Origin of the sequence: Sphingobacterium puteale, assembly GCF_003627955.1 — a bacterium.
GTDB lineage: Bacteria > Bacteroidota > Bacteroidia > Sphingobacteriales > Sphingobacteriaceae > Sphingobacterium > Sphingobacterium puteale.
This window is the reverse complement of record NZ_RBWS01000001.1, coordinates 1-115,343: the sequence shown is the minus strand read 5'-3', so window position 1 is coordinate 115,343 and position 115,343 is coordinate 1. Positions and strand designations below refer to the sequence as shown.

101 protein-coding genes (1 of these 101 running past the window's edge) are annotated in these 115,343 nt (G+C 40.1%); 52 read left to right on the top strand and 49 right to left on the bottom strand.

All coding sequences use genetic code 11. The annotated features are described in order from the left end of the window. The 3 genes in view from D7322_RS00520 to miaA are tightly spaced (at most 46 nt apart) and all read left to right on the top strand, a layout consistent with a single transcriptional unit that may run on beyond the window. On the top strand, positions 1 to 80 hold the 3' end of the coding sequence (locus D7322_RS00520) for a CCA tRNA nucleotidyltransferase (RefSeq protein ID WP_121120537.1). Its footprint begins 1,354 nt before the window's first position; 80 of the gene's 1,434 nt are visible here — the last part of the coding sequence; its start codon lies off the left edge, out of view; its stop codon occupies positions 78 to 80. A 46-nt stretch (positions 81 to 126) separates the two neighbouring features. Next, positions 127 to 717, top strand: a complete 591-nt coding sequence (locus D7322_RS00515) for an IS1096 element passenger TnpR family protein (RefSeq protein ID WP_121120536.1) — start codon at positions 127 to 129, stop codon at positions 715 to 717. A gap of 45 nt (positions 718 to 762) precedes the next feature. Beyond that, positions 763 to 1,689 carry a tRNA (adenosine(37)-N6)-dimethylallyltransferase MiaA gene (gene miaA / locus D7322_RS00510; protein WP_121120535.1) on the top strand — a complete coding sequence of 309 codons (927 nt, stop codon included), beginning with the start codon at positions 763 to 765 and terminating at the stop codon, positions 1,687 to 1,689. Between the two features lie 68 nt (positions 1,690 to 1,757). On the opposite strand, the gene D7322_RS00505 is transcribed toward miaA, so the two are convergent. From D7322_RS00505 to recJ, 4 genes are all read right to left on the bottom strand, one after another. Next, positions 1,758 to 2,828, bottom strand: a complete 1,071-nt coding sequence (locus D7322_RS00505) for a branched-chain amino acid aminotransferase (protein ID WP_121120534.1) — start codon at positions 2,826 to 2,828, stop codon at positions 1,758 to 1,760. A gap of 545 nt (positions 2,829 to 3,373) precedes the next feature. Beyond that, a complete protein-coding gene (locus D7322_RS00500) occupies positions 3,374 to 4,888 on the bottom strand; it encodes a GH3 auxin-responsive promoter family protein (protein WP_121120533.1) in 1,515 nt (504 codons plus the stop codon). 19 nt (positions 4,889 to 4,907) lie between these two features. Continuing rightward, a complete protein-coding gene (lptB, locus tag D7322_RS00495) occupies positions 4,908 to 5,642 on the bottom strand; it encodes an LPS export ABC transporter ATP-binding protein (protein WP_121120532.1) in 735 nt (244 codons plus the stop codon). Between the two features lie 223 nt (positions 5,643 to 5,865). Further along, complete coding sequence (recJ, locus tag D7322_RS00490; RefSeq protein ID WP_121120531.1) at positions 5,866 to 7,566, bottom strand: single-stranded-DNA-specific exonuclease RecJ; 1,701 nt, start codon at positions 7,564 to 7,566, stop codon at positions 5,866 to 5,868. Positions 7,567 to 7,656: 90 nt separating this feature from the next. Between recJ and D7322_RS00485 the strand changes: the two genes are divergently transcribed. The 3 genes from D7322_RS00485 (at position 7,657) to D7322_RS00475 (ending at position 10,443) form a co-directional block, all read left to right on the top strand. Further along, the gene (locus tag D7322_RS00485; RefSeq protein WP_317125711.1) at positions 7,657 to 8,460 is read left to right on the top strand and encodes an MBL fold metallo-hydrolase; all 804 of its coding nucleotides are present in this window, start codon (positions 7,657 to 7,659) and stop codon (positions 8,458 to 8,460) included. A 258-nt stretch (positions 8,461 to 8,718) separates the two neighbouring features. Then, positions 8,719 to 9,198, top strand: coding sequence for a cation:proton antiporter regulatory subunit (locus D7322_RS00480; protein ID WP_077438826.1), 480 nt, complete (start codon positions 8,719 to 8,721; stop codon positions 9,196 to 9,198). Between the two features lie 3 nt (positions 9,199 to 9,201). After that, complete coding sequence (locus D7322_RS00475) at positions 9,202 to 10,443, top strand: cation:proton antiporter (RefSeq protein ID WP_121120529.1); 1,242 nt, start codon at positions 9,202 to 9,204, stop codon at positions 10,441 to 10,443. 20 nt (positions 10,444 to 10,463) lie between these two features. On the opposite strand, the gene D7322_RS00470 is transcribed toward D7322_RS00475, so the two are convergent. Together D7322_RS00470 and D7322_RS00465 are read right to left on the bottom strand one after the other, a co-directional pair. Continuing rightward, positions 10,464 to 10,793 (bottom strand): iron-sulfur cluster assembly protein, encoded by a 330-nt coding sequence (locus D7322_RS00470; protein ID WP_121120528.1) that lies wholly within the window; start codon positions 10,791 to 10,793, stop codon positions 10,464 to 10,466. After that, a complete protein-coding gene (locus D7322_RS00465) occupies positions 10,790 to 11,959 on the bottom strand; it encodes a glycosyltransferase family 4 protein (RefSeq protein WP_121120527.1) in 1,170 nt (389 codons plus the stop codon). The genes D7322_RS00470 and D7322_RS00465 overlap by 4 nt, the downstream gene beginning before the upstream one ends. A gap of 110 nt (positions 11,960 to 12,069) precedes the next feature. On the opposite strand from D7322_RS00465, the gene D7322_RS00460 reads away from it, so the two are divergent. The 3 genes from D7322_RS00460 (at position 12,070) to D7322_RS00450 (ending at position 14,625) form a co-directional block, all read left to right on the top strand. Then, positions 12,070 to 13,038 (top strand): polyprenyl synthetase family protein, encoded by a 969-nt coding sequence (locus D7322_RS00460; RefSeq protein WP_121120526.1) that lies wholly within the window; start codon positions 12,070 to 12,072, stop codon positions 13,036 to 13,038. A gap of 83 nt (positions 13,039 to 13,121) precedes the next feature. Next, a complete protein-coding gene (locus D7322_RS00455) occupies positions 13,122 to 13,898 on the top strand; it encodes an amidohydrolase (RefSeq protein ID WP_121120525.1) in 777 nt (258 codons plus the stop codon). 283 nt (positions 13,899 to 14,181) lie between these two features. After that, a complete protein-coding gene (locus D7322_RS00450; protein WP_108635019.1) occupies positions 14,182 to 14,625 on the top strand; it encodes a MarR family winged helix-turn-helix transcriptional regulator in 444 nt (147 codons plus the stop codon). 136 nt (positions 14,626 to 14,761) lie between these two features. Here D7322_RS00450 and D7322_RS00445 read toward each other — a convergent pair whose 3' ends face one another. The 4 genes from D7322_RS00445 to D7322_RS00430 all read right to left on the bottom strand — a co-directional run bounded on the left by D7322_RS00445 (position 14,762) and on the right by D7322_RS00430 (position 20,153). Then, positions 14,762 to 16,318 (bottom strand): FMN-binding glutamate synthase family protein, encoded by a 1,557-nt coding sequence (locus D7322_RS00445; RefSeq protein WP_121120524.1) that lies wholly within the window; start codon positions 16,316 to 16,318, stop codon positions 14,762 to 14,764. Positions 16,319 to 16,504: 186 nt separating this feature from the next. Continuing rightward, on the bottom strand, positions 16,505 to 17,266 hold the full coding sequence (locus D7322_RS00440) for a Rossmann-like and DUF2520 domain-containing protein (RefSeq protein ID WP_121120523.1): 762 nt from the start codon (positions 17,264 to 17,266) through the stop codon (positions 16,505 to 16,507). Then, entirely contained in the window at positions 17,266 to 19,725 is a 2,460-nt protein-coding gene (locus tag D7322_RS00435) for a heme lyase CcmF/NrfE family subunit (RefSeq protein ID WP_121120522.1), read from the bottom strand. The genes D7322_RS00440 and D7322_RS00435 overlap by 1 nt, the downstream gene beginning before the upstream one ends. A gap of 20 nt (positions 19,726 to 19,745) precedes the next feature. Next, positions 19,746 to 20,153 carry a cytochrome c maturation protein CcmE domain-containing protein gene (locus D7322_RS00430; protein WP_104383916.1) on the bottom strand — a complete coding sequence of 136 codons (408 nt, stop codon included), beginning with the start codon at positions 20,151 to 20,153 and terminating at the stop codon, positions 19,746 to 19,748. Positions 20,154 to 20,610: 457 nt separating this feature from the next. Here D7322_RS00430 and D7322_RS00425 point away from each other — a divergent pair, with 457 nt between their 5' ends. Continuing rightward, positions 20,611 to 21,570, top strand: coding sequence for a lipid A deacylase LpxR family protein (locus tag D7322_RS00425; protein ID WP_121120521.1), 960 nt, complete (start codon positions 20,611 to 20,613; stop codon positions 21,568 to 21,570). On the opposite strand, the gene D7322_RS00420 is transcribed toward D7322_RS00425, so the two are convergent. Next, positions 21,567 to 22,826 carry a dicarboxylate/amino acid:cation symporter gene (locus D7322_RS00420; RefSeq protein ID WP_121120520.1) on the bottom strand — a complete coding sequence of 420 codons (1,260 nt, stop codon included), beginning with the start codon at positions 22,824 to 22,826 and terminating at the stop codon, positions 21,567 to 21,569. The genes D7322_RS00425 and D7322_RS00420 overlap by 4 nt on opposite strands. Before the next feature lie 422 nt (positions 22,827 to 23,248). On the opposite strand from D7322_RS00420, the gene mnmD reads away from it, so the two are divergent. Continuing rightward, complete coding sequence (gene mnmD, locus D7322_RS00415) at positions 23,249 to 23,917, top strand: tRNA (5-methylaminomethyl-2-thiouridine)(34)-methyltransferase MnmD (RefSeq protein ID WP_121120519.1); 669 nt, start codon at positions 23,249 to 23,251, stop codon at positions 23,915 to 23,917. A 38-nt stretch (positions 23,918 to 23,955) separates the two neighbouring features. Beyond that, positions 23,956 to 25,620 (top strand): hypothetical protein, encoded by a 1,665-nt coding sequence (locus D7322_RS00410; protein WP_121120518.1) that lies wholly within the window; start codon positions 23,956 to 23,958, stop codon positions 25,618 to 25,620. Here D7322_RS00410 and D7322_RS00405 read toward each other — a convergent pair. Then, positions 25,593 to 25,742 (bottom strand): DeoR family transcriptional regulator, encoded by a 150-nt coding sequence (locus D7322_RS00405; RefSeq protein WP_245971211.1) that lies wholly within the window; start codon positions 25,740 to 25,742, stop codon positions 25,593 to 25,595. The two genes, D7322_RS00410 and D7322_RS00405, sit on opposite strands and share 28 nt — an antisense overlap. 136 nt (positions 25,743 to 25,878) lie before the next feature. On the opposite strand from D7322_RS00405, the gene D7322_RS00400 reads away from it, so the two are divergent. Beyond that, positions 25,879 to 26,124 (top strand): RpnC/YadD family protein, encoded by a 246-nt coding sequence (locus D7322_RS00400; RefSeq protein ID WP_147430273.1) that lies wholly within the window; start codon positions 25,879 to 25,881, stop codon positions 26,122 to 26,124. A gap of 180 nt (positions 26,125 to 26,304) precedes the next feature. Here D7322_RS00400 and D7322_RS00395 read toward each other — a convergent pair whose 3' ends face one another. The 5 genes from D7322_RS00395 to D7322_RS00375 form a co-directional block, all read right to left on the bottom strand. Then, the gene (locus D7322_RS00395; RefSeq protein WP_121120516.1) at positions 26,305 to 27,039 is read right to left on the bottom strand and encodes a hypothetical protein; all 735 of its coding nucleotides are present in this window, start codon (positions 27,037 to 27,039) and stop codon (positions 26,305 to 26,307) included. Positions 27,040 to 27,616: 577 nt separating this feature from the next. Continuing rightward, the gene (locus D7322_RS00390) at positions 27,617 to 28,306 is read right to left on the bottom strand and encodes an SMUG2 DNA glycosylase family protein (protein ID WP_121120515.1); all 690 of its coding nucleotides are present in this window, start codon (positions 28,304 to 28,306) and stop codon (positions 27,617 to 27,619) included. A gap of 94 nt (positions 28,307 to 28,400) precedes the next feature. Continuing rightward, positions 28,401 to 28,898, bottom strand: coding sequence for an FKBP-type peptidyl-prolyl cis-trans isomerase (locus tag D7322_RS00385; protein ID WP_121120514.1), 498 nt, complete (start codon positions 28,896 to 28,898; stop codon positions 28,401 to 28,403). A gap of 37 nt (positions 28,899 to 28,935) precedes the next feature. Then, positions 28,936 to 30,936: a thioredoxin domain-containing protein gene (locus D7322_RS00380; protein WP_121120513.1), complete on the bottom strand. Its 2,001-nt coding sequence runs from the start codon at positions 30,934 to 30,936 to the stop codon at positions 28,936 to 28,938. A gap of 50 nt (positions 30,937 to 30,986) precedes the next feature. After that, a complete protein-coding gene (locus tag D7322_RS00375) occupies positions 30,987 to 31,829 on the bottom strand; it encodes a hypothetical protein (RefSeq protein ID WP_121120512.1) in 843 nt (280 codons plus the stop codon). 184 nt (positions 31,830 to 32,013) lie between these two features. On the opposite strand from D7322_RS00375, the gene D7322_RS00370 reads away from it, so the two are divergent. From D7322_RS00370 to D7322_RS00355, 4 genes are read left to right on the top strand one after another with little or no spacing between them, the layout of a single operon-like run. Beyond that, positions 32,014 to 32,628 carry an RNA polymerase sigma-70 factor gene (locus tag D7322_RS00370; RefSeq protein ID WP_121120511.1) on the top strand — a complete coding sequence of 205 codons (615 nt, stop codon included), beginning with the start codon at positions 32,014 to 32,016 and terminating at the stop codon, positions 32,626 to 32,628. Positions 32,629 to 32,630: 2 nt separating this feature from the next. Further along, positions 32,631 to 33,644, top strand: a complete 1,014-nt coding sequence (locus tag D7322_RS00365; RefSeq protein WP_121120510.1) for a FecR domain-containing protein — start codon at positions 32,631 to 32,633, stop codon at positions 33,642 to 33,644. An 18-nt stretch (positions 33,645 to 33,662) separates the two neighbouring features. Then, positions 33,663 to 36,233 carry a TonB-dependent receptor gene (locus D7322_RS00360; protein ID WP_121120509.1) on the top strand — a complete coding sequence of 857 codons (2,571 nt, stop codon included), beginning with the start codon at positions 33,663 to 33,665 and terminating at the stop codon, positions 36,231 to 36,233. A gap of 5 nt (positions 36,234 to 36,238) precedes the next feature. After that, positions 36,239 to 37,057, top strand: a complete 819-nt coding sequence (locus tag D7322_RS00355; protein WP_121120508.1) for a DUF4249 family protein — start codon at positions 36,239 to 36,241, stop codon at positions 37,055 to 37,057. A 215-nt stretch (positions 37,058 to 37,272) separates the two neighbouring features. Here D7322_RS00355 and D7322_RS00350 read toward each other — a convergent pair whose 3' ends face one another. Next, a complete protein-coding gene (locus tag D7322_RS00350; RefSeq protein WP_121120507.1) occupies positions 37,273 to 37,764 on the bottom strand; it encodes a SixA phosphatase family protein in 492 nt (163 codons plus the stop codon). Positions 37,765 to 37,895: 131 nt separating this feature from the next. On the opposite strand from D7322_RS00350, the gene D7322_RS00345 reads away from it, so the two are divergent. The 4 genes from D7322_RS00345 (at position 37,896) to D7322_RS00330 (ending at position 41,701) form a co-directional block, all read left to right on the top strand. After that, positions 37,896 to 38,885, top strand: a complete 990-nt coding sequence (locus D7322_RS00345) for a glycosyl transferase (RefSeq protein ID WP_121120506.1) — start codon at positions 37,896 to 37,898, stop codon at positions 38,883 to 38,885. After that, positions 38,885 to 39,286: a sugar 3,4-ketoisomerase gene (locus tag D7322_RS00340; RefSeq protein WP_121120505.1), complete on the top strand. Its 402-nt coding sequence runs from the start codon at positions 38,885 to 38,887 to the stop codon at positions 39,284 to 39,286. The genes D7322_RS00345 and D7322_RS00340 overlap by 1 nt, the downstream gene beginning before the upstream one ends. Beyond that, the gene (locus D7322_RS00335) at positions 39,252 to 40,337 is read left to right on the top strand and encodes a DegT/DnrJ/EryC1/StrS family aminotransferase (RefSeq protein WP_121120504.1); all 1,086 of its coding nucleotides are present in this window, start codon (positions 39,252 to 39,254) and stop codon (positions 40,335 to 40,337) included. The genes D7322_RS00340 and D7322_RS00335 overlap by 35 nt, the downstream gene beginning before the upstream one ends. A gap of 506 nt (positions 40,338 to 40,843) precedes the next feature. Continuing rightward, positions 40,844 to 41,701: a glycosyltransferase family 2 protein gene (locus tag D7322_RS00330; protein ID WP_183078570.1), complete on the top strand. Its 858-nt coding sequence runs from the start codon at positions 40,844 to 40,846 to the stop codon at positions 41,699 to 41,701. On the opposite strand, the gene D7322_RS00325 is transcribed toward D7322_RS00330, so the two are convergent. Next, positions 41,702 to 42,706 carry a glycosyltransferase family 2 protein gene (locus D7322_RS00325; RefSeq protein WP_121120502.1) on the bottom strand — a complete coding sequence of 335 codons (1,005 nt, stop codon included), beginning with the start codon at positions 42,704 to 42,706 and terminating at the stop codon, positions 41,702 to 41,704. Positions 42,707 to 42,717: 11 nt separating this feature from the next. Then, a complete protein-coding gene (locus tag D7322_RS00320) occupies positions 42,718 to 43,896 on the bottom strand; it encodes a glycosyltransferase family 4 protein (protein WP_183078569.1) in 1,179 nt (392 codons plus the stop codon). A 145-nt stretch (positions 43,897 to 44,041) separates the two neighbouring features. Between D7322_RS00320 and D7322_RS00315 the strand changes: the two genes are divergently transcribed. After that, positions 44,042 to 44,863, top strand: coding sequence for a glycosyltransferase family 2 protein (locus D7322_RS00315; RefSeq protein WP_121120500.1), 822 nt, complete (start codon positions 44,042 to 44,044; stop codon positions 44,861 to 44,863). A 53-nt stretch (positions 44,864 to 44,916) separates the two neighbouring features. On the opposite strand, the gene D7322_RS00310 is transcribed toward D7322_RS00315, so the two are convergent. Continuing rightward, positions 44,917 to 45,945, bottom strand: a complete 1,029-nt coding sequence (locus D7322_RS00310; protein ID WP_121120499.1) for a hypothetical protein — start codon at positions 45,943 to 45,945, stop codon at positions 44,917 to 44,919. A 142-nt stretch (positions 45,946 to 46,087) separates the two neighbouring features. Here D7322_RS00310 and D7322_RS00305 point away from each other — a divergent pair, with 142 nt between their 5' ends. Next, positions 46,088 to 47,086 (top strand): hypothetical protein, encoded by a 999-nt coding sequence (locus D7322_RS00305; RefSeq protein ID WP_121120498.1) that lies wholly within the window; start codon positions 46,088 to 46,090, stop codon positions 47,084 to 47,086. Positions 47,087 to 47,095: 9 nt separating this feature from the next. Here the strand turns inward: D7322_RS00305 and D7322_RS00300 are convergent, their stop codons facing one another. Next, the gene (locus D7322_RS00300; protein ID WP_121120497.1) at positions 47,096 to 48,124 is read right to left on the bottom strand and encodes a CgeB family protein; all 1,029 of its coding nucleotides are present in this window, start codon (positions 48,122 to 48,124) and stop codon (positions 47,096 to 47,098) included. Further along, on the bottom strand, positions 48,121 to 48,876 hold the full coding sequence (locus D7322_RS00295) for a glycosyltransferase family 2 protein (RefSeq protein ID WP_220700000.1): 756 nt from the start codon (positions 48,874 to 48,876) through the stop codon (positions 48,121 to 48,123). The genes D7322_RS00300 and D7322_RS00295 overlap by 4 nt, the downstream gene beginning before the upstream one ends. A 350-nt stretch (positions 48,877 to 49,226) precedes the next feature. On the opposite strand from D7322_RS00295, the gene D7322_RS00290 reads away from it, so the two are divergent. After that, on the top strand, positions 49,227 to 49,892 hold the full coding sequence (locus D7322_RS00290) for a glycosyltransferase family 32 protein (protein ID WP_121120495.1): 666 nt from the start codon (positions 49,227 to 49,229) through the stop codon (positions 49,890 to 49,892). A gap of 34 nt (positions 49,893 to 49,926) precedes the next feature. Further along, entirely contained in the window at positions 49,927 to 50,889 is a 963-nt protein-coding gene (locus tag D7322_RS00285) for a glycosyl transferase family 90 (RefSeq protein ID WP_121120494.1), read from the top strand. Here D7322_RS00285 and D7322_RS00280 read toward each other — a convergent pair. The 14 genes from D7322_RS00280 to D7322_RS00215 form a co-directional block, all read right to left on the bottom strand. Further along, the gene (locus tag D7322_RS00280) at positions 50,884 to 51,993 is read right to left on the bottom strand and encodes a glycosyltransferase family 4 protein (protein ID WP_121120493.1); all 1,110 of its coding nucleotides are present in this window, start codon (positions 51,991 to 51,993) and stop codon (positions 50,884 to 50,886) included. The two genes, D7322_RS00285 and D7322_RS00280, sit on opposite strands and share 6 nt — an antisense overlap. Beyond that, positions 51,990 to 53,015 carry a glycosyltransferase family 9 protein gene (locus D7322_RS00275; protein ID WP_121120492.1) on the bottom strand — a complete coding sequence of 342 codons (1,026 nt, stop codon included), beginning with the start codon at positions 53,013 to 53,015 and terminating at the stop codon, positions 51,990 to 51,992. Before D7322_RS00275 ends, D7322_RS00280 begins: the two co-directional genes overlap by 4 nt. A 4-nt stretch (positions 53,016 to 53,019) precedes the next feature. Then, positions 53,020 to 53,625, bottom strand: a complete 606-nt coding sequence (locus D7322_RS00270; protein ID WP_121120491.1) for a DUF4254 domain-containing protein — start codon at positions 53,623 to 53,625, stop codon at positions 53,020 to 53,022. A gap of 104 nt (positions 53,626 to 53,729) precedes the next feature. Beyond that, positions 53,730 to 55,211, bottom strand: coding sequence for an NADH-quinone oxidoreductase subunit N (locus tag D7322_RS00265; protein ID WP_121120490.1), 1,482 nt, complete (start codon positions 55,209 to 55,211; stop codon positions 53,730 to 53,732). Between the two features lie 6 nt (positions 55,212 to 55,217). Next, entirely contained in the window at positions 55,218 to 56,819 is a 1,602-nt protein-coding gene (locus D7322_RS00260; protein WP_121120489.1) for a complex I subunit 4 family protein, read from the bottom strand. Between the two features lie 3 nt (positions 56,820 to 56,822). After that, the gene (locus D7322_RS00255; RefSeq protein WP_121120488.1) at positions 56,823 to 58,877 is read right to left on the bottom strand and encodes an NADH-quinone oxidoreductase subunit 5 family protein; all 2,055 of its coding nucleotides are present in this window, start codon (positions 58,875 to 58,877) and stop codon (positions 56,823 to 56,825) included. 3 nt (positions 58,878 to 58,880) lie between these two features. Continuing rightward, positions 58,881 to 59,189, bottom strand: coding sequence for an NADH-quinone oxidoreductase subunit NuoK (gene nuoK / locus D7322_RS00250; RefSeq protein ID WP_108635057.1), 309 nt, complete (start codon positions 59,187 to 59,189; stop codon positions 58,881 to 58,883). Beyond that, positions 59,186 to 59,728, bottom strand: coding sequence for an NADH-quinone oxidoreductase subunit J family protein (locus D7322_RS00245; RefSeq protein ID WP_121120487.1), 543 nt, complete (start codon positions 59,726 to 59,728; stop codon positions 59,186 to 59,188). The genes nuoK and D7322_RS00245 overlap by 4 nt, the downstream gene beginning before the upstream one ends. Positions 59,729 to 59,732: 4 nt before the next feature. Beyond that, on the bottom strand, positions 59,733 to 60,296 hold the full coding sequence (locus tag D7322_RS00240) for a NuoI/complex I 23 kDa subunit family protein (protein WP_120260076.1): 564 nt from the start codon (positions 60,294 to 60,296) through the stop codon (positions 59,733 to 59,735). Positions 60,297 to 60,299: 3 nt separating this feature from the next. Next, the gene (nuoH, locus tag D7322_RS00235) at positions 60,300 to 61,373 is read right to left on the bottom strand and encodes an NADH-quinone oxidoreductase subunit NuoH (protein ID WP_121120486.1); all 1,074 of its coding nucleotides are present in this window, start codon (positions 61,371 to 61,373) and stop codon (positions 60,300 to 60,302) included. Positions 61,374 to 61,688: 315 nt separating this feature from the next. Continuing rightward, a complete protein-coding gene (locus D7322_RS00230; RefSeq protein WP_121120485.1) occupies positions 61,689 to 62,975 on the bottom strand; it encodes a citrate synthase in 1,287 nt (428 codons plus the stop codon). A gap of 190 nt (positions 62,976 to 63,165) precedes the next feature. After that, entirely contained in the window at positions 63,166 to 63,411 is a 246-nt protein-coding gene (locus D7322_RS00225) for a hypothetical protein (protein WP_104383962.1), read from the bottom strand. A gap of 6 nt (positions 63,412 to 63,417) precedes the next feature. After that, positions 63,418 to 64,425, bottom strand: coding sequence for an SPFH domain-containing protein (locus D7322_RS00220; protein ID WP_121120484.1), 1,008 nt, complete (start codon positions 64,423 to 64,425; stop codon positions 63,418 to 63,420). A 5-nt stretch (positions 64,426 to 64,430) separates the two neighbouring features. Further along, positions 64,431 to 65,801: a hypothetical protein gene (locus D7322_RS00215; RefSeq protein WP_121120483.1), complete on the bottom strand. Its 1,371-nt coding sequence runs from the start codon at positions 65,799 to 65,801 to the stop codon at positions 64,431 to 64,433. Between the two features lie 346 nt (positions 65,802 to 66,147). On the opposite strand from D7322_RS00215, the gene D7322_RS00210 reads away from it, so the two are divergent. Beyond that, a complete protein-coding gene (locus D7322_RS00210) occupies positions 66,148 to 66,510 on the top strand; it encodes a BlaI/MecI/CopY family transcriptional regulator (protein WP_104383965.1) in 363 nt (120 codons plus the stop codon). Positions 66,511 to 66,514: 4 nt separating this feature from the next. Next, on the top strand, positions 66,515 to 68,626 hold the full coding sequence (locus D7322_RS28855; RefSeq protein WP_121120482.1) for a M56 family metallopeptidase: 2,112 nt from the start codon (positions 66,515 to 66,517) through the stop codon (positions 68,624 to 68,626). Positions 68,627 to 68,674: 48 nt separating this feature from the next. On the opposite strand, the gene pth is transcribed toward D7322_RS28855, so the two are convergent. From pth to D7322_RS00190, 3 genes are all read right to left on the bottom strand, one after another. Further along, positions 68,675 to 69,238 carry an aminoacyl-tRNA hydrolase gene (gene pth, locus D7322_RS00200; RefSeq protein WP_121120481.1) on the bottom strand — a complete coding sequence of 188 codons (564 nt, stop codon included), beginning with the start codon at positions 69,236 to 69,238 and terminating at the stop codon, positions 68,675 to 68,677. An 80-nt stretch (positions 69,239 to 69,318) separates the two neighbouring features. After that, positions 69,319 to 69,915 (bottom strand): 50S ribosomal protein L25, encoded by a 597-nt coding sequence (locus D7322_RS00195; RefSeq protein WP_121120480.1) that lies wholly within the window; start codon positions 69,913 to 69,915, stop codon positions 69,319 to 69,321. A gap of 339 nt (positions 69,916 to 70,254) precedes the next feature. Continuing rightward, a complete protein-coding gene (locus D7322_RS00190) occupies positions 70,255 to 71,211 on the bottom strand; it encodes a ribose-phosphate pyrophosphokinase (RefSeq protein ID WP_121120479.1) in 957 nt (318 codons plus the stop codon). A gap of 798 nt (positions 71,212 to 72,009) precedes the next feature. Between D7322_RS00190 and D7322_RS00170 the strand changes: the two genes are divergently transcribed. From D7322_RS00170 to D7322_RS00120, 11 genes are all read left to right on the top strand, one after another. Then, complete coding sequence (locus D7322_RS00170; protein ID WP_121120478.1) at positions 72,010 to 75,021, top strand: glycosyltransferase family 117 protein; 3,012 nt, start codon at positions 72,010 to 72,012, stop codon at positions 75,019 to 75,021. Between the two features lie 141 nt (positions 75,022 to 75,162). Further along, positions 75,163 to 76,554 carry an APC family permease gene (locus D7322_RS00165; protein ID WP_245971210.1) on the top strand — a complete coding sequence of 464 codons (1,392 nt, stop codon included), beginning with the start codon at positions 75,163 to 75,165 and terminating at the stop codon, positions 76,552 to 76,554. A 256-nt stretch (positions 76,555 to 76,810) separates the two neighbouring features. Then, a complete protein-coding gene (gene pyrR / locus D7322_RS00160; RefSeq protein ID WP_121120477.1) occupies positions 76,811 to 77,374 on the top strand; it encodes a bifunctional pyr operon transcriptional regulator/uracil phosphoribosyltransferase PyrR in 564 nt (187 codons plus the stop codon). A 101-nt stretch (positions 77,375 to 77,475) separates the two neighbouring features. Next, positions 77,476 to 78,414: an aspartate carbamoyltransferase catalytic subunit gene (locus D7322_RS00155; protein WP_121120476.1), complete on the top strand. Its 939-nt coding sequence runs from the start codon at positions 77,476 to 77,478 to the stop codon at positions 78,412 to 78,414. A gap of 380 nt (positions 78,415 to 78,794) precedes the next feature. Beyond that, positions 78,795 to 81,833 carry a tetratricopeptide repeat protein gene (locus D7322_RS00150; protein ID WP_121120475.1) on the top strand — a complete coding sequence of 1,013 codons (3,039 nt, stop codon included), beginning with the start codon at positions 78,795 to 78,797 and terminating at the stop codon, positions 81,831 to 81,833. Between the two features lie 6 nt (positions 81,834 to 81,839). Then, a complete protein-coding gene (locus D7322_RS00145) occupies positions 81,840 to 83,591 on the top strand; it encodes a porin family protein (protein WP_121120474.1) in 1,752 nt (583 codons plus the stop codon). A 40-nt stretch (positions 83,592 to 83,631) separates the two neighbouring features. Then, positions 83,632 to 85,041, top strand: a complete 1,410-nt coding sequence (locus D7322_RS00140; RefSeq protein ID WP_121120473.1) for an HU domain-containing protein — start codon at positions 83,632 to 83,634, stop codon at positions 85,039 to 85,041. A 25-nt stretch (positions 85,042 to 85,066) separates the two neighbouring features. Further along, a complete protein-coding gene (locus tag D7322_RS00135) occupies positions 85,067 to 85,774 on the top strand; it encodes a MotA/TolQ/ExbB proton channel family protein (protein WP_104383976.1) in 708 nt (235 codons plus the stop codon). Beyond that, the gene (locus D7322_RS00130) at positions 85,774 to 86,184 is read left to right on the top strand and encodes an ExbD/TolR family protein (protein WP_108635073.1); all 411 of its coding nucleotides are present in this window, start codon (positions 85,774 to 85,776) and stop codon (positions 86,182 to 86,184) included. Before D7322_RS00135 ends, D7322_RS00130 begins: the two co-directional genes overlap by 1 nt. 58 nt (positions 86,185 to 86,242) lie before the next feature. Beyond that, entirely contained in the window at positions 86,243 to 87,070 is an 828-nt protein-coding gene (locus tag D7322_RS00125; protein WP_108635074.1) for an energy transducer TonB, read from the top strand. 11 nt (positions 87,071 to 87,081) lie between these two features. Further along, on the top strand, positions 87,082 to 88,389 hold the full coding sequence (locus D7322_RS00120; protein ID WP_121120472.1) for a bifunctional folylpolyglutamate synthase/dihydrofolate synthase: 1,308 nt from the start codon (positions 87,082 to 87,084) through the stop codon (positions 88,387 to 88,389). A gap of 121 nt (positions 88,390 to 88,510) precedes the next feature. Here the strand turns inward: D7322_RS00120 and D7322_RS00115 are convergent, their stop codons facing one another. After that, on the bottom strand, positions 88,511 to 89,530 hold the full coding sequence (locus D7322_RS00115; protein ID WP_121120471.1) for an asparaginase: 1,020 nt from the start codon (positions 89,528 to 89,530) through the stop codon (positions 88,511 to 88,513). Positions 89,531 to 89,543: 13 nt separating this feature from the next. Then, on the bottom strand, positions 89,544 to 90,311 hold the full coding sequence (locus D7322_RS00110; RefSeq protein ID WP_121120470.1) for a TatD family hydrolase: 768 nt from the start codon (positions 90,309 to 90,311) through the stop codon (positions 89,544 to 89,546). A gap of 321 nt (positions 90,312 to 90,632) precedes the next feature. Here D7322_RS00110 and D7322_RS00105 point away from each other — a divergent pair, with 321 nt between their 5' ends. From D7322_RS00105 to D7322_RS00095, 3 genes are read left to right on the top strand one after another with little or no spacing between them, the layout of a single operon-like run. Further along, positions 90,633 to 92,027, top strand: a complete 1,395-nt coding sequence (locus D7322_RS00105; protein ID WP_245971209.1) for a TolC family protein — start codon at positions 90,633 to 90,635, stop codon at positions 92,025 to 92,027. 1 nt (position 92,028) lies between these two features. Further along, positions 92,029 to 92,985, top strand: a complete 957-nt coding sequence (locus tag D7322_RS00100; protein ID WP_121120469.1) for an HlyD family secretion protein — start codon at positions 92,029 to 92,031, stop codon at positions 92,983 to 92,985. An 11-nt stretch (positions 92,986 to 92,996) separates the two neighbouring features. Then, positions 92,997 to 94,175 carry an ABC transporter permease gene (locus D7322_RS00095; protein ID WP_121121200.1) on the top strand — a complete coding sequence of 393 codons (1,179 nt, stop codon included), beginning with the start codon at positions 92,997 to 92,999 and terminating at the stop codon, positions 94,173 to 94,175. 78 nt (positions 94,176 to 94,253) lie between these two features. Here the strand turns inward: D7322_RS00095 and D7322_RS00090 are convergent, their stop codons facing one another. The 3 genes from D7322_RS00090 to D7322_RS00080 form a co-directional block, all read right to left on the bottom strand. Then, positions 94,254 to 95,258 (bottom strand): FKBP-type peptidyl-prolyl cis-trans isomerase, encoded by a 1,005-nt coding sequence (locus D7322_RS00090; RefSeq protein ID WP_121120468.1) that lies wholly within the window; start codon positions 95,256 to 95,258, stop codon positions 94,254 to 94,256. Positions 95,259 to 95,281: 23 nt separating this feature from the next. After that, on the bottom strand, positions 95,282 to 96,292 hold the full coding sequence (locus tag D7322_RS00085; protein WP_121120467.1) for a DHH family phosphoesterase: 1,011 nt from the start codon (positions 96,290 to 96,292) through the stop codon (positions 95,282 to 95,284). Positions 96,293 to 96,409: 117 nt separating this feature from the next. Further along, entirely contained in the window at positions 96,410 to 99,049 is a 2,640-nt protein-coding gene (locus tag D7322_RS00080; protein ID WP_121120466.1) for an SMP-30/gluconolactonase/LRE family protein, read from the bottom strand. Between the two features lie 274 nt (positions 99,050 to 99,323). Here D7322_RS00080 and D7322_RS00075 point away from each other — a divergent pair, with 274 nt between their 5' ends. From D7322_RS00075 to D7322_RS00055, 5 genes are all read left to right on the top strand, one after another. Next, the gene (locus D7322_RS00075; RefSeq protein WP_104383986.1) at positions 99,324 to 99,713 is read left to right on the top strand and encodes a DUF423 domain-containing protein; all 390 of its coding nucleotides are present in this window, start codon (positions 99,324 to 99,326) and stop codon (positions 99,711 to 99,713) included. A 146-nt stretch (positions 99,714 to 99,859) separates the two neighbouring features. Beyond that, entirely contained in the window at positions 99,860 to 102,343 is a 2,484-nt protein-coding gene (gene priA, locus D7322_RS00070) for a replication restart helicase PriA (protein WP_121120465.1), read from the top strand. A 223-nt stretch (positions 102,344 to 102,566) separates the two neighbouring features. Then, entirely contained in the window at positions 102,567 to 103,223 is a 657-nt protein-coding gene (locus D7322_RS00065; protein ID WP_121120464.1) for a protein-L-isoaspartate(D-aspartate) O-methyltransferase, read from the top strand. Positions 103,224 to 103,257: 34 nt separating this feature from the next. Then, positions 103,258 to 105,081: a MutS-related protein gene (locus tag D7322_RS00060; protein WP_183078568.1), complete on the top strand. Its 1,824-nt coding sequence runs from the start codon at positions 103,258 to 103,260 to the stop codon at positions 105,079 to 105,081. A 69-nt stretch (positions 105,082 to 105,150) separates the two neighbouring features. Continuing rightward, the gene (locus tag D7322_RS00055; RefSeq protein ID WP_121120462.1) at positions 105,151 to 105,552 is read left to right on the top strand and encodes an acyl-CoA thioesterase; all 402 of its coding nucleotides are present in this window, start codon (positions 105,151 to 105,153) and stop codon (positions 105,550 to 105,552) included. Positions 105,553 to 105,633: 81 nt separating this feature from the next. Here the strand turns inward: D7322_RS00055 and D7322_RS00050 are convergent, their stop codons facing one another. Together D7322_RS00050 and D7322_RS00045 are read right to left on the bottom strand one after the other, a co-directional pair. Next, positions 105,634 to 106,008, bottom strand: coding sequence for a DUF779 domain-containing protein (locus D7322_RS00050; RefSeq protein ID WP_121120461.1), 375 nt, complete (start codon positions 106,006 to 106,008; stop codon positions 105,634 to 105,636). 2 nt (positions 106,009 to 106,010) lie between these two features. After that, positions 106,011 to 107,513, bottom strand: a complete 1,503-nt coding sequence (locus D7322_RS00045) for an aldehyde dehydrogenase family protein (RefSeq protein ID WP_121120460.1) — start codon at positions 107,511 to 107,513, stop codon at positions 106,011 to 106,013. A 198-nt stretch (positions 107,514 to 107,711) separates the two neighbouring features. Between D7322_RS00045 and D7322_RS00040 the strand changes: the two genes are divergently transcribed. After that, on the top strand, positions 107,712 to 108,614 hold the full coding sequence (locus D7322_RS00040) for an AraC family transcriptional regulator (RefSeq protein ID WP_121120459.1): 903 nt from the start codon (positions 107,712 to 107,714) through the stop codon (positions 108,612 to 108,614). Between the two features lie 5 nt (positions 108,615 to 108,619). On the opposite strand, the gene smpB is transcribed toward D7322_RS00040, so the two are convergent. Continuing rightward, entirely contained in the window at positions 108,620 to 109,075 is a 456-nt protein-coding gene (gene smpB / locus D7322_RS00035) for an SsrA-binding protein SmpB (RefSeq protein ID WP_108635088.1), read from the bottom strand. Positions 109,076 to 109,486: 411 nt separating this feature from the next. On the opposite strand from smpB, the gene spt reads away from it, so the two are divergent. The 5 genes from spt to D7322_RS00010 are packed head-to-tail and all read left to right on the top strand — an operon-like array spanning position 109,487 to position 113,910. Further along, positions 109,487 to 110,686: a serine palmitoyltransferase gene (gene spt, locus D7322_RS00030; protein ID WP_121120458.1), complete on the top strand. Its 1,200-nt coding sequence runs from the start codon at positions 109,487 to 109,489 to the stop codon at positions 110,684 to 110,686. Positions 110,687 to 110,699: 13 nt separating this feature from the next. After that, positions 110,700 to 111,821, top strand: coding sequence for a hypothetical protein (locus D7322_RS00025; RefSeq protein WP_121120457.1), 1,122 nt, complete (start codon positions 110,700 to 110,702; stop codon positions 111,819 to 111,821). Beyond that, positions 111,818 to 112,810: an NAD-dependent epimerase/dehydratase family protein gene (locus D7322_RS00020; protein WP_121120456.1), complete on the top strand. Its 993-nt coding sequence runs from the start codon at positions 111,818 to 111,820 to the stop codon at positions 112,808 to 112,810. The genes D7322_RS00025 and D7322_RS00020 overlap by 4 nt, the downstream gene beginning before the upstream one ends. Positions 112,811 to 112,819: 9 nt before the next feature. Further along, positions 112,820 to 113,512 (top strand): CDP-alcohol phosphatidyltransferase family protein, encoded by a 693-nt coding sequence (locus D7322_RS00015; protein ID WP_121120455.1) that lies wholly within the window; start codon positions 112,820 to 112,822, stop codon positions 113,510 to 113,512. A gap of 2 nt (positions 113,513 to 113,514) precedes the next feature. Next, on the top strand, positions 113,515 to 113,910 hold the full coding sequence (locus D7322_RS00010) for a GtrA family protein (RefSeq protein ID WP_121120454.1): 396 nt from the start codon (positions 113,515 to 113,517) through the stop codon (positions 113,908 to 113,910). A 666-nt stretch (positions 113,911 to 114,576) separates the two neighbouring features. Here the strand turns inward: D7322_RS00010 and D7322_RS00005 are convergent. Continuing rightward, positions 114,577 to 114,795 (bottom strand): hypothetical protein, encoded by a 219-nt coding sequence (locus D7322_RS00005; protein WP_121120453.1) that lies wholly within the window; start codon positions 114,793 to 114,795, stop codon positions 114,577 to 114,579. Between the last annotated feature and the right edge of the window lie 548 nt (positions 114,796 to 115,343).

Genomic DNA, 115,343 nt, shown 5'->3' with positions numbered 1-115,343 from the left:
ATCAATATTTAGTTCGTAAAGCCGGAGACATGGGCTTGGAGGTCAAGCAAGAAATCCCATTGGAAATTTCCAATTCTTAAAATATAGTATTAATTTTAAACTGCTAAAAAGAAGAATACATAAAAGATGGCAATTTATAGATTTAGAGTTACTTTTGAAGATTATGAAGATGTATATCGCGAAATTGATATGCCTTCCAAAAGTACATTTTTAGACATGCATGAGGAAATCCATAAAACGACAGGCTACGCGCCAGATGCTTCTTCCTCTTTCTACGTAAGCAATGATCAGTGGAAAAAAGGAACAGAAATTGCTTTTAAACCCACGCAGCGTAAGAAAGATACAGAAGTTTTGTTGATGGAGAATATTCGCCTGAGCAAGTTTATTGATGATCCACACCAAAAATTTTATTACATCTATAACTTTGACCGTCCTTATGATTTTCAGGTGGAACTGATCAAAATTTTGAAGGAGGAAGCAGGTAAAGCGTATCCGGCTTTGTTCAAATCTGTCGGTCAGGTGCCTAAAACAATGACCGCGGCTAATTTTCCGGTGTCAGATGCTGTTGAAGAAGATGATTATGTTGAAGAAGATGATACGCAATACGGTGTGGATGACGAGGATGAATTGGATGGATTTGACAGCGACGACGAGGATGAAGAGGGAGAAGGCGAGGAGGAGCGTGAAGAATCAAGCGGCTACGAAGACGAATATTAATTGAAAATGCCTTCAATGCGGATTTGAGCATCTGAAGCACATATTATGGCAAACAAAAAAACACTGATAGCCATTGTAGGTCCGACTGCTGTTGGAAAAACTGCAATGGCTATTTCATTGGCTCAATATTTTAAAACCGAAATCATTTCTGCCGATTCCCGGCAGTTTTATCGGGAGATGACCATCGGTACGGCTAAGCCGGACGCAGAAGAACTGGCCAGTGCCCCACATCATTTTATAAATTCACATTCCATTCGTCAGGATTATTCTGCGGGCGATTTTGAGCGCGAAGCCTTACTCAGACTGAATGAACTTTTCAAACAGCATGATGTTGTTATTATGGTCGGTGGATCCGGATTATTTGTTCGCGCACTCTGTGAAGGTCTGGATGACCTTCCCAAGGCCGGGGAAGAGGTGCGAGAGCGGCTTAATAGCGAAATGAAGCAATTGGGGATCGAACAGATGAAGGAACGCTTAAAAACAATTGATCCTGCCTACTATAAAGTCGCTGACATTGATAATCCACAGCGTGTCGTGCGCGCCCTCGAAGTGTTTGAAGCTACAGGCAAGCCAATGTCCTTTTATCATAGGAAAGATGTCGATAAAAGACCGTTTGATATTTTGACGATAGGGTTAAATATGGAGCGTTCCCAATTGTATGCACGGATCAATCTTCGGGTAGATCGTATGATGGAAACTGGTTTGCTGGAGGAGGTAAAATCATTGATTCCTTTTAGAAGCAAACCCGCTTTGCTTACAGTAGGGTACGCCGAATTATTTGACTTTCTCGACGGAAATATCTCCTTGGGAGATGCTGTGGACAAAATCAAACAGAATTCAAGACGTTATGCAAAGCGTCAGATTACCTGGTTTAAAAAATATGGCGATACTTTCTGGTTCCAGCCTACTGAGACGGGGGATATCATTGATTTTATACAGACTAAACTTCTTGATGGCAATAAGGAGAACTAGTCGACCCTATCGCATAAAAAAAGGCAGTTGATGATCCCCAACTGCCCTTTTTATTATGGATTATCCTTTTATTTCACCAAGTAGTTCCATCCAAATGAATCAGCTAATTTACCGTAGCGCAATTCATTCAGGTAATTTAAGACTTTATTGGAGAACTCGCGGCCTTCTACCGGAGGTAAGTTGTAGTCTTGTCCTTCAAAACCGATACGGCTGATGTGTGTTATTGTTGCTGCTGTTCCAGCGGCAAATGCCTCGGTTACTGTTCCCGATTTGATGCCATCGATAAGCTCCTGAACGGATACTTTTCGCTGTTCGGTTTTATAGCCCCATTTATCCGCTAATTCCATAATGGTACGACGGGTTACACCATGTAAGATGGTATCGCCATGCGGCGTGATAATGGTGTCGCCAATACGGAAAATCAGGTTTGCAGTACCGGCTTCTTCAATATATTTGTGTTCAGCTGCGTCAGTCCACATAATTTGATCGTAGCCTTCATCATTAGCCAATTGGGTAGGGTAAAGCGACAATGCATAATTACCCGCATTTTTCGAGAATCCAACACCGCCTTCGGCTGCACGGGTATAGTAAGTTTCAACTTTTAAGCTAATTGGTTTACTATAATAAGCACCTACCGGTCCCGTAATAATGATAAATTTATACGATTTGGATGGATGTACGCCCAAAGCTGCTTCTGTACCGAACATAAATGGGCGGATATATAAAGAAGAACCTTCTTTAGCAGGAACCCAATTCCGGTCAATATCCAATAGCTTGCTCAGTCCATCCATGAAAATTTCTTCAGGGACTTCAGGCATCTGAAGACGGGCTGCTGATTTGTTGAATCTTTCCCAGTTTCTATCCGGACGAAAGATACTCACCGTACCATCCGCAAATTTATAAGCTTTAATGCCTTCAAATATCGCCTGACCATAATGTAAAGCAGACATCGAAGGACTGATACTGATGTCTCCATAAGGGACGATGCTGACACTTTTCCATTCACCATCATCATAGTCTGCGACCAGCATGTGGTCGGATAATATCTTTCCGAATTTTAGATTGTCGAAATCTACTTGCGAGAGTCTTGAATTTTGAGTTGGCTCTACGCGAATTGAATAGTTCTCTGTCGCGTTCATCTTATTTTTTATATTACTTAGGCTAAGTTAGGAAAAATTGAAATATAAACCGCACTTTGTCCGGATAATTTCCCGTTCGGCACAATGCCTTTTATTTCGGACAGTCATTCTCCAAATGACTACACTATTTATATAAAAATGAAAGATTTGACTAAGAAATTTTTGGAATCTGTCTATTATTAATTAATTGTGTTAATTTTATATTAATTAACACCTCTCTTGCATTTATGGCATAAAGTTTGGAAATCAAGAATGCAGCCATGTATGAGCATTTGGTTTGCTTTACGCTATAAAATCACTTATCATAAAATAAACTTAGTATGGAATTGACTCACAGTCTTAACAAAAGCAATGAAGTAACATCGGGTGAAACTCGCGAATTGTTACAGCGTGATGTTGAAATTCAAAAGAAAGGTATTTCTGTGAATTTTATCCTTGGTTTTTTTGTGTTTTTGTATAAAACCGCAATTAAACCCTAAACAAAGAGATTAGCCAAAAATATATTGGAAAAATTTTGGCTAATCTCCACTAGGACAGACTTCAGGTCAATCTTGTAAAATCTTCAAAAGCGGATCGAGATACTCTCTATTATTGCTCAGCCTTGGAACTTTATTCTGTCCACCTAATTTACCCCTAGACTTCATCCATTTATAAAAAGTGTCTGACGGCGCATTATGGACTATTGGTGCTTGCAATGCCATGTTCTTAAATCGTTTCGCGTCATAATCCGAATTGATTTCCCGCAACTTGGCATCCAATATTTCACAAAAGCGATTAAAATCGTTAGGCTGCTGTTCGAATTCGATAACCCATTCGTGTGCGCCAGCTTCTGCTTCCCGAAAATATACCGGACCCGCGGTATAATCTTTAATTCGAGCATTTGTCAATTTGCTTGCTTCCGCCAACGCTTGTTCGGCATTGTCCACGATCACTTCTTCTCCAAATGTATTGATGTATTGTTTTGTGCGGCCTGATATCTGAAAACGGTAAGGTGACAGCGATGTAAACTTGATCGTATCCCCTATCTTATAACGCCATAGTCCAGCATTGGTGGATATGATCAGCGCATAATTCTTGCCGATTTCTACTTGATCCAGGCGTAGCGTTGCAGGGTTTTCCTCATGTATTCTTTCCACCGGAAGGAATTCATAATAGATCCCATAGTCCAGCATCAGCAGCAGATCTTCGGAATCCGATTTGTCCTGTAACCCAAAATACCCCTCGGAGGCATTGTAGTTCTCGAGATAATACATCTTGTCTGAGGGAATCAGCTTGTGAAATTGCTCGCGGTAAGGCTTGAAACTTACGCCACCGTGACCATAAAATTCCAGATTTGGCCATACCTCCAATAAATTATCTTTGCCCGTGATTTCCAAAATACGTTTGGCCATTACAATGTTCCAGGTTGGCACACCCGCTAGACTGGTTACATTTTCCTTAATGGTGATTTGGGCTATCTGCTCAATTTTCTCTTCAAAATTGGGATTTAGGGTCACCTCCATATTCGGGGTTCGCTTGAATTCTGCCCAAAAAGGGAGATTACGGATCAGGATCGAAGATAAATCCCCATAATAGGAGTCTGGGCTGAAGTTATTGATCTGGGAAGAGCCGCCGATGACAACCGATTTTCCCGTGAAAACACGGTTTTCGGGTCTATTGTGGCAGTAGATGGTCAACATGTCCTTACCGCCCTGAAAATGACATTCTTCCAGAGCCTCTTCACTGACGGGGATAAATTTGCTACGGTCAGAGGTTGTTCCCGAAGATTTTGCAAACCATTTGATGTCCGAAGGCCACAGAATATTCTGCTCACCTTTGATCATGCGGTCTACATAACCTTTGATATCATCATAGTCCTGTATAGGGACACGTTCTTTAAATATTTCAGGTGTGAGTATACTCGTGTAATCGTATTTCTTTCCCCATTCTGTTGCCTCTGCGGTAGAGATTAAACTCTGGAACCATTCTTCTTGTACATCGTGCGGATATTTCATAAAAAGTTCGATCTGGTGAATCCTCTTTTTCATGAACCAAGTAAAAATGGAGTTTAATAAGGCCATAGCGGGTATTCTTTTTGCTTTAAAATTTTTTCCTTCTCAATTCAAAGTGACGGCCCAGATAGAATTTCCGTGCCAGCTCATTGTCGGCAATTTCCTCAGGTGTACCGGTAAGCATAATCTTGCCTTCGGTCAAAAGATACGCTCTATCCGTAATGGATAAGGTCTCCTGTACATTGTGATCCGTGATTAGAATACCTATATTACGCGTCTTGAGTTTTGCTACGATCGTTTGTATTTCCTCTACGGCAATAGGATCGACCCCCGCAAATGGTTCATCCAGAAGGATAAAAGAAGGATTTGCAGCTAATGCACGGGCAATTTCGGTACGCCGGCGTTCCCCCCCTGACAAAAGATCACCTCTGTTTTTACGAACACGGTGCAGACTAAATTCGGACAATAATTCCTCCAGTTTGGCCATACGTTCTTCTTTATTGGGGTAATGGATCTCCAGTACGGCAAGAATATTATTCTCCACGGATAACTTGCGGAAGACAGAAGCCTCCTGAGCCAAATAACCTATTCCACGTTGTGCGCGTTGATACATCGCATCTTGCGTGATCTCTTGGTCGTCTAAGAAAACTTTTCCTTCATTGGGCTTGATCAGACCAACAATCATATAGAAGGAGGTCGTTTTACCGGCACCATTTGGCCCTAATAATCCGACAATTTCTCCTTGTTCTACATGAAAGGATACGTCGTTGACAACAGTACGTTGTTTATATTTTTTTATGAGATGCTCTGCCTTTAAAATCATCTTCTTGATCTATCTTGTTGCTATAAGTTTGTGCTCTACTTTTTCCGCAATATACCAGATGACCTGAATTTAATGCGGAAATTACGGTTGGAGCATGTTGATGCAAATCTATTGTAAATATATTAATATCTTCTTAGTATTAAGTATCAAGGTCGTAGTATTTAGATCATTCTAAACCCCACAAAACCTAAATTCACGTACTCGTTATCCATCCGTAATAATACTAATATCGAATTCCCTTGATATTGAGTTGTAAGTTCCTTTTGCTGCGCCAGACGTTTTCCTCGATACTATAGCAGATATCAAAACTCTGGCCTGAATTGATAAGACTGATGTGTTCGGCCAATCCAAAACCGATGCAATCAAAAGATGCGGAATCTTCCTGTACAACCGTCATTTTTAGATGATTGGTGCCGACAGGAAAAGCCGGACCTACCGCACTTACTTTTTTGCTCAAGAATACCGGAGCTTCATTTTGTGGGCCAAATGGTTCAAACTGTTGGAGTATACGGAAAAACTTTGCGTCTATATCCTTCAGCTGAAGTTTGGCGTCGATCAGAATTTCCTGTGTCAGCATCTCCGGACTGATTCTTCGGGCAACAACCTCTTCAAAGCGATCTTGAAACAGACTTACATTGTCAAGAGACATGGTTAGTCCAGCGGCGTATTTATGTCCTCCGAACTGTTCGAGCAGGTCGGCACATTCGTTTAGGGCCTCATATAAATCAAATCCGATCACTGACCTGCAGGATCCCGCGATATGACCATTTGTTTCTGTCAATATAATGGTCGGGCGGTAATATTTCTCGGTCAATCGTGAGGCAACGATACCGATAACACCTTTATGCCAGTCTGCTTTGTACAGTACAGTAGATTTTCGGCTTTTGAGAACGACATTCTCCTCAATGAGTGCCAATGCCTCCTCGGTTATCTTTAGGTCAAAATCCTTGCGGACATTATTTTGGTCATCAATACTCGAACTGAAATCTTTGGCCTCCTGTAAGGATTTTGAAATTAATAATTTAACAGCATCCTTGGCATGGTCGATCCTTCCGGCGGCATTAATGCGCGGCCCGATCTGGAAGACAATATCATTGACCGTGAAGGTCTTTGTTCTATTATTGGAAAGGTCTATCAGGGCTTTTAGTCCAACACAAGGGTTGGTATTGAGCTTGATTAATCCAAAATGGCTTAAGATTCTGTTCTCTCCGGTGATCGGAACAATATCTGAAGCGATACTGACCGCGACCAGATCCAAAAACTGATAACAGGCATTGATATCCATACCATTGGTCAGGATGAAAGCCTGAATGATCTTGAATCCGATGCCACAACCCGAAAGTTCTTTATACGGATAATCACAATCGGCACGTTTTGGATCTAACACGGCGAAAGCCTTCGGAAGTTCTTCTCCCGGCAGATGGTGGTCGCCAATGATAAAGTCTATCCCTTTGTTGTTGGCATACGCAATCTTATCGATGGCCTTTATGCCGCAATCCAATGCAATAATTAAAGTAAATCCATTTGCAGCAGCATAATCAATACCTTGTGTAGATATACCATAACCCTCCGCATAACGGTCGGGAATATAAAACTCAAGCTGACTATGGAATTCTCTGAAGAAGCTGTAGACTACGGCAACGGCTGTTGTGCCATCGACATCGTAGTCACCATAGATTAAAATTTTTTCTTTGTTGCCAATGGCCTGGATGATTCGGGATATGGCTTTTTCCATATCTTTCATCAAAAATGGATCGTGCAAATCAGACAATTGTGGTCTAAAAAACTGTTTTGCTTCATCAAAACTTCCAATGCCCCTGCTGACAAGCAACTCTGTTAATACAGCGTTGATATTTAATTCCTCGCGCAGTTTGTTGGTTATTTTGACATCAGTTTTAGATTTTAGTACCCACCTTTTTTGCATATCTTTGCACAATATTTTAAGTGTAAATATACGTTTTAAGGCTGGACTTACCTAATTCCTAAACCTGGTATTGACCATCTGTTGCTTAACGTGCATATTCCCAATGTTTTAAATATGGTGCAGGCTTATTCTCTATATGAAGGTTCTTTTTCCGTTGATAAAAGTAGAAAATTCGTTCCCTTTGATCCGGCTGTGGATGATCCGAAAGATCGTCCCGGATCCATGTTTATCCATGTTCATCCTTTTTTGATCAAAACAGAATCAGGTATTGTGATCTGTGATACCGGCCTGGGACATACGGACGACCGTGGTGTGCTGAAGCTGTACAATAATATCCGCAAATTAGGCTATGAGCCCGATGATGTAAAATATGTATTGATGTCACATCTGCATAAGGATCATGCCGGTGGTATGGTAAAAACGGAAGAAGGCTCGCTCCGTATTGCATTTCCGGAGGCTGAGTATATTGTGCAAAGGGGTGAATGGGAGGATGCCTATTCTGGTATCTCCAGTTCCTACCGTACAGAAATTTTTGATGTCGTCCAACGGAGCGGAAACCTTGTGTTGGTCGAGGGGGAAGGAGAGATAAATACCGAAATCAGCTATGTGCATAATGGCGGACATACGCCAAATCACCAGGCCTTTCACATCCGTACAGGGGGAGAGCACTATTTTTTCGGAGGTGATGTGTTGCCTGAACCCGAGGAAATTTTTCATAATTATGTAGCCAAATACGATTTTGACGGACGACGCTCGAAAGAGCTCCGGCAGCGGTATTGGACAGAGGGGGCTCCCGAAGGCTGGATTTTTCTGTTCTATCACTCTAAAAATATAACCATGGGCCGTAGCCAGCTGCGTCCTGACGGAAGTTACAAACTTATTGAGGCCAGGTAGAGAAAAAAATGATATGCCAATGAAAAGCATTGTGGAATTCAAATTCCACGAAGGGGCGCTGACTGATGTTTTTTAATGAATTAAACGGCCTAAAACTCGTTTTTCTGAACTTTTTTTAGTATTTTGGGATAATCTGCCGGTTGATGTCCCCTGCTGTCGCGTGTGGCGGATTCGTTTAAGATTGAGTTTTTGGTTAAATTTGTTTTTAGTAAAATGGCGTTTCGCTATTATTATTGGTATTTATTTAAATAGAAGATTATGTCTATTGTAAGAGAATCCGATCTGATTGGAATTGGAAAGAAATTTCAAATTGAAACCGATGCGGGAGACAATATGGTTGTTGTGATCCACGATGATGGTCGACGGGAACTGTATCGTTATGATGATGAAGAGCACGAATCACGTTGTGTGATGACACTTAATGATGATGAATCTCGTCAGATAGCGGGTATTATAGGCGGTCTTTCCTATAAGCCTAAGGCATTGGAAACAATTGAAGTGGCTTTGGATGACTTGCGTATCGAATGGTACAAGCTCGAAGGCAAATGGGAGGGGGCTGGGAAAACGATCGGAGAATTGGAGGTACGGCAACGTACAGGAGCTTCCATTATTGCCGGAATCAGAGATGATGAAACGGTCATCAACCCTGGACCATCTTATCTGATCACTCCGGGAACGACTTTGGTCATTGCCGGAAAGAAAAACAACATCAAACTTTTAAAGGAAATTTTACTGTAATCTATGCTATCACATACCCTAATATTGGAAATTGGAATCGCTGTCGGACTTGTAGCCATTGTTGGATTGATTGCCAACAAGCTTAAGTTTTCCGTCATTCCTTTTTTCATTATTATAGGGATGGTTTTGGGGCAGCATGCACCTCAGATAGGAGTGGTAGACCTCACATTTACCGAAAGCAAACCCTTTATAGATTTTATGGGTAGGCTAGGGGTATTGTTTCTTTTATTTTATCTGGGACTGGAATTTTCAGTCAATCGACTCATTAAATCCGGTAAGGCGATCGTAACTGGAGGAACAATCTATGTGCTGCTCAATTTTACCTCGGGACTATTGATCGGATGGCTGATGGATATGCCTTTTAAGGAGATGATGGTACTGTGTGGTATCATGACCAGCTCTTCGACTGCGATCGTTGCTAAGGTACTCACTGACCTTAAACGAACGGCAAATCCAGAGACAGAGGTTATTATGGGAATGATCATGTTTGACGACCTGTTTATTGCCATGCACATTTCCTTTCTTTCGGGGCTGATATTAACAGGTAGCAGCTCGTTTTGGACCGTAGCAGGGACTTCCTTGCTGGCATTGGGCTTTATCTTAGCCTTTTTGGTTTTGGGCCGTAAATTAGTGCCAGCCATAGACCGTTTATTAAAAGACAAAACTTCCGAACTATTTATATTGGTCATCTTTGCACTGCTATTTATCGTTGCAGGATTTTCGGAGACTATTCATGTTGCTGAGGCGATCGGTGCTTTGATGGCGGGATTGGTGCTGGCAGATTCGCAGTACATTAAGAAAATTGAAGCGATGGTACTGCCCTATAAGGACTTTTTTGGGGCAATGTTTTTCTTTAGCTTCGGACTATCCATAGATATGATGTCACTGGGGGGAGCCGTCCTGTGGGCCTCCATAGCAGCTGTGGTGACCGTCATGGGTAATCTTGCTTCAGGTTATTTTGCAGCCAAATTCTCGGGAATGAAGCCCAAAACTTCCTTTGACATCGGCTTTACCCTATCCGCCCGCGGAGAGTTTTCGATTATCATGGCCAATATCGGTAAAGCAGGTGCTTTGCTTCCCGTAATCCAGTCGTTCGTCGTGGTGTATGTATTGATCCTATCCATTGTATCACCGCTCTTGACCAAGGAATCCCGCAACCTATGGAAAGTGCTCTTTGGAAGTGATGCCAATACAGCCAAGCCGCTTAAGAAGTTGAGCGACCTTGAAAATAAGAGTGGCGGATAATTACAAAAAAGCCGCCTAAATTATAGAAATCCCAATTCGAGTTTCGCCTCTTCCGACATCATATCCTTGGTCCAGGGCGGATCAAAAGTCAATTCCACCAAGGCTTCTGTGATCCCCTCTATTCCAGCAACTTTCTCCTGCACTTCATTCATGATTTCACCAGCCACAGGACAGCCGGGAGCAGTGAGTGTCATGACAATTTTTGCAATGCCATCCTCTTTAGTAATAATTTCATAGACGAGACCCAGATCAACGATATTTGCCGGTTTTAATTCGGGATCATAGATTGTTTCCAGTGTAGCTTGGATCTGAGATGCCAAACCCAGCTTATCCATTACAATAATGCTCATTTGTTCAATTTTTTATCTTCAATAGCGTCTTTATAGATCGCTAATAATTCGTTTTCGTTTATTTCAGGAGTAAATTTACTAAAATAATAGGCAAGACAGGTCTTTCTTATCTCATCTTTTTCATTCGCTGGCTTGGCATTCCACTGCGTCAGACACGCAGCAATTTCGTTATAATTGTGAGGATCAAATGTCAGTCCGGTTTTGTGCGGGATGATCAATTCCGGTAAAGGCCCTAATTTTGAACAGAGTACGGCTGTTCCTACGGAGTAAGCTTCAAGGATCGTGATTGGCATTCCTTCGAAACAGATGGAAGGAACGATCAGCGCCTGTGCTGCAGCAAGGAGGGGTAAAATTTCCGTCCGGGATTTAAAACCGAGATAGCTGATATTTGAATGCCCGCTTATGCTTTTCACGACCTCCTCTTCCAGTGGTCCAGCACCGATAATTCGGAGTTCCAACCTAGTTCCTTTTACGGACTCAATCAGTTGCAATATTCCTTTTTCGTCGGAAAGCCGACCCACATAAATAAAATAAGACTGCGAGATGTCTGAGCCTACGGTGGCAGGGAAAACAAAATTCGGTTTTACCGCAAATTTTTCGGTAGATATGCTTAATGTTGACTCCGCAAATATAGACTTGGCAAAGCCGCTTAAATTAATATAACGATTCACTTTTTCCCAAGTACCCATTCGGCGGTGAAGCCAGTAATTCAGTGCCAGCAGGAATGTTTTGACTGTAGAATTATTAAATGCCTTTTGTCGAACTGCTGTCCAGGGAAATTCTTCATGCAAAGAATCCAGAAATAAATGATTATGATGGTATAGCGTTGCCGAAGGGCAGAGTAGCCTAAAATTGTGCAGTGTCATTACCTGTGGTACACCCAGCTTGGCTATTGTACGTATCAGGAGCGGGCCTGAGGCATAATGCGTGTTATGGAGATGGACAATATCTGGTTTAAACGCGTGAATTGATTTCTTCACACGCTGCGCCGCAAAGATATTCCAAAAAGATCCTATCGTCTGAAGGGCCCCGAGCCAACCTTTTTTATTTTGAAAGGTGAGGGTATGGACCTCGTGCTCCTGGGATAGGAGCGATGATTCCTGTTGAAAAACAGTATCTTCACCGCCAGGAGCTTGATAAAATGTATGAATAATCAGTATGCGCATAACAAAAGACTTATACAAATGTACAATTTTGAGCTGACTTGCTTTGGTGGTACAAAATTGCCATTTCTATATGTTATTGCTATATTCGCATGATTCGATCGTAAAGATATATGCAACACTTACAAAAGCTCGTGATAGAGGCGATAGAGACAAGTCAATTTCCTGAAACTCCAACAAATTTATATGATCCGATACGGTATATATTGACTTTGGGCGGCAAGAGGGTTAGACCAGTGCTTACATTGATGGCGGCCGAGTTATTTGGCATGCAAGAAATGGAAGAAATTATTCCGGCGGCAAAGGCTGTGGAATTTTTTCATAACTTTTCCCTGATACATGACGATCTGATGGATCAGGCACCCTTGCGGAGGGGAAAAACCACCGTTCATGAAAAATGGGATGCAAATATTGCCATTCTGTCCGGAGACGGACTATTGGTCAAGGCTTACGAAGAAATCTCCAAATGTAATCCGGTCTATTTGCCGGCAACTTTGCGAATTTTGAGTAAGGTGGCCATGGAGGTCTGTGAAGGCCAACAGCTCGATATGGATTATGAAAGCCGTGGATCATTGCTTATGGAAGACTATTTGGAGATGATCCGTTTGAAAACATCTGTCCTCTTAGGGGGGGCATTGCAATTGGGCGCTATTCTTTCAGGAGCGAACGAACAGCAGCAGCAACTGATCTATGATTTTGGGGAAAATGTTGGTTTGGCTTTCCAGCTGCAGGACGATATATTGGATGCCTACGGCGATCCCGATACTTTCGGCAAAATCGTTGGCGGTGATATTATAATCAATAAAAAAACCTTTTTACTGGTTAAATTGATGGAGGTTATTGCTCCGGAGGATGTTCCCATGATGCAACATTTATTACATGCAACTGTCGAGGCGGTTCCAACCAAAGTCGAAGATATGCTCAAATTATACGATAAGTATCAGGTCCGAAAATCGGCAGATGAACTAAAGGATGTCTATACACAGCGTGCATTTGAAAAAATGAGCGCATTGGATGTACCAAAGGAACGTAAGGAAGCGTTATTACTGTTAGCAAATAACCTTTTGGTTAGACAGCAATAGATAGAAAATTCCATTAAAATTCGTATTTTGCCAATAAATGGCTATTTTGTACTAAATAATTAAATAAATTTTAGATAACGTTCATGGATCCTTTAAAAATTACCGTATTTCAAGCATATTTATTCTGGGAAAATATTGAAAAAAATCTGAATAATCTGGCATTGAGGCTATCTGCGTTGCGCGAAAAAACAGATTTGATTATTTTACCGGAGATGTTTAATACGGGATTCACGAACAACGTCGAAAAATGTGCCGAACCGGCCAATGGTCCTACCACGAGATGGCTGTTTGAAATGGCAAGTTCATTGAATTGTGTTGTCGCCGGATCATTGATCATTGAAGAGGGTGGAAAATACTACAACCGCTTTCTATGGATGTTCCCTGATGGCAAATATGTGAAATACGATAAACGTCATCTTTTTGGCATGTCAAAAGAAAGTGAGTATTTTGAGCCCGGCAAGGAACGCATTTTAGTCGATATCAAAGGTTGGAAAATATGTCCTATGATCTGTTATGATCTCCGGTTCCCGGTCTGGTCTAAGAATCAAAATGCAGCATACGATATTCTTGTTTACACAGCTAACTGGCCTGATAAGCGCTCGGCACATTGGAGAGCACTTATCCCTGCACGTGCTATTGAAAATCAGGCTTATGTTGTCGGTGTGAACCGGGTTGGGCACGATGGCAATGATATTTATTACTCGGGTGGATCAATGTGCATATCACCGTTAGGTGATGTTGTCTACTATAAACCCGAAGATGAAGACCTATACACCTTTACCTTAAATCCGAATGACCTGCTAGAGGCACGTGAAAAATTCCCGTTTTTAAAGGACTCTGATTCATTTACAATCGGATAACACTTCTTACTGCGGGAGAATTCCTCCCAAAATTAGGTATAAAGACAAGCAATTTTATTTTGTTTGTATCCCTTTTATTCCTAAATTCAGTCTACTATAAATCGTTTATGATGATTTATTAACATCTATTTATTGCATGTTGATAAAATTTGTTTGACACAACTGTAGAAAAGCGTACTTTAGGCTAAGTATTAGCCAAAATAAGTTTAGTTTTTTTTATCTTGATTTGAGCATAATATGATTAGCAACATAAGTTGCGTAAACAACCATAACCATAATTTATATGTTAGACCAAGATTTAGTATCGCAAGAGTATTTTTATAATTTCCTGACTGGGAAATATTCAATCGCTGTTATGCGGAGATTGCAGCGTAATCTCAAGGAGGCAGGCTTAAGTATTACATCAGAGCAATGGAGTATTATGTATAATCTGTGGGTAGAGGAGGGACTGACCCAACAGGAGCTGGCGATCCGTACATTCAGGGACAAGCCAAGTGTAACGCGCCTGATCAATAATCTGGAGCGGCTTAATCTGGTTATCCGTGTTAATGATAAAAACGATAGACGTTCGAATTTGATCTATTTGACCAAAACCGGCCGCAAAATGAAGGATGAAGGTATGAAGCAGGCCAATAATACGATCGAACAGGCATTGGGAGGATTGACCGATGATCAAATTGCACTTTCGCATACCGCGTTGCATCGCGTATTATTCAATTTGAAATAATATCGGGAACATACTTAGGAATCACATGGATTATGAAATTAGCTGAACCAAAAGGCCAATAGGGGAAAGGAAAATAAGAAGCCCTCAGCGTTAATAACGACTGAGGGCTTCTTGTATATAGTTGCTAGACCAAAGATTAATCTTCGAAAAGCTTGCTTTCAAAGTCCGTGTGGCTATTGACCAATTTTCCTTCGGTGCCAAAATAGATCTCCTGAAAACTTAACGTCCGTATTGCATCCACTTTGCGATAGAATTTGTCTGCGGATACGTCGGCCAAGGTTTTGAACCCACAGGCTTCCATGATCTCAACGGTGGCGCGTAGTGTATTGCGGTGGAATTGAGCAACACGTACATACTTGTCGTTGACATCCAGTCCTTTGTACAGATGCGGCTGTTGCGTGGCAACACCGACCGGACAAACGTCTTCGTTACATTTTAGGGCCTGAATACAACCTAGAGCGAACATCATTCCACGTGCACTATAACATGCGTCGGCACCCAGAGCGATCACTTTTAAAATATCAAAACCAGTGACGATACGGCTTGACACAATTACCTTGATGTGTTTTTTCAGGCCAAATGCAATCAGGGTTTTGGTTACAAATGCCAATGCATCATATAGCGGCATGCCGAGGTTGTCCGTAAACTCCAGTGGCGCGGCCCCTGTACCGCCTTCAGATCCATCGATAGAAATAAAGTCCGGGAAGATCTGCGTATTTTGCATGGCATGGCAGATGTCCATAAATTCGTGCTTATCACCGATACATATTTTAAATCCGATAGGTTTTCCTCCCGAAAGATCGCGCATCTGTTGGATGAAATACATCATTTCCGTTGGTGAAGAAAAAGCACTGTGTGCGGGCGGGGACATCACATCCGTGCCGGGGATGACATGGCGTATCGCCGCCACTTCGGGTGTATTCTTTGCGGCCGGTAAGATACCTCCGTGACCGGGTTTTGCACCCTGTGAAAGCTTAAGTTCGATCATTTTCACATTTTCACGGTTTGATTTTTCCCTAAAAAGTTCAGGGTCAAATTTACCTTCCGAATTACGGCAGCCGAAATAACCGGTACCTACCTGCCAGATCAAATCACCGCCGTTGTTGTGGTAATCACTGATACCACCTTCTCCGGTATTATGAGCAAAATTCTGTAGTGCGGCACCTTTGTTTAAGGCGGTAATAGCAGTTTTGCTCAACGCACCGTAACTCATTGCCGAGATATTGAATACACTTAAGCTATATGGCTTTTTACAGGCTTCATTTCCAACTTTAGTACGTAAATCATGGTTTTCAATATGGCAGGGAAATACAGAATGCGCAGCCCATTCATTACCAACTGCCTGTGGATCTGTTTGCATACCAAATGCAACTGTCTCGCGCTGATTTTTTGCCCGTTGATAGACAATGGAACGCTGTCTCCTATTGAACGGACGACCATCCATATCGGATTCCCAAAAGTATTGTCTTAATTCGGGACGAATGGATTCGAAGATATAACGAAAGTAACCAACCAAGGGATAATTGCGTAAAATTGCATGTTTGGTCTGGAAACTATGGTATAAGGCGATCAACAATAGCGGGAATGGAATGATCAATAACCAAAACCAGCTCGATGTAAATATAAAGCCAAATGATACAATGATTAAATTAATCACAATCATTATTGAAATAATGAGTTTTCTAACTTCCATAGAAAATACGATTGTTTAGTTTTAATTCGCTATTTTAATGTTTAGTCCAATTGAATATATTATTGCTCAATTAGCATTCCAAAATGCGCTTTTGGACAGAGCAAATGTACTAAAGTTCCCTAAGTAAATAGTTATATTTACTATGCTAGAATAAGTTTTGATAAGTTTATAACTGTTTCTAATAAACTATTTTCTTTTAGTAATCTGATGCGACAAAAGTTGATAGATTTGCTGTAAATCTGGTTTATTGCTAATAAATTTCAAATGTTTTTGCTGTGTTGCTTCATCTCCCCGGATTGCCGGACCTGTCTGAACTGTTATCGGAACGTGATTTTGAACCTTTTCTGCCGTTTCCAAAATGATCGGTCTGACCAGATCAAAGGAAAGATTATGCTCTTCTAACAGCTCATAAGCGAATTGATATAAAATATTTGAAAAGTTGTTGACCATGACTGAAGATAGGTGGATCGCCAATCGCTGCTGTGAATTACACAGGATGCTTCGGGAAGAAAACGTGCGTGCCAGCTGAAGTAAGCTGTTCGCAATGCTTGTATCGCTGCCTTCGACGCAAAAGGGAATAAGTGAAAAGTCAACGATTTTGTTTTTGGAGAGCGATTGCGGAGGATAGATGACACCATAATTCCTGAAGCGGTTTAAAATAGCCATATCGGTAGCTCCAGAGCAGTGCACAACAATTCCATTGATGTCCTGTGTCATTGTTTCTACAAGTCTGGGAATAGCTTGGTCAGAAACGGCGATAAGATAAAGATCGGCATTACGCAGCAGTTGGGATAGATCGTCTATGCCCGGGCATTGAAGCGCAAAGGCCAATGCATCCGCATTGGCCTTTGTTTTACTATAGATTTGAACGATCTGATGTCCCAGCAGTTGAAATGCTTGTCCGAAATGTGTTGCGGCATTTCCGCTTCCTAAGATAACAATGTTCATTATTTTGCTTGTTTTCGTTTTTCCTCTTTATTTCTTCTGACAATAGACATGATAAAACCAATAGTCATGACAATCGTTCCACACCAAAAGAAATTGATGTAGGGGAATTTGATCGCTTTAAAGACCACCCATTTTTTCTCGGGCAATGGTTTTTGGTAGACCATGATTTCCAGTTTATCCTTGTCCGGTTTGATTCCCGTAAACCTAAATTTAAGACCTTGATCAGTGACGTCTTTATTGAAGTCATAAACTCCACCATCCTTAATCAAGTAAATGGGCTGCACTTCGTATTGTTTGTTATCCGCTGCAAAGACCTTTATTTTTAAACCCACCATCACATCGTTAGGACCTTTTGGGATTTTTTCTAATTGCGCTTCTTTATTCAGTCCCTCAATGACATAATACCCGTTGCGATAACGTAAGGTATCACCGATGCTGACTTGATAGGTCGCAGGTTCTTCATAATCTTCAAAACCTGTTTTTTCCTCGTCCGCTACTTTGGCGTGCTGCGCCTGACTTTCAGCTGCAGCTGCAGTAATCAGCGTATATACGTCATGTGTAATATAGTGTTTGGTAGCCGGAGTACCAATCAGACCGCCCATCTTGGCATTGTTTTGCGCGAAAGGCTGTAGCACAAATTCTTCTTTCACTTTACCTGTTTCCTCGTCAACACGTTCGTATTTGATTTTGTAATAGGTATTTGGTGCTACAATACTGTCACCGATATAGGTGATTTTATATTCACCCATCTGCACGGGCTGTCCTTCGGTTAGGAATAGGTTCTCTCCCGGCTTTTCGACTTTATCAAAACCAGATACAGCGATATAGCCTGTATTGTTGACAGAGATAACCTCGTTTGTCGCTGCAGCGACCATAGCACCGATAAGTAGCAGTCCAAAACCAATATGGGCAACCGAAGAACCTGCCAATTTCCACTTACCTTTGACTGCATCACCCAGCACCCGGATATTCGCCAGAATACAAAAGATGCTGGCAAAAGTGATCAGGATATAGATCAGGTTGGTATATGTTTTGGTAAAATAAGAAATAATTGCTGTCAGGATAATGGCTACAGCCAGCGATGCTACAGTAGATGCTAAAAACTTGCGGCTATCCGTGCGTTTGTATTTTAAGAACTGTGTAAATCCGGTCATAATCATGACGATAACCGCGAAACCGGACTGCCATTTATTATAATGTTGGATTGGTTCCAGGGGAGGTGCTACCTTGGTGCCAAAAATTTTGTTAAATACCGGAATGGAGGTAGAAGCAATGATCTGTGCACAGGCAACAGTCAGTACCAAAGCACCGATAAATAACCAGAATTCTCTGGAATAAATATCTTCGTCTTTTTCAGTAATCGGCATTTCTTTCTTTTTAACAACAAGAAAGACAACCATAATCGCTAAAAATGCAACGTTAAATAAGATCAGCTGTCCGCTCATACCTAAGTCGGTGAAAGAGTGAACGGAGGTTTCGCCAAGAACACCGCTACGCGTCAGGTAAGATGCATAGATTACCAGCACAAAGCTGATCATCGCCAGAAATGTTGCTGTAAAATACGAATGGCCCGAGTTTTTATAGGCAACCATGACATGTACCGCCGCGATCAAGGTAAACCAAGGAATAATAGACGCATTTTCTACAGGATCCCAAGCCCAGAAGCCCCCAAAGTTAAGTGCTTCGTACGCCCAGAATGAACCCATAATAATGCCGGCTCCAAGAATCATGACCGCAAATAGTGCCCAGGGTAAAGCTGCATTGATCCATTCTTTATAGCGTTTGGTCCATAAAGCACCTGTCGCATAAGCAAAAGGAACAATCATCGATGCAAAACCAAGGAATAAGGTCGGTGGGTGAATCACCATCCAATAATTTTGCAGGAGTGGATTTAAGCCGTTACCGTCTTTAATTAGTGATAAATAGTTTGCTTCCTTCAGGATAGGGAAGTTCATTGCGTCACGTAAAAGGATAAATGGGGAACTTCCGATACGTAATCCCAATAATTCAACGCCTATGATCATCGAGGCTAAAAAAGCTTGACAGAGCATCACAAAAGTCATCACGGAAGTTTCCCAGCTTTTGGCTTTGAATAGTAATATCGCTCCTAGTACCGTTTGCCAAAAGGTCCACAGCCAGAAACTTCCTTCCTGTCCTTCCCAAAAGCTCGAAATAATATAATATGTGGGTAAGTCTCTCGAAGAGTGTGCAAACGCGTAATTATATTCAAAAAAGTGGTTGTAAATAATGTAAAACAAAGTTGCGCCGACGGCTACCACAGAAACTGCATTAATCCAGAATGCAATGCGGGCGATCTTTTTCCATGAAGTCTCTTCAGGGTTTTTAGTCGCGAAAAAATAAGCGATACAAGATAAAAGTGCGGCACCAAAGGAAAGAACAATAAAGAACTGTCCGATCTGCCCGGGTAGCAGGTGCTCACCAACGTAATTAACGTCCATTGAAAAATTGATTTTACAGATTAATTATTGAAAGCTGTGGCATTGATTTCCGTCACGACCGATTTATCGTTATATTTCGAAGGACATTTCATCAATATTTTACTCGCTCTAAACACATTACCGTCCATTTTACCAGTCAATACAATCTGTTCTGAACGCTCTATGTCCTGAGGTTTTGCACCTCTGAAGACAACCTCACACTCTGTACCATCATTGTCGTACATGAAAAAGCTGAATTTGTTGGCATCTGTCTTTGGGTCATAGTGGAGCGCCTTATCTTTGTTGAGCTGGCCGACCACATATAGTTCTGTTTTCTTTTCTTTTGCCTCGGAAAATGTCGAGTAGGTACTTGAATCCGTATAGATAACAAGTATCATGGCAATTGCCACTGCAATAATAGCGATTAGAATGATGGAACTTTTTTTCATCCGTTTAATTTGTTTGTTCGTTTAGTCTATTTCCTCTTTAAGGCATTCATGCTGCCTTCGGCGGTTTTGTTTGCGATGAAGCTATCATGAGCAACTGTTCGGGATATGATCTGAACAAGAGAGCATTTATTGACAGTTTCGTTCGTATTATTTGTTTATGTATTGCGACCACCTTCAGAGATCTCATGTTTCCCCTAAAATGAATTAGGTGTCAACATCAAAGAGCGCTTTGCATGCGATCATTTTGACAATAACTGACACTTAATCGAATGCAAAATTACAAATAGATTTGCGAAGAAAGGAATAATGCAACTTTTCGACATTATTTATATTTGTTCTAAATAGATTGTTGTATCTGAAAAAATGAGGTATATTTGGATGCTTTTGAATAATTTAAGTCGAGATTTAATATTTTGTCGCAGTTTATATCGCATGAATTTTACAATTGCCTGTTAATATGAGTGTTGCTTTGCGGTCGTTACTGCTCTTATATGGAATTATATTTCCATTTTTTTTGGTTTTTGGGCAGGTGAGGTCGCGCAATCAGGAGCTTTCTATTCAGAATGACAACGATGTCTATCTATTGATCGGCCAGGACAGGTATTATACCAATGGTATCAATGTCAACTATCGCATTGCACTACCGCCAAGTGGCACCTCAGAAATTTCAAATACAGTACTGGACTTTGAACTTGGACAACGGATCTACAATGGTATTAGCATGATGGATTACCGTCAGCGAAATAAGAAATATGACCGGCCTTTTGCGGGGTACCTGTATTTGAGTGCAGCGGCGACCCATTTTTTGAAGGCAGAGCAAGCTGTTGAACTGAAAGTGGAGTTTGGGCAAATCGGATCCCGGTCATACGGTGAGGATGCGCAGAAGTTTATCCACCATCTTTTTGGAATGTATGAGGCCACAGGTTGGGAAACGGAATTGCGCAATGCCTTTGGTGTGGATCTGCAGGCGAAATATCTGAAAGGAATGTACCGGAATGAATCGCAGTCCTTCGATCTTGGTGTGATGGGAAGAGGAGTTCTGGGCATGAACAATAGCAATATCGAAGCTGGAATTCCGATACGTGCAGGTAAACTTAAACCGTACCACGCTTCGACCTTTACCCATGGACATTTGACGCAGGACCGAAGTGACAACGAGAAGGAATGGTATTTTGTTTATCAACCTAGTTTTGCTCGCGTTTTTTATAACTCCACGATACAGGGCGGATTGGGGAAGGATGATCCTATCGGAGCATTATATCAGATTGAACCCTGGATGTTAAGTCACCGGATAGGCTTCAGCTGGTCCAACCACAAGGTCAATTACGGTATTAATTATATTTTCAATTCCAAGGAACTTAAGTCTGTCTTTCATCGACATCAATACGGACAGATATTCTTTGCTTATCGCTTTTAGCCGTTATTTACTGTTGTTTCGGTGATCGGGTCGGAGAGTTTCTGTCCGATGAGTCTGGTGGTCAACATCGCAGCCACGGTGTCGCCGGTCGCGTTGAGCATCGTCGCCAACGGATCTACTAAAGTCGCAATAATCATAATCGAGGGGATGACTTCTGTCGGCATTTGATAAACCGATATGATGAGCATCTCGCCGATATATCCACCGTTTGGAATACCACCGGCAACGATACTGACCAGCAAGGTAATCCCGACAGCCATAATCAGATTGGCAGGTACAAAAAAATCTTGTCCGCTCAACAGCAACGCAATGTAAATTTTAAAGATACAGGCGATGGCTGAACCATGTTTATGCAAGGTTGTGCCTAGAGGGATGACGACACTGGCAACGGTATCGGGTATGCCAATCTGTTTTGCTGCCAGTAAGTTGGCCGGCATGGTAGCGAGACTGCTGCAACTGCTGAGCGCAGTCAGAGAAGGTAAAATATTGTTCTTCCAGTATCGTTTGATGCCTTTGAAGCCAAATGCCAGAAAGGCAAATAAACTAAATATTGCAAAGAAATAAAGTATACCAAAGATATAATACAGGCCGATGGGTTTGGCATAGAACCCAAAGAGCTGTGGACCAAGTGTACCGACCTGGTAGGCAAAGTAAGCGCCGAGTCCGACCGGAGCAAGATTCATGACCATGACCAATAAATTGCCCATGACGGTATTTCCGGAATTGATAAATTTTCGGAACATGTCAGCAGAAGCACCGGATCTGCGTGTGGCGATACCCACTAAAAATGAGAATATCACAAAGGCCAGCATGTTCTGGCGGGACAATAGACTGGAAAATTCACTAACAGTCAGGAACCGGACCATTTTCTCGCCCCAGGAATCCTGTGCAGCTGTATCGATGACATCTTTGGCCTGCTCAATCGGAAGGTCTGAACTGACGGGAAACAGATAGAGGAAAATAACGCTGCTAACACCGGCAACGACAATTCCGACCACAAATACCAGCGACATCATGCCAATGATACGACCTAATACACTGTCGCCTTCGATATTGGCGACCGATGAGGCTATCGCAAAAAATACCAGGGGTATGACGCTGACAAAGAGCAGGTTTAGAAAGATATCCCCAATTGGCTTCAGGTTATTCACAAAATGTGGAAAAAATATGCCGATTAAACTTCCGATACTGATGCCAAGGAGCAGCAATAGGATGCTGCCATAGTTCCGTATAAAAGTTTTTGCTGAGTATGCCATTAGGTTCTGTGATTGTTTAGCGTTTACGACGCTAAAATAATCTTTTTATCTATTATTTTTATCCATTTAAATTAATTATAAGTATCGGTCGTGTTGACATAAATGAACTCGTTTACTCATTTAAAGGGTATTTTAAGCTCTTCGTAAATTCACTTCATTCGTTTCCCTCGGTTTAAGTGAAATGGTGATGGTTTCACTCCATAACATTTGGATAAAGATTAATTGGGATTTATTTGAGCCAGCTTTTTATCTTTGAGCGGATATAACTACAGAAGATCATCACTGTTGCTATGAGAACCTGAAAATGTGAATACTGCCTGCTTTACAGGCTTACGCTGTTTTTGTGTTGATCTGCTGTACCGTTTGTTAGATCGGTGATGCGTAAGAGATATTTGATTTTTTTAATAATGAGTATGACGAACATGGATTTTGTAACAACGGGAGATGGCTCGAAGACATTGTACAATGCCGAGATCGGCGAATGCTACCATTCAAAGCATGGTGCTGTCCAGGAAAGTAGGCATGTATTTATCAAAAGCGGTTTGGATCACTATGTGCAACAGACAGCAGCTTCGGATGTCTCCATTCTGGAAGTGGGATTCGGTACCGGACTTAACTTTCTGCAAACAGCAGAATATATCCGGGACAGATCAATTCAGGTAGACTATGTCGGAATCGAAGGTTTTCCGTTAGCGCTAGCAACCATTGCCGCAACAGGATACAATGAGACCGTCGATGCAAGCGTCTGGTCGGCTTATCTGAGTCACTATGAAGCGGCATTGCAGCAGCCGGTGCAAATTCACGAGCGTTTACAGCTCTACATTGCTCATACTTTATTGATGGATTTTCAATCCGAAAAACAGTTTGACGTGGTGTATTTTGATGCTTTTGCCGCCATACATCAGCCCGAGATGTGGAGTGATGCGGCATTGGCGCATGTCGCCCAGTTCGTTAAACCGGGCGGTGTTTTTGTTACTTATGCCATTACGGGTAATCTCAAACGTAGTATGAAATCTTTGGGTTTTTCCATCGAGAAGGCTCCGGGGGCACCGGGAAAAAGAGAAATGTTGCGGGCGACAAAACTATTGTGATTGTTATCTTTAGCATATCTTTTAATCAATTATAAATTATGAAGATTACTGAAATTTTATCCAAACAGAGTCCAACTAAACTTGCTAAAGCAGAAAAGCTAGGCGTTCGTGAATTAGAGGAAATTGACAATAAAGGGAACTATGTCGCTTATGTAGATGAGGGTGATGAGTCCTATGATGTAAACATTATGCTGGATAAAGATGCTATTATTGTACATTCTTGTGATTGCAATTCACGGGATTCTTTTTGTGTACATCAGCTTTCTGTTATTTCAGCTTTATCTCCAAAAGCAGGTCCTAAAACCACTAAAAATAAAACGAATAAAAAGGTTCCACCCAAAAAGATCAATGCGAGCGAGCAATTGTTGTTGACAATTGAGCAGGAAAAGCTTAATTCTTGGCTCTTGGAGCTCTTCAAGTCAAATAAAGATATTGAATTACAGTTTCTGCTGAAATTCGGGAAAAATAAGCATGAATTTCAAGCAACAGATGTCGCGAAGATTTTAAAAGATGCAGTTGTCTCGGTGGTGGGTAAACGCAAGAAGATAGAAGCTTCGGAAGTTAAGAAGATTGTGCAGCTATGGGAAAAGGCACTTGTGCCTTTTTGGGAGTATTTAGCGTTGAATATCGGAAATGAAAAGATCATCGATTTGTTTTCGGCAGTATATAATACTGTTTTGGATCTTGAATATAGCGTTTTTTATACTGGTACGCGTTTTAGAAAGTTTATTGAAACCGGAAATTCGAAAATCGCTGGAATCATCGCTCATGTTGATTCTGACATACAGTGGGCCGCATTGACAAATTCGTATTGGGATAAAATGTGGGCGGAGGAAAACTCACAGGGCGGTATGTTGGAATTATTTATACAGATCTACCAAAGCTCTACTGCGGGGCGAAAACGATTGCTGGCTGCGAAAATAGAAGATCTGATCGCTTCTCTTTTAGCAGGGGGCTATCACATGTCTGTAGTTGTTGATGGCTTTTTTTTAGACGTATTGCTTGAGAATAATATGTTTGAGGAAAAGGCTGATTACTTTGTGCCCCGCCAATGGGAAGCGAAGTATAATCTGAAATTAATAGAAGCAATCCGACATTTTGATTCCGACAAAGCCATTGATTATTGCAATAGGGTAATCGCTGGGAATGTGAATCCAGCATATAATGAACCTTTTTTGGACCTTCTAGAAGATATCTATGCGGATAATGGAGATTTTAGCAAGCTAGCTTATGTTAAAATGGAAAAATTTTCGAGCGCTCCAAATATCGCGGATTATGTTTTTATTATGGACAATTCCAACGATAAGGAGCTAAATAAGAAATTTAGAACGAAGACATTGAGTATGCTTCGCAATAATATGGCACATGAAAAATATGCTGAGTTATATTTCCGGATATTGGAGCACGAAAAGAATTATAAGAAAATGCTTGATCTTGTAGATTATCGCGTTAAGCTGTCTTTACTGCTAAAATTTTGGAAATATTTATACGCCACCGATAAGCTGGGGTTCTTGAGTATAATTGCGACTAGAGTTCAGATTGATTATCGGACAGATCCGTCCGATCTTGAACAGCTGATTCTGAAGATAACGGAAAATTATGAAAGCGATGTGATCAAGATAATGTTCAAGCCAGACTCGCGGTCGAGCCATCAACGAACTTTTAAGGCAATGGTTTATAGTAGATTGGAGGATATGAAGTGATTTGTACTTCTGCCCCCTGAATCTGTCTTCAATAGCACACCTTTATTGACCAGATCTGTAATATCGCGCAATGCTGTATCAGCAGATACGTTAAATATAAGGATTATTCTCCGCGTTTTCATAAACTTCATTGCCTAATTTTCGCAAAGAGGAGGTTGAGATAAAAAGTTTTATGGACATGTGGCTTTATCTTTTCAAACATATGTCTTTGGTCTTATCTTTGACATAGGAGAGGTGTCAAATCTAAATTCAGAAGATATGAAAGCATACGAATTGAGCCTTAAGGATAAGAGGGATGCGGAAAGTATCCGCCTTACAGCAGAACGTATAGGTATGGAAAAAGGCATGGAAAAGGGAATAGAAAAAGGTCGGCAGGAGGAACGGGCCAAAGCTGAAGCCGAGAAGCGAATCTCGGCCTTAAAGATGTTGAAGAGCGGTTTTGAACCCAAGGTCATAGCTGATATTATCGGACTGTCAATTGAAGAGATTGAGAAATTGAAATAACAAGTTTATTTAAATTCCCCTTAGTGATTTAAGCAACTTATTGTTTTTTATCAATAATAGGCAATTAAGGTATTCTCTCTATTGTACGTGGTATCCAATAACTGCTTCTGGGTAAATTATAGCTTCTGCCAAAATGTATTTAGTATAAGATCATTCCATCGTGCCAATACCTTGATTTTATTAAATAATAAACGCACCTACTATAGCGGCGGGATGCAAATCTTTATTGTTTAGCAGGGAATAATTTTCGCGGAATCTTTCATAGTATTCGATATTCATTCCAATAAGCACTGTCTCCGCATCTTGATCGTTTGCATCAAATAGTAATTCTTCCAATTCAACATCTTTTGAAGGTGCCTGTAAGTCTATCGGAATCTGGTGTTTATACCAGCGGATATATTGCTGCTTTTCGAAATTGAATATGGCGATCATCAAATTTATTTTCATGAGATTGCAGTATCTTGGGCGATGAATATCTTTCTGCATGTCAAACTTTGGGAACTGTATGGCGACTTGCTTTGTGTCCAACAATTTTATTTCTGGATCGAAATGCATGTAATCGTGCATGTGGCATTTTTCGACGAACTGGAAATTGATGAGACGATCGATTTTTCCACTTCGCATTGTTTTTTCGCCCACTGGGGCCTTGCTTGCTCGGGTTACTCGTTTTAAATGATTGATCAGGCGGTTGTGCATGGAACTGTCATGCATGTTTAGGTGTATTTCACCCATTATAGTTCTGATACGAGATCCCGCGGTACTAACATGTCCAAAATCTATAGCGGCTGCCTTTGTCGCTTTCGTTTGTTTTGTTTTGCGACCGGGGCCAGTTTGCACAATTGTTTTTTCATTTGATTTCCGAAAGACAAGGTTCCCAACCAAGCCCTTCAAACTACCATTTTCTAGAATAGCCATAGGTTGAATTTAAGTAATTAAGATGTTGAAAAACAAATAATTGTTTATTTTTAGGAAAATGAAAATTGGTAAGTATAGGGCTTTGTCAAAATGATAATTGCTGGTAAATGACAATTATGAAATTTGCAGTGGATTTTTTTGATTAACTGTTCAAGTAAAGATTATGGCGAATATCGCATGGATGCAAGACTTCTGCTTCGATGCCCTTTCGTATCTCCTTCGATACATCTCCGTGTCGGGGTTAGGGTGTATCCGTGGTGAGAGCGACATGAGTCCGTGGTGAGTCCGAGTTAAACTCGGAGATAAGGCGGTAGTAAGCCTCTCGGAAAATGCTCTTATCTGCTTTCAAGTACGAATAAGGCCCGAAGGTGCCTCGAGTCATCTTCGAACGACGGGTAAATAGTCGATAAGACACGGACTCGGTTCTCAAAGTAAAGCAATGACTCACTATTGGACCTACTTAAACGACTTACAGCTGGCCGATAGAGGAAGTAGCAAAATATCGCCTTAATAGGTGAGATTACTTATCAACATAAATAAGGTTGGTGTTCAGTAAATTAACACACTTATCCACATTTTACAAACTGCTTAATAATCGGATATAATTGTCAATATACAATTGTTTGTCTTTTGATTTATATTGTTGGATATAACGGGGATGATCCAGGATGATCATCTCTCCAAAAAGTTTCTCTTCTTTGTTGATTTTTGCGAGGAACGTCGCATTTTTCTTTCCGAGGACAAAGACTTCGTCAGTTTCCAGTCCCATAGAAATATGCTGCTTTAGGGATTCAATCATAAAGGGTTTCACCATTTCAAAAAGCTGCTTATCATCGTAATAGTTGGCATTTATCCAGCTGTCGGGCTTGGTATGTCTGACGATAGCTAAGGGAAAGGGGGAATTGATGTAAAATTGCTTATAGAAGATCTCAGGCCCGCCATAGGCTTCAATCATATCGTACATAAATACCGAGGAGATTTCATGTGTGTGTGCGGATTGCATTTTTATGCCACAGGCACTATACAATCGTTTGGTGTCGGTAAAAGGCACGCCAGTGACGCCAGCGCCATGTCTACTGGGGTTGATCCCGATGATAAACTTGCGTTTGAGTGTATTGTTGTAGTACTTATTGTAAAATTGTTCCATGACAACCAGCGTTTCAGGGTTATCGAGGTAGGGGTTGATGACATTAAAATCGGAAGGAAGGTCTCCCTGATAATGAAGCTGCTTGTTGAAAGAAATTACTTTTTCAGCAAATGTGAGCATAATGGGTGTTTTAGAAACAAGTTACATATTTTGAATCGAGTAAAACAAAAAAGGACGTCGATTAACGTCCTTTTTTGTTTTACTTGATCATTGATTAGTGACCTTGTGTGCCATCTACACCATGAGAATGTCCGTGAGACAATTCTTCTTCCGTAGCAGGGCGTACAGTTAAGATTTCGATATCGAAATTCAACGTTTTACCAGCCATTGGGTGGTTTAAGTCCGCAATAACAATTTCTGGAGTTACTTCTGCAACGACAGCGCGGAATTGGTTTCCTTGGTTGTCTTGCAAAGGCAATACTTCGCCTACTGGAGGTAAGCCAGTTTCTTTGAACATATCAACGGGCAATTGTGCGAATGCTCTTTCGTCTTTTTCACCGTAAGCATCTTCTGGTACCAATTCGAAAGAAGCTTTGTCACCTACATTTAAGTCAGCGATGTTTTCTTCAAATTTAGGCAACATCATACCTACACCATATAAGAAGTCTAAAGGTTGTTCTGCAGTTGTTTCTTCAACGAAAACTTTTTCACCGTTTTCTACTGTGTGAAGTCTGTAAGTCAATGCTACGACGTCGTTTGCTTTTATAGCCATCTGATTTTGATTTTTGGTAGCCTTGGACTACCGTTTATTAAATATAATTTATTAACGCTGTTATGGAATCTTGTGGAAGACTACAGGTCTTATTTTTGCAAAGATATGCTTTTGTTTCCTTTCCGATTCTATTCTCCAGGAGTGGAAGACTTTCTTCCGTCCCGCCGAGTACTATTTTATTGGGTATATAATATTGATCCAGTTCAGAGCGAAAAGCTAATGCCCCCTCGCCTGTCAATGCAATTTCATTGATCCCATATATTTCTTCTAGCAATAATATTGCCCAATTTGAATACGCGGAACCGTAAGTTTTGATTTGAGGAAATACATTCGCCAACAACTGATCAGCTATGGCGGTATAATTTTCATCGTCAAAAAGTAAACCCAGACGTTTCAACTGACGGACCATCGTTGAAGAAGAAGAGGGGATCACGTTATCCATGATCTCACTTTTTCGGGCGATTAGTTCTTCCGCTTCTACAGAAGTATAGTAGAATGTTTTTTGTTCGGGATCATAAAATAATGCGATGGCTTTGTCAGCAAGCTGACGTCCGATGATCAACCATTTTTGATCAAATGTCGCTTCATATAAAGCTATAAAGGCTTCTATCGTAAAAGCATAATCGTCCAGAAAACCTGATATTGCACGGTTTGCATCCTGCGGTTGATGTAATATATAGCTGTTCTCCTGAATAAGTTGTTCACAAATGAATGTTGCATTGTTCAATGCGAGATCCAGAAAATGCGTATCGCCAAGACTTCGGTATGCGTCTATCAATCCCTTTAATAAGAGGGCGTTCCAGGTTGTCAATTGTTTATGATCGAGTCCGGGACGAACACGTTGTTCCCGATAATCGTAAAGTTTTGTCTTCGATATTTTTAAAAACTCTGCCCATTCGTCAGGTGACATATTGACTTCTGTGGCAAGTTGGTCTGCATTAATGGCGCAAATGGGAACGTTTGTATGCTCTTCTTCCCAGTTTCCGATTTCAGAAATATTAAAATACCGGCGGAATAATTCCGCATCTTTACTTAGAACTTCATCAAATTCAGCTTTCGAAAAAGAGTAGTATTTCCCTTCGACGCCTTCGCTATCAGCATCCAAAGCACTATAGAAACCGTGATTAGGAGCCAGCATTTCACGCTCTGCCCAAGCAATTGTTTCTTCAATAATTCTTTTATAAAATGGATCTTTATTTTGTTGATAAGCTTCGGCATAAAGAGAAAGCAGCTGTCCGTTGTCGTAAAGCATTTTTTCAAAATGGGGGATATGCCAGTAGTGGTCTACTGAATATCGGGCAAAACCGCCGCCAATCTGATCATAGATTCCTCCCGAACCGATTTTTTTCAGGGTAAAATGGACGTGGTTCAAGATCGCCTGGTCTTCGTTTAGAACAGCATACTTTAAAAGGAACAGCCAGTTGTTGGGCAGGGGAAATTTGGGGGCTCTTTTGTAGCCTCCTTCTTTCTGGTCGAATGTTTCGCTCCATGGTAAAACGATGTCTTCGAGATCCTGGTGCGTGTATTGTTCGGGAATGGGGTGGATGGGAAGTTTCTCCGCCCGTTGGATTCCATTCTCCAATTTATTGGCGTAATCCAAAGCTACCTCGGGTTTTTCTTCCCACATCTGTGCAATCTGTAACAGGATGTTCTGCCAGTCATGGGGTTTGAAATAAGTGCCGCCATAAATTGGACGACCATCAGGTAGGCAGATGCAATTCAAAGGCCATCCACCGGCATTGGTCATTAATTGGACAGCGAGCATATACACTTGGTCAATATCAGGGCGTTCTTCGCGGTCAATTTTGATAGACACAAAAAATTTGTTCATGGTCTGCGCAATAGCCGAGTTTTCAAAACTCTCCCGTTCCATCACATGACACCAATGGCAGGCTGAATAGCCTATGCTGACAATAATAAGTTTATTTTCTTCCTTCGCCTTTTTTAAGGCGTCCGCTCCCCAGGGCATCCAATCCACGGGATTGTGCGCATGTTGCTTAAGGTAAGGAGAGTTTTCAAACTGAAGTTGATTCGCCATAGGACGAAGGTAGTGAAAAAGCCTCCATAACGGAGGCTTAAATATATTTTTTAATATTTGGGTTCTGCGATGATGAAGTAAGTTTCAATAGCATCTTTTGGAACACCTACTAAGGCGATTGAAGAGGTGCTGTTTTCCCAAATCGCTGTTGGGGCGTAAGGCAATTTGTTTTTGAAAAGCTGGGTATACTTCTCATCAAGTTCCGTTTGATTATTTTTTGTAGTAACAAATGTAGGCGTGCCATACGTTGCTTGTGCTACTTCCATTAAATATTCTTTTTCTTTTTCCGGAGTTTGCTTTGGAAATTGGTCACCATAATAGAGGCTCACATAACTATATGGATGTAGCCCTTTCGCATAAGTTTGATCTATGCGGTAGCCTTTTTTGTAGGAATAGGATTGTCCCACAATGCTATTACTCGGTGGTGTTTTCCAATTGACATTAAAAAAGTCTTTTCCTGCAATAGCTCTTAAGGTTAAACTAGATCTTTTTATAACTTTACTGTCTTTATAAAGTAGAAGGTCGAATTCATAATCACCAGGTTTGTTGAATGTGATCCCTCTATATGCCAGATTTTTCTCACTGCGTGTATTGTAATGAAGAACATCGTCAATATGCCATACTACGGAATCTACAAAAACGTTATTCCAATCGATAAATGATCGGTAATCCTTATGGTTTTCTTTGTCATATACTCCAATTAGTGTTTCGTTAAAAATATTAACCGTATTTACTTCAGTATGAACATTGATATTTTTAATCAACTTATCACTATAGGATATAGTTTCTTTTTCTTCTGGTGTAATTACTTCTGGTGTTTCAGGATAATTGTCTTTAGCGCAAGAAAATAAAATACATGTAATACAACTCGCAAAGAAATATTTTTTTAACATAAATTTGATTTTCTGTAAAAATAAAAAATATAAATGAAACTTACTTGTTGTGTGGCGTTTTGTTTTTTTTTTACGTTAAACTAATGCTTGGGCTTCATTTGTTGTAAATTAGATAGACTGGATGAAATCTCCAAGGAATTTGATTACTTTTACATACGATTATTATTAGCTTTACCAAAGTCCTATGTCAAACGACGTTGAGCTGCTCAAAAAGATAGTTCATAAAGATAGAGATGCTTTTGAAACTATTTATAAAGCCTACTTCTGTAAATTATATACATTGTCTTTTCGGTACCTGAAAGATGAAGCGATCGCCGAGGAACTGACAAATGATGTATTTATGATGTTATGGGAAAATGCGGGCAAGCTGGTTATTAATCAATCCCTCGGAGCTTATCTATCGCGCAGTGTCATCAACCTTTCACTTACTCACCTTAAAAAGAACCAGCGCCTGAAGGATCGAAATAAGAATTATTTAAAAGATTTGAATCCAGCAGACGATGCGGACCAAACTGATCACGCGACTTTATATGAATCCAAATTGTTAATGATCGAAAGTATATTAGAAGAGTTGCCTCCACAATGTCGGAAAATTGTTCTCATGAGTAAATACGATAAGATGAAACAGCAAGAAATTGCGGATCAATTGGGAATCTCCATTAAAACCGTTAAAAATCATTTGACCATTGCCTATGATAAAATTCGGGTTGCATTGGCAAAGCGAGAAGTATATGTACTGTTCCTAATTGGCTTTTTATTTTTTTCATTAGGACTTTTTGTTCAGTTTGTTATCATATAAATATGGAAGAAAACAATACGTCAAGATTTATTCCCTATGACTTGATCCAGAAAGATCTGGATGGGGTTATTTCCGCTGAGGAAAGGCTGTTGCTTGAACGTTGGCTTTCTGAGGATGTGGAAAATCCGAAACTATATAATGAAGTCAGAACACTATCCGATGACCTTATTGTGCTGGAACATTATAAAAATGTAGATACCAATAGCCAGTGGGATAGATTTAAACAACGGTTGGATCGGGCACCGGCAACTGATGAAGCAACGCTGCCTACACCTATGAAAGCAATCTGGAAACCCTGGATGAAACTTGTTGCTGCGGCAGTATTGCTGATGATTGGACTTGCATGCTACCTGAACTTTGACCGCTGGATGGGATATGAAGTCCAATTATATGGATCGGTAGAACAGGAGCCTATATTACTGCCCGACAGCTCTGTGCTAGTATTACATGCGGGCGCAGAGGCGTCGTTTAATAAACGCACATTTAACCAGCAACGTATTGTTGCATTAAAAAAGGGGAAGGCATTTTTTGATGTAAAGCATGGGCGCACTACTTCTTTCGTGGTCGAACTGGCACATAATTATGTGCGTGATATCGGTACATCTTTTGAAGTTAACTTACTCGCTGAGGATGTAGAGGTGCTAGTGAAAGAAGGGACCGTAGCATTGAGTGGCAGTAAGGGGCCTTCGGCAAAAGAACTGATTCTACAAAAGAATGAAAAGGGATTCTTTAAAAAAGAGACCGCTTCCTTATCAAAGGCTACTCCTGATAATTTGGAGAATGAGCATAAAGTAGCCCAGAAACTCAGTTACACCAATGAACGCTTAGATAATATTTGTTTTGATCTTACAAAACGTTTTCAATCCAACATCATTGTGGTTGGAGATAATTTAAAAGCCCGTAAGTTGAGCATGTATTTCGATGGCCAATCATTGAATGAAATTGTGCAAATTCTTTCCAAGACATTAAATGTGAAATGGAAAGCAAGTAAAAAGGGGTACAGTATCTACGAGTAGAGGCTGAGGAGTATTGCTATGAAGGGTATTGTTCTGCCTCGTTTTCTCTTTTTTTTCGGACTGCTTATTTCTACTTGTCTAAAGTCATTTAGCCAAAGCAATCTCTCGGGTTTGCAAGTTTCTATCGATACAAAAAATAAAGAGATTATTCAGATTTTGACGGAAATCCATAAAAATTATGGGGTGTCTATGTCTTATGATGAGCAGATCTTTAACAGAAATATTATTTATGGTAGGAACTTCAATAAAACTAGCCTGGAAGATGTTCTTGACTATTTGCTGAAGGATTCGAAAATTGGTTATACAGTAATCAATCGGGCATTGATTTTTTATCCTGAGGATAAAACTTTCACAATAAAAGGACGAGTTGTTGACAGTTTGAGCGGTGAGAGTTTGATTGGTGCCAGTTTGGTAATTGCTGAAAAAAATAGAACCGGTTTTAGTAACAACTATGGTTTCTATTCATTGACGCTTCCAAAAAATAACTACGATTGTGTGGTGAGTTACCTTGGTTATCGCACAAAATATATCCACTTTACACCTGAAATGGAGAATAGTTTTCTCCTCATTAAGCTTTCGCCAGTCGATATGAGCCTTAAAGAGGTTGTTGTTGATACTGATTCGATTGTTGCTGATAGAGAACAACAGCGCTTGAATGAGAAAATAAACTGGGCCCGCTTCCGAAATAATTCTTTCTACAAGGGCGAAGCAGATATTATAAAGGTTCTACAGATGCAAAATGGCATTAATGGACTAACGGAAGGAGGAAGTAATCTTTTTGTACGTGGTAGTGGAAAGGATCAGAACCTTATTCTGCTTGATGAAGCTGTGGTTTACAATCCCTCACATTTATTTGGCCTGACTTCTGTATTCAATTCGGATATTTTAAAACATACGCAGATTTATAAGGATGGAATACCTGCTAATTATGGCGGTAGGCTAGCGTCCATTATGGAAATGAACACAAGGGACGGCGATAATGGGGCGACGCATTTTTTTGGTGGAACAAGCCTTTTGGTTGCACGTTTAGGGGCAGAGGGACCATTTATCAAAAGAGGTAAAGGATCTTTTTTGGTTACAGCGCGCTCAAGCATTTCAAATCTATTAAATACGGAGTATCGGTTATTTAATGTCAAGGGAACCTATAGTGATTATAATGTGAAATTGAACTATGCTCTCACAGAACGAAATAAGATCTATCTTTCAGGGTATATAGGACAGGACGAGGTGGTGGCTCTAAATAAAAATACAAATCGTTGGGGTAATTGGACTTCAACGTTGCGGTGGAATTATGTGCATAGTCCACGTTTATTTATGAATGTCTCAGCGATTCTTAGTAATTATCGTAATAAGCTGGATGTCAGTAAACCAGAATCTTCTGATAACAGAACTTGGCTGACGCAAATCAGGGATAAAAGCTTAAAAGCAGATTTTACTTATTTTATGGGATTAGAGCGTACACTGGATTTTGGAGCTCAGGCTACCTTTCATCGCTTTAAACCAGGTGAGATTGCTCCAGTAGATGTCAATAATGAGGATAATATTTTTAGGGCACAAGCCTATGAATATATCGGATATGCCTCTTTTAACTGGAAAATAGATTCCACCTTTCGCGTGGTGTTAGGTACCCGTGTAAATGCGTTTGCCAGCACTTCTTTTGGACGGTACTACTTACTGAATAATAATCAGTATAAAATGTTGGCTGAAGAGGCCGATAAAAGGAAAACATATTATGGGCTGGAACCTCGTATCACAATGATGTATAGATTTGGTTCAGGATATAGTGCGAGATTTTCCTATAATAGACTGTATCAATACCTCCAACTGCTACAAAATGACGAGTTGGCATTTTCTTCGCTGGAAGCTTGGATACCTGCTGGCCAAAATATAAAACCGCAATCCGCAGATGCTTTTTCTTTTCGGTTACATAAATTGATTTTTAAAGGCTCCATCAGTGTGGAAGGATACTGGAAGAAAATGAAAAATCAAGTTGAGCTTATTGACCATGCGCAACTTATTTTGAACCCTTTTATTGAATCGCAGGTCAAGCAGGGAAATGGCCGGATGTACGGGGTGGAATTTTCACTGAATAAAAGAGTTGGAAACATTGATGGCACTTTTTTCTATAGTTGGTCTCGGTCTTTTCGTAAAATTATGGGAATTAATAAAGATCGGGAATATGTTGCAAACGCTGATATTCCACATGTCGCAAAATGCAATTTATCGTATGATCTGAGTAGTTTAATACATTTAAATGCATTTTATACTTTACAATCAGGCCGTCCTTTGACCTATCCTATGGGTTTTACGGAATATGAAGGGATTATCGTTCCAATTTATTCGAATAGAAATTCTCATCGGATGCCATTGTTCAGCCGTTTAGATATCAGTTGTTCAATAGACCTAGAAACAAAAAAACAAAGGGAAAGAGGCCGACGAAGTACACTGAACATCGGTTTATATAATGTGTTGGACCGACGCAATCCACTTTATTATAGCTTTTCTGAAGATGACAGCGGTAATCCTGTTGTTCAGCAGACTTCCTTTTCTGGAATTGTTCCGGCTATAAATTATGCAATTAGATTTTAAAAGCCATGAAAATAATCATTTTGTTTCTTCTATGTTATGTGCTCCTATCATGTGAAAAATCTGTGGTTGAGAGGGAGCAATCTTATGATATGATCGTCGAAGGAGGCATTAATACGCTCTATCGAGAACAATATATACAGCTTAAGCGGCTAAATATATCTTCAGCTGGAACTATTACCCAGGGAATAGATGCTGCTGTTGTGACAGTAAGAAATGGACCTAATAACATTATATTTGAAGATCTAGGCGATGGTTTATACAAGGGGGAATTATTTGATCTGAAAGATACAGTCGATAATCTGTTCCAATTGAGAATTGAATCAAATGGCAGGATATACGAGGCACAAGACCAGCTTGTATCTATTATTCCAATAGAGAAATCTTTTATTCCTGCCGAGAAATCCGATGCTCATCCAAATTTTCGAGTCAAGGTCTCCACCTATTTGTTTGGCATGCGAAATTCTAATAAATGGCTGATCCTGCCCAAAAAAGAACTTTCGGATGAAAGTATTACGGTGTTTAAAGCGCCTTTCAGCTACAGTTTTAAGTCCGGAGCACCAAATGTATTAAATACCTTACTCGCTTCATCCTATAGTTATGAAATGAGCAAAAAAGATAGCTTAGTGATAGCAAAATTTGCTATTTCTCCCCGATATGCTAAGTTTCTTTACAATTTATTTCAAGAGACAAAATGGAAAGGATTGTTATCCGCCGTTCCGGCAAATGTACAGGGAAATATTTCGGGCAACGCGCTGGGCTATTTCTATGTGATGGATGGTGTAGAGAAAACGGTTTCAATGAAAAATATCAGGAATAGTAAATAAACGTTGTAGCTGATAAAAAGCGAACTAAAAGCCTTATGCAAGTCGAAATTGCATAAGGCTTTTTCAGTTAGTCAAATTGCTAGAATTATATTTTTAATTTTTTTTGAAAAATTGACCGGATTGACTAGGACTTTTTTATCCATGAGTAGTCACTATTACAAAGTTGGACTGTTCAGGAGATTTGTTCCAGGACCTATCGTTCTTTAATCTATATTTTAATCAACAATCTGTACGAGATCGGCGCAATTGCCACTAAGCATTTGAAAGGTAAAGCCGGCATCGATCTTAATCTCTGCAAATGATGAGGTGCGGAGATAAGCTGACTTTCTGGTTAGGTATTCCACCAAGTCCGTCAATGTCGGATTGTGCCCAAAAAGTAGAACATGATCTATATGATCTGGGATGGTGTTGATGACCGAAAGTAAGTGCTTATAGGTACATTCATAAATAGACTCCTCCAGTTGGATATCAAAAGATGGAGTGCCCATGACATCCAAAAAGACCCGGGCAGTTTGTACGGCTCTATTAGCCGGAGAACTGATTATAATGCTGTTATCGTTGAGTGTGAGTCTGGCTGCAAGCTTCTCTGCAACCTGTTTTGCGTGTTGTATCCCTTCAGCTGTCAATGCACGATCAAAGTCATTGACTCCGGGAATGGTTTCAGCTTTGGCGTGTCGGATGATATAAAGTTTTTTAGTGTTGTCCATGATTAAAATTTTTGATTCTTATAGTATTAACGCTTTTGTTCTCCATTTCATTGTGTTTGCGGAAGGAGACAACAGGTCTTGAATATGAATACAAATAATAATAAACGAAGTTTTGAGAAAGTATATAATATATGTATAATTATTGCACCTTATTTAATTCACTGTATCTTTCAAGAGGGCTTGCGATGTACCGGTCACTTGAAAAATGGGCTAGGAGCTTCCATCTTTATATTTTTGCATTTGATGATGCATGTTATGAGACACTAACAAAATTGCAACTTCCCAAAGCAACAATTATCCCCTTGTCGGATTTTGAGGATGAACAACTATTGGCTGTAAAACCTACTCGTACAACAGGTGAATATTGTTGGACATGTACGCCTTCGATTATTTTGTATAGCATCCGTAATTATGGTCTGTCAAATTGTACCTATTTAGACGCCGATTTGTTCTTCTATGCAGATCCTGAAGTGTTAATAGAGGAAGCTAAAGGTGCCTCGGTGATTATAACTCCACATCGGTATAGTCCGATGTATGAAGACAGTGAATCCGGAGGTACTTATTGCGTTCAGTTTGTTTACTTTAAAAATTCAGATGAAGGGCTTGCTGTACTGGAATGGTGGCGTGCCGCTTGTATAGAATGGTGCTACAATCGCAGGGAACCTGGGAGGTTTGGTGATCAAAAATACCTGGACGTATGGACATCTATGTTTACCGGAGTTCATGTGTTGGAACATTTAGGTGGCGGTGTCGCTCCCTGGAATGTGCAACAATATGATTTTACTCACAGAATCGGTCAAGTTTGGGGTAAAGAACTTGTTCGTCAGCACGTGTTTCCAGTGATATTCTATCACTTTCATGCATTGAAATATGCAGAAAAGGATTCATTTACACTATCTGACTATTATACATTAAATGATAATGACATCGAATTTCTCTACAAGCCGTATATCAGGGTATTAACAAGTGCTGGCAGGGAGATCAAAGCATTATCGCGTCATGTTGTTGCGCATGAAACGCATGAAATTCCACGTATTAGAAAATCATTACGACGGATGTATCATCTATATATACATGGGAAATTTAGACAATTCTATCATCAATCCTATTTCTTAAGATAATGGCTTACCAGATAGACCTTAAAACATTCACCGATGATCGGGGACATCTCACGGTGATCGAAAAAGTTATTCCCTTTGATGTAAAACGGATATTTTACATTTATGGTGTGGATGGATCTACGCGTGGGGGGCACCGGCATCATGAGACTATTCAAGCTGCAATTTGCTTGAAAGGAAGCTGTGCTATTTATAACCAGGACGGAAATAATGAACGCATTTTTGAATTGAATTCACCAGATCAATGCCTCATATTGGAACCCAAAGATTGGCATCAGATGTTTGACTTTTCAGCGGATGCGATTCTTATGGTACTTGCCTCTGCGTATTTTGATTCAACAGACTATATTTACGAACCCTATTTTATACATGATCGCTTACGAGAGCTTACAGCAAGTCAATAAGGAATTTATGGATGAATATACCGCCGCTTTCCAAGAAGTACTGCATGGAGGCTGGTATATTTTGGGAAAACAGGTCGCAAAATTTGAGCAATCATTTGCGAGCTATTGTGGTGTACCGCATTGCATCGGAGTTGCTTCTGGACTAGATGCGTTGGTTTTGTCGTTACGTTATTTTGGTTTTAATCCAGGTGATGAAGTGATTGTTCCCGCGAATACCTACATTGCGTCTATACTTGCTGTAATGCAGGCTGGTCTAAAGCCAGTTCTTGTAGAACCTGATATAAATACGTATAATATTGATTCCAAAAAAATTGAATCGGCTATTACAGCACGTACAAGAGCTATCCTTGTTGTTCATCTCTACGGAAAGATATGTGACATGGATCCAATCCTTCAACTGGCAGGGCAATATGGTTTAAAGGTTATTGAGGATTGTGCGCAAGCTCATGGAGCTAGTTATAAAGGCAAAAAAGCGGGTTCATTTGGTGATTTTGGCGCATTTAGCTTTTATCCGACAAAGAATTTGGGTGCATTGGGAGATGCCGGTGCCATAACCTGTAAGGATGAGGGGCTTAATAAGTCGATTCGTACACTACGAAATTATGGTTCTTCGGCGAAATATGTATTTAATGAAGTGGGCTATAACTCCCGGCTCGATGAGCTACAAGCAGCTTTCTTATCTATCAAACTGAAACGTTTGGACAAGATTACCACACATAAACAGAAGTTAGCCGCAATTTACCTACGTGAGTTAAAGTCTGATTTTATACTTCCGACTGTACAAACCGGACAGGAGGATGTTTTCCATATTTTTGCGGTACGTCATCCTGAACGGGATAGATTGAAACAATATCTAATAGAGAATGGTATCGGAACAGAAATCCACTATCCTATCGCCCCACATCAACAAAAGGCAATGCAAGGAATTTTGTCAGAGGAAAGGTATCCTATTTCGGAGGAAATCCATCGGACGATACTGAGCCTCCCAATTTCGTATGGACATACCGAAGCGGATATTACTCGGGTTGTGGAAGTAATGAATAGGTTCTGATAAGTTTATTAATTTAGCGATGTAAACGAGATAAAAAAGATCAGATTACTTTGGTCTTTTTTATTTTAGTGGGAATTGCTAACCTTCGAAAGGTTAGAACCTAATAAAACTCGGAAGAATTAACCCTGAAGTGTCTGCTGTTGGTTCATTGATCTATTTTTAGTAATACTACAACTTTATCTGGAATATTATTTAACCAAGTTTTCCGCCAGCTAAAATCGCTATTTGCAATCATATGATGTTACACAATGATATAAGTTGTAGGTCACGAAAGCTATTAGAACCTATATTATGATAAAAAAGCATCTAAATCTTGATTTACACTAGGTAATATCGCTGGAGAATATAATTAACAGAGATAATGAAAGAGTTTTTCTGCCTGTTGAGACTATAAAGAGTGTGGCTTTTGTGCTTATATTTATTGTAATAAATAGATATTCTTTATTTTTGTTATAAATCTAATTGCAAAGGTTGCAGTATACAGCAGAAAAAGAAGAATAACGAGTTTGGATAAGAAATATAAGAATATTAAATTTTCAGTAATTACAATTAATTATAATAATCGAAAAGGGCTGGATTCGACTGTTCAAAGTGTTATAAATCAAACATACAGGGATTTTGAATTTATTGTTATCGACGGGGATAGCGATGATGGTTCTCAGGAGACGCTTGCAGCATATCATGATCGAATAGATAGGATTGTTTCTGAACCCGATGAAGGGGTTTATGATGCCATGAATAAAGGTATTATGCTGGCTACAGGTGACTATTTGATATTTATGAATAGTGGTGATACTTTTTATGATGATGGTACACTTGCTATTTATGACGAGTGGGTTGATGGTAAGGGAGACGTTTACTATGGCAATACGTTGGGTTTGTATAATTCAGGAGAGAGCTTGAATGTGATTCAGCCTGCACAATTGACCTTGTCATTTTGGTTGTTTAGTTCCTTAAATCATCAATCTACGGCTATTAAGAGAACTTTATTTTCTCAATATGGCTTTTATGATCTTCGTTTTAAAATTACTTCAGATTGGCAATTTTTTATGAATTTATTTTTTCAGCATCAGTGTTCATTTATCTATATTGATGAATTTTTAGCCAAATACGATTTACATGGAATTTCCTCTGATAGTTCACACGCTGTGGGTCATACTCGTGAAAGGGAAAATTTTATTGAAAATTCCTATCCCCATTTTTGGCATGAATATATTGCTTTAAAAAAAATTAGATACCCAGAGAATAAATCCCGACGATTAATCCATTTTGAACATTTGCAACAGTCTAGAATTTCTTATCGTCTATTAAAATCTTTTATGGATATACTGTTACTGTTCAGTCCTTTAAAAAAGGAAAAATGACTATTTAAATAAATTTTTAATAGAATTTTTTAAGGCTCTTCGGAATTGTTTTGCTGTGAAGTACTGCCAGCCAAAAAATGGAGCGTTAAAGAAATAGAAAATTGTCATTTTTCCACCGTTGTTCATAATTACTTCATACCATCGTTGGAAAATAAACCGTTTGGCATGGGCTGACGATGAGTGAGGAGTCGCATAGATTCGATCGAGCAGGTCAGCATGGAGTTTCTTATATGCGGCGATATTGACTTCGTCCCAATTGAGGGGATGAGTGATCATTTTTTGGTAGCTAATGTCAGCAGGCAGGCGGAGACTGCGTAGAATATTTTCTTTTATTGGTAAGACTTGATTTTCGAGTTCCTGTGCATATTTCTTTGATATTCCCGAAGTATGGTCACGATAAAAAAGTAGGACTTTGTCGAGGTTGCCGACAGGGTATTTTGTTGAAATTCTCAAAAATAAATCATAATCCTCAGCAAGGGGAGTGCGATATCCATTAAATTCTCTAAATACTTCAGTTCTCATCATGATCGAAGAATGAGTGAAATTGTTTCCCAAAAGTAGACGATACCGGAGCAAGCTAGGATCTGTTTCAACCATAAATTGTTGCCCCGTCGGTATTCCGTAGTGGTCTATGACGTGTGCATGACCACCTATTAGGGCATACTCTGGGTGGGCTTCAAATTCGTTTAATAAGCATTCGATCCGATCTGGAACGGCAATATCATCGCTGTCCATAACAGCAATAAATGCTCCATTAGCCTCTGTTAATGCTCTGTTTCTGGTGATAACAACACCTTGATTACATACATTTTGTAGTAACTTAATTCTGCTATCTTTAAATTTTTTAATTTCATCCAAAGTATTGTCTGTCGAACAGTCTTCGATGATCAGAAGTTCAAAGTTAGGATATGTCTGTTGCAAAATGCTTTGTATTGCCGATGCGATGTGTTTCTCTGCATTATATGCGGCCATTAAGACAGTTACCAAAGGGTGTTGTGAACTCATGATAAAAGAAATTATTGGGCACTGGGAATATCCGCTAATAGCAGATTTCTGTAGTTCTTTTTAAATAATTCATAATTAAAGTTATTTTTTACAATCTCAATCACATTCTGAGAAATAGTAGGTAACAATTCCCTATGGTTTGCAATAAACAGCAACTTACCGATAAAGTCCTCAACGAGACGATCCTCATCTGTATAGTTCTCTATAATAAATCCAGTATTGGTTGACTCATTGATCTGACCTGCAACTTCTCCGACATTAGTTATTATGGGGATATTACCTAAAGCCATCCCTTCTAATAAAACCATCGGGAAACCCTCGAAACTCGATGTTAACATCACAAAATGACTCTTGGCATACTCAATATTCAATAACGATTTATCTGTTATTCTGGGGATGAATTGTATATTCTTGGTCGATTGATGCTGATAATTTTCAAAATCGCCAATCATTGCAAATTTATAAGGAAGATTTAACTTCTCACTTCTACGCGCTATCTCTAGAAATACAGGCACGCGTTTTTCAGGAGCATTTCTTGCAACGAATAATATACGTAGATCATTATTAAAGTCTTTATCTGACGGAATTGACGGTATTTCTACCTGATTTGTAATTATTTTTATTCTCTCTGCAAACTTCCTGTCGATATTATTCTGGAGGTAATAAGATGTTAACTGGTTCAAATGTTTGGATCCCAGAACGACCCTATTGTCCAATAAAGGAACTAAAGGCAAGGATATTTGTTCAAATGAATGGTCACCAATAAAATAATGGATTAGATCGATCTTTTTGACGTTCGGGGATAAGAAAGGTAAAAGATAGTAAAAAAGATGGCTATTACATCCAAATACGACCGCATTTGGTGTGTTGTTTATTTTGGATGCAATTTTTTTTGCTATATGTTTTTTGAAGCTTGTTTTCTTGGACCAACGAAATAATTCAATAAGCATAGCATGCTTTGTAAACTCATTCTTAAAATCGTTGCTGGTAGACTGTTCGGTAATAAAACAAACTGGATTTTGGTCTTTTATAGAATCTAAAATATCTAAATGCACGCGTTCTGCTCCTCCTATGTGATAAACGGGGAAGAAGCAATAAACTGAAGTCTTTGATTTATTTAAGTTTTTTATAATAGATGGATACTTCAAGATAGAGGTAATTGTCTGAAACCATTTTTTGATTTTTTGCATAAAGTATAATAGAGCCTGTTTGCGGGGCAAATTACAAAAAAAAAAGATAAATAGGCAGATAAGGTGATTCAAAATTGGGTACATTGTGAAGTAATTGGCGTAAAAAAATATTAACTTTGCGATCGGTAATAACTTAATAATCCCAATGTTTCAAAAAGATTTAGTGAGTATCGTTATACCTGCATATAACGCAGAAAAAACAGTAATAGAGACTTTAGAATCCGTCGTCAATCAAACATATAAAAATATAGAAGTGATTGTTGTAGATGACGGCTCCTCTGATAATACGTTCAATGTTATTAAGGAATTTGCTAAAGCTTATGGCAATATGAAGGTGCTTTCAAAAAATAATGAGGGGTTGCCTGCAACAAGAAATTACGGATTTCAATATGTAACTGGTGAATACCTTGTTTTTCTTGATGCCGATGATTTATTAGACGCGAGCTATGTCAGCTCTTGTGTAGAACAGTATCACAATAATAGCCAGTTGGATATCGTATACACCCAAACTCAACTCTTTGAGCGGGAGACGGGCCTTATGGAATCTTGGGATTATTCTAAGGAGTCTATATTATGGACAAATTGTTTTACGGCAACTGCTATGATGAAAAGTGAGAATCTTAAAGCCATTGGCCTATATGATACAAATCTAAAATTTGCTGAAGACTGGGAGATGTGGATCCGAATGACGGCACATTTTGATAACGTCTATAAAATTAACAAGCCCTTGTTTTATTATCGGAAACGACATACGAAAGATTCAATGACGGATGAAAATCGGAAACGAAATATTTCAGATGAGTCTTGGTTGTATATTTATAATAAGCATTATTCTTTATACAAGAAGAATAATTATGGAATAGAGAGGCTGTTTGATAGAGTACATTCTGAAGATAGAATAAGGAAGAAGTACTATAATGTCTGGTATAGAAAGCTGTTTTATTATTTTAAAGGACGAAAGAAGTAAGGGGAATGCTTTGATGTTATGTTTTATTGATAACTGAGGAGTAGACTCTTGTGTTACACGGTTTTTGGTAGTGTAATTGGGTAAAAGTTGCCTAGTTTTAAAACGAACTTTATCCAGTTGTCTAATGCGTATTTTTCTTTAACTTCTTTTGGTAGTGGTCGATAAGGACTACGATAAAAGGCTAAACATTCTTGAGCAGATTGATTGTTCCATATTAGGATATTATTGGGGTCATAGAATTCATAATTTGCAACATCTTTATTGGTCGTAATTAGTTTTTTATCATAACCGATAGATTCAAAAATTCTAAATGATAGACCAGATTGACTTTGTATTTGAACATCTATTAATAAGGAAGAGCTCAAAACATGGTTTAAATTTTCTTGATAGGTCGTCATGAAAGAGCTTGTTTCGAAGCCTAATTCATTAGCTTCTTTTATTTCCCTTTTATTCTTTGAATAAATAATAAAATTGAGTGGAATTGATATGGACTCTAATGTTCTTTTGATCTCAGTCAAAGGCTTAATCTTATCTTTTTGGTACGAATTAATACTAAAAGCTCCAGTATTGCCTACTGAATTCAAACGTGAAACAATACGAGAAAGATAGAAATTAGTGCAGCCAACAATATTTATATTGGATTTAAGATCTAGTGGATCGAATACAAAAAAGTCGTTGAAATAAGGTATATAATCCATTACGTCGGGATAGCGATTCATGCCATCCCAGTGGTAACCAACTATTTTGCTGAATTTGCTTTTGACGCTTTTAAAGAAATCCAAAGGAAACAAATCTGGACGAATGAATAATGCATAATTAATATTTTGATGTTTTTCGAGTTCTTCGATTAAATTTGCAGTTATTACCTTTGATCGCACTTTTGATTTGTATTTTTTATCGTTTAAAAAAGTTTTATGAAATAGATTATTGATCCTAGTTGAAATATTTGGGTATTTAAAATTGTTATTTATTCTCGAAAGATCTATCACATGATATCCTTGGATGGTAAGCTCATTTTTGATTGCATCTGAAAAACCAAAATCTTCGGGAGCACCGAAGACTATTTTTACTCGCTCTTGCATTTCTTTTTTTGATAACAATAAATATAGATAAATGCGACAGTGATACCGACAAGCACTATCTATATCAGACAAATCTATGAATTTATTTTATTATAACTAATTCAAAGGGTATTTTTGAACCCAATCAAGTTAAAAGAATGCGATGAGTGATCGAAAAAAAAGTATTATTCTTGGAATGCCAAGAACGTTTAGTATTTATAAAGTTCTGATAAATCGGCTAGAAGAGCTTGGATTTGACGTGATTGATATTAGCTACGATGATGATTATTTTAAATATCGAAATATCTGGGATAGGCTTTCGAATTTATATCACAAAACGATTTTGAAGGATAAAGGATACAAGAACAGATTAAAGTTTAAAGCATTAGGCTCTGAGGTTGTAAGACGTTTGCAATCAATAGAAAATAAAGCAGATTATTGTATGCTGATCCGAGCTGACATTTATCCTCAAGAGATTATTGAGCAAATCAAATTGAAGGCAAATAAAATGATCGCTTATCAATGGGATGGTGTTGAAAGATACCCAGCGATAAAGAGATTGGTAGATTTGTTCGATCGCTTTTATGTATTTGATAGTAAAGATGCTAGTCAAGAAGATAAAAGGTTCGTCTCAACGACTAATTTTTATTTTGGGCATTTGAATAGAAGTGACATAAAACCCAAATCATCTTCTTTCTTTTTTCTAGGAACCTTTATGAAAATTAGATGGCCACAAATCAAAGGGGCAATCCAATTTATTGTTCAAAATAAAGGTATCCCTAATTTCTACTTGTATTCAGGGGATAGAAATTTGAGCGGAGAGTATATTTTAGATGGTATTACTTTTATTAATAAACCGATGACATATCAGGAAAATATCAATTTGGCTCTGAAAAGTGAGATATTCGTTGATTTTTTAGTGGATGTTCATAGTGGCTTGTCTTTTCGAGTTTTTGAAGCAATTGGTTATGGTAGAAAATTAATTACCAATAATAGGGAGGTAATGAACTATGACTTCTATCATCCACATAATATTTATGTCCTGAATAATGAAGAGCGTACTTTAAATGAATTTCTCAACGTACCTTATAGCCCTATTAATCCCGAGATATTGAGCAAGTATAATTTTGACAACTGGATTTATCGAATTTTAGAAAATTGATCTAGCATATTAATTGGAGATATTCAACGGAGGACATACAATTTTTGGATAATCATGTGTTGAAGAAATTCCAAAAACATGATTCACCCAATGATTAAGTGAGTATTTTTGATATAGACTTTTGGGTATCTTTTGATATGAAATATTGAAGAAATGATCTTCGATATTGGAAAGATCGTAGTTGATGATTAAAAAATTCTGTGAATTATAAAAATCATATGTTTGTATGGAAACATTATCTGTAATAATCTTTTTCTCAAAAGCCATTGCTTCAAAAATGCGGAAGCTTAAGCCTTCTTGTCCATCGCGCATTAAGTCAATGATAACTTTAGACTTTTTATATTCCTCCAGAACAATTTTTCCATCCAACGGCTTATCTTTAAATTCAATCAATTTATAACCAGAGGGTTTGAGTATAAAATTACGTAATTTTTCTTTCCACACCTGTTTCCCCACGACGATAATTTTGCTTTTTATTTTCATTGTAGCGAGGCGAGATGCTAATTTACGAAGCAATTTAATACGTCGTTTGTCGTAGGATGTTATATAAAATAAGTCGTTTTCAATCGTATCGCATTGAAGGGGTTGATCAGAAAGATAGTTATAATTTGTAATTTTCTCAAAGCCATATTTTTTTACGTCTTTGTCTTCAAAAGAATATATCTTATCAAACAGATCCAATTTGTCTTCTACAGGAAAACGTTCTAGATTGTCATATAGGTAGGAAATTAAGTGCGGGGTGTATGATTTGATTTTCTTAATCGTTTTGTAATCCAGCGTGTGGGGATTCAATACAAGTATTTTATCCTGCGGCCCTAATTTTGCCAATGTTTCAAGTACATACTGCTGACGTTTGACATGCTTAATGTTTCTGTTGAGAAAAATTTTGCTGATCGCATTGAAAGCCCGTTCACCGAAACTTTTGTACCGATAAGATCCCATATTAATATGAGAGGCATCAATACCCTTTTCTTGTAACTTCTTTACAATATGGTGGTCGTAATTCCAGTAATCAAAGCTTATAATACAAATCTTCATTTTTTTTCTTCTCTTTTCAACGACATAAATGTTTCATGTACGCTGAGACTCTGTAAGTAGCAAAGTTGATATCCTCGTCGCCCATCAAGAATTCCTAATTTCAAAAAGTATGCCTTAAAAAATTTAAAAGATACTTTGGCCAGGTGACTCAATAGCGAATATCGCTTGTTCTTAGCATAGAGCTCCTTGCCTTTAAGCTCTCCATAATGAACCATTTTTTCTTTATAAGACGCATAATCAGCAAAAGAATAATGCCATATTTTATTTTTTAAACTACCGATCGTCCCATTGACAATTAATGTCTCGTGGACCTTCTTTTTAGTGTCATAGGTCGCCTTACTCTTTTTGAACAGACGGAAATTTTTGTCGTTTTGTGTTCCTGAAAAGTTTATCCGTTCACCACAAAAGAAAAAGAGACGATACATGTAATACGCATCCTTTGCTTGCGGATCATTTACCGTTGACAATATTTCAGTTTGACTGGCCGCAGATAAACGTTCATCAGCGTCCAAAAATAAAATCCAGTCATTATTCGCATAAGTCAGTGCTAAATTCCGCTGCTTGGTGAAGTCCTCAAATTTATTTTGATAAATCTTTACTTTTGGGTGCAATCGAGCTCGTTCCAATGTCTGATCTGTGCTGAATGAATCCAGAAGAATAATCTCATCTGCAAACTCCATACTCTGAAGAACCTCGTCTATATTGTCTTCCTCGTTGTATGTAATAATTAAAGCGCTTATTTTTTGACTCAATGTTATGATATAATTGAAAATTGGACCATATATATTATAACGTAGTAGATCATTATATCGTTACAATATTTTAAAAAAATGACATTAGATTTTCTGAACTAAGACATCTACTTTTTAAGGTTTTTATATTTTGTGACAAATATATTACATATTTTCTGTAATAAGATATAAAAAATAGTTTGTTGTATATCTTACAATTTTTATTAAATAAAACAGAATTTTAGCTTACTAAATATATGAAAAAAGAGTGTTTTTAAGGATATATCTTTATTTTTGCAGTTGGACGATTTCAAGATGCTTTTTGTCGTTCCGTTGCTATTTATTTCCATTATTTTAACTTTTTAATTCAGGTGGCGATTCCAAAGGTTATATATCAAACTTTTAAAACAAATAAGATCCCTTTATTAACCAAATTTTATATTTGGCGGTTCCTGAAACGGAATAAGGGCTATCGGCGAGAGTTCTTTGACGATACGCAAATTGATCATCTTATTAGAGAACATTTTGATCAGCGTACTTATGACGCCTTCGCCCGTTTGCAAATTGGTGCCGCCAAAGCAGATTTTTTTAGATATGCCGTTTTATACGTTCACGGGGGGATTTATTTGGATCTGGACAGTGATATTATCGGTCGCTTGGATGATGTTATTAAACCGGATGATAGGGCGATAATAGCACATGAGAACAACAGAAGTCTCTACGCACAATGGGCCTTGATCTATGATAAAGGCCATCCCTTTTTAAAAAAAACCATTGAATTGATCGTTAGAAATATCGAGGAGGACCGGTATCTCCATGATGTGCATCAGATGACGGGACCCACAGTTTATACTGAAGCAATTAATATGGTATTGGAAGAAGACCCCAAGGTGTCATTTCGTCGAATAATAGATGATTATCGGGGATTGTTGAAATTCAAATATAAATTAAGCAAGATTTTAATTTATGGGGATCGGTCATTGCATTGGAAGAAAATGCAACTGAAGACCCCTGTTATCAAACCCAAAGACAAATAGTGGAGACTTTGCTCGATATATTCTTATTTATGCCATGAATTTAAATTATAAGAAGCTTTTTTTTAAGAATAAAAATGTAAAATTCTTCTATTATCTGGAAGTGTTGTGCAGAGGGGTAATACCAAAGACTTTTCTTAGGAGAAAGGCGCGGAAAATATTGACAACGGATTGGGGAAATCGATCCGAATGGTTGGACTTTCGCGTCAACTATTATAATAAATTGACACCAGGGCGAACGTTGTCAAACGATGCCATACGCATTAAGGATTACCGCATTCCGAAAAGAATCAGAGTTTACTATTTTGATAGTAAACAGTATCTGAATTATTTTAACCAAGAACTGAAATTTCAGATTTTGCCGGGCGACATCATCAATATTCCATCAAATCCGGCCCTTGTAAAAAGTAGACCTATTGTTGGAGATAATGCGAATGCCGTGCTGCTAAATCTAGATAAGAGCCGACATTTTAATTTTATTGAAGATCATATCCCACTTTGCGAAAAGAAAGACATCCTGGTGGGGAGAAGCATGTTCGCTCAAAAACATCGCCACATATTTTTTGAAAAATATCATGACCATCCATTATGTGATCTAAAAAAGGCATTTAAAACTTCGGACCCCGATTATCTTTCCATCACAGAGCATCTTTCCTATAAATTTATATTGGCTTTGGAAGGGAACGATGTAGCGACAAATTTGAAATGGATTATGTCCTCTAATTCCATCGCTGTAATGCCAATGCCGAAATATGAAACTTGGTTTATGGAAGGTACACTGATACCTGATCATCACTTTATTTGTATTAAAGAAGACTATTCAGATTTAGAGGCCAAGCTTTTTTATTTTATTGAGCATGTGGATAAAGCCGAAGCAATCGTAAAAAATGCGCATGAGTATGTGAGGCTTTTTATGGATCAACACGAGGAAGATGCCATCTCACTCCGGGTATTGAAAAAATATTTTATTTCGACGGGTCAGGACCCTTTACATTTATAGGGCCGAATAAATCGCAGACATCCGCTGTGCGACACGGTCATCATTGAATTTTTGTACAAACTCTAAACCTTTTTTGCTCATTTCCTTACGCTTGCCCGTATCTTGAAGTAGCGATTTAATCGCATCATGTATCTGGGATATGTCCATAGGATCTACATAACAGGATGAAGGTCCACCTGCCTCCGGAAATACGCCCATTTTACTTGTAATAACCGGTGTTCCCGAATAGAGTGCCTCTATAATGGGAATGCCAAAGCCTTCATAAATAGATGGATAGATAAATATGGTCGCTGCGGCATATAAAATTGCCAATTCTTCCATTTCAAGACCCTGGAAGAAATATACCTTGTTTTCCATCTTATTCTGCTCGATATATTCGATGACTTCTTGGTGGTACCGTGTCGGTTTACCAACAACAACCAACGGAATAGCGAGGTCCTTGATCGCTTTTACTACTGGTAAGATATTTTTTCGGGCTTCAATTGTCCCCACATTAAGCAAGAATTCTTGTGGTAAACCAAGCTTTTCTTTGATTGTCCTTTTCTGTTCTTCGGATTTGACCGTTTTAAAGGATTCATGGCATCCTTGATAGACAACGTCAATTTTATTTTCAGGTATGTGAAATAAATCAATGATGTCATTTTTTGTACACTCGCTTATGGCAATGATACGGTCGGCAGCTGTGCAGGCGTGTCTGAATTTCTTTTTGTAAATCCAGCGATCGATGGGATGATAGAGCTCCGGATGCCGCATGAAAATTAGATCATGGATTGTAACGATAGACTTAATAGCTGCTTTGGCAAGACCTGAAGGAATTTCTCCTGATAACCCATGAAAGATGTCTATGTTGTCTTTCTTAAGATCATGAACAATACGTCTGCGTCGCCACAGATTGGGCCATCTTGTATTAATAAATCCTTCTGGCAGGCGGGTTGTCTTTTCGAGGTTTGGATCTTTAATATCGTAATTCCCAGTTTTTGTAGTGTACTTGATGTATTCGTTTTCCGGGACATATTTTTCCAGGATACGAACGAGATCACGGCTGTAATTGCCCAGACCGGTTTTGTTCAAAAAAAAGCGCTTTGCATCAAATCCTATCCTCATCTTATCGCTGTTATTTTTTCGATCACCATTTCTGGTGTAATTAAATCAATTGCTTCTGTGCCATCACAATCGCAAGGTTTATTGCCATAGACGGAACTTGGTCGGTTGGGGTGCTCCACTTGAACACAGTCCTCAGCTTGCTGCCCATAACCCGTAAATCCTGCGTATGGATGTGTTGCTCCCCACAGCGATAAGCATCTTACCCCCATCAGAGAAGCCATGTGCAAACCCGAGGAATCCATGCTGATCATCAGATCCAGATTTGATATGATATCCAGCTCTTCTCTCAACGTAAATTTTCCAATGGTATTGTAAGTGTTCGGAAAACTTTCGGTCCAGTTTTGCGTGATTTGAAACTCTTCCTGACCACCTCCGAAGAGCAATACATCATATCCATGATGTGTCAGATGCTCTATGATCTGCCCCATCTTTGCCAGTGAAAAAATTTTATATCGGTGTTGCGCAAAAGCTGCGATACCAATTTTTTTTCGTTCGAAATTGCCAAACATACTAAATGCCGCTTTGGGGACATCTTGCAGATCAGAATTCAATTTGTGACTTAGTTCAAAGTGGAAACCTAAAGCGCGGAATACATCCGCATAGCGCTCCACGGTTAACTTTAGCTGTCGCTTAATCTTATCTTCTCTGCGTGTCAGCGCCTTCTTTTCAGGGCGTCCTTTGTCCAGTTGTTTGACATTCAGGCCTGTAAGTGAAAATAAAACATCGAGCACACGCGAGCGTAAATTGAAGTGCAGATCTGCTACAGCATCCGCACCATACTGTGCCAGTTCTTTTTTTAGCCTTACTAGGCCCCCAAAGCCTTTATGGACTGTCTTTGGTTCAAAGGGATGGAACTTAACATTCTTTATGCCGTCAAAAAATGGGGCAAAAAACTGACGGCTCACCATGATAATCTCTACAGCTGGGTGCCGCTGACAAAATTCTTTCAATACAGAAGCTACCATGGCGACATCGCCCATGGCCGAAAATCGGGTTACTATGATTCGCTGCGGCAGGGGCATGTCCTTATTTTCCGGATGTATAAAGTACAGGGTTCAGCTCGGGGTCGTTATACATTTTCATCTGTTTATAAACTTTCATGTATTTTTCGCCCGACTCAATAGCTGTCAATAATTCGTCGATACTTTGTGAAAGATCCTTACGTTGCTCCAATAAGATATTCAATTTGTCCTGACAGGCAGAAATATGCGTTTCTGTGGCATCTGAACGGAGCGTTTCCTGCTCCATATGATAGATTTTTAAAGCGAGGATGGACAATCTATCGATAGCCCATGCCGGACTTTCTGTGTTGATCTTTGCTGAAGGCAATGCGTCGATGCCCTGGTATTTCTGTAAAAAGTAGCTATCTATATATTCTACCGTATCCGTGCGGTATTGGTTAGACTCATCGATGCGTCGTTTCCAATATAATCCGTCCTTGGGATCAATGGCAGGATTACGTACAACATCTTCCATGTGCCATTGTACGGTGTCAATCCAGCACTTTAAGTACAGGAGATGTTCTAGGGATTGTTTGTCATACGGATTCTGGATTGGATGATCAATCTGATCGTATACGTGGTAATCCTGGATAGCACGTTGAAAAATGGGATTTGCTATTGCACTAATCATGGTACAAATATAAAATATATTATGGAGTTATCCTTAACTTCAAGCCCTGTATAAACACAGTAAAATCTGGGGTAGATCACACCATTGAAGAAAGGAAATATTTTTTAAAAAATAGAAAGCAATACGTCAGGGAATAGTCCAAGCAAGATCACCAAAAGGGTACACAACAAGCCAATACCGAGAAGCAAAGGGTTGGATTTGTGTACATACTGATCTAGACCATCTTTTAAGAATGCGTTCAATGGAATCTTAAAGTAATAAAATAGAGAAATCACCGAGGTTAGGGCGCCCACGATTAATAAAGCAAGCAAACCAAAGGATTGAAAGTTTTGATATTGTTCAAATACCTTTGAAAATATCAGTAGCTTACCGACAAATCCAGCGGTTGGAGGCAAACCGATCAAGGCGATTAGGACTAAAGAAAAAGCGGTGAACAATACGGGAGATTGCTTACCCAATCCTTTGTAAGAATCAATTGAAGTATTGCCCAAGCTGACTTCCAAACTATCAATAAAAATAAAGACAGCGATATTCATCAGGGTATAAATTGATAAATAGAATAGTAAAATATTTGACTCATTATTTTGATAGACCAATACAGCCATCAGCAATATACCCGTATGACCGATAGCAGAATAGGCCATCATCCGCTTGGCATCCTGTTGGCGTAAGGCTGCCAGATTACCGATCAGCATGGTTGCGATGGCAATAATGATGATCGCGTAAGCCAAAAAATCGCTGAAATAAAAGGATACAGCAAGCCAGGCCGCGAGTAGCTTGGACAGAAGTACGACAACAGCAATTTTAGGTACCGTCGCCAGGTAAGTGGTGATCACTGTCGGGGCACCCTGGTAAACATCGGGGCTCCAAACGTGAAAAGGAAAGAAACTCAGTTTAAAGCCAATACCGGTCAGCAGAAACAGGAGGGCAATACTGATCATGAGTTTCGGCGCTTCCACCAAACCCGCGATATGACTTGGCGCATCAAAATTTAAGTTTCCCGTGAAACCGTATAGCAAGGATACGCCATAGAGCATAACGGCTGCACAGGTCGACCCAAAGAGTACATATTTCATCGCTGCTTCGGACTGTGCTTTATTGGAAGAAAAATAACCGACCATAATGTAAGAACTGATTGATACGGTTTCTACTGCGATGAAAATCATTAGCCAATTGCTCGACATGGTCAAAAGATTCAGTCCTAAGGTCGCCGTCAGGAGTACGGCGTACAAATCTCCTAAAGGGCGGTCGTGCTGATGACGCTGTTGAATAAAGATGGCAATCAGCAATGTCGACAGCAAGATGATCATTCGTGCGGATGTTGCAAATGTATCAATGTGGATCATGTCGAAGAATCCAACCATATCCACGTGACTGAGCCCCTGTCCAAATAGGTAGCAGCCACTCAGCAGTAATCCAGCTATTGTAATCGTGAAAGATGCCTTGTCCCAATATTTATCAACGAAAAGACTGGCGATAATAGTACCTATAAAAGTAATGATCAACGTTAATTCCGGTTTGAAATAGGGAATACTAACAATAATTTGATCAATAAATGAACTGATATATGGACTGAATGCGAGCATGCTGGATTAAATAAATTGTTGGATAAAGCTGACCAGATTCAATACACTTGCATTGAGGTTGCTGAATGCCAAGGATGGCATAATACCCAATAAAAGAGCAAGAGCCAAGGTCGGAAATAGAATCAGTTGTTCACGGCTGTTTACGTCAGTTAGTTCATTGACCCACGATTCACCACCTTTCAGCCTGATCTCTCCAAAAAACATCCGTTGCAGTGTCCATAGCAGATAAGCCGCACTCAAGAGAATACCGATAGAACCTGCTAAGGCCATCCAACGGGGGAGCCCTGTACCTACACTAGCTGCGTTGAAGGAACCGATGATAACAAATGCCTCACCGATAAATGCGGAGAATCCGGGTAGTCCCAATGAGGCAAAGAAAGCAACAGCAATATAGCCAGTATACTTGGGCATAAGCTGAGCTAAACCTCGGAAACTATAAATGTTGCGATCATGTACACGGTCATAAACCACACCGACAAGAAAGAAAAGTGCCGCCGATAGAAAACCATGGGAAATCATTTGGAACATCGCCCCAGAAATCCCTTCAGCTGTCAATGAGGCTATACCAAGCAATACAAAGCCCATATGGGATACCGATGAATAGGCGATCATCCGCTTTAAATCTTTTTGAGCTAAGGCATTTAATGCCCCGTAGATAATGGAGATGACGCCGATCAGTCCTAGCCACCAATTGGATAGCGCGGCCATGTCGGGGAAGATACTATAGCAAATACGGATAATGCCATAGCCGCCTATTTTCAATAAGATACCTGCTAAGATAATGGATACCGGTGTCGGCGCTTCGACGTGTGCGTCAGGTAACCAGGTGTGCAACGGTACGATGGGCACTTTGATCGCAAAAGCGAAAAAGAGTACCACAAAGCCAACTAATCTGGCGGAAATACCCAATATTTCCTGATAGCCATCCCAGGCAAATATGGAATCCCCTAAATAATTCTGTGGATTCATCATGTAGATCATATTGAAGGTATGTGCCCCAGTTTCGGGATTGACAACCGAAAAATATAAACCGACAATGATCAATAGCATAAATACCGAACCAAAGAGCGTATAGAGAAAGAATTTTATGGCCGCATATTCACGACGCGCGCCGCCCCATATACCGATTAGGAAATAGAGCGGTAAAAGCATGACTTCATAGAACAAATAAAATAAAAAGAAGTCCAATGCGCAGAATATACCCATTACAGCCATATTGAGTACCATAAGTAGGGCGAAATAACCTTTGGGGCTCTTTTGTATGTTCCAGGAGGCACCGATTGCCATCAGCATGACAAAAGCGCTGAGCAGTAATAATGGCATGGAAATACCGTCTATCCCGATCAGGTAATCGATCTCTAATTTTCCGATAGAACCCAAGTCCAGGCGAATCCAGGGAAGTTGTTCGACAAATTGGTATCCCGCCAGATCTTGTACGCCGGTTTTGTTGGCATCAAAATGTGCATAGCATATACCAGCAAGTACAAATTGCACAGCCGTGAATGCCAAGGCAATATATTTGTAACTCGATTTGTATCGTGTCGGTAGGGCGAGGATAAACGCCGTCGCCAGAAGCGGTAAAAATATCAGTAAGGATAAAATAGGCATTTCCTAGAAAAATATAAGATAAATTAAACCAAGTAAAACGAATAGAAAAACGGAATACAGTGCAGTCTGTAATTTGCCGTTCTGTACCAGGCGCACCTGATTGCCGGTCCAGTAGGCAACAGAAGCAACAGCATTGACAATACCGTCTACAATATATTTGTCTATCCACACGCTCAATCTGGAGAGGGATAGGACGATAAACTGAATAAAAGCAACTAGTGAATCCACAATGTAACGGTCAAACCAATAACAGAACCGAGCTATTTTCAGTGTACCGTCAACAAATACCCATTGATAAAGTTCATTGATATAGCCTTGGTTGAACGCCGCTTTCAGCGCCAGACTATTGCTGTTAAGTGAATATTTATGTTGTACGTACCATTTCCAGCCTATTATCCAACTGATGACCGAACCGATCAATAAGATCAATGGAATAATCAAGTGAGCGCTGTGGCTAGGTGCAAACGTATATTCATCCAATAATAAACCATCCATCAACCAGGAATCATGATAAGATACTGGGTTGAGAGAAAATAACGGAAATAGACAGCAGAGCCCCAATAGCATCATCGGAATCAACATGGTTTTGGAAGCCTCATGCAAAGGGGCACCTTGTAGTTTGTCCTGAACCTGATCCAGGATTCGAAGTTCACCTAAAAAAGCCTTAAAGATTAAGCGGCCAATGTAGAAGGCGGTCAATATACTGACGATGATGAGACTTACCGGTATAATGAGGTAAAAATCACCTTTCGATAAAGCCCATTCAAAGGAAGAGATGATGATACTATCTTTGGAAAGATAGCCTGATGTCAAAGGAAATCCTGCAAGTGCCAATGAAGCAATGCTCATCAGGATAAAGGTTTTGGGCATATACTTTTTCAGTCCACCCATATTCCGCAGGTCCTGCGGATCGAAATCAAGTTGGCTGTGTGCTTTGAGGTGTGCCATCTCATGGATAATAGCTCCCGCGGAAAGGAACAAGAGACATTTAAAGAAGGCGTGTGTGACCAAATGGAATAGTGCGGCATCCCAGGTTCCAATACCGATTCCGACCATCATAAAGCCCAATTGTGAGATGGTTGAAAAGGCCAGGATGCGCTTAATGTCGTATTGACCTAATGCAAAACAGGCTGCGGCTGCGGCGGTGATTGTACCGATGATAGCGATAAATATCAATGCACTTTCATTGAATAACGGAAATACGGTGGCCAGCAAAAATACACCTGCAGCGACCATGGTAGCTGCATGGATCAACGAAGATACCGATGTCGGCCCTTCCATGGCATCTGGCAGCCATATATGTAACGGAAACTGAGCTGATTTAGCCATAGCCGCAAGGAAAAATGCCAGTCCTGCTATTGTAAGCCAAACCTGGTCCATGCTGTTGACAGGAGAGACCCATTGCCCATTGGTGACAGCAGACTGATAGATCAATCCCGTTTCACCAAAAAGGTCAACTAGATTGAGCGTCTTAAATTGCGTAAATATGATTGCTAAACCAACCAGAAAACCGAGGTCTCCGATGCGGTTTACGATAAATGCTTTCTTGTTGGCCTGAACAGCCGTTTCGCGTGTAAACCAGAAACCAATGAGGAGGTAGGAGGCAAAACCGACCAATTCCCAGAAGATATACATGAGCAACAGGCTATCCATCACCACTAGTCCCAGCATAGCAAAACAGAAGAGACTAAGATACATCCAGTAACGATGGATGCCCGGGTCTCCTTTCATATAGGCTCTCGAATAGATATGTACGGGAAGGGCGACTGTGGGAACCAGCAACAGCATAAGTGCGCTCAGGTTGTTCAATAGGATGCCTACCTTAAAAGTTGAAGCACCAATGGTGAACCAGTTGATCTCAGCGTATGCGATCGGATGATTCCAGATGGCCAGCCAAGTGATTCCACCGGATATAAAACTACATACGATGCCGATCAGGGAGATGGTTCCTGACTGATCACGCTTGCCAGCCATCGCTTGGTATAAAAAGGCAATAAATGGTGCGACTACTGCAATCAGCGCGGTGTATATGGGTGATATGTGGGCAACTGGATCCAATTCTTACTTATCTTTTAATTCTTTTATTTCATCCGGATTAATGGTTTTATAGTGTCTATAGACATTCAGGACCAATGCTAATCCGACCGCAACTGCAGCAGCAGCAAGGACAATGGCGAATAAGGCAAAAATCTGTCCGCCATAACTGACTTTATCGTATTTGCCAAAAGCTACAAAGTTTAGGATAGCTGCATTAATCATCAGTTCGATACCTACTAAGATCATAATGGCATTTTTCTTTGAAAGCACGGTATAAAGGCCAATACAGAATATGCAGGCACTAACAACCAAAAAATGTGTTAGTGTAATCATCTATTGCGCTCCTTTCTGGATAAATGTGACGCTCCGATCAGTGCCATCATCAAAAAAACCGATATGACTTCAAATGGCAATACATAGAAGGTCATAAACCGTAATCCGATTTGTTGAATATTATTATCTGTTGGAATAATCTCCGTATTATTTTCTTTGGCTTGTTGGATCCAGGTAGGAATGGACTGGTGCCATTCTGTAATACCAAAGATCATAAGTATTAGAAAACCTATTGCCAATACAACTGCTTGCCACCTGGGCATGCTCAAAAATGAACCACTGCTGTCCTGAAGATCTTTCAATAGTTCTTTGTTGGAAAGCATAAAGGCAAACAGCATAAGGATCAGCACACCGCCTACATAAACCATGATCTGTGTGATGGCTACAAAATCTGCTAAGGCAAAGAGATAGAGACCCGCCATCGCAAAGAGAACGATGAAAAATAAAAATAGGGCGCGGGCTATATTTTTAAGATTAACCAATAAAAGTGCAGATCCGATTGCCAGTACAGCGAAGGCATAAAATAAAATAATTTCCATGTTCTTATTTTTGCTTTGCTGCCTCCTTTTCAGCTTGAAATTGCGTCCATTCGGCTTTGCGCTGCGCAACCTGTTCGTCGGTCATGTCCGAAAATCCGTAGATCAGATCGGTCAGTTTTTGCGAGCTGCGATCATATTCGTTGGTCATGACAATACATTCGGTAGGGCAGACAACGGTGCATAGGCCACAATACATACATTTGGCCATGTCAATATTGAATTTGGCTGGATATAACCGTTTTACACTACCGTCTGAAGTTTTTCCGATCGCTTCCGGCGATTTGATCGCCTCAATTTCAATGCAATCTACAGGGCATGCTTTGGCACAGAGATCACATACGATACAATCGTCAATATCCACCTGCAATTGATAACGGGCAACTTCAGGAATAGGCATTTTTTCGGCCGGGTATTGCACCGTAACGATGCCCTCCTGTCGGTCAAAGTAATTATCATTTTTGATATTCAATTCCTGACGCGAACGTCGGGCGCCAAACAAGTGCTTCACAGTCAAAGATAGTCCTTTGATTGCTGTACGAAATGCGTGGGAAGCCGTTTTAAATATCATATCTTATGCTATAATTAAAATTCTCCAAATGGCTGAAATGGCCATGCAAACAAAGGCTAACGGAGTCAATACCTTCCAGCATAAGCTCATCAATTGATCTGCACGTAATCGGGGTAAGGTCCACCGGATCCACATTTGTACTCCGACGATAAATAACGATTTGGTCAAGGTCCAAAAGATTCCCCAGGCAAGGCCTGTTGTCCAGTCTGCCAATCGTACTGCGCCGATATTAGGGAGCGGTGTATTCCATCCACCCAGAAACAGGACTACACCCAACATCGCTACCAAAAACATCATGGCATATTCGGCCAGGAAGATAAAGGCAAACTGTATCCCGCCATATTCCGTATGGAAACCACCGACCAATTCAGATTCCGCTTCGGGAATATCGAATGGCGCCCGGTTACATTCGGCAAGCGTTGCGATAAAGAATATGATATAGGTTACTATTAGGTGGGGGGCCTGAAAAATATTCCAGGCGAAAATTCCGCCAATCTCATTAACTTCCCAAAAACCTAAAAATTTGATACTTCCGTTGGTCAGAATGCCCTGACCGATTGCGATTTCGTTGAGATTTAAGGTCTGTGTTAACATCACGACGGTAATCAGGGAGAGCCCGACGGGTATTTCATAAGAAACCATTTGGGCGATGGCACGCATAGATCCGAGCAGTGAATATTTATTGTTTGATCCCCAGCCAGCCATCAGGATTCCCAAGGCATCAATGGAGATGATCGCCATAATAAAGAATAACCCAGTATGTGTATTCGCCGGAATAAAATCTTTGGCCCAGGGAATGACCGCAAAACCTGTGAAAACAGCCACAAAAATAATAATCGGGGCAATTCTAAAGAGAATTGTGTCGGCTAATGTCGGTGTTATTAATTCTTTTTGAAGTAATTTGAGAATATCGGCTATGGTCTGAAGGCTGCCATATTTTCCGGTTTCCATTGGCCCGAGACGATCTTGGACAAATCCCGCAATCTTACGTTCGGCATATACTGCAAATAAGGTAAATGCTGCTATAAAGGTGAAAATAGCAATGGGAACCAAGATATGTAGTATTGTATCTATCAAGTCTTATTTATAATGATTTTTAATAAGCGACCAATGAATACGCAAACTTAACGAAAAACAGGGAATTTCGATAGGGAAAAATTAAAATATACTTAACAAGTAGATTATCGTGACATATTAGAGAGGTTAGTATTTAGATTTGAGTATTTAGATTTTGGATATGTAAGCTGCTAACTGAGGATGTTGTCAGAAAAATAATAGACTTTATGTTTACATAACGTGCTATCACATAGTGTTTTTTTGGAAAAGCTGCTGTAACAGTATTTCCATAAAAAAAGCATCCCTTGGGATGCTTTTTTTATGGAAATCAATCGATTAACGATTTGAGAACTCAACGTAATTACGTTCTGTATGTCCGACATATACTTGTCTTGGACGGCCGATAGGCTCTTTGTTTTCACGCATTTCTTTCCATTGCGCGATCCATCCCGGAAGACGGCCCAACGCAAATAGTACGGTAAACATATCTGCTTTAAAGCCTAATGCACGGTAGATAATACCTGAATAGAAATCGACGTTCGGATAAAGCTTTCTGTCGATAAAGTATTGATCATTTAATGCTGCTGCTTCAAGTTTTTTAGCGATGTCCAATACGGGATCCTGAACGCCTAATTTTTCTAAAATATCATCACATGCTTTTTTGATAATCTTAGCACGAGGGTCGAAGTTTTTGTATACACGGTGACCAAATCCCATTAAACGGAACGGATCATTTTTATCCTTGGCTTTTGCTAGGTATTTCTCCGCATCACCACCATCATTTTTGATCGCTTCAAGCATTTCAATTACGGCCTGGTTGGCACCGCCATGCAACGGACCCCACAAGGCATTGATCCCCGAGGCAACAGACGCATAAAGGTTGGCATTCGATGAACCTACGATACGAACTGTTGATGTAGAACAGTTTTGCTCGTGATCAGCATGTAAAATAAGCAATTTGTGCATGGCATCAATCACAACAGGGTCGAATGTTTTTTCGTCGTTAACCTCGCCGAATAACATGTTTAAGAAATTGTCTATGTAACCTAAGTTATTTTTAGGATAAACGACGGGATGACCTAGTGATTTCTTTTGAATCCAAGAAACGATCGTTGGCATTTTTGCCAAAAGATTGATGATCGTTTGATCTTCTTCTTCGTCTGTTAGGTTTGGATTTAAAGATTCAGGGTAAAATGCAGATAAGGCACCTACTAAACAAGAAAGTTGGCCCATTGGGTGGGATTTGGATGGAAATCCGGCGAAGAAATTTTTCATGTCTTCGTGAATCATCATTTGCTTTTTAATGTCAGCTCTGAATTTTTCCAATACCTCTTTTTTAGGAAGCTCTCCATAGATCAATAAATAAGCAACTTCCAGGAAAGTCGATTTCTCTGCCAATTGCTCAATTGGATATCCTCTATATCTCAATATACCTGTTTCACCGTCAAGGAAAGTAATCGCACTTTTTGTTGCACCCGTATTTTTGTATCCCGGGTCTAACGTAATAAATCCACTTAGATCTCTTAATTTGGAAATATCAACTGCTTTTTCATTTTCAGTACCGACAATGACCGGAAGGTCATAAGAAGTGCCGTCTAAATTTATAGATGCTTTATCTGACATGTTTATATATTATCTTATATCTGATTTGTATGCTAATCTCACAAATTTAACTATTTGATATTTAAAACTGAAAGTTCTTTTGGAATTTAAATGACATCATTACGTCATTTTGGATAATATTGAATAACGATTTACTTAAATACGCAAATAGTTTATTCAAATTTAACACTATCTTATTATGTCCGAAATATTAATCTATTTTTCGCTGAGCGACTTTCCCTTTATCTTCATATTTTCCGTTTTTGCCCGAACCAAAAAAAGGTAAGATGACGAAGCATACCAAAATAATAGATGTCAACGTTAGAATTCCTGTTGTCCATAGGATTTTGCTGAAATTTTCAGCATCTAAAAAATGGATACCCCAGAGTCCCAATAGAAAATAGGTGGCGACAAATAGGATAACCAGGGTAAATAATATGCCAAAGATATATTTCATGATGGGTTATATTTTGTTGAGAATCTGTTTTTTGAGCGCGTCGAATTCGTCCTGTGTAATGATGTTTTCGCGTAATAGCAATTGTAGTTTTTGTAGTTTTTCGACAAAATCTCCTTCCGCTTGTATATTGTCTTTAATCTCTTCTTTTTGCAGATCAAATTGTTTGCCCAGCTCCATGCCGACACCAAGTTGCGCACCAATACCTGCCAGTCCACCTTCATTTTTAGCGGCATCCCGAAGGGCGCGTAATTTTTCCAGTTCCACATAGCTCAAGCCTGCTTGCTGCGCAGCTTGATTTTGTGTCGTCAAGTCAGCGATTTCACCAATCCGACGTTGTGTGTTTGAGTCAAATTGGGTTCCTAAGATTTTAAAATCTGTAACATCTAAACCGAGATCTTTAAAATCCTGTTCAACCGCTGTTTTGATATCTGTGGACAAAATAGGCAACTGACTATCGATTTCATTGTAACCTAATTTCTTCTGCGCAATCTGTGAGACAATCTGTTGTGGAATTCGTTGGTTAATAATATCCTGAATGACTGCCGTGCTAACTGTGTTTTGATTGGCGACGATATTTTTATAGAAATGTACCGGATCTTTGATGACGTAAGAAAAAGTACCGTTCAAGCCTATTTCAACGGGCAGATTGTATTGTGGGTCAATATATTTGACTGGGTTTCCTGTTCCCCAGGATTGATTGACAATTGCGGCCGTACGAAAGAAATAAATATAAAGCTTGTGCTCTGACTCGAAATTTTGTCTTAATCGCGCTAATGTGGTGAAGAAAGGATGATTGTCCGTTTTTAAATTATAGGTACCTGCCTCCGTAAGGAGGTTTTCGCCTTTTCCTTCATAGACAAGAATACAGCCCTGTCCTGGAGCCAGGATCAGTTTGCTGGAATTCTTAATTTCATTTCTTTCGGAAGGAAATTTATACCATAATATACGAGGGTCTTGATTTTTCCACTCAATGACCTCGGATAGTTGATTGTTAAAAAGATTGAATAGTCCCATAGTGTTTAGTTTAGTGTATCGAATTTGGGGTTGTACCCTTCGAATTTATTGATTTGTTTTCCGCTATTATCAAAATAGTAATAGTCGCTTGAACCTTTGACAATAAAACCATCTTTGAGCAGGCAGCCATTTCCATAAATGGATTTAAGGTCTGTTGTGACTGTTTTTTGTATGGCACCTGTAGCGACATCCAATAGCTGGATCTGTAAAGGATCGTCTTCCGCAGGTGTTGGTTTGTATGCAATCAGAAGCGTTTTGTCATTCTGAGCAACCACTACAGGCTGAAAATAGAGCCGACCCGGTGTAAAGTCTTTAAAACTAATGAGACGGGCTCCCTTAAATTGCCATGAATTGATCAGCACCTTTTTGTAGGGATCGCGGTCGGTAAAAATACCTGATCTGCCATAATCTTTATCCCATGAAAAGCGGGGGCTATCTTTGGGATATCCATATTGATAATAATAATTGTATTGGATTAACTGAATTTTCTCCTCGGGGTAATAACTGGATTTACTTGAAAAAGTGAATTCAGTTTTTGTGCTCGGATTGGGAAGTTTTTTCCTTCTTTCATCGTAGAGCTGCTTATCCGGTATTGATTTATTGATTAAAGGGTAATAGGCAAGATTTTGCCCTTCATTATTTACTATTTGATAGGAAGATCCATAATCTTCGTATTTAAATTCAACTTTGGCAATGCCCGTGCTGAGTGAGGGGGCATCTTTGACATAATTTTCAAGAACACTTTTGTAGGTGAGGCTATTTCTGTCCAATTGATAGATATACTTGGATTTTACGATGATGTACAGGTTTTGGTCTTCAAACACCTGTAATTTAACGTCGCTACTCGATAATTCGACGGGTGTATCCATCAATGGCTTTATCCATTCCTTTTTGCCCGTTTTGGGATCAAATAATCCGATATAGACTTTATTGTCTTTGCCTTCGTCAAATCTCGCTTTTGAATTCCGGACATTCCCCACCACGACAACGTGGGGAATATTGTTTTTGTCCAAAAATAATTCATTTGAGGCGTAATTCCATTCCAGCGTAATGGCTTCTTCTTTTTTGTCAGCAGTGTTGGACGAACTATAGGTCGAATAACTCGGTTCGGGTTTTTTGGAAAAAATGGCGCTTAAAGCTCCGATTAAAAACATGAGCGCAATAAAACCAACAACGGCAAATAGTACAATCCGTATTACTTTATATTGATCCGTATTGTTGCGTGGATAATTGTAATTGTGATTGATGTTAATATCGTCATTGTCTAAGAAAAATTCAGTTCCGCAGCTGTCACATTTGTAAAAGTCGGGACGTATTGTGCTGACTTTTATGCTGCCACAATGAGGACATTTGATCGCTTTGATGCTTTTGGCCATTTATTTTTATTGTATTTGTGTTGAATTATTCCTGTTTTAAAGTTTCATTTCCAGCATAGAAGGGCATGTATATTTTCATCACAATACCGCCTGTCTAGTAGCGAAAATAAAATAATATACAGTCGAAAGTTAAAATAAAAAACAAGGTATAACAAATTTTCGGCCAGTCATCTTATATTCGATAGGATTGATTTTAAATACGTCAAATAATGATTCATATTGTAACGTTACAAAAAATCGGGGCTTTAGATGCTGTTTACGGGGATACAAATAAAAAAAGTAAAATATTTTTGGTATTTACGAATTATTCGTAGATTAGTGAAAGATTAGTAAAAAAGATTAATACATGGAAAAGTTAACAGCGCAAGAGGAACAGGCAATGCAATCTATCTGGAGCCTAAATGGAGGTTTTATCAAAGAGATTCTGGATAATATCAAGGGTGAAAAAATGCCGTATACAACCTTGGCATCAACGGTAAAGAATCTGGAGCGCAAGGACTTTGTGAAAGCTGTCCGTTACGCCAATGCGAAACGTTACGAACCTATGGTAAGCGAACAGGACTATAAAGCTAAGTTTATGAATTCCTTTGTCGGTGATTATTTCAAGAATTCTTATAAAGAGATGGTTTCTTTTTTCGTGAAAGAGGAAAAGCTGACTGAAGATGAACTGAAGGAGATCATGGATATGATTAAAAATAACAAATCGTAATACGATGGAAAACCTGCTGACCTATATCATTCAAGTCAATCTGCTGTTGAGTATAATCTATTTGGGTTATGTCGGGCTATTGAAAGGCTTAACCTTCTATTCACTGAATAGATTCTACTTTTTAATAGGCGGATTATTTGCTTTTGTATATCCGTTTTTGGATTTAAAATCGCTGTTTGTGCGGCGCGGGTTGGATATGGGGGGTGTTGGTGAGCAGATTTTCCTTTATATGGGAGAACAGCAGGTGCAGGAGAGGTTAACAGTGGCAAGCTTGGTGGAGTTGGTATTTATATTAGGTGCAATATTGTTGATGTTGAGGCTTCTATTCCAACTGTTGAGTTTATTAAGGATTCATCTGCACTCTAGAGCGGATCAGTGGCGATCCTATCTATTTCGGAATGTCATCATTCCTATTGTTCCATTCTCATTTTTGAATAAAATTTACGTCAACAAAGAACAGCATGTGGATGCTGAGCTGAAAGATATTTTTAAGCATGAGGATATTCATGTGAAAGGCCTTCACAGTCTGGATATTTTATTGTTTGAAATGATATTGGTGTGTTGTTGGTACAATCCTTTCGTCTGGTTCATGCGCAGAGCCATTCGCCAAAATTTGGAGTTTCTGACTGATCAACAGGTGCTCAATAAAGGAATTGACAAACAGACGTACCAATATAGCCTGTTGAATGTGTCCAAAAAGGGCACTTCAATAGGGTTGAGCAATCAATTTAATTTTAAACTATTAAAACGTCGCATTATGATGATGAATAAGAAAAGGTCATCCAAAATAGAACTGAGTAAATATGCCTTCCTTTTGCCTATATTCTTACTAACGGGAGCAGCATTTACTGTAAGCAAAGCGGAGGGCAGCATAGAAGGGGTTGTTGAGCGGGCAAATGAAACCGTGCTGCCGATTCAATTGCCTGCCCATAAATTGGAGGTAGGTCAACAGCGGGATTCCACGTTGTCAGTGAAGATGGTTGGTGAAGCGGGAAAAGTGCTTCAGGAAGATATAAGGACAGATACGATAAAGATTGATACAAACCGCTCCAAGAAAACAGCTAATTTATTAAGCGATCAGATTGGTTCTTTGAGACTGAGAGGTACCTCTGACGTAATTGGAAATCCATTGTTTGTGTTGGATGGCATAGTTGTTAGCAAAAAAGAACTGGATGCAGTTGCTCCAGAGGAGATCGAATCTATGGCAGTATTGAAAGACAAGTCGGCTACAGCAATTTATGGGGAGAAAGGTAAAAATGGCGTTGTTTTGCTGACGACTAAAATCGGAAATGCCACAAAAAAATCTGAAAATAACCTTCAGGGCAAGGTGGTGGGGTTTCAAGTGAAGCAGGATTCCGTTGGTACAACAAAATCCCATACGATAAAGTATCCTGTTGATGTTTTGTATGTGATTGATGGGGTTAAGATGAATTCTGAGGATATGAAGGGTGTTGATCCGAATAATATTGAAAGTATTAATGTTTTAAAGGATGCTTCAGCTATGGTAAAATATGGACGTGAAGGGAAAAATGGTGTTATTGAAGTGACCACAAAAAAATGGGCTAGGGAAAATCCGGATAAAGTGGATAAAGCATCCCACAAACACAAATCAGAAAATACCCCAGATGAGCGGGTAATTACGGTAGTGGGGTATAAAAAGGGTGATAAGGGAAATGAGCCTAAGACGATAACCTTTGAGGGAAAAGCTGCGCAAAGTGATAGCCCGGTGAAAACGGCGAAATTTGTGGCGCAAACTGCAACATACACGAAGGTAGAGGGAGAACCAAGGGATATTAATGGCCTCCGGATCCGTGGGCTATCGGGAAAAGAACAGCCGTTGTTTGTTGTTGATGGTCAGGTGCAATCTAAAGACCGGAATGATCTGAAATCCGAAGATATTGCGTCCATCGAAGTTCTCAAAAATCAGAGTGCAACAAGTCTTTACGGTACAGCGGGGGCGAATGGTGTTATTCTCATAACGACAAAGAAAAAAGCGGGGGAATTGAATGACGGGAAGGGAGATAGGGAGCCACTGGATGGAAAGATAAAGAAAACAATCAAAACAGAGCTAGATGCCGAAAGAAAGCGTGCTGTTGGCCTAAAAGATAAAGGGTAATAACGATTATCTTCAGATGGAATAAAGTAAAAGGGACATCAGTCCCTTTTATTTTGTATTTAGATTGGTCATGGTCAACTCGATGCCGATATTGACAAAACTTTGAATCATTTTGACAGAATGATCTATTAAAGCAGGAAGTTCTACCTGTTCTTCTTTGTCAAAGGGACCAAGGACGTAGTCCACCTGTCTGCCTTTTGGATAGTTGTCACCAATGCCAAAGCGTAAACGCGGATATACCTGTCCACCGCAAAGCTGTTCGATGGACTTAAGCCCATTATGGCCGGCGCTGCTTCCCTTGGGTTTCATCCGGAGCGAACCAAATGGAATCGCCAGATCATCCACGATCACTAAGACATTCTGAATCGGCACTTTACATTGCTGCATATAATAATTGACTGCTTTACCACTGAGGTTCATATACGTAGTCGGCTTGATGACAGTTACGTTATGCCCTCTTTGTTTAAATTCGCTGTAATAGGCTAATTTTAACAGGGAGAAACTAGCGCCAGCTTGTTTAACGAGCTCGTCGGCAACCATAAAACCAATATTGTGCCGCGTATCGGCATATTCACTTCCGATATTTCCCAATCCAACGATAAGATAATTCATGACGCAAAAATAAAAATTTAATAAACAAAAAAGCACCGAATTTCGGTGCTTTCTGTAGTATCTTAAGAATCTTGTTCAGATTATTTTTTACCACCTTTAGCTGCTTTGGCTGCTTCTTGTTCAGCTTGACGCAATGCACGGGACATGATAACGGATACGATTGTATCGTCAGCATTGTTTAATACTTTTGCGTTGTCCAATTGAACTTGAGCTACACGGTATGATTTACCAACTTCTAAAGATTCCATTGGTACTTCAATTTCTTGTGGCAAGTTAGCAGGTAATGCTTTTACGCGTAAATTGCGTAATTTTTGAACTAATTTACCCCCCATTTTAACACCTGGAGATGTTCCTGTTAATTTGATAGGAATATTCAATGATACTTCTTTGTCATCAAATAATTCTAAAAAGTCAACGTGAGTAACTAGGTCTGTCAATGGGTGGAATTGTGCATCTTGAACGATAGCTCTTTTTGTTTGACCGTCAACGTTTAATTCTACGATGATAACGTCAGCAGTGTAAAGAACTGGTTTCAAATCAGCTGCGGATACAGAAAGAGCAGTTTGTTCTTTACCTCCGTAAAGTACTGCCGGTACTAAACCTTGGTAACGCAATTCTTTTGCATCTCTTTTCCCTACGTTCTGTCTTACAGAACCGCTAATAGCAATTGATTTCATCTTTTAATTTTTATAAATTTTGAGGTGCAAAGATAATTTAATTTTTGGTATTATCAAAAAAAGTTGCTGATATTGAGTGACTAAGATCCCTAATGCTATTTTGTAAGTTGCTGACTTGAGGAGGGGCTGTTAAAGTATAACCGCGGCGTCCTTATATGCTTGTTTAGAGAGGGCCAATTGTGCAGGACATGAATAAAAAACAAACTGTCTATCCTCCGGCTTACCATATCAGAGTCTAAATACTATTATATCAATACTTAATACTAAAAAAAGACTCCAGTATTTCAGCCGAAGGCTTACTATACCAGAGTCTCCATACCAATATCTAAATACGATATACTATTCGACGTCAAATAAATCAGAGATGGATGTATGTTGGTTGACGCTGGTGATTGCTTTAGCAAACAGATCAGCTGTTGACAACACTTTGATTTTTGTCGATTGCTTTGCTTTTTCTGTATCCAATTGAATGGTATCTGTTACGATCATTTCTGATAACACGGAGTTTTCAATTGTTTCATAAGCTTTGCCGGATAACACAGCGTGTGTACAGACCGCTCTTACGGATCTCGCGCCATTTTCCATGATCAAAGCAGCAGCTTTTGAAAGTGTGCCGGCTGTGTCACAGATATCGTCAATTAATACAACATCCTGATCCGTTACATCACCAATGATAGACATTGACTCAATTTCATTTGCACGTTTACGGCGTTTGTCACAGATGATCACTTCTGCATTGAAGAATTTAGCAAAAGTACGTGCTCTGTATGATCCACCCATATCCGGTGATGCAATTGTCAAGTTAGGGAGTTTTAGGGATTTGATGTAGGGAACAAAAATAATGGAGCCATCGAGGTGATCAACAGGGATATCGAAAAAACCTTGGATTTGTGCGGCATGTAAATCCATTGTCATGATGCGGTGAATCCCAGCTGCTGTCAACAGATTGGCAATCATTTTTGCGCCAATGGCAACTCTTGGTTTGTCTTTTCGATCTTGTCTTGCGAAACCGAAATAGGGGACAACCGCTGTAATGTAGTGCGCTGAGGCTCTCTTTGCAGCATCTGTCATCAACAATAATTCAAAAAGATTGTCGGTAGGTTGATTGGTAGATTGGATGATAAATACATCGGCTCCACGTACAGATTCATTGTAGAATGGTTGAATCTCACCGTCGCTAAAACGCGATAATGTTTTGTCCCCTAGAGGTTTCCCGTAAGATTGTGCGATTTTTTCAGCCAGTTCTGTAGTGCCAGAACCTGCAAATAGTTTAACCGTGTTGAATTGCAAAGGCATGGTTTTGTATATTTATGTTGGGTTATTGTATTGTCGTTTATTCAATATTTTATTCCCTAATATTTTTTAAAGCTAAACATTAAAAAAAATGGATTGTTTGCACAATCCATATACTCTTAACTTTAAAAGTTGTCCGACCTGGATTCGAACCAAGACAAACAGAACCAAAAACTGTCGTACTACCCTTATACTATCGGACAATGTCTCAAAAAAGCCAACGTTTCCGTCTTTTTCCTTTTGACGACGCAAAGATAGAGATTTGTTTTAAAAATCAAAATTCAAATTAAAAAAAATCTAAACCCTTTTATAAATAATAAGCCTTGCATATAACGCAGAAAAGGCTTGCAATTGCAAGCCTTTTCTATTGTTTGTTGTCCGACCTGGATTCGAACCAAGACAAACAGAACCAAAAACTGTCGTACTACCCTTATACTATCGGACAAACAATTCAATTGTGTTCGTTATCGTGATGATGTCGTTCACATTTGATGATGCAAATATACGGACTATTCCTATTTCTGCAAATAAAAATGTGTTGTAAAGTGCATTGGGCTTGATTTTCAAATAAATAATTTTTGTTTTGCCCGAAAATTTAAGACATACTTGCTGTTTTTTAGCTTAGGTATTGGCCTGCTCCAGCTTATCAATGGCTTTGTCCTGCTTTCTTTACAGCGAATATTGCATCGCGTAATGAAAATTTTCAATTAATATGTGTTAAAAAATCAGAATAAAGTTCATTTCTTATTAACTTATCCTTATTTTCGAGCCGTATTATAATACTTTTACAGTTATCATTTTATGAACTATACTAAAATCAACAATCTTTTAGGATGGATATGTGCGCTCATTGCAACAGTAGCGTATGTCATGACTGCCGAACGATCGACGAGTTGGTGGGACTGTGGTGAGTTTATCGCCTCAGCCTTTAAACTTCAAATTGTGCACCAGCCAGGGGCACCTTTATTCTTAATGATTCAAAACATTTTCTCGAATCTAGCAGGGGGTGATGTCACACGGATCGCTTTTTGGATGAATGTGGGATCTGCTGTTTGTAGTGGTCTGACGATTCTGTTTTTGTTCTGGACGATCACAGCCCTTGCAAAGAAAGTCGTTGCAAAAGGAGTCGGCGAGTCCTATACCTCAACGGACTTGATCAAAATATTTGGTTCAGGTGCTGTTGGTGCATTGGCTTATGCGTTCACGGATACATTTTGGTTTTCAGCGGTTGAATCTGAGGTGTATGCCATGTCTTCGCTTTGTACCGCAGTTGTATTTTGGGGGATCTTAAAATGGGAAAATCATGCTGAGGAGGCTGGATCTGACCGTTGGTTGATCTTTATCGCGTATGTGATGGGTCTTTCCATCGGTGTCCACTTATTGAACCTCTTGGTGATTCCGGCCATTGCTTTGGTAATTTATTTTAAACGCTCAAAAACAGTGACTTCTTCTGGAGCAACCAAAGCATTCCTGATCGGTGTTGTGGTACTGGCTTTGATTTTATGGGGTATTATACAATACACGGTCAAAGCAGCGGCTTATTTTGACTTATTCTTTGTAAATAGTCTGGGAATGGGCTTCGGTACCGGATTTAATCTATTCTTGATCTTAGTGGTTGCTCTTTTTGTGTATGGTATCTGGTACTCGATCAAAAAAGCAAAACCGATGTTGAACCTGATCCTGATCAGTACCGCGTTTATCATCTTTGGGTATAGTTCCTTTGCGATGATCATGGTACGTGCTAAAGCGAATCCTACCTTAAATAATAGTGATCCGGACAATGCCTTTTCTTTTGTAAGTTATTTGGGACGCGAGCAATATGCGAGTGAGCCGCTTCTAAACGGGCCGACTTTCGATGCACAAGTAGTGGATGCTGTGCCAACTTATACTTATCGAAAAGACAAGGATAAATACACGAAAGTAGAGAATGGAATGGATTATAAATACGATAAGACGATGTTCTTTCCGCGTGTTTATAGTAATCGGGATGGGCATGATGGATATTATCGGGATTATCTAAAACTTCCGGAGGGGCAATCGCCTACATTCGGTGATAACCTGAAATTTTTCTTCAGTTATCAGATCGGGCACATGTATGGCCGTTATTTTTTGTGGAACTTCGCCGGTCGCCAAAATGATCAACAGGGACAGGGCTCTTTCACGGAGGGCAACTGGCAAGCAGGTATTAAGCCTATTGACCAAATGCATAATGGTGGACAGAATGCGATTCCAGATTCATTGAAGACGGATCCTTCAAATAATAAATACTATTTCTTGCCGCTAATCATTGGTTTGATCGGTGCGTTCTGGCACTTTGGCAGAAGACAACGGGATGCCGGAATTGTGGGATTACTGTTTTTCTTTACAGGTCTGGCGATTGTATTATACTTAAATCAAAGTCCATTGCAGCCGCGTGAGCGTGATTACGCCTATGCGGGATCATTCTATGCCTTTGCAATATGGATTGGCTTGGGCGTATTTGCCATTGCGGATTATCTAAGTAAGAAAGTAGATGGTAAGATGGCAGCAGGTATAGCTACAGCGGCTTGTTTGTTGGGAGCTCCGGTATTGTTGGGATTCCAAAACTGGGATGATCATGATCGCTCAGAAAAAACAACAGCACGTGACTTGGCGAAAAACTACTTAGCTTCCTGTGCGCCAAATGCGATCTTGTTCACTTATGGTGACAACGATACTTATCCATTGTGGTATGTACAAGAAGTTGAAAATTATCGTCCGGATGTACGCGTGGTGAACTTAAGTCTCTTGAGTTCGGATTGGTATATGCGCCAAATGAAACAAAAAGTCAATCAGGCAGATGGCTTACCGATCAATATTGATGACGAAAAATTCAAAAAAGGTGTTCGTGAGGTACTTTATTATCAAGATATGAAAGTACCCGGGCACGTAGATCTTGATTTGGTGATGCAGATTTTATTGTCTGATGACCAAAAAAATAAACTGGAATTACGCGGTGGTAAATTTGAGAACTTTTTACCGACCAAAAACTTTAGCCTTCCGGTAAACAAGGAAGCTGTGCTAAAAAATAATGTGGTACCAAAAGCTTGGCAGGAATCTATCGTCGATACGATGACATGGACTTATAATAGAAACTATGTGTCTAGAGCGGAATTGTCGATCCTAAACGTATTATTGAACAATAATTGGAAACGTCCAATTTACTTTGCGGCGACCGTTCCAAACGACAACTACCTTGGATTGGATAAGTACCTGGTACAAGAAGGTTTTGCCTTGCGTTTAATGCCTATTGCGACTCCTGCAGGATCTGAAGGAACTTTAGTGGATACACAGTCTGCTTTTAAGGATATTACAACGAAATATCAATGGGGTAATATGGCGAATGCTTCTTATTTAGATCCTGAATCCTACCGCATGATCACCATGATTACAAATACAGTCATGGGTGGTACTGCCACACAGTTAATGATGGAAGGTCATAAAGACGAGGCACGTAAAGTGGCTGTTGAAACTTATGAGAAGATGCCAAAACGTGTGTACTTGATGCGTGATATTTTAGGCTATATTCCAATTGTCAATGTGTTGTATGAAACTGGTGAAACGAAACGTGCGAATGAAATTGTCAATCGTAATCTGAAATTTATGACGCAGAATATGCGCTGGTACCAGGATATCGCCCAAACAAAAGCTGAACTGGAATATTCAAATATCGGGACGGCTTTACGGGCTCTGGGTGCTTATAAAAGTATATTGGCTTCCACCTCGGAAAAACAATTGCTGCAACAGGTGACTGAGCTGGAGAAATCGTATAAACAACAGTATGGTGTAGAATAACCGTTCATACACGGTTTTAATCCCAAGGGCTGTCCTTTAACGCGCCATGCTTAAAAATAAAATTTGAGCAGCGTGTAAAAAGGACAGCTCTTTTTTTGATTATTTTTTCTTAGCTTAATGGCATAAAATCAACCTGATATTATGATGAAACGTCAACTGAAATTGTGGGATGCGATTATGCTGGTCATGGGCTCGATGATCGGAAGTGGGATCTTTATTGTGTCGAGCGACATGATGCGACAACTGGGCTCAGGATACTGGTTGGCAATCGTATGGATATTGACCGCCATAGCGACTGTTGCGGCGGCAATCTGTTACGGTGAGTTATCCTCAATGTATCCCAAAGCGGGCGGACAGTATACGTATCTTACCGAAGTATTTGGCAAACCGATTGGTTTTTTATATGGCTGGAGCTTATTTACGGTTATTCAAACGGGTACCATAGCGGCAGTTGCGGTCGCCTTCGGTAAATTTACTGCCTATTTGATCCCGCAACTGAACGATGCGGCACCGCTTTTTCAGCGTGGTGAGTTTAAGATTACCTGGATACAGATACTCGCCATGGGTGTAATTCTCCTGTTGACCTATATCAATACCCGCGGAATCAAGAGCGGCAAATCAGTGCAGTCTTTTTTTACTTCAGCAAAAATTATTGCATTGGTTCTATTGATCGTCGGCGGCTTGTTCTTAATCAAAGAAAATCATTTTTCGGAAAATATGGCGTACAGCTGGGAGGCTTTTCAGAATTTGAAAGGTGAGGGCTGGATGGGGATTTCCGGTGGTGCTTTAATGGGGGCACTGGCGGCGGCTATGGTGGGCTCCGTATTTAGCAGTGTTGCCTGGGAAAACGTTACTTTTGTTTCGGGCGAAATTGTGAATCCGCAGCGTAATGTGGTTCGTGCGCTCGTCATCGGAACCAGCCTTGTTATGCTTTTATACATCTGTTGTAACTACATCTATCTTTCTGCCCTGAGCCGTGAAGAGATCGCTTTTGCCACAAATGACCGGGTCGCAATTGCTGCCGCCGAGAAGATGCTCGGGCACAGTGGTACGATAGCCATGGCCATCCTCGTTATGATATCAACATTTGGCTGTGTCAATGGTCTTGCGCTGTCCGGAGCACGGGTTTTTCAGACCATGGCCAAAGACGGACTATTTTTAAAACAGGCTATTCCCAACAATAAATATGATGTACCCGCCCGATCGCTATGGCTACAGGGGATCTGGGCCTCCTTGCTCTGTTTAAGTGGGCAATATGGCAATTTGCTGGATATGATCTCTTTCGTTATCGTCATATTTTATATGATTACGGTACTGGGTGTTATTATTCAACGTGTTCGGAAGCCCGAAATGGAACGTTCATACAGGACTTTTTTATTTCCTATTACACCAATTATTTATCTCCTCATCGGTACTATATTTTGTGTGCTATTGATTATATACAAGCCGCAATATACTTGGCCAGGTTTTATATTGGTATTGATTGGGGTACCTGTATATTTTTTTGCACGGGGCAATAAGAAAAATGATTAAGACAAATGTATCGCGTCGGTCCTTTTTACACTGGATAGGTAATATGGACCGGAAGCTGGTTTCCTCGGAATGATATATGCTGTGTGGCGCCAGAAGGTATGCCAATGAGCTCGTTTGTCCGCATTGATGAACTGTTGTTTTAAAAGTTATTAGTCTCTTTGTTTATGCTGGAAACGAGTTGAAATATTGAAATTAATTGGGAAACGAGCGATAGTTTTTGTTAAAAAAAGTGTAGCTTTGCTCAAACATTCCCATAATGAAACAGTCGATTTTATTAGACGGACCAAAATTTCAAATCACCATTCAAAGACTATGTCGTCAATTGATTGAGAATCACGGTGATTTTTCAAATGCTGTCGTCATAGGTATTCAACCAAGAGGAACTTTCTTAGCTAGACGTATCGTCAAAGAACTTGAACGCATGATCGAAAAACCGATCTTGGTCGGTGATCTGGATATTACATTCTATCGGGACGATTTCCGTACAAAAGGTAATGCAGGTCCGTTGTTAGCAAATAGTACAAATATCAATTTTATTGTAGAAGGTAAAGACGTTATTTTTATTGATGATGTCTTGTGGACAGGACGCACCATTCGCGCAGCCATGGATGCTGTACAGGCATTTGGAAGAGCAAGAAGCATTGAGTTGCTTGTTTTAGTCGATCGTCGTTTCTCCAGACAGATTCCGATTCAACCCGATTATATTGGAATACAGGTTGATTCTATAGATTCACAAAAAGTTATTGTGAACTGGAAAGAATCTGACGATCAAGATAGCATTATCTTGGTCACGGAGAAAAAACCTTCGGGTAATGATTAGAAATCCGGTTCAGTAAAATGATAACTGAAGGTTCTAATAAGCCCTTGGGAACGAACACTTCAATTAAAAAAAGATTAGTAAATACTTGAATATACTATAAAATGTCAGCTGCAGTAGAACAATTAAGTACTCGCCATTTGTTGGGAATCAAAGATCTAAATGAACAGGATATCCAATTGATTCTGGATACAGCGAGTAATTTCAAAGAGGTATTAAATAGACCGATCAAAAAGGTGCCTTCTCTACGGGATATCACCATTGCCAATGTGTTTTTTGAAAATTCAACACGTACGCGGCTTTCTTTTGAACTTGCTGAGAAAAGACTATCTGCTGATATTGTCAATTTTGCGGCTTCTTCTTCTTCAGTGAGCAAAGGAGAGACTTTGATCGATACCGTCAACAATATCCTTGCGATGAAGGTGGATATGATTGTGATGCGACATCCATATGCTGGAGCAGGCGTATTCTTAAGCAAACATGTCGATGCACAAATTGTGAATGCTGGCGACGGAGCACATGAGCATCCTACGCAAGCGCTCTTGGACTCCTTCTCTATCCGCGAGCGTTTTGGCGATGTGGCGGGCCGTAAAGTTGCTATTATTGGTGACATCACCCACTCCCGGGTGGCCTTATCTAATATCCTATGTCTTCAGAAACAAGGCGCAGAAGTCATGGTGTGCGGGCCGACGACATTAATCCCTAAGCATATTACTTCTCTGGGGGTAAAGGTGGAACATGACCTGAGAAAAGCACTGAATTGGTGTGACGTGGCAAATATGTTACGTATCCAGCTGGAACGTCAGGATATTGCCTATTTTCCTTCTTTGAGAGAGTATTCCATGTTATATGGTTTAAATAAGGACATCTTGGATTCTTTGGAAAAGCCAATTACGATTATGCACCCGGGACCGATCAACCGTGGTGTCGAAATCACCTCCGATGTTGCCGATAGTGAACATTCCATTATCCTGGATCAGGTTGAAAATGGAGTTGCTGTTCGGATGGCGGTATTGTATCTGTTGGCCGGACAACGCGGCTAACTGAATTTTGATTTTGAGCCAGTTTTAGCTACTGGAGGACGAAATTGACAGATTCATCAATCAACAATATTATGCCTGACTTTATTTTTGGTCGGGCATATTTTTTGTGCAAAATTTCCGTTATAATACTGGATTATTCACAGATGTTAATAACTTTTGTGTAAAATAGCTCAATTAAAGTATAATTTAGTAAAATGAATAAAACTATCTCCCAAAAAGGGAGAGATTTGAATTGATTTTCAATAAATTTTGGCTTATTTTAAATCGGCCAATCAAAGAGGAGAAGTCATTAAATTTGCATGTCAGGGCAAATTTACCTCGGTTTGAAGGGAGATTCATTTACATTTGCAGATAAATAACATATTAAGGTTTCACATATTATGTATAAGAAGATTTACCAGGTGGGAGTTGCACTAACCGTTATGGCGACGCCAGCATTAGCGCAACAGACAGAATGGCAACAAATCAACAAGGCATACAAGACTGGAATGGAATTGTATGAACGTGGAAAATTCGGGTCCGCAGCGGCACAATTTGATCGTGTGGAGGCCTTGCGGACGAAATCCAACCTACAATTGGACGAGACAGAGGAGCTATCTTTGTTAAAGGAAAATGTACGGTATTACCAAGCAGTATGCGCCTTGGAATTGGGCGAGTCAGATGCCGAAAATCGTTTCCTAAAATATATTAAAGATTTCCCTGTAAGTGCCAATTCTAAAGCCGCTTACTTTCAGATAGGTAAATCATATTATGCTAAAAAGGATTATGTTAAGGCAATTGAATGGTTTACAAAGATTGACAGTAAAAATCTCGCCGGGAAAGAAAATGTAGAATATCGCTTTAAATTGGGTTATGCCTCTTTCATGACGAAAGATTATAAGACAGCAAAGCCCTTATTTGAGGGACTGAAAGATCAGAAAACTGAATTTCAGGAAGCCTCGATCTACTACTATGCGTATTTATGTTATTTAGATGCGGAATACAAAACGGCATTGAATGAATTTGAGCGTCTAAATGGATCTAAACAATTCGAAAATAGTTACCCTTATTATATCACTGCACTGTATTTCTTGGATAAACGCTACGACGATGTGTTGGACTATGCGTTGCCAATTTTGTCGAAAACAAAACAAGAAAACGAAACAGAGATGTTCCGCATTATCGCGGCGACATACTTTATCAAGGGTGACCTAAAAACGTCAAAAGATTATTACGATAAGTTCCAGGCCCAAGATCAGGGCAAGACCCAAAATAATCAAGATAGCTATCAGATCGGTTATATCGCTTACAAGCTAAAGGATTACGATAAGGCTATCACAGAGCTGGAGAAAATGACAGAGCCTGATGCTTATTACCAGTCGGCCATGATTACCCTGGGGGACAGCTTCCTGAAAAAAGGGAATAAGCAGTCTGCACGTAATGCGTTTTTCAGAGCCTCCAAGTTGGATTTTGATCCAGCGATGAAAGAAGAGGGGCTGTTTAATTATGCGAAGCTGTCGTATGAATTGGAGTTCCATCAGGTCGCACTGGCTTCTACGCAGGAATATTTAAAAACTTATCCAAAATCACAACGCCAGGAAGAAGCGAAAACGCTATTGGCGGAAGTCTTGTTGAGTACTAAAAACTACCGTGATGCGGTCGATATTTTAGAGTCTATTCCAAAACGAGGAAAAGAGGCCAATGCTGCTTATCAAAAAGTAACCTATTACCGGGGGCTGGAATATTATAATGAGCGGGCTTTTGAAAATGCAATTTCTTTGTTCATGCGTTCAGAACAGCATCGTTATGACGAAGAAATCTACGCTTTGACTACTTACTGGAAGGCAGAAGCGATGTATGAAGTACGCAAATACGGTGAGGCGGTAACGAATTTTAATAAATTCTTACGTTTGCCGGGAGCAAATAAAACTGACGTATACAGTTATGCAAATTACGCCTTAGCTTATGCCGCTTTCCGTAACGGAAACTATAATACCGCTGCGAATTACTTTGAACGCTTCTTAGCCTCTGGCGGTTCTAAAGGCATAGAGATGAATACACGTAATGATGCCATCGCTCGTTTGGGAGACTCATATTTCTCGTCGAAAAATTATGGTAGAGCTTTGACGGAATATAATAAGCTGATTTCTTCAAAAGCTCCAAGTCAAGATTATGCGCTGTTTCAACGTGGTATTATCCAGGGGCTACAAGGAGACAATAATGGTAAGATTTCAACCCTTAATGCTGTCATCGCACAATTCCCGAATTCAAATTATGCGGATGATATTGCTTTTGAAATTCCTTACACCCGTTTCTTGATGGGAGAAAGCGATCAGGCAATTGCAGGGCTTCAAACGATGGTTGAAAAATATCCGCGAAGCAGTTATGTGCCACGTGCTTTAGTAACGATCGGGTTGGTTCAATATAATCAGGACAACAATGATGCGGCTTTGGCAACGTTCCAACGTGTCGTTGATCAATATGCTTCTACGGATGAAGCCAGACAGGCCATGCGATCAATTGAGAATATCTATCTGGATAAAGGGGATGCTACGGGGTATATCAAATATGCCACGGGAACCAATTTAGGTGATGTCTCGAAGTCAGAACAAGATTCGCGTTCGTTCTCAACAGCAACGACTTTATTCTCCAGAGGCAATTACAAAGGAGCAGTCGAGGCTGTAAATGCTTATTTCGATAAATTCCCGAAACCAAATCAAGAGAAATACGCGCGTTTTGTTCGTGCGGAAAGTAATGCCGCATTGGGAAATACAGAAGATGCCTTACACGATTACAATATTATCTTGAACGACTGGACCTCACCATATACGGAACGTACATTGATTTCGGTCTCTAATCTATACTTGAAACAAAAGAAATATAATGAGGCAACACAGTTGTTGAAAAAATTGGAGCTTACCTCCGAATACAAATCTAACTACGGTTTTGCAATCAATAATTTAATGGTTTCTTATTATGAAATCGGTGATTACAAAGAAGCGCTAAACTACACGAATGCGGTGAAAAATTACGAGAAATCTTCTGAAGAAGAGATCGCGAACGCTTTCTTGTATGCAGGAAAATGCTATGTGAAGCAGAATAAGAAAACTGAGGCGATGAAGGAATTCAGTTTAGCAGCTTTGAAGAGTCGTACTGTATACGGTGCGGAAGCAAAATATAATGTCGCTGTTATTCAATTGGAAAATAAACAGTACGATGCCTGTATCAAAACGGCAATGGATTTGTCTGACAATTTCTCCTCTTATGAATATTGGGTAGCGAAAAGCTTTATCACGATGGCGGATGCGTATGCAGGTAAAGGCGATACATTCCAGGCGAAAGCGACATTGGAATCAATTGTGGATAACTACGATGCGAAAGATGATGTTCTGCCTGCTGCAAAAGAACGTCTAAATAAATTGAACAACAAAAAGAAATAGGATACAATGAAGAAGTTGCAAAATAGAAATGTGAAGAAATATACCTTAGCAGCGCTTTTGATGGGCGTGGGATTGAATTCTTTTGCACAGGAAACAGGCAAGAAGAGTGATCCTGAAAAACCGGTCACTATTGATTCTTTTGATGTTGTTCGCGATTACAAACCGATTCTTGCAGATGCTGTAAAAATACGTCGTAGTCCCGATATGACCAACAAACGGGAATATCAGCCCAAATTAAACTACGGTAATATCATTGATAAAAAATTGGATATCAATACTGGTCTGAAACAATTGAATGTACAGGAAATACCCTTTGCACAACCTTTTGAACACAGTAGCAATTATGTCAAATTTGGAATAGGTAATTATAACTCGATTTTAGGTGAAGCATATTTGGCATCCGAGCAGTTTGAAAATACGCGTTTTGGGTTATTTGCAAAACACTTAAGCCAAAAGGGCAATATTGAAGGACAGAAATTCAGTACACAGGATATTGGTGTTTTTGGACGCCGTGTGCTGGATGCCGTGACTGTAAAAGGTACCTTAGGCTACAATAGGTATGGTACAAATTTCTACGGTCAGACATTTGACCAACCGGGGACGACATTATTGAATACCACCCCGGATAAACAAACATTCACCGATATTTATTTAAATGGTGAACTGACAAGTAACGTTGATCCAAAAAATGAGCAAGCGATGAGCTACGCTGCGAAGGTAGATGGTTACCTATTTAAGGATGCCTACAAGGCAAAAGAAAATTCTTTCGCTCTGTCCGGGTATCTGAACAAACGCATGAGCGCTTTCAATGTTGGAGCCAACCTGAGTGTCACCATGAATGATGTCAAAAACGAAAATGATACGGCAAATGTGAAGAACAATTTGTTTTTGATCAATCCGTACATTCGGTTTAAGGGCGATAACTATAATGTCACTTTGGGAGCCAACCTGACTTCGGAATTTGGTGATGAGTCCCGTTTTAATGTTTTTCCATCAGTTGAAGCCGATTTTTCTTTGGCTCCGGAATATATCTCTTTATTTGCCGGAGTTAATGGTAATGTTAGACAAGGCTCGTTCCGAAATTTTGCGAAGGAGAATCCTTATTTGGCACCAAATGTCAGGATCGCCAATTCAATTGAAAAATTGAATGTATATGGTGGTTTAAAAGGTAATGCCGGTGCGACATTTGGCTATAAGGTGAAGGTGTTTTACAAACAGATCGAAGGACTACCTTTATTTAAAAATAGTACATTTGGCAATGACCAGAACGGTTATATTCCGTGGGCTTTTGATGTGGTATATGATGGTCAGATCAACAAAGCTAAGCATATGGGACTGGAAGGGGAGATCAATGTACGTCTATCACAATTGGTTAATTTAGGCGGAAAAGTATTTATTGATGACTATAATCTGAGCGATGAGGAAGAGGCCTGGGGCTTGCCTAAATTTAGGCTGCAAGCCAATGCAAGGTTCAATATCTCGGATAAATTCTTCGTTGATGCAGAGCTTTCTAGCCAAGGCAATACCTATGCCTATGTTTACGATTATAACAGTGACGGTACTCGTGTAGCAGATAGTGGTCGCAAGCTGACGATTGCTTCCTTTGCTGATCTAAATGCTGGTGCTGAATACCGAATTAAAAAACAATTTGGTGTTTTCGTGAAAGCAAATAATATCTTTGGAAAGGAATATCAGCGTTACATGTATTATCCAAGATTGGGCTTCAATGTAATTGGTGGTCTTAATTATTCGTTTTAACGAATTAAGATTATAAATTTGCATTTTAAATCAGAGAACAATGAATCTAGGCAAAGACATCAATAGTTTATTAAGACGCTATGCGGAAGTATACGTGCCCGGAATAGGTGTGTTCAAAAGAATTCATTCTCCGGCTCAATTCGATAAACAGAACAATGTGTTTTTGCCCCCCATTTCCTATGTTGAGCTGGACTATTCCGCACAGCGGGGATTCAATATCGTGCATTATATCCAACAGCAGGAGCATTTGAGTTTGGTGCAGGCGCAGCAAATACTGGATGATACCGTTGGGGCATTGCGAAATGACCTGGGACAATTTGGTCAGGTGAAGCTGGAGGATCTCGGTCTGTTGATAAGCTATGGTTCGAGTTTGGTTTTTAAACCACTGGACCTCTCTGGCTTTAATTTTCAACCTGTTGTCAATCTTGTCGGCCCTGAAATCGAAACAGTTATTCCGATACGCGAAGACGAACACGGGCTTGCTGATTCGGTCGAATCAGCCCCATCAGAACATGTTGTTGGGGAAATCAATGCAGAAGAACCTGTCGTTGAAGCAACAGACAGTGTTGAAAATGAAGAGCAAGCTAAGCAGGAGGAACAAGAGTCTGCGGCTCTTGCTGATGCGGATTCGCTTCCTGTTGCTGAAGCTATTGTTGAATCGGGGGTTGAGTCCGATGCACCACAAGCTGAGGAGGAGGCTAGCCCTGCGGACGCCGAACTATTGGATGCCGTGGCAGTACCCGCTATAGCTGATTCGGAGGATACCACAACACTTACGGAGGCGCAAATTGACACGCAAAAAGAAATTGGCGCAATTGCGGCTGCAAATTCTGCTTATGCACCCCATATTTATGAGGAGGAGCCACGCAATTCGAATGCCATCTGGTACTGGCTAACAGCAGCCATTGTACTGGTCATGATTGCTGTAGGCGTATTGTACACGAATCCGGGGTTGAAAAATTCGTTGTTTGGAGGAGCCCAGCCCACACTAAAACCCGCTGCTGACGCAGTCGTTCAGAAAAATAATCTGCCAACTGCTGATTCATCATCCAATGTGCTCGCTGCGGATAGTTTAAAAAAAGTGGATTCCTTAGCCAGAACAATGGCAGATTCGTTAAAGGGTACAGCCGTAGAATCAGGGAAGAATACAGCAACGACTGAGAAAGCTGCTCCTGTTTTGCAGGCGGATCCAGTCATCAAAGAATCCATACCCGTAGCACAGCCGAAATATCAGGTTGTGATCGGTTCGGCACGGACAATGGCTCAGGCAGAGCAAGAGGCAAAACGTCTTCGGATGCTAGGCTACAAGACTGCACGCGCTGTGGAAGGAAAGTATAAAAGGAATAGAAAGAAGATCATCTTGAATACCTACATGACAAAAGCAGAGGCTGACCTCGCTCAAAAATCTGTAGAGAAAAAAATTGAAGGTGCTTGGGTAGAAACATTATAGAAACTAAATAAAACTATTAATAATTATGTCATTAGTGCAAGATACAGCCAGGGCTGCTGTAGATACGTTTAATCAAGCTGCGCAACAACCATTACCTGCTGCTGCTAGTACAGAAAACATGAGTTTGATCGATATGATGATCAAAGGGGGATGGATAATGGTTCCGATCCTATTGCTGTTCTTTATTGGATTGGTTATCTTTTTTGAACGCTATCTGACCATTCGCAGAGCCGCCAGATACGATAATAGTTTGATGTCTCAAGTGAAAGCAAATGTATTGTCAGGAAATTTAGACTCTGCGTTGGCTGTATGTCGCTCCAGCAACTCGGCCTTAGGACGTATGTTGCAAAAAGGACTGTTACGCGTGGGCAGGCCGATCAAAGACATTGAAGGGGCTATCGAGAATGTCGGTAAATTGGAGGTAGCCAAATTGGAGAAAAATATCAATATCCTTGGTATTATCGCCGGTATCGCTCCAATGCTCGGTTTCGTTGGTACTATCTTTGGGGTAATTAAGATTTTCCATGAGGTAGAATTGGCGGGTGGTATCGACATTGCATCCGTATCAGGTGGTCTATATGTGAAAATGGTATCTTCAGCGTCAGGTCTTGCTGTCGGTATCCTGGCTTATTTAGGCTATCATATCTTAAATATGATGGTTGAACGATTGATTTTACGTATGGAAACCGATGCAGTAGAATTTATTGATTTATTGGATGAACCGGGAAGATAATGAACTTACGAAGTAGAAAAAATAAACCATCTGCCGAAGTACATACTTCAGCGCTAAACGACATCATGTTTTTCCTGATGTTGTTTTTCCTGTTGGCGTCGGCAGTTTCGAATCCGCAAGTGGTCAAACTATTGTTGCCAAAGTCAAGCGCAGGTGAACAATCTGTTGCAAAAAAGACAATCACAGTATCTATTACAAAGGAGTTGGGCTATTTTATCGATAAAAACCCTGTTCCGGTAGAAGGTTTGGAAGCTGCAATCCAATCGCAGATGGCCAGTGGCGAAGAATTGACCATTATGCTGTATGTCGATAATACCGTTCCTATCCAGAACGTGATCTCGGTCATGGATGTAGCCAATCGTCTTAAAGTGAAAGTGGTGCTGGCAACAGAACCTAAAAAAGATAAGTAGGGGTAATTAAACTTTTTTGAAGTTTATTGCTCATATGTTAATATAGGAGATTTACACAATGCGATATCATCTTCAACATGAAGAAAATAATTTCCCTAAGGCTTTGGGAATATCTACATTGGTCATGGCATCACTGCTTTTGATTGGTTTCTTTGTCGTTTTTAAGGCACAGGAACCGGACGAGTATGGTATGGGTGGTATGATTGTAAACTATGGAACTTCTCCAGAGGGGATGGGCGACGATTACATGAGTGTGGAAGAGCCTTCTATTGATCCGAATGCAAATAGTGAGCGACCGGATCGGATAGATCCTGTGGAGACGCCCACACCTACACCAACACAACAAGTTGCCGAAAAAGCGGTTGTAACGCAAGATATGGAAGAGGCTCCCGCCGTCACAAAAACGGAAAAGAAAGTGGTATCAAAAGCGCCCGAAACAACTAAGCAGACAAAGGAAGTAGCACCACAGGCAAATGCGAAAGCGCTTTTCAAGGGCAATAAAAACAATGGCAAGGGCGCTGGAGACGGTACTGGCACAACACCGGGAAATCAAGGTTCTAAGTTGGGCGATCCTTTGGCGAGCAATTATGGTGAGGGGGGATCAGGTAACGGCAATATGATGTTGTCTATTGAAAACCGTAGTTTTACCCAGCGGCCAAGCATTGACGATAATGGCCAGCAAGCCGGTAAGGTTGCTGTGGAATTCAGAGTGAATAAGCAAGGCGTGATTACCTATGCGCGTGCGGGAGTAAAGGGTACTACAATCACGGATCCAACATTGTTGGAGAAATGTGAACGTGCTGTCCGCGGTGCACGGCTAAATCAATTGGCTAATGCACCAGATTCCCAAACTGGCCGGATTGTGTTCAATTTTAGATTAAGATAAAAATCATTCAGATGAATGCTTATAAAGAGGCAATCGAGTATTTATATACTCGATTGCCTATGTTTACAAGGGATGGTGCCTCAGCCTTCAAAAAAGACCTTGACAATACCATCAGACTTTGCAATGCGCTGGACAACCCGCAGCAAAAATTCAAAACCCTACATATAGCCGGTACCAATGGAAAGGGGTCTACTTCCCATATGCTTGCGGCGATATTAGCCCAAGCAGGCTATAAAACCGGACTCTATACTTCACCACATCTACTGGATTTTAGGGAGCGTATCCGTGTCAATGGCCTGATGTGTGAGGAAAAATTTGTTACGGATTTTGTTCATAAGCACAGGGCGCTAATCGAGGATGTACAGCCTTCTTTTTTTGAAATCACCGTAGCAATGGCTTTTGATTATTTTGAAAGAAGTAAAGTGGATATTGCTGTTATTGAAGTCGGACTCGGCGGACGATTGGACAGCACCAATATCATCAAACCATTATTGTCAGTTATTACCAATATCGGTTTTGATCACATGAATCTGCTGGGAGATACACTCGGAGAAATAGCTAGCGAAAAAGCAGGTATTATCAAGGAAAATATACCTGTTGTAATTTCTGAATATGCTGCCGAAACAGCGTCTGTATTCTTGAATAAAGCACATGCTGAAGCGGCTCCTATTCAATTTGCGTCTCAGTTTTATCAGACAAGGATACTGGGGGTTGATCAGGATTACCTCAACATTGAAGCCATCGATGGCAATGGTGCAATAGATCATTATCAACTTGATCTGAAAGGTTCCTATCAGGTGAAGAATCTTGCCGGTGTTCTTTTGGCTGTGGATGAACTACGTAAGCAAGGCTTCGAAATCAGCTCCGCCCATGTACATGAAGCCTTAAAACATGTTCAGTCTACCACAGGTATTCAGGGGCGTTGGCAACAGCTCTCCAAAGATCCTTTTGTCATCTGCGATACTGGACACAATGAGGATGGCATTCATGAGGTATTGAAAAATCTAAACGCGACTACCTATAACAAATTACATTTTGTCATTGGGGCTATGCGCGATAAAGACCTGACACACATGTTGCCTTACCTGCCCAAAGATGCAATTTATTATTTTGCTGCACCGGATATGCCGAGGGCTATGCCCCCGGATTTACTGCGTCAGGAGGCAGTGGCTTTTGACCTGAATGGTGTAGACTATTCTTCTGTACAGGAAGCTTTTGCTGCGGCGAAGGCTGCATACGAAGGGGGAGATCTGATTTTTGTGGGCGGAAGTAATTTTGTGGTAGCTGAAGTCCTGGCGGAGATGGCTGAAAGGCCATAGTATAAAGAGTAGGGCGTAATAAACAAGGATCAAAGACAACAGCTTGGTAAGCCTAAGCTTATTCTGCAAAGTCCATGATCCTTATTCCTTGGTCTTTATACCTATCTTTTAGTCGTTTTTTCTAATCGTTAACCGTCAGTTCACCGCGAATATCTTTTTCTACCCAATAGGCAACTTCTTTTTGATCTTCGAGCTCGCCCTGGAGGTACATGAGCTTAGTGACAGCAGCTTCAAATGTAAGATCGTACCCATTGAGTACTCCGATGGCTTTCAGGCCTTGCGAAGTTTCGTACCGCCCAAGTTCGACTGAACCAACCTTACATTGCGAAATATTAAGGATGTTTTTCCCTTGATCTATGGCTCCTTTTAATAAATCCAGAAACCAGCTATCTGTCGTGGTATTTCCCGAACCAAAAGTTTCCATCACAATAGATCGCACATCCGAATCCAGGACAGATTTGATGGTCTGCGCGGATATTCCCGGGAAGAGCTTCAATACAGCAACACGGTTATCCAATTTGGTATGTAAGATAAATTCTTTATCGATATTATTCAATAAAGCATCGGTATTGTATTTAAGGTGAATGCCCGCTTCGACAAGTACAGGGTAATTGGGGGATCTGAACGCTTCAAATTTGGCTGAGTTATATTTGAAAGAGCGGTTTCCCCGGAATAATTTGTTGTCGAACAGGATGCAGACTTCCTGGATAATCGAAACACCGTCTTGTTTTGCAGATGCAATTTCCAGCGCTGTCATCATATTTTCGCGTGCATCCGTGCGGATCTCTCCAATAGGCAATTGTGATCCGGAAAGAATGACCGGCTTTTGCAGTCCCTCAAGCATAAAACTTAACACAGACGCTGTGAATGCCATCGTATCGGATCCATGTAGGATGACAAAACCATCGTAGTTCGCATAATTATCTTTGATGATCTGGGCCATTTCAATCCAGATCTCTGGTTTCATGTTGGAAGAGTCGATGATCGGCTCGAAAGAGTGTACGGTCAGTTTATAATCCAGACGGCTTAAATCAGGAAGATTACGCTTGATTAGCTCGAAGTCGAAGGGGACAAAAGTACCCGTTTCGTCTTTGACCATTCCTATGGTTCCGCCAGTGTAGATAATAAAAATATTGTGCATGGGATTCTATAGATTATATACCAAAAATACGTTTTGAATTCGCGGTTGTAATTTCTGCGACCTCTTCAATAGGAATCGCGTGTAGGTCGGCGACCTTTTGGGCAACATAAACCAGGTAGCTACTTTCATTTTCTTTACCTCGGTAAGGAACAGGCGCGAGGTAGGGCGCATCTGTTTCCAATACAATATGTCTTAGGTCGATTTCTTTGACAACATTGTCCAATCCGGCTTTTTTAAAGGTGACAACACCACCTATGCCAAGTGCAAAGCCCAAGTCAATCGCATGCTGAGCCTGTTCCAATGTCCCCGTGAAACAATGGAGGATACCAAATAGCTTGTCATCCTGGAGTTCTTCCAATAATTCGAATAATTCCGTGAAAGCCTCACGGCAATGAATATCTATCGCTAGACCAAGCTCCTTAGCCCATTTTACCTGTGTTCGAAAAGCATCTTTTTGGATGTTTAGCGTACTTTTGTCCCAGTAAAGATCCAGTCCGATTTCACCTATGGCATGGACTTTGTTATTTTCCAAGCTCTTTTGGATGTTGTTTAACTCGTCCACATAGTTTTCCTTAACATCGCAGGGATGTAGTCCTAGCATAGGAAAACAGTGTTCTGGATAGGCTGCAACCGTATCGAATACAGGTTTGATGGAGGCGCTATTTACGTTTGGTAAAAAAAGACGTTTTATATGGTTGTCTAAACAACGTTGAAGGTGTTCTTGCAGTTTATTGGTACCTGAATGGTAATAGATGTGTGTATGTGTATCAGTAAGCAACATAGTTTTCTGCTTGGAGGCAAAAGCGGGTTAGGGTAAAAAACTTCTTTTTGTTATTATCGAATAAAGAGGTCGGCTTCATTACCAAAATTTCAATTCGTTCTCCAAAGATAACTTATTAATTAACAAAATGAAAATTAATAACGGATTCTCTTCCTATCGGATATTTTAGCTATAAAGCCAAAAATGAGAATTTGAGTCATATATGGGCTATACTTTTTTTCTTATCTTGGAAAAAATGGCGTGTTGTAAAACATACTTTACTATTTGCTGTTAAACAGAAGAACGGTTGTTGCCCTATTTTTTAAAGAATAAATGAATCATATGATGAATAAGAAATTATGTGTGGGTTTGTTCACCTTTGCATCGCTTATGGGTTTAAATAAGCTGCATGCGCAGTCAGTGATTGACCCATCGGTAAAAGATATTATTCAAAAGGCCTTTCAAACGAATAAGGAGTTGAAACTGAAGGCATATGAAGTTGATAAAGCAAGGCTGGAAGCCGAAGGGGTAAAAGCCAACAGGCTGCCACATGTTTCTGCATTGGGGCTATATGGATATGTGCATAGCAATGGTAGCGTGGATATTCCGACCGTGAATGTTCCACTGCTGAACCTGGGACTTTTTGAGGGTGCGACCGGATTCAGTATGCATGGGCAGGCGGCATATGCGGGTGTTTCGGTAAAACAAGTTATTTTTTCGGGACTACAGATTCCTAATGGTATAAAGGCACTCAAAGAGAAAGCCCTGGCACAACAATATTTGGAATCTGCGAGCCGTGAGACGCTCTCAAAGGATATTATCACTTCTTTTGACCAGTTGATGCTTTTGGACGAAGTTGAGAAACTTATCGCTGATTCGGAAAAGAGACTAAAAAAAGAGCAGGAGAAAGTCAATAAGGCGATACAAAATGGCCTGGCTATTCCCTATGATCGAGATAAACTTAAATTGGCGCTCCTCGAACTAGAGGAGAAGAAGGTGGAGCTTGCCGGAAATCGAGATCTCCTCTGTCAGAAGATTGAGCAGGAAACTGGCGTTTCTTTTCAGGAGGTCGGCGGCATTCACTATGGACTAAAGCCGATATTTTTGTCGGAAATACCCAATGATGTTGAGCAACGATCAGAACTTAAAGCCCTTGAAGCATCATCAAAAGCTTATGATTATTTATACAAAAAGGAAAAGGGGGGAGCTCTACCGGCTGTTTTTGCTTTTGGATCGGCAAATTACTTAAATGTATTCAATTCAAAATTGAGCATAAAAGACCAACCGCTATTGGGAACAGTGAACCTGCCCCTAAATTCAATCAAAGGAAGCCCGAATCTATTGGTCGGGCTCGGGATAAAATGGGACCTCTATACTGGCGGAGAACATCATAATAAAATTAAACAGGTTAAGCTTGACCAAACCATTAATACGACAAAAAGGGAAGATACAGCGGAAAAACTTAATCTGTTGTTAAGTAAAAATAAGGTAGGTTACAGTACCGGAAATCAAAAACTGAAAGTAGGTGAACAACAGCTGAAAGTCGCTGAAAACAACTTATCAATGGCCTTAAAGCAATATCAGGCCGGGTTGATTGATGTGACGGAATTGCTGGCGACGGAAAATGACTGGTATAAGGTTAACCTCGGTTATTTTAATAACGTTTTGCAACAGCGAAATGCTGCCGTCGAATTATTACATACTTCTGGAAAATTATTACAAACTATACATGAGTAACATGAAAAATTTATATGGGATATTATCGTTGTCTATTTTTGTTTCCTGTGCAGATCAAGTGAAAGAAAAACCCATTGAGGGAAAAGTAGAACGTGAGCTGGTGACTGTGGTCACAAAAGTACCCGGAAAAATCGCCAGGATTTTGGTTGAGGAGGGCGACTTTGTCCGCGCAGGCGATACATTGGCTATTTTAAATATTCCTGAGGTAGATGCAAAGGAAGAGCAAGCGAAAGGGGCGCTGCAATCTGCCGACGCACAATATAATATGGCCGTTAAAGGCGCGACCAAAGGACAACTGGTTCAGTTGCAAGCAAAGGTAGATGGCTTGAAAGAGCAATATGAGTTTGCCAAGAAATCAATCAGTCGGCTTGAGGCCTTACTACAGGATAGTCTGATCCCTCAACAGAAGTATGATGAAACCTACGCAAAATATCAGGGCGCTAAAAACCAATACCTCGCTGCTCAGGCAGAAATGGCGGAAGCAAGGGGCGGAGCTCGGCAGGAACAACAGATTATGGCTTTAGGCCAAAAAGAAAGGGCGCTTGGCGCCATGTCTGAGGTGAATGTTGCTGCCCGGGAGAAATATGTGATTGCGCCGCAGGACATGAGCGTAGAAACCATCAATCTCAAAGTGGGTGAACTGGCCATGGCAGGCTACCCCATTGTAAATGGCTTTCTTGACCGTTCTACCTATTTTCGGTTTACACTGCCGGAAAATCAGATCGGGAAACTGCAAAAGGGGGCTGTGGTAACTGTAGAGATACCTTATCGGAGAAACGAAAAGGTATCGGCCAAGATCGTTAGCGTAAAAGCATTGAATTCTTATGCCAATATCGCTTCAGCATATCCAGATTTTGATCCACAGCAAGCAGTCTTTGAATTAAAAGTTGTCCCCGAGGATATGGCTGGAACAAAAGATTTGTTAACAAAAACGCTTGTGGTTCTCCATACGAATTAAAGGGAATGGATGTGAAAAGATTTCTAGAATTAATCCAACGGGAGTTTAGACTCTTTTTTAACAATAAGGTGTTGTTAATGCTCTTTTTAGGCGCACCAGTATTGTATGGTATTCTGATTGGTCATGTGTACCAACAGGGAAAGGTCACTGAAATGCCTGTCATTGTTGTTGATGAAGACAATAGCCCCTTAAGTAGTTCATTTATAGATATGCTTTCGGACAATGAAAGCATTCGGGTGGCGAAGGTATTACCTTCTTTGTTTGATTCGAAGGATGTTGCGATCCAATACGATGCAACAACCATTGTTCATGTTCCCAAGGGCTTTGCTTCGGGGGTACAACAGAGCCGTCTACCCGAGGTGACCGTATTTGTTGATGGTGCGAATACGTTGACCTCCAATACGGCGTTAATGGCCGTCAACGTCTGTGCGATGACGATGAAAGCGGGTATTCAGATTCAGGCGCAAATGAAGCGTGGTGTACCGGCAAAGGTAGCAGCTCAACAGTATGAACCGTTTAAGACAACGATAATTAAGCAAAATATTCGAAGCGGTAATTACCTCTATTTTATGTTGCCCGGAGTATTGATAACCGTACTGCAACAGGTCTTGTTACTGGGCTTGGCATTATCTTTTTCTTCGGAGTTTGAGGGAAATACATTCCCTGATCTTGTTCGGAAAATTTCCAATCCGATTGGACTTATTCTCGTCAAGATATTGCCTTATGTATTGATGTCTATCGGAATATTGCTGTTGTATTGGGGGTTTGGGAAATATTATCGAATGCCACTGCATGCCGACTTTGGCCGTTTTATGTTATGCACTTTCGTGTTTTTGCTGGCGGTTTGCTTTATTGGCGTCTTAGTGAGTATGATTTTGCCTTCTCAATTGAAATCAACGGAGGTTTTGATGGTGATCGCAACACCCGCTTTTATCCTGAGCGGTTTTACATGGCCTTCTAGTCTAATGCCCGGCTGGGTGCAGGGGATTGCCAATGTGATTCCTTCGACACATTATCTCCGGATTTTTAGATTGATGTTTATACAACATGCCGAAAACTACCATACCAATAAAGCGCTATGGGCATTGACGATCATTATGGTCGTCTGTTTTGTCCTGGCAGTTGTTGTACTTTGGTGGAAGATAAGGAAGTTAAAGCAGGCTGATAAGCGGAAACAGGTTCAGCCCTAATAAAAACAGCGTAAACAAAAGAGCCGTTCCAACATCTGGAACGGCTCTTTTGTTTGTTAGCGAGTTTATTCTGCTAAGTTATTTTTTAGCTGCCGGAGCTTTTGTCGCAGGGGCAGTTGCTGTTGGAGCTACTGTTCCCGGAGTTGTGGGCGCTGGCGCAGGAACTTTTCCTGGTTTGATATCCAATACCTCTACTTCAAACACCAATGGGGCATAAGGGGGGATTTTACCTGATGGACGGTCGCCGTAGGCCAAAGAAGAAGGAATAACTAAAGTCGCTTTGGTACCTTTGTTGAACAACTGGAATGCTTCAGTCCATCCCGGGATAACACCGTCAACACCCAATTGGAATTTCAATGCTTCGTAAGGGCGTTGTGGCATAAAGATTTTCTCTTTTTTCGCAACATCCGGAAGGTTAGTATCAAATACAAGTCCTGTAGTCAATGAACCTACGTAGTTTACATGGATAGAATCACCTACTTTAGCATTTGCTCCTGTTCCGGGTTTCGTGATCACATATTGAAGGCCTGAAGCTGTTTTTGTTGTTTTCAAGTTTTTATCCTTGATGTATTTCTCCAATTTTGCAGGCTCAGCAGCTTTGTGTTTGTTCAATTCTTCTTCAAAGTATTTTTGAACTTGCTCACCCAATTGTTGATCTGTTAATTTTCCTTTTTTGAAGTGTTTTTTCACTTTGATCGAGAACACTAAGAATTTGTCAGCAAATTCTGGTTTGGGTTGGTGCGTTTTCGCAGCCATGGAATCCAAGTTGATTTTGAATACCAAGCTATCACCTTCACCGACATATTTGAATAAACCTGTTGGATCACCTGGATTTTTTGCGATAACGCTGTCTGGATATAATTGAACGATCTGAGGAATGCCCATTTCGTAAGTGCTGCTCATTACAGAATCTCTATCTGTTGATTGTACAATGTCAATAGCTAATAAATCGCCAGATACTGCTTTTTCTTTTGCATTATCATCCACGATTTTATACTCAAGACCACCTTCAGCCTTTTTGAATTTTTGGCATGACGTCATCAAAAGACCGGCAGCCGCGAAAAATAGAATTGCTTTCTTCATTTTCTAATGTATGTTACGATATCTTATTTTGTTAATATTTCTTTATAATTTGGTAAAATGGATTTGAATTTTGCGATCACAACATCCAGACTATCTTTCGAATTTCCGCCGGAAGCATTGAGATGACCGCCGCCGTTGAAATACAATTTACAGATTTCATTACAGGGAACTTCTCCAATCGATCGCAAAGATAGTTTAATTTGTTCATTTCTGTCAATAATTAACGCAGCTAATCGAATTCCTTTGATGGAAAGTGCATAATTGACCAAACCTTCGGTGTCTCCAGTAATGACCTGAAATTGATTGAGGTCTTCTTTGGTTACATGAATGACAGCAGTATTATACTCGTGGATGACTTCGAGACGGTTAAGCAGACAAAAGCCGAGGAACTTGAGACGGCTTTCCGAAGAACTGTTGTAAATTTCTTCATGGATCGCCCAGTTTTGTGCGCCACAGTCGATCAAAGTCGCAATGATACGGTGGATTTCGGAGGTGGTGGAGCGAAAGCGGAAAGAGCCAGTATCGGTCATAATACCGGTATAAAGACAAGTTGCCATATCCGCACTGATACTGTCCCCATCTTGCATCTCATTCACCAAAAAACGGTAGATTAATTGCGCGGTTGCAGCTGCTGAAGGATCCCAAAAGGCATAATCTTCGAATCCTTCCGGATCTAGGTGATGATCAATCATGCATTTAATTCCTTTTGCCCCGCGGATAGGGTCTCCCATCTCATGAATACGGGCCAGACCGTTGAAATCCAGACAGAATAATATATCTGCTGTCTCAATCTGCTGATTATGTAAGATAATATTTTGCGTATAAATCTGCACCTTTTCCAAGCCGGGCAACCAGTCTAAAAAAGCAGGGAAATCTGATGGTACGATTAGATTAACATGGTGTCCCTTTGCGGTTAACCAAAAATATAATCCCAACGATGAACCCAATGCATCTCCGTCCGGCTTGTAATGTGTAGTGATTACAATACGCTTTGGTTCCGCCAATAATTCTTTTAATTCTTCCGATTTTAGCATAGTCATATTAAGTCTGCAAACCTACTATAAAAAATTTAGATTAGACAAATTTTTTATAAAGATCTTTTGCATCTTATTTTGTTTTGTTTGGGGTTTAAAAAATTGATTTACAAGTTTTTAAAATTTGTAAACATAAACCTTAAAATCCTTTTTCATGCAAATCAAATAATTCGCATTGTCGCCATAGTTAATCGGTCCATAATAGAACTTTGAAAAGCCTTCCATTGGAAATCCTTCTTGTACCAAACCATCCGATCCAAAAACATAAATCATACGATTGTCAGTGCCGACTCCCAATACATCGGATTTACCGATACGTTTAAAAAATAGGGGCCTGTTGCTCGCATCTTCAATGAATTTATATTCAAAATAGGAAGAGGAGTCTCTTGCGCTATAGGCATTCAATTTATTGTTGGCTAAAATGATAAAATCCCGATCGGCACCACCACTAATATCTTCGAAATTAAAGAATACATTCCTGCCCCAGTTACCTAGTTTTATTTTTTTTGCTTCACCTTCAAAAGGTACTTTAAAAACACTGCCTTTATTATCGGCGACATAGACAAACGAATTTTTTTCATCTGAAGCAGCAACTAAACCGATCGGGTTTTTAACACTTTCACCGTCGGTATCCAGGGTTTGCTTTCGGATAATTTTGCCATTTTCATTGAAAAAATAAACCGAAGCTGTACTGGTACCTGCTATCACGTAATTCGTCTGCCCCAAAGTGGTAGTTTTGAGGTCAAAAAGAATGCGACTATCTACGGTATTATTTTCCATTCCCTCTACTTTTTTGCCATCTAAGGTGTAAGCTAAAATACGATCCGTAGCCGGGATGTAGATCCGTTGTTCTTTATTGAAGTTGGTTACTGTGGCACCATAGCTTGCGGTAGAAGGCAGTTCGACCGAAAAGCCGCTCACATTTTTCCCATCAGGCCTAATCCGATACAGCCGACTTTTGGTGACAATGACAATACTGAGATCTTGTAATTGAATCGGTTCACCCAAAATCTCGCCCTGGAAAAGGTTTTGCCAAAGTTCCTTTCCATCTGGTGAAAACGCATGTACTGTATGATCCTGTTCCTGGATCATGATGAATTTGTTTTTACCATCCTGATCCAGAATCCAGGGCTTATTGATGATACGGTTTTCAAGCTGGACAGTCCATTCCGGTTTTCCGCCCAGGCGTGTATCACTTTTATAAAGTCCATATAAGCTGGATGCGAATGTGCCTTGATTGCCGCTTAGCTGGTACGACCAAGAATAAAAGTTTTGAAAACCAAATTGCTCCTCATCTTTAAAATTCTTTGCATAGTCGGATTTTAGGTTATCCAAAATAGTGCTTTTAGCTGCTTTGGGTTCCAAATAAAAGGTGACGTTGCTGCGGCTATTTTGTAAAGCTGCGTGATTTTTGAAAATAGCAGTGCCCGATAAAAATTGCTTTTCACGGAATGCTTCGCGATAGTCCCGCAGGATTCCTGTTCTGCTTGCGACAACCATAATATTGTCAACGATGGTAAAATAGGGCCTTGTGAAACCCTTGAACGGTTCACCAAAAGAGGCATATAAGAGGTGAGAATATTTAAATTGATGGATTGAGTCACCTACTGAAGAACTGAATTTCTTGAAGTTATTTGCAAATAAGCTGGAATCCGATAAGCTGATTAATCCAAGTACATCTTGATTATCCAATTCAGCCAGTGCAAATTCGTCGTTGAAGAGCGGTGTGATGACGCTATCAAAGGAAATTTTAGTATCATCTTCGAAATTTTTTACGTTCTTGCTTATACGGTCATATTCTTTTTGCTGGATTAACAGCTCTTTTAATCCTGAATGAAAGCTGGCTGCATCTGAAATGCTGAAATCAATATATGAAGCCGCATTTTTTGGTAAGTAATTTCCTAATGCCTGAACTTGGGGTGTTTGATTGGCAAATAATTGAAGATAGCTGTTTTTACTTCCTGTAAGATCTGTTTCACCCTTGAAGATCAGCGCATCCTGTTTAAAATTCATATTCCAGGAGGTTTGCCCCTTCAGGGAATCGATTAAATTGAGGTAATTGCCAAATTTTGATTTCATCAATATCTGGGCAACCTGCGCGAGCTGGTCATTGAAAAAATACAGACTGAGGGGTGTATTTTTATTGTTATGATTGACAAAGAACTCAATCTGTTTTGTATTTATTTTTCGGATATTCTTGTCGAAAATTTGTGCGAGAACCTGTTTTGAATAACTGGCAAAAACAATTTCATGTGAATAGGCACAATAGAGCGTGCTGTCTTTTATTCCCTTATTGAGACCGAAGAATCGTTGACCTAAGGTGTCAAATGGTTGCACCTTGTAATTGTTCCCGATCTGTCCGATAAGTGCCCCCAGTGAATTATTGTCCAGACTTTGGCCAACCTGAACACTATAAAGTGGTGTTATCTGATCTTTTTCCCGGTGAAAAGACAACAAGATTTGTTGACCAGTAACGAAGGGGCTGAGTTGTTCACTTTGCAGTAATTCTCCTTTTAATCGTTCGAGATCACCAAAATTTGCTTGTCCCAGGATGGCTTTAAATAATTCGTACTCATTAAATATTGTGTCTACAGTCTCGTCGTTGGCGAAAGATGCAATGGCCAGGGTGTTTTCTGGTAAATATTGTAAGGCCTTTGAATCCTGTTTGTTGTTTTTATTAAAATCTCCGAAAAGATAGATCGTTGCCGCAATGACGGCTATGAATAATAAAATAGTGATGACTATTGTTTTTTTCATCAGAATAAATATTTTTATGGCTGCTCACCTGCCATGGTAATACATGAGCGTATTTCTTTCGATTTGCTTTTATGATGGTAATGAGGCTGTCATTTACATGAAACTCAGGATGGATCCATCTATAAAACAAACCTAATAAAAATATGCGGGAAGCGCTAGAAGATCATCCCGATAATGGGGCTTTGTAATATAAATTTAACAAAATATTCCTTATTTTGTTCGGTTTTTAATACATTTATCGGAGAAACACGTTTTCAGCATTCACTTTATTATAATGAATAAGAGAATCATTTTAGCCGCTTCTTTATTAGGAGCATTAGCTGTAATATTAGGGGCCTTTGGTGCCCACGGTCTAGAAGGAAAGGTAAGTGCATATCATATCGAAACTTGGAAAACTGCAAATCAGTATCATTTCTATCATACCTTTGCATTGCTATTTTTATCTACTTTTTCGCGTGCAAAAACCTATTCAATTAAAGTGTCTTTTATCGCCTTTATTGTCGGTATTATCTTTTTTTCGGGCTCGCTATATGTTCTTAGTATCAGGGAGATAACCGGTTTTGGGAATCCCGCCATCTTGGGGCCTATCACTCCTTTGGGGGGGCTATCATTGATCATTGGGTGGATTGCCTTATTTGTGGCCGCGTTAAAGAACAAATCATAACCCTGCTGTTTGCATAAAATAAAGCGCACGAGCTTTAAAAATATGGAGCCTTCCCAAGACTAGTCGGGGAAGGCTTTCTTTTTGAAGGATGACTTCGCTGTTCTTTCTACGGCTTTTTTTGTATTTTTATCCCATAATAAGAAATTATGTCCAATCCGCAATCTTCGATTTTTAGTGAAAGAGATACCTTGTTCATTGATGTGGTTCTACCGTTGGCTCTAGCAAGAACATACACCTACCGTATTCCGGCAGATTGGAATGATCGGGTACAGGTTGGGATTCGGGTCATTGTGCAATTTGGACGAAATAAAATTTATTCGGCTGTGGTGAAATCTGTCAGCAAAGAAGCACCACTAAAATACGAAGCAAAGTATATTTTAGATATCATTGATGACAAACCCATTGTCAATCTGGCTCAGTTTAAATTGTGGGATTGGTTGGCAGATTACTATATGTGTAGTTTGGGTGAAGTCATGCAAGCTGCTCTTCCAGCGGCATTAAAATTGGCAAGTGAAACAAAAGTAGCGTCGTCGATAACAGAGGAATTTGACCGATCAACGCTATCTGATAAAGAGTACCTCATTATTGAGGCGCTGGAGGTGGCGGGGGAACTTAAGGTCAATGATATCGTCAAGTTACTGGGGCAGAAGACTGTATTTCCGATCTTAAAACAATTGTTTGACAAAGGTATCATCCTTATTTCGGAGGAAATTACAGAAAGGTATAAACCTAAAACGAAAGCATTTCTGCGTTTTGCTCCGGACTTTAGAAATGAGAATGCAAAGCGGGAACTTTTGGATAGTCTTAACCGTGCGCCTAAACAGCAGGATGCGGTTCTGGCATTTATGCAGCTCGTCAAGAAAACGGAGGAGATTACTCGGCCCATGCTGGCAGAGGCCTCAGGCTGCGGTAATGCGGCGATCACAGCTTTGATCGATAAAGGAGTATTTGAAATAAAGGAAAAGGTCGTGTCGAGGTTTCAGGGAGAAGATATCGAACTGGATGCTAATTTTCAGTTTAATGAAAACCAACAAAGAGCCTATACGGAAATTAACGCATCTTTTGAAGAAAAAGAGGTGACGCTTTTGCACGGTGTGACAGCCTCGGGTAAAACCCAGATTTACATCCGGCTGATCGAACAAGCGATAGCGGCAGGGAAATCGGCGTTGTATCTTTTGCCGGAGATTGCATTGACGGCACAAATTACAGCGCGTCTAAAACTGCATTTTGGTGATAAGCTCGGGGTTTATCATTCTAAATTTAATGACAACGAACGGGCCGAAGTCTGGCATAAAGTAATGAAGAACGAATTTCAGGTCGTTATTGGCGCCCGTTCCTCTGTATTTCTTCCATTTCAGGATCTGGGAATTATTATTATCGATGAAGAACATGAGAGCTCATACAAGCAATTTGATCCTGCACCACGCTACCATGCTCGGGATACGGCCATTTATTTAGGATTTTTGCATCAGACTAAGGTGCTGTTGGGGTCTGCAACACCATCGTTGGAAAGTTATTATAACGCAAAAGCAAAGAAATACGGATTTGTACAGTTATTGGAGCGTTTTGGTAATGCGCAATTGCCCAGTGTCGAACTGGTCAATATTCCCGAAGAAGGGCGAAAAGAAAATATGTTCTCCTATTTCTCAGGTACGCTGTTAAAAGCGATTGAAGAGGCTGTTAAAAATAAGGAACAGGTTATTCTGTTTCAGAATAGACGTGGACACACCACCATGATCCAGTGCAATACCTGCGGTTTTGTAGCCAAATGTGTGAATTGCGATGTCAGTTTGACGTATCACAAAAGCTCCAACATGATGCATTGCCATTACTGTGGACACGTCGAACCGCCGCTTCGGGTCTGCCCAGCTTGTGGCATGCCGCATATTGAAAGTAAAGGGTTTGGAACAGAACGGGTGGAAGAGGAGCTGGAATTGCTGATGCCGGAGATTCGTATTGGACGGTTGGATCTGGATTCCACCAAAGGAAAGTATGGATTTGACAAGATAATTACGGCCTTTGATGAGCACGAGTTTGATGTGCTGATCGGTACTCAGATGGTCGCCAAAGGGCTTGATTTTGGACGTGTCAGCTTAATCGGAGTGGTTAATGCGGATACAATTATTAATTTCCCTGATTTTCGCGCTTATGAGCGTTCTTTCTCCCTGTTTTCCCAAGTTGCTGGTCGGGCTGGTCGCAGGGAAGCCGGAGGACGAGTAATTATCCAAAGTTATACCACCAATCATAGGGTCTTGGAGCAGGTCGTTAACAATGATTATGAGGGGATGTTTATGACGGAAATCACAGAGCGGAAGAATTATCTTTACCCTCCATTTTATAGGCTTATCCGTATTGATATTAAGCATATTGATTTCCAAAAATGTTATGATTCTGCCAATCGTTTTGCTTCGGCACTACGCCAGCAACTTGGTGCAAGAGTTCTGGGCCCCGAACCGCCACTGGTCTCCCGGGTACGGAATAATTTTATTCAGACCATTACCCTCAAGATTGAACGGACAAATATCAGTATTGCCAAAGTAAAGGAATTGATCCGCTCCGTTTTATTGGAATTTGAGCTTGATAAGACCAATAGCGGTGTTCGTGTGCAGGTCGATGTCGATCCTTATTAAGATTGCAGCTTTTTATGCTTACCCTGGAAGAATCATGTCGTAATTATTCCGAAACCAAAGCGATAGTCATTTTTAATCTGCTGTTGCTGTTTGGATTAGGCCTTTTTGAGGTAACGCAGCCTTGTTCTGTATTCGGTATTCGCCATCATGTATTGGCTTGATGTTAAATGATTTGTGAATAGTTCGACTATATATCCCTTTTTAAAAGTAAATTTGAAATATCATGGCGTATAAGTTTATTGATAATTATCGGGAAAGAGGTGCACGCAAGAAATTGGTCGAGCATCTAAAAGGAAGAGGTATTGAGGACCAAAAAGTATTGGAAGCCATTGGAAAGGTACCACGCCATTTCTTTTTTGATGAAACGTTTTGGAATCAGGCTTATCGGGATATTGCTTTTCCTATCGGTGACGGGCAGACGATATCACAACCCTATACTGTCGCTTATCAATCCGAATTGCTCCACGTGAAAAAAGGAGATAAGGTTCTGGAAATAGGAACTGGATCAGGCTATCAAACTTGTATTTTACTTGAACTTGGCGCTGACGTATATACCATAGAACGTCAGGAGAATCTTTATCAACGGACAATTCAGGTTCTGCCCTATATGGGGTATAAGGCAAATTTTTTTCTAGGTGATGGTTCCAAAGGTATTGTAGAGCATGCCCCTTACGACAAAATTATTGTGACTGCGGGAGCCCCATTTGTGCCTGAAATCATGCTGAAACAGTTAAAAATAGGGGGGATTTTCGTTATTCCGGTGGGAGACGAGAAGTCTCAAAAAATGGTAACAATAATTCGTGTGGGAGAAAATGATTTTGATCGAATAGAATTAGATACCTTCCGTTTTGTGCCTTTGGTGGGCGATCAGGCCTGGTAGTTGAATGATTAATGGAATAAAAAATTATTTAGGAATGATTCCAATAGCTACATTATATGCGCAAAAGCATCAGGAAATTGCGGCAACGGTCTTAAAATTAAATAAGCAGGTGAATACCCTGAGTTTAACCCGACTCTTTGTCATTCTTGGCGGTGGAGCGCTGTTGTTTTATACTTTTCAGTTGGAAAGTCTACCCCTGGTGTTCTTTTGTTTCTTTGCTTTGCTATTCCTTTTTGCTTATTTGGTGCGCCGGCAAAGTAAACTGGAACTTCAGAAAAATTATTTTGAAGCCTATTTAAAGGTGCTTTCCAACGAACAGACCATAGCGGAAGGGAAAGCGAACATGTATGCCCATGGCGAGCAATTTGAAGATGGCAACCATCCTTATAGTTCGGATATGGATGTATTTGGATCCTATTCTTTGTTTGCCCAATTGAACCGTTCGACAACGAAGCAGGGTATTGACCTTCTGGCCTCTTGGTTCAGTGCTCCTTTGGATAAGGAGCAGATCTGGCGCAATCAGGAAGCCTCGAAAGAATTGGAAAATGAATCCGAATGGATCTGGGATTTTCAGGCAAAACTGCTGGCAAACCTAAATCATAAGCTGGATATTAAGGCTTTTTTGTCCAATTATTTTCAAGATCGGAATTTTAACTTTGGAAACGGCTTCATGCGCATGTATGTCAAGGTTGGTCCGGCTTTATTTGCGGTGGCGCTCATTGGAAGTTTTTTTATTCCCAAATTTGCGGCTGTCGCCACCATATTGGGCCTGTTTCATGTGCTTTGGGCTTTTGCCAAAGCAGGTAACATAAGTTTATTCTCCTCAAGAATCGACAAGATAGGTGGAATGCTGGGATCCTATGCCGATGCCATACAGGCTATTGAAAGCCATTCATGGAAGTCTGCATCGCTACAGGAAATGGCGAATGAATTAAAGCAAGGGAATCATGCTGAACCTATTTCAAAAGCGTTTAAAAAACTCGCTGCACTGATCAATAATCTGGATGCGCGAAATAATGTGTTCGTTGGTCTATTTCTGAATCTATTTTTGCTTTGGGATTTTAGACAGGTATTGGCGATTATAGATTGGAAAAATAAGTATGAAAAGGAAATTCTGAATTCATTTGATACCCTGGCAAAAGTGGAGGCCGTGAATAGTCTGGCCATCTGGAAAAGAAACCATCCAACTTATATTTACCCGGTTATCTTAAACCGTCCTAATGAAGATAAGATTGAAGCACAAGGCGTTTTCCATCCGCTGATTCCGAGCGAACAGGTTGTTGCCAATGATTATACAAGTATGGATCATCGGGTTGCATTGGTCACCGGATCCAATATGGCGGGAAAAAGTACATTCTTGCGGACAATTGGAATAAATGCAGTTCTGGCTTATGCCGGAGCCAGCGTTGCCGCTACAACATTTCGGCTGCCGATTTATAAGCTTATATCCTATATGCGTATACGGGATAATCTGAATGAAAGTACCTCTACCTTCAAGGCAGAGCTCAATCGAATGAAATTTATATTAGATACAGTCGCTTACTCTACGGATAGTTTCTTCCTGATTGATGAAATGCTACGTGGTACAAATTCGGTGGACAAGTATTTGGGATCCCGCGCGATTATCAAAAAATTAGTCCGCTTGGATGGGAAAGGAATGGTGGCTACGCATGATTTGCAGTTGTCCAGCTTGGAACAGGAGTTTCCGGGAGAAATCAAAAATTATCATTTTGACATTCAGGTGGACGAAGGGCAGATGCTGTTTGACTATAAATTGAAGACCGGAGAATGTAAGATCTTTAATGCCTCGCTGTTATTAAAGGGTATAGGGGTGGATATCGAAGAAAATATGGGATAAAAATGACTCAATTGTTTTGGGATAGCCTTACATTTGTGTCCTCTTAAATCGACAAAATTAAAACAATAAATGACTTTACAAGAACGTATTGATTTATCGGAAACGCATGTATGTACAACAGTATTTCCTTTTCTGACAAATCATCACGATACCTTATTCGGCGGTAAGGCGATGTCCATTATGGATGAAGTGTCTTTCATGGCGGCTACGAGATTCTGCCGCAAAACTTTAGTGACTGTGTCCACCGACCGTATTGATTTCAATAAGGCAATTCCTTCGGGAAGTATTATTGAAGCAATCGCACGTGTCCAAAATGTCGGGCGTACTAGTCTCAAGGTGAAAGTTGAAATATTTTTGGAGCACATGTATAAAGAAGGACGCGAAATGGCCATAGAAGGTGTTTTTACCTTTGTTGCTTTGGATGAAAATAAGCAGCCAATTCCTGTCTTAGAGGGGCTAGATATAGAATGATCTTCCTAATTTAACTGGGATGCTTTTGTTTGCGATGGCAAAGATTTAAAACGGGTGGAGTAATCCACCCGTTTTCTGTGTTTATTCACTACGTTTGACCGGACTAAGTTCTTTTAACTCTTCTTCCGTAAAGAGCCGATAATGTACTTTAAAGGTTTTTCCTAACGGTGTTTCCAATGAAAAACCACCGGGGCCAAAACCTTCCAGCACATCGAGGGTGAAATGCGCATGTTTCCAGTACTCGAACAAATCCCGGTCTACCCAAAACTCATATCCCTCAACCAATCCGATCATGGCATCATTCATCCTCGGAAAATATCCCTCTTTTTCGAAACATTGAGGTTGAGTACCTTCACAGCAGCCACCTGCCTGATAAAACATCAATGGGCCGTGTTGTGCTTCAAGTGTATGAATGAGCTCCTTGGCTTTGTCCGTACTATCTATTCTGTTGGCCATTGTTAAAAGAACCCTAGTTTTTCTTTGCTGTATGAAATTAACATATTTTTTGCCTGACGATAATGAGCAAGCATCATCTTATGATTTTCTCTACCGATTCCCGATTGCTTGTAGCCTCCGAATGGGGCACCTGCTGGGTAGGAGTGGTATTGATTGACCCATACGCGACCAGCCTGGATGGCGCGTGGAACCTGATAAAGCTGATGTGCATCTCTGGTCCATACACCGGCTCCAAGGCCATATATGGTGTCGTTGGCAATAGCTATGGCCTCTTGCTCATCTTTGAACGTTGTAACAGCCAAGACCGGACCAAAAATCTCCTCCTGGAAAATACGCATCTTATTATTCCCCTTGAATAGCGTTGGTTTGATGTAATAACCTTCTTCAAAACCTGCCCCGACATTATTTTCGTCTCCGCCGGTTAGCACTTCTGCTCCTTCTTGTTTACCCAGTGTGATATAAGACATGATTTTGTCTTTTTGAATTTTGGAAGCTTGGGCTCCCATCATTGTTGTCGGATCCAATGGGTCGCCAACTTTGATCTGATTGACCCGATCAATAACACGTGCAATAAACTTATCGTAGATATCCTCCTGGATCAATAAACGCGAGGGACATGTACATATTTCTCCCTGATTAAGGGCAAATAAAACAGCCCCTTCGATCGCTTTGTCCAAGAACGCATCGTCAGCATCCATGACAGAGCTGAAGAATATGTTTGGGGATTTTCCACCCAATTCCAATGTCACGGGGATAATATTTTCTGTAGCGTATTGCATGACCAATCGGCCCGTTGCTGTGGAACCTGTAAAGGCTGCCTTCGCAACTTTTGGATTTGTTACCAAAGCCCTGCCCAGTTCGGACCCAAAGCCATTGACAATATTTACCACGCCAGGAGGTATCAGGTCGCCAATAATTTCCATGAGGACCAGAATTGATGCGGGTGTACTTTCTGCCGGTTTTAAAACAACGGTATTTCCGGCAGCAAGAGCTGGAGCAAGTTTCCATACCGCCATTAAAATTGGGAAGTTCCATGGAATGATCTGTGCAATGACGCCTATCGGTTCGTGCACAATGAGGGAAACGGTATTGCTGTCTAATTCGGTTATTGATCCCTCTTCTGCGCGGATTACTCCCGCAAAGTATCTAAAATGATCAATGGCAAGCGGGATATCCGCATTTAGCGTTTCACGTACCGCTTTTCCGTTATCTATGGTTTCTACGGCAGCAATATATTCCAGGTTAGCCTCGATGCGGTCTGCAATTTTGTTGAGAATAATGCTGCGTTCGGTTGCCGATGTTTTCCCCCAGGTTTCAAAGGCTTTGGACGCCGTATCAACTGCCAGATCGAGATCTTCTTTCGTTGAATGCGCTACCTGGGTATATACTTTACCATCCACCGGCGAGATGTTGTCAAAATATTTTCCCTGGATCGGGGCAATAAATTTACCGCCAATGTAATTGTCGTATCGTTCTTTGAACGATGGTCTTTGAATTACGCTCATATGATTTATTATTACTTATTTTTAATCCCTTCTTATCAAAGTTAGCCAGCAATTATTCAATACCATAGCATTATTGATGCAAAGCATAGCAGCATCGTTGCAGCGCAGCAAAGCATATTATTCCAGGATACCCCGAAACAAATGCTCGATTTTTTTGTTATATTTGATTGATTTCCAATTATATTTAGTTGATACGATATGAAGGATAGTACACGGATTCACACATTGCCATTTTCTCAGGGAAGGGAACTCAGTACGCTGGTAGAAAACCGCCGTGCATTTACATTGGATAGCCTGGAACTGAATATATTTGAGACATATCGTGTGTCTGAATATGTACCCCTGCGGTTTGATGACCTGGTCATGATCAATATGATTCAAGGGAAGAAAATTATGCACCTGGATCATATGAAAGCTTTCGACTATCTACCCGGACAGACGATCGTATTGCCAGCCATGGTCGGTATGCATATTGACTTTCCAGAAGCTACGCTGGAGCGGCCTACACAGTGTTCGGCGCTCACTATCCGGAAAGAGAAAATAGAAGCTGTATTGGATTATTTAAATGAATTTTATCCAAAGGAACAGCTGGACCGCTGGTATATTGATCCGGAACTTTTTCATCTTTACAATTCCAACGAAATGGCCGAATTGGTTAATAAATTATTTCAGATTATTATAAGCGAGAATCCGCTTAAAGATGTTTTGGCAGATCTGACATTTAAGGAGCTCACGATTCGATTGCTGCAGTCGCAGTCTCTCGTGGCGTTGAAGGTGGGGAAATCGTGTAATAAGGTACTTGTTCATTTACAAGATTTTATCCGTAGGAATATTACCGAGAAGATATCGATAGACCTATTGGAGAAGGCCGCGCATATGAGCAAGGCCAGTTTGACCAGGATGTTCAACAGAGAACTTGGGCTTAGCCCAATGGAATATGTGATTCAGCAGCGTATTCATAGAGCTAAGCAGTTGTTGCTCTTGACCCGTAATGTTAAGGAGTCCTGTTTTGGGGCAGGATTCAATGATGTCAATTATTTTGTTCGGCTGTTTAAAAATAGGGTCGGCATCACGCCAGGGGCATTTGTCCTGGCGCAATGACAAAGTTAGAATTTCATAACGCGATCAAGCTCACGTTTGACATCTCTTTCCTTTATGTTTTCCCGTTTATCGAAGTCTTTTTTCCCTTGTGCAAGGGCAATTTCAACTTTTGCAAAACCACGTGAGCTGATAAATATGCGCAATGGAACAATTGTAAAACCGCGTTCTTCACCTTTTTCTTTTAATTTCTTAAGTTCTTTTTTTGTCAGCAGAAGCTGGCGGTCGCGTTTTGCTTCATGATTGTAGAATGAACCCATGGAATATTCGGCAATATGCATGTTACGAATGTAAAGTCCATCTTCGAAGAAACTGCAGAAACTATCGTTAATATTTGCTTTTCCCTCCCGTATTGATTTTATTTCTGTGCCTAAAAGTCGAATTCCAGCAACGTATCTGTCCAGTAGATGATACTCAAAAGAAGCTTTTTTATTTTTTATATTGATATCTGAAGATAAAGCCATATATTGTTGTATATTAGTAAGTCTATACCATTGCTAGTGCAATGAACCTAAATGTAACTAATTATAGGATAATTTAAAGTTCGCAAATATAATTATTAAAATTGTCTTATTTTATAGTAGAATTGTGTGGGGAAGATGTTAGGAGAGTATTAAAATAAAATTAACTGTTTTGGGCGGTGTGTTAAAAATATGACTAAATTTAAGTGAAAGTCAGATTATGTTTTCGTATGTTTGCAACGTTTTTTGGAATTATTGTGAATATAGACAACGTAGAATTTCAACTTACATTGTGGATAGAGCAGATTTTTATTCGAAGACAGAGTTTTTTATATAAAAGTCCAATTCGAGAATTTTGTTTGTTACAATAACATCTAAAAGTTAGAAATAGTTTTAGAAATACCTTTTTATCGCATGAGTAAAGGAAAGTTAGGCGAAAAAATATCGCAATTTAAGATTGTAGAGGAGTTAAAAGCTAAGGGCTTATATGCCTATTTTAGGCCTATTCAATCAAAACAAGATACCGAGGTAAAAATCGATGGTAGACGTGTATTGATGTTCGGCTCTAACTCTTATTTAGGGTTAACGACTGATATACGTATTATAAAAGCAGCGCAAGATGCTTTGGAGAAGTATGGTACTGGATGTGCTGGATCGCGTTTCTTAAACGGTACCTTGGATATTCACGTAGAACTGGAAGAAAAACTATCTGCTTATGTAGGTAAAGAGGCCGCGATTCTGTTTAGCACAGGATTCCAATCAAATCTTGGCCCTTTGTCTTGTCTGATGGGCCGTAACGATTATATTTTGCTGGATGAACGTGATCACGCATCTATTATTGATGGAAGCCGTTTATCATTTGCGAAGGTGATCAAATACGGTCACAACAATATGGACGATCTGCGCGCTAAATTATCCAGATTGCCTGAAGAAAGCGCAAAACTAATTTGTACGGACGGTATCTTTAGTATGGAAGGTGATATTGTTAACTTACCAGAACTCACTACGATAGCCAATGAGTTTGATGCTGCCGTTATGGTGGACGATGCGCATAGCTTGGGTGTTATTGGGCACAAAGGCGCTGGTACAGCGTCGCATTTTGGGCTTAATAACGATGTAGATTTGATCATGGGTACGTTTAGTAAATCATTAGCTTCTTTAGGTGGATTCGTAGCGGGCGATGCTGATGTGATTGATTTCTTGAAACACAATGCACGTTCAGTAATGTTTAGTGCGTCGATGACGCCAGCCTCTGTTGCTTCTACATTGAAAGCGCTGGAGATTATTCAAAATGAACCTGAACACATTGAAAAATTATGGAAAAATACAGATTACGCCAAAGCGCAATTATTAGACCATGGTTTTGATCTAGGCGCTACGGAAAGCCCTATTTTGCCAATATTTATTCGTAGTAATGAAAAAACTTTCTGGGTGACTAAAATGCTCCAAGATGATGGTGTATTTGTTAACCCGGTAGTTTCTCCGGCAGTTCCTGCGGAGGAGTCTTTGATTCGTTTTTCATTGATGGCGACACATACTTATGACCAAATCGATGAAGCAATTGAGAAGATGGTTAAAGTATTCAAACAAGCTGAAGTTGAAACATTAATATAAAATCTAATCGTATATGATTCAGATTGTACCCGTTGAAACAAAGAAACAAAAACGGCTGTTTATAGATTTCCCTCATAGCCTCTATGCGGGAAATCCTAATTATGTACCGGCCTTATTTCTTGAACAATTCGATTTGCTTTCCCCTGACAAGCATCCCTTTTACAAACATTCTCAAGCACAACCCTTTCTAGCTTTTCGTAATGATGAGATCGTTGGCCGAATCTGCGCGATTTGGAACAACAACCACAACGCCTTTAATCATGTCAATGAAGGGCAATGGGGATTTTTTGATTGTATCGATGATCAGGAGGTGGCTAATGCTTTGTTTGAAACTGCTGAGAAATGGGTAAAAGCTAAAGGTGGAGATACCATCGTCGGCCCCATCAATTTATCAACCAATGATACGGTAGGGCTTTTGGTTGAGGGTTTTGATAGGCCACCAGTAGCGATGATGCCTTACAATTCACCCTATTACATGGATTTGATTACCAATGCCGGTTATGGACATAAGGTAGATCTTAGGGCGTATCTGGTCATGGAAGAAACTGCCGATAAGCGATCTGTAAAGCTTTTGGATAAGTTGGAGGAACGTTTAAAAAGGTCAGGAATTACATTACGCCAATTTAATGTAAAGGATTTTAAAAACGAAGCTGCTAAGGTTCGTGATATCTATAATAGAGCTTGGGATAAAAATTCAGGATTCGTTCCGATGACGGAAGATGAATTTAACTATACGGCTAAAGATCTGAAGATGATCCTCGATCCACGTTTTGCCATTGTGGCCGAAAAAGACGGGGAGCTCGTTGGTTTTGGCTTAGGTATCCCCGATATCAATCAAATTCTTATCAAAGTAAAGAAAGGCCGTTTACTTCCTACGGGTATTTTTAAGTTGTTGTTCGGAAAGAAAAAAATTAATTTGCTACGGGTATTGATGTTGGGTGTATTGGAAGATTATCGCAAGCTTGGAATTGAAGCCTGTTTGTATGGCCGGATTATTAAAGAATCGAAAGGTTCCAATATAAAAGGGGCTGAATGTTCGTGGATGTTGGAGCATAATTACATGATGAACCATGCCATTGAACAAATGAATGGAGAATTGTACAAACGTTATCGTTTGTATCAAAAATCATTATGATAGAAAAAATATTAATCACTGGAGCGAGTGGTTTTGTGGGTTATCATTTGACAAGGGCGGCGAAGGAAGCAGGAATGGAAGTTCATGCTGCCGTTAGAAAGTCGAGTGATGTTTCAGAAATTCGTTCTGTTGTGGATAAATTTGTTTATCCTGATTTCACTGATGAAGCTTCCATCAAAGCTTTATTGGAATCGGAAAACTATACCTATGTTGTGCATGCGGCGGCAATGACGCGTGCCAAACGCGAAGAAGATTTAGACAAGGTCAATGTTGGTTATACCAAAAACTTGGCGTCGGCTTGTTTTTCATTGAAAAACCCAATCCGCAGATTTGTATTTGTAAGTAGTCTTGCAGCCATAGGGCCTGTTCCTTATGCATCCAATTTAATTGATGAATGTAATCCCTACTGCCCAGTGACAGCTTATGGTCGAAGCAAAAGTAAGGCGGAACTCGCATTGAGCGAGTTTGATGATCAACCAGTGACAATTTTGCGGCCAACAGCAGTATATGGCCCCAGAGAGAAAGATATTTTTATTCTTTTCAAGACAATGAACGGTGGAATGGATGCCTATGTCGGAAAATCTCCTCAAAAGCTAAGCTTTATTTATGTGACGGATCTAGTCCAAGCGATTTTAAACGCCTGTCGTTTTGATCAAGGTGGGAAAAATAGCTATAATCTAAGTGATGGGCACATTTATGATCGTTATGAAATGGCCAAAATTTTTAAAGAGTTCACGCAGAAGAAAATGATCAGGATGCATATTCCCTTGGGGATTGTCAAAGCAGTGGCTGTAATCTTTGAACGTGTATATAAAAATTCTAAAACAATACCTGTACTATATCCAGAGCGACTGAATGAACTTACAGCAGAAAACTGGGGCTGTGATATTTCATTGGCTCAAAGCCAAATACAATACCAACCTAAATATAATTTGAAAGCGGGCTTAATGGAGGCACTGGCTTGGTATAAAGAAAATAAATGGTTATAATCACAGATAATGAGTGAGTTTAAAATAAATAAAAAGCTTTTTCAAGATCGAAAAAGAACAAATATCCTGAGTGAACCCGAACAAAAGTTGATTACGTACCTCGTGCCGAGGGTTCCGAATTGGATTACTTCTGATGGCCTTACGGCGATCGGTTTTTTGGGATCCCTGATGGTTTTAGGTAGTTTTTTACTAGCAGAATATGTTGATATCCGGTATTTACTTTTAGGTATTCCTGGTTTTTTTGTACAATGGTTTGGTGATTCATTGGATGGACGTATTGCATTTTATAGGAATAAATCACGCCGTTGGTATGGATTTGCACTCGATATTGTAATGGATTGGATCAGTACGGTATTTATCGGATTGGGATATGTACTCTATACGACAGGTGATTATAAATATCTCGGCTTTACTTTGGTCTCCTTATATGGATGGGCGATGATTATATCCCAACTTCGGTATAGAATTACTGATAAGTATACTATAGATGCCGGAATCTTGGGCCCGACAGAAATACGTGTAATTATTTCCTTGGTGATGTTATTGGAGGTATTGATACCCGGTTCCATTAATTGGTGTGTATTTGTGATTTGCCTGTTGCTTTTTATTATTAATGCAAATGATACACGTCTGTTGTTAAAATTGGGGGATGCGAAGGATAAGGAAGATAAATTGAAAAAACAACAAGAGGAGGCGGGCTAAATATGTCTTCAAGAGTTGTTACTTTTCTAAAAGCACAACTATCCGCTTTTCTGGGCGGATTGTTTGATTTTGGTGTATATTCCGCCTGTTATAAACTGTTACATATTAGCGCACCTTTCTCCAACGCAATCAGTGGGAGCCTTGGCGCTGTCGTAAATTTTCTGATCAATCGGTATTGGTCTTTTGGTAGCACTCAAAATTCTGTTGGTAGCCAGTTATGGAAGTTTGTGATTGTTGTCAGTGGCAGTATTCTGCTTAAATCTACCGGTATACATTTTCTGGTGGATGTCTACCGTTTTAATTTCTTGTTTTCGAAGCTACTTGTTGAGTTGCTTGTCTCCTTAGGTTTTAATTATACACTTCAACGTTTTTGGGTTTTTAAAGCCAATAAACAATAAGTTTTCCGTACAGGTTCGTTGGTTTTTCTAAAATTATCCTACCATTTATAGTTAAACGATTTTGCGAAAAAAAATGACTCTTGCTTGAGTCCAGCGCTTGAATATCAGCTATACCTGTTTGTATTATTGACTCTATTTGCAATGATATCTATAGAATTATAACATGCTCTTTCTTGGTTGTTATTAACATTACTGCCATATTAAGTTTTGGTGTTACCGAAAAAAAGTATAGTCTATCATCTAATGATCTCTTAATTAAAGTCGGCTTGAGATAGAGTGGGAAGTCTCTGTTCTGGGGCTGGCCAACTGGGGGGGGCGGCGGACACTATTTCCCCTTCATAAAGCAAATAAGTTAACCATTATATCGCTATTAAAACGGTATTTATAAGTGCTTAGCAGGAATTCCTTCCTGTTAAAGATTAACTGAAGAAGATAGAGACGTGTTATTATGTGTTGATTTAGTAAAAACAATTCCCTGTAGCGAGTAATTCTGTCTATGATCCACCCATTGTTACCCGTATTTATGGATAAGTTTAGTATTAGCTTAGCGGTAAATTAAATTTAAGTTAGCTATCCCTTAGGTATAGTTTAGATTTTACCTAAGCAAAACCTAAACTAAACCTAACTAAAACCTAAGTAAAAGCATAACTTTTCCTTGAGCTATTACTATTGTTTTCCATAGGCTATCGAATTGAAATTTTCGGGTTGTTCCTCGCGCCTTGATCCCACGAAGAGCCCGGTCTGGAAGGGAATATCCGTCTGTTTTTCCGTTGTCCACCCGCACCGTCCGTGCTGCAATCTTTGCCGGATCAGCGTATTGCCACCGGGCCTCCAGCTTCCTTGCCCTTTCCGGATTCCGGGCGAGTGCCGGGAGGCTGCTGACATTCTTCGGTTCCGCCTGTGCCCCGGAGTGCTCTATAATCCGCGGAGCGGGATTTCACGGCGTTCTGTATCCTCTTCCAGTCCTCCGGTCGCCGCCCCGGTCTCCCGTTGTACCCCAGAGTCTGCCGCAGATCCGCGGATAACCGGCCTTTCGTCCCCCGGCGCCCCCAGGATCCTGTTTCACAAAAATAATCCCCCAAGTTCACAGCCAGTTAGCGGCAAAACGAAATAAATAAGAACAAAAGTCTTGGAAGTTTGTTATTAAACTCCCTATCTTTGCACCACTCCGCAAGGGAGGGACGGTTACCGCGAGAGCAGGTATTCATGAAAAAAGAAGGGTTTAACGAGAGTTAAACGCGGAAATCGAAAAAAGGGAAAAGAAAAAAAACTTTAAAAGTTTTTTGGAAGTTCCGAAAAGATTTCTACCTTTGCAGTCCCAACGGAAACGAAGGGAAACAAAAAAAGATAAAGAGGGGCTGGTGCCCATCGGAATATAGCGGATACGGAAGTTGAAGCGAGAGAAGTTCTTTAAGAAAACACAATCATGTAAG

Excerpts from the sequence above, each read along its gene's own strand:
- D7322_RS00100 (WP_121120469.1), top strand. The coding sequence starts at position 92,029 with ATGAAAAATTTATATGGGATATTATCGTTGTCTATTTTTGTTTCCTGT.
- D7322_RS00075 (WP_104383986.1), top strand. The coding sequence starts at position 99,324 with ATGAATAAGAGAATCATTTTAGCCGCTTCTTTATTAGGAGCATTAGCT.
- D7322_RS00270 (WP_121120491.1), bottom strand. The coding sequence starts at position 53,625 with ATGATTAGTGCAATAGCAAATCCCATTTTTCAACGTGCTATCCAGGAT.
- D7322_RS00050 (WP_121120461.1), bottom strand. The coding sequence starts at position 106,008 with ATGGCCAACAGAATAGATAGTACGGACAAAGCCAAGGAGCTCATTCAT.
- D7322_RS00360 (WP_121120509.1), top strand. The coding sequence starts at position 33,663 with ATGAAGGGTATTGTTCTGCCTCGTTTTCTCTTTTTTTTCGGACTGCTT.
- lptB (WP_121120532.1), bottom strand. The coding sequence starts at position 5,642 with ATGATTTTAAAGGCAGAGCATCTCATAAAAAAATATAAACAACGTACT.
- D7322_RS00435 (WP_121120522.1), bottom strand. The coding sequence starts at position 19,725 with ATGGACGTTAATTACGTTGGTGAGCACCTGCTACCCGGGCAGATCGGA.
- D7322_RS00135 (WP_104383976.1), top strand. The coding sequence starts at position 85,067 with ATGTCATTAGTGCAAGATACAGCCAGGGCTGCTGTAGATACGTTTAAT.
- D7322_RS00440 (WP_121120523.1), bottom strand. The coding sequence starts at position 17,266 with ATGAACATTGTTATCTTAGGAAGCGGAAATGCCGCAACACATTTCGGA.
- D7322_RS00010 (WP_121120454.1), top strand. The coding sequence starts at position 113,515 with ATGTCTTCAAGAGTTGTTACTTTTCTAAAAGCACAACTATCCGCTTTT.
- D7322_RS00005 (WP_121120453.1), bottom strand. The coding sequence starts at position 114,795 with ATGTCAGCAGCCTCCCGGCACTCGCCCGGAATCCGGAAAGGGCAAGGA.
- D7322_RS00390 (WP_121120515.1), bottom strand. The coding sequence starts at position 28,306 with ATGCTCACATTTGCTGAAAAAGTAATTTCTTTCAACAAGCAGCTTCAT.
- D7322_RS00325 (WP_121120502.1), bottom strand. The coding sequence starts at position 42,706 with ATGAGTTCACAACACCCTTTGGTAACTGTCTTAATGGCCGCATATAAT.
- D7322_RS00025 (WP_121120457.1), top strand. The coding sequence starts at position 110,700 with ATGATTCAGATTGTACCCGTTGAAACAAAGAAACAAAAACGGCTGTTT.
- D7322_RS00455 (WP_121120525.1), top strand. The coding sequence starts at position 13,122 with ATGGATCCTTTAAAAATTACCGTATTTCAAGCATATTTATTCTGGGAA.
- D7322_RS00365 (WP_121120510.1), top strand. The coding sequence starts at position 32,631 with ATGGAAGAAAACAATACGTCAAGATTTATTCCCTATGACTTGATCCAG.
- D7322_RS00320 (WP_183078569.1), bottom strand. The coding sequence starts at position 43,896 with ATGCAAAAAATCAAAAAATGGTTTCAGACAATTACCTCTATCTTGAAG.
- D7322_RS00400 (WP_147430273.1), top strand. The coding sequence starts at position 25,879 with ATGAAAGCATACGAATTGAGCCTTAAGGATAAGAGGGATGCGGAAAGT.
- D7322_RS00500 (WP_121120533.1), bottom strand. The coding sequence starts at position 4,888 with ATGGCCTTATTAAACTCCATTTTTACTTGGTTCATGAAAAAGAGGATT.
- D7322_RS00045 (WP_121120460.1), bottom strand. The coding sequence starts at position 107,513 with ATGAGCGTAATTCAAAGACCATCGTTCAAAGAACGATACGACAATTAC.
- D7322_RS00110 (WP_121120470.1), bottom strand. The coding sequence starts at position 90,311 with ATGTTGCTTACTGATACACATACACACATCTATTACCATTCAGGTACC.
- D7322_RS00225 (WP_104383962.1), bottom strand. The coding sequence starts at position 63,411 with ATGAAATATATCTTTGGCATATTATTTACCCTGGTTATCCTATTTGTC.
- D7322_RS00470 (WP_121120528.1), bottom strand. The coding sequence starts at position 10,793 with ATGAGCATTATTGTAATGGATAAGCTGGGTTTGGCATCTCAGATCCAA.
- D7322_RS00280 (WP_121120493.1), bottom strand. The coding sequence starts at position 51,993 with ATGAGGATAGGATTTGATGCAAAGCGCTTTTTTTTGAACAAAACCGGT.
- miaA (WP_121120535.1), top strand. The coding sequence starts at position 763 with ATGGCAAACAAAAAAACACTGATAGCCATTGTAGGTCCGACTGCTGTT.
- D7322_RS00085 (WP_121120467.1), bottom strand. The coding sequence starts at position 96,292 with ATGCTAAAATCGGAAGAATTAAAAGAATTATTGGCGGAACCAAAGCGT.
- D7322_RS00125 (WP_108635074.1), top strand. The coding sequence starts at position 86,243 with ATGCGATATCATCTTCAACATGAAGAAAATAATTTCCCTAAGGCTTTG.
- D7322_RS00165 (WP_245971210.1), top strand. The coding sequence starts at position 75,163 with ATGATGAAACGTCAACTGAAATTGTGGGATGCGATTATGCTGGTCATG.
- D7322_RS00065 (WP_121120464.1), top strand. The coding sequence starts at position 102,567 with ATGGCGTATAAGTTTATTGATAATTATCGGGAAAGAGGTGCACGCAAG.
- D7322_RS00230 (WP_121120485.1), bottom strand. The coding sequence starts at position 62,975 with ATGTCAGATAAAGCATCTATAAATTTAGACGGCACTTCTTATGACCTT.
- D7322_RS00090 (WP_121120468.1), bottom strand. The coding sequence starts at position 95,258 with ATGAAGAAAGCAATTCTATTTTTCGCGGCTGCCGGTCTTTTGATGACG.
- D7322_RS00345 (WP_121120506.1), top strand. The coding sequence starts at position 37,896 with ATGTATAATTATTGCACCTTATTTAATTCACTGTATCTTTCAAGAGGG.
- D7322_RS00450 (WP_108635019.1), top strand. The coding sequence starts at position 14,182 with ATGTTAGACCAAGATTTAGTATCGCAAGAGTATTTTTATAATTTCCTG.
- smpB (WP_108635088.1), bottom strand. The coding sequence starts at position 109,075 with ATGGCTTTATCTTCAGATATCAATATAAAAAATAAAAAAGCTTCTTTT.
- D7322_RS00465 (WP_121120527.1), bottom strand. The coding sequence starts at position 11,959 with ATGCGCATACTGATTATTCATACATTTTATCAAGCTCCTGGCGGTGAA.
- priA (WP_121120465.1), top strand. The coding sequence starts at position 99,860 with ATGTCCAATCCGCAATCTTCGATTTTTAGTGAAAGAGATACCTTGTTC.
- recJ (WP_121120531.1), bottom strand. The coding sequence starts at position 7,566 with ATGCAAAAAAGGTGGGTACTAAAATCTAAAACTGATGTCAAAATAACC.
- D7322_RS00015 (WP_121120455.1), top strand. The coding sequence starts at position 112,820 with ATGAGTGAGTTTAAAATAAATAAAAAGCTTTTTCAAGATCGAAAAAGA.
- D7322_RS00155 (WP_121120476.1), top strand. The coding sequence starts at position 77,476 with ATGTCAGCTGCAGTAGAACAATTAAGTACTCGCCATTTGTTGGGAATC.
- D7322_RS00355 (WP_121120508.1), top strand. The coding sequence starts at position 36,239 with ATGAAAATAATCATTTTGTTTCTTCTATGTTATGTGCTCCTATCATGT.
- D7322_RS00375 (WP_121120512.1), bottom strand. The coding sequence starts at position 31,829 with ATGTTAAAAAAATATTTCTTTGCGAGTTGTATTACATGTATTTTATTT.
- D7322_RS00305 (WP_121120498.1), top strand. The coding sequence starts at position 46,088 with ATGAGTGATCGAAAAAAAAGTATTATTCTTGGAATGCCAAGAACGTTT.
- D7322_RS00020 (WP_121120456.1), top strand. The coding sequence starts at position 111,818 with ATGATAGAAAAAATATTAATCACTGGAGCGAGTGGTTTTGTGGGTTAT.
- D7322_RS00505 (WP_121120534.1), bottom strand. The coding sequence starts at position 2,828 with ATGAACGCGACAGAGAACTATTCAATTCGCGTAGAGCCAACTCAAAAT.
- D7322_RS00080 (WP_121120466.1), bottom strand. The coding sequence starts at position 99,049 with ATGAAAAAAACAATAGTCATCACTATTTTATTATTCATAGCCGTCATT.
- D7322_RS00460 (WP_121120526.1), top strand. The coding sequence starts at position 12,070 with ATGCAACACTTACAAAAGCTCGTGATAGAGGCGATAGAGACAAGTCAA.
- D7322_RS00245 (WP_121120487.1), bottom strand. The coding sequence starts at position 59,728 with ATGGAAATTATTTTATTTTATGCCTTCGCTGTACTGGCAATCGGATCT.
- D7322_RS00410 (WP_121120518.1), top strand. The coding sequence starts at position 23,956 with ATGAAGATTACTGAAATTTTATCCAAACAGAGTCCAACTAAACTTGCT.
- D7322_RS00445 (WP_121120524.1), bottom strand. The coding sequence starts at position 16,318 with ATGGAAGTTAGAAAACTCATTATTTCAATAATGATTGTGATTAATTTA.
- D7322_RS00150 (WP_121120475.1), top strand. The coding sequence starts at position 78,795 with ATGTATAAGAAGATTTACCAGGTGGGAGTTGCACTAACCGTTATGGCG.
- D7322_RS00145 (WP_121120474.1), top strand. The coding sequence starts at position 81,840 with ATGAAGAAGTTGCAAAATAGAAATGTGAAGAAATATACCTTAGCAGCG.
- nuoK (WP_108635057.1), bottom strand. The coding sequence starts at position 59,189 with ATGATTACACTAACACATTTTTTGGTTGTTAGTGCCTGCATATTCTGT.
- D7322_RS00475 (WP_121120529.1), top strand. The coding sequence starts at position 9,202 with ATGCTATCACATACCCTAATATTGGAAATTGGAATCGCTGTCGGACTT.
- D7322_RS00240 (WP_120260076.1), bottom strand. The coding sequence starts at position 60,296 with ATGATATTTAAAACGGCTTCCCACGCATTTCGTACAGCAATCAAAGGA.
- mnmD (WP_121120519.1), top strand. The coding sequence starts at position 23,249 with ATGGATTTTGTAACAACGGGAGATGGCTCGAAGACATTGTACAATGCC.
- D7322_RS28855 (WP_121120482.1), top strand. The coding sequence starts at position 66,515 with ATGGAAAACCTGCTGACCTATATCATTCAAGTCAATCTGCTGTTGAGT.
- D7322_RS00380 (WP_121120513.1), bottom strand. The coding sequence starts at position 30,936 with ATGGCGAATCAACTTCAGTTTGAAAACTCTCCTTACCTTAAGCAACAT.
- D7322_RS00340 (WP_121120505.1), top strand. The coding sequence starts at position 38,885 with ATGGCTTACCAGATAGACCTTAAAACATTCACCGATGATCGGGGACAT.
- D7322_RS00260 (WP_121120489.1), bottom strand. The coding sequence starts at position 56,819 with ATGCCTATTTTATCCTTACTGATATTTTTACCGCTTCTGGCGACGGCG.
- D7322_RS00315 (WP_121120500.1), top strand. The coding sequence starts at position 44,042 with ATGTTTCAAAAAGATTTAGTGAGTATCGTTATACCTGCATATAACGCA.
- D7322_RS00215 (WP_121120483.1), bottom strand. The coding sequence starts at position 65,801 with ATGGCCAAAAGCATCAAAGCGATCAAATGTCCTCATTGTGGCAGCATA.
- D7322_RS00140 (WP_121120473.1), top strand. The coding sequence starts at position 83,632 with ATGAATCTAGGCAAAGACATCAATAGTTTATTAAGACGCTATGCGGAA.
- D7322_RS00265 (WP_121120490.1), bottom strand. The coding sequence starts at position 55,211 with ATGCTCGCATTCAGTCCATATATCAGTTCATTTATTGATCAAATTATT.
- D7322_RS00430 (WP_104383916.1), bottom strand. The coding sequence starts at position 20,153 with ATGAAAAAAAGTTCCATCATTCTAATCGCTATTATTGCAGTGGCAATT.
- D7322_RS00350 (WP_121120507.1), bottom strand. The coding sequence starts at position 37,764 with ATGGACAACACTAAAAAACTTTATATCATCCGACACGCCAAAGCTGAA.
- pth (WP_121120481.1), bottom strand. The coding sequence starts at position 69,238 with ATGAATTATCTTATCGTTGGATTGGGAAATATCGGAAGTGAATATGCC.
- D7322_RS00370 (WP_121120511.1), top strand. The coding sequence starts at position 32,014 with ATGTCAAACGACGTTGAGCTGCTCAAAAAGATAGTTCATAAAGATAGA.
- D7322_RS00220 (WP_121120484.1), bottom strand. The coding sequence starts at position 64,425 with ATGGGACTATTCAATCTTTTTAACAATCAACTATCCGAGGTCATTGAG.
- D7322_RS00275 (WP_121120492.1), bottom strand. The coding sequence starts at position 53,015 with ATGCCCCTGCCGCAGCGAATCATAGTAACCCGATTTTCGGCCATGGGC.
- D7322_RS00285 (WP_121120494.1), top strand. The coding sequence starts at position 49,927 with ATGAATTTAAATTATAAGAAGCTTTTTTTTAAGAATAAAAATGTAAAA.
- D7322_RS00395 (WP_121120516.1), bottom strand. The coding sequence starts at position 27,039 with ATGGCTATTCTAGAAAATGGTAGTTTGAAGGGCTTGGTTGGGAACCTT.
- D7322_RS00105 (WP_245971209.1), top strand. The coding sequence starts at position 90,633 with ATGATGAATAAGAAATTATGTGTGGGTTTGTTCACCTTTGCATCGCTT.
- D7322_RS00055 (WP_121120462.1), top strand. The coding sequence starts at position 105,151 with ATGACTTTACAAGAACGTATTGATTTATCGGAAACGCATGTATGTACA.
- D7322_RS00210 (WP_104383965.1), top strand. The coding sequence starts at position 66,148 with ATGGAAAAGTTAACAGCGCAAGAGGAACAGGCAATGCAATCTATCTGG.
- D7322_RS00190 (WP_121120479.1), bottom strand. The coding sequence starts at position 71,211 with ATGCCTTTGCAATTCAACACGGTTAAACTATTTGCAGGTTCTGGCACT.
- D7322_RS00130 (WP_108635073.1), top strand. The coding sequence starts at position 85,774 with ATGAACTTACGAAGTAGAAAAAATAAACCATCTGCCGAAGTACATACT.
- D7322_RS00060 (WP_183078568.1), top strand. The coding sequence starts at position 103,258 with ATGATTCCAATAGCTACATTATATGCGCAAAAGCATCAGGAAATTGCG.
- D7322_RS00515 (WP_121120536.1), top strand. The coding sequence starts at position 127 with ATGGCAATTTATAGATTTAGAGTTACTTTTGAAGATTATGAAGATGTA.
- D7322_RS00420 (WP_121120520.1), bottom strand. The coding sequence starts at position 22,826 with ATGGCATACTCAGCAAAAACTTTTATACGGAACTATGGCAGCATCCTA.
- D7322_RS00385 (WP_121120514.1), bottom strand. The coding sequence starts at position 28,898 with ATGGCTATAAAAGCAAACGACGTCGTAGCATTGACTTACAGACTTCAC.
- D7322_RS00040 (WP_121120459.1), top strand. The coding sequence starts at position 107,712 with ATGAAGGATAGTACACGGATTCACACATTGCCATTTTCTCAGGGAAGG.
- pyrR (WP_121120477.1), top strand. The coding sequence starts at position 76,811 with ATGAAACAGTCGATTTTATTAGACGGACCAAAATTTCAAATCACCATT.
- D7322_RS00115 (WP_121120471.1), bottom strand. The coding sequence starts at position 89,530 with ATGCACAATATTTTTATTATCTACACTGGCGGAACCATAGGAATGGTC.
- spt (WP_121120458.1), top strand. The coding sequence starts at position 109,487 with ATGAGTAAAGGAAAGTTAGGCGAAAAAATATCGCAATTTAAGATTGTA.
- D7322_RS00405 (WP_245971211.1), bottom strand. The coding sequence starts at position 25,742 with ATGAAAACGCGGAGAATAATCCTTATATTTAACGTATCTGCTGATACA.
- D7322_RS00300 (WP_121120497.1), bottom strand. The coding sequence starts at position 48,124 with ATGAAGATTTGTATTATAAGCTTTGATTACTGGAATTACGACCACCAT.
- D7322_RS00480 (WP_077438826.1), top strand. The coding sequence starts at position 8,719 with ATGTCTATTGTAAGAGAATCCGATCTGATTGGAATTGGAAAGAAATTT.
- D7322_RS00310 (WP_121120499.1), bottom strand. The coding sequence starts at position 45,945 with ATGCAAGAGCGAGTAAAAATAGTCTTCGGTGCTCCCGAAGATTTTGGT.
- D7322_RS00170 (WP_121120478.1), top strand. The coding sequence starts at position 72,010 with ATGAACTATACTAAAATCAACAATCTTTTAGGATGGATATGTGCGCTC.
- D7322_RS00335 (WP_121120504.1), top strand. The coding sequence starts at position 39,252 with ATGATCGCTTACGAGAGCTTACAGCAAGTCAATAAGGAATTTATGGAT.
- D7322_RS00120 (WP_121120472.1), top strand. The coding sequence starts at position 87,082 with ATGAATGCTTATAAAGAGGCAATCGAGTATTTATATACTCGATTGCCT.
- D7322_RS00195 (WP_121120480.1), bottom strand. The coding sequence starts at position 69,915 with ATGAAATCAATTGCTATTAGCGGTTCTGTAAGACAGAACGTAGGGAAA.
- D7322_RS00425 (WP_121120521.1), top strand. The coding sequence starts at position 20,611 with ATGAGTGTTGCTTTGCGGTCGTTACTGCTCTTATATGGAATTATATTT.